Raw genomic sequence first — 103,364 nt, 5'->3', positions numbered from 1 at the left:
AGGGTATACAAGGAGTAACCGGAGCTACAGGAGAAAAAGGTGACAAGGGTGAAACCGGCGCTACAGGCGAGAAAGGTGAGACCGGTGCCAAGGGTGACCAAGGTGAAAAAGGAGATACAGGTGCCACAGGAGCTCAAGGAATTCAAGGCGTAACCGGCGCTACTGGCGAGAAAGGTGAGACCGGAGCCAAGGGAGACCAGGGCGAAAAAGGAGATACAGGTGCCACAGGCCCTCAAGGAATTCAAGGGGTAACCGGCGCTACAGGCGAGAAAGGTGAAACTGGAGTCAAGGGCGACCAAGGCGAAAAAGGAGACACAGGTGCCACAGGCCCACAAGGAATTCAAGGGGTAACCGGCGCTACAGGCGAGAAAGGTGAAACCGGAGCCAAGGGAGACCAAGGCGAAAAAGGAGATACAGGTGCCACAGGCCCTCAAGGTATACAAGGAGTAACTGGAGCTACAGGAGAAAAAGGTGACAAGGGAGAAACCGGTGCCAAGGGCGACCAGGGCGAAAAAGGAGACACAGGTGCCACAGGCCCTCAGGGTATACAAGGAGTAACCGGAGTAACCGGAGCAACTGGTGAAAAAGGCGAAAAAGGAGATACAGGTGCGACAGGTCCTCAGGGAATTCAGGGGGTAACCGGGGCTACAGGAGAGAAAGGTGAAACCGGAGCCAAGGGCGACCAGGGTGAGAAAGGAGATAAAGGTGAAACCGGAGCTACTGGTGCCCAAGGTATACAAGGAGTAACCGGAGCTACAGGAGAAAAAGGTGACAAGGGTGAAACCGGCGCTACAGGCGAGAAAGGTGAGACCGGTGCCAAGGGTGACCAAGGTGAAAAAGGAGATACAGGTGCCACAGGAGCTCAAGGAATTCAGGGGGTAACCGGCGCTACAGGAGAAAAAGGTGAGACCGGAGCCAAAGGCGACCAAGGTGAAAAAGGTGAGACAGGTGCTACTGGTCCACAGGGAATTCAAGGTGTAACCGGAGCTACTGGTGAAAAAGGTGAAACCGGTGCCAAGGGTGACCAGGGTGAAAAAGGAGATACAGGGGCCACAGGCCCTCAGGGAATCCAAGGGGTTACCGGCGCTACAGGCGAGAAAGGTGAGACCGGAGCCAAGGGAGACCAGGGCGAGAAAGGAGATACAGGTGCCACAGGCCCTCAGGGAATTCAGGGAGTAACCGGAGCAACTGGTGCCAAAGGTGACAAGGGTGAAACCGGAGCCAAGGGCGACCAAGGTGAAAAAGGAGACACAGGTGCCACAGGACCTCAGGGAATTCAGGGGGTTACCGGCGCTACTGGTGAAAAAGGTGAAACCGGAGCCAAGGGCGACCAAGGCGAAAAAGGAGACACAGGTGCTACTGGTGCTACTGGTCCTCAGGGAATTCAGGGAGTTACCGGAGCAACTGGTGAAAAAGGTGAGACTGGAGTCAAGGGTGACCAAGGTGAAAAAGGAGACACAGGGGCCACGGGTCCTCAGGGAATTCAGGGGGTAACCGGCGCTACTGGTGAAAAAGGTGAAACCGGTGCCAAGGGAGACCAAGGTGAAAAAGGAGACACAGGTGCTACTGGTGCCCAAGGTATACAAGGAGTAACCGGCGCTACTGGTGCTCAGGGAATCCAAGGGGTTACTGGAGCGACTGGCGAGAAAGGTGAAACCGGTGCCAAGGGCGACCAGGGTGAAAAAGGTGAGACAGGTGCTACTGGTGAAAAAGGTGAAACCGGAGCCAAGGGTGACCAAGGTGAAAAAGGTGAGACAGGTGCTACTGGCGAGAAAGGTGAGACCGGTGCCAAGGGCGACCAAGGTGAAAAAGGAGATACAGGTGCTACTGGTGCCCAAGGTATACAAGGAGTAACCGGAGCGACTGGTGAAAAAGGTGAAACCGGAGCCAAGGGCGACCAAGGCGAAAAAGGTGAGACAGGTGCTACTGGTGCCCAAGGTATACAAGGCGTAACTGGAGCTACAGGAGAGAAAGGTGAGACTGGAGCCAAGGGAGACCAAGGCGAAAAAGGAGACACAGGCCCACAAGGAATACAAGGAGTTACCGGAGCTACTGGTGAAAAAGGTGACAAGGGTGAAACCGGTGCCACAGGAGCTCAAGGAATCCAAGGGGTTACCGGGGCTACTGGCGAGAAAGGTGAGACCGGAGCCAAGGGCGACCAAGGTGAAAAAGGAGACACAGGTGCCACAGGCCCTCAAGGTATACAAGGCGTAACCGGCGCTACTGGCGAGAAAGGTGAGACCGGAGCCAAGGGCGATCAAGGCGAAAAAGGTGAAACTGGAGCCAAGGGTGACCAAGGCGAAAAAGGAGATACAGGTGCCACAGGCCCTCAGGGAATTCAGGGGGTTACTGGAGCGACTGGCGAGAAAGGTGAAACCGGTGCCAAGGGCGACCAGGGCGAAAAAGGAGACACAGGTGCTACTGGTGCTCAGGGAATCCAAGGAGTTACCGGTGCTACAGGAGAAAAAGGTGAGACCGGAGCCAAGGGCGATCAGGGCGAGAAAGGAGATACAGGTGCCACAGGCCCACAAGGAATTCAAGGTGTAACCGGCGCTACTGGCGAAAAAGGTGAAACCGGAGCCAAGGGAGACCAAGGTGAAAAAGGAGATACAGGTGCCACAGGCCCACAAGGAATTCAGGGAGTAACCGGCGCTACAGGCGAGAAAGGTGAAACCGGTGCCAAGGGAGACCAGGGCGAAAAAGGTGAGACAGGTGCTACTGGTGCTCAAGGTATACAAGGAGTAACCGGTGCTACTGGTGAAAAAGGTGAAACCGGTGCCAAGGGTGATCAAGGTGAAAAAGGAGACACAGGTGCCACAGGACCTCAGGGAATTCAGGGGGTAACCGGCGCTACTGGTGAAAAAGGTGAAACCGGAGCCAAGGGAGACCAAGGTGAAAAAGGAGATACAGGTGCCACAGGCCCACAAGGAATTCAGGGAGTAACCGGCGCTACAGGCGAGAAAGGTGAAACCGGTGCCAAGGGCGACCAAGGTGAAAAAGGTGAGACAGGTGCTACTGGTGCCCAAGGTATACAAGGAGTAACCGGAGCGACTGGTGAAAAAGGTGAAACCGGAGCCAAGGGAGACCAGGGCGAAAAAGGAGACACAGGTGCTACTGGAGCTCAGGGAATTCAGGGGGTTACTGGAGCGACTGGCGAGAAAGGTGAAACCGGAGCCAAGGGCGACCAGGGCGAAAAAGGAGACACAGGTGCTACTGGTGCCACAGGCCCTCAAGGAATTCAAGGGGTAACCGGCGCTACAGGCGAGAAAGGTGAAACTGGAGCCAAGGGCGACCAGGGCGAAAAAGGAGATACAGGTGCCACAGGTCCTCAGGGAATTCAGGGGGTAACCGGAGCAACTGGTGCCAAAGGTGAAACCGGAGCCAAGGGTGACCAAGGCGAAAAAGGAGATACAGGTGCCACAGGCCCTCAAGGAATTCAAGGGGTAACCGGCGCTACAGGCGAGAAAGGTGAGACTGGAGTCAAGGGAGACCAAGGCGAAAAAGGAGATACAGGTGCCACAGGAGCTCAAGGAATTCAGGGGGTAACCGGCGCTACTGGTGAAAAAGGTGACAAGGGTGAAACCGGAGCCAAGGGTGATCAGGGTGAAAAAGGAGACACAGGTGCCACAGGCCCTCAAGGAATCCAAGGCGTAACTGGCGCTACAGGCGAGAAAGGTGAAACCGGAGCCAAGGGCGACCAAGGCGAAAAAGGTGAGACCGGTGCTACTGGTCCTCAAGGAATTCAGGGGGTTACCGGAGCAACTGGTGAAAAAGGTGAAACCGGAGCCAAGGGCGACCAGGGTGAAAAAGGAGACACAGGTGCCACAGGCCCTCAGGGAATTCAAGGCGTAACCGGCGCTACTGGTGAAAAAGGTGACAAAGGTGACACTGGAGCCAAGGGCGACCAAGGTGAAAAAGGAGACACAGGTGCCACAGGCCCTCAAGGTATACAAGGAGTAACCGGTGCCACAGGTCCTCAGGGAATTCAAGGCGTAACCGGGGCTACTGGTGAAAAAGGTGAGACTGGAGTCAAGGGAGACCAAGGTGAAAAAGGAGATACAGGGGCCACAGGCCCTCAGGGAATCCAAGGGGTTACCGGCGCTACAGGCGAGAAAGGTGAAACCGGTGCCAAGGGAGATCAGGGCGAAAAAGGAGATACAGGTGCTACTGGTGCTCAGGGAATTCAAGGAGTAACCGGGGCTACTGGTGAAAAAGGTGAGACTGGAGCCAAGGGCGACCAGGGCGAAAAAGGAGACACAGGTGCCACAGGTCCTCAGGGAATTCAAGGAGTAACCGGGGCTACTGGTGAAAAAGGTGAGACTGGAGCCAAGGGTGATCAGGGTGAAAAAGGAGATACAGGGGCCACAGGTGCTACTGGTGCCCAAGGTATACAAGGAGTAACCGGCGCTACAGGAGAGAAAGGTGAGACTGGAGCCACTGGTGAGAAAGGCGAAAAAGGAGATACAGGTGCCACAGGTCCTCAGGGAATTCAGGGGGTAACCGGGGCTACAGGAGAGAAAGGTGAGACTGGAGCCACTGGTGAGAAAGGCGAAAAAGGAGATACAGGTGCCACAGGTCCTCAGGGAATTCAGGGGGTAACCGGGGCTACAGGAGAGAAAGGTGAGACTGGAGCCACTGGTGAGAAAGGCGAAAAAGGAGATACAGGTGCCACAGGTCCTCAGGGAATTCAGGGGGTAACCGGGGCTACAGGAGAGAAAGGTGAAACCGGAGCCAAGGGAGATCAGGGCGAAAAAGGTGAGACCGGTGCCACAGGACCTCAGGGAATTCAGGGGGTTACCGGAGCAACTGGTGAAAAAGGTGAAACCGGAGCCAAGGGCGACCAGGGTGAAAAAGGAGACACAGGTGCCACAGGCCCTCAAGGAATTCAAGGAGTAACCGGCGCTACTGGTGAAAAAGGTGAAACCGGAGCCAAGGGCGACCAAGGTGAAAAAGGAGACACAGGTGCTACTGGTGCTCAGGGAATCCAAGGGGTAACCGGCGCTACAGGCGAGAAAGGTGAAACCGGAGCCAAGGGAGACCAAGGCGAAAAAGGAGATACAGGGGCCACAGGAGCTCAGGGAATCCAAGGAGTAACCGGTGCTACTGGTGAAAAAGGTGACAAGGGTGAAACCGGTGCCACAGGCCCTCAAGGTATACAAGGAGTTACCGGCGCTACAGGAGAGAAAGGTGAAACCGGAGTCAAGGGAGACCAAGGTGAAAAAGGAGACACAGGTGCCACAGGTCCTCAGGGAATCCAAGGCGTAACTGGAGCGACTGGTGCCAAAGGTGAAACCGGAGCCAAGGGTGACCAAGGTGAAAAAGGAGATACAGGTGCCACAGGCCCTCAGGGTATACAAGGAGTAACCGGCGCTACAGGCGAGAAAGGTGAGACCGGAGTCAAGGGCGACCAAGGTGAAAAAGGAGACACAGGTGCCACAGGCCCTCAAGGTATACAAGGAGTAACCGGTGCTACTGGCGAGAAAGGTGAAACCGGAGCCAAGGGCGACCAAGGTGAAAAAGGAGACACAGGTGCCACAGGTCCTCAGGGAATTCAAGGAGTAACCGGGGCTACTGGTGAAAAAGGTGAGACTGGAGCCAAGGGCGACCAGGGTGAAAAAGGAGATACAGGGGCCACAGGTGCTACTGGTGCCCAAGGTATACAAGGAGTAACCGGCGCTACAGGAGAGAAAGGTGAGACTGGAGCCACTGGTGAGAAAGGCGAAAAAGGAGATACAGGTGCCACAGGTCCTCAGGGAATTCAGGGGGTAACCGGGGCTACAGGAGAGAAAGGTGAAACCGGAGCCAAGGGAGATCAGGGCGAAAAAGGTGAGACCGGTGCCACAGGACCTCAGGGAATTCAGGGGGTTACCGGAGCAACTGGCGAGAAAGGTGAAACCGGAGCCAAGGGCGACCAGGGTGAAAAAGGAGACACAGGTGCCACAGGCCCTCAGGGAATCCAAGGAGTAACCGGCGCTACTGGCGAGAAAGGTGAGACCGGAACCAAGGGAGACCAAGGCGAAAAAGGAGACACAGGTGCTACTGGTGCTACTGGTCCTCAGGGAATTCAAGGCGTAACCGGCGCTACTGGTGAAAAAGGTGAGACTGGAGTCAAGGGAGACCAAGGTGAAAAAGGAGATACAGGGGCCACAGGCCCTCAGGGAATCCAAGGGGTTACCGGCGCTACTGGCGAGAAAGGTGAAACCGGTGCCAAGGGAGATCAGGGCGAAAAAGGAGATACAGGTGCCACAGGTGCTACTGGTGCTCAGGGAATTCAAGGAGTAACCGGGGCTACTGGTGAAAAAGGTGAGACTGGAGCCAAGGGCGACCAGGGCGAAAAAGGAGATACAGGTGCCACAGGACCTCAGGGAATTCAGGGGGTAACCGGCGCTACTGGTGAAAAAGGTGAAACCGGAGCCAAGGGCGACCAAGGTGAAAAAGGAGACACAGGGGCCACAGGAGCTCAGGGAATCCAAGGAGTAACCGGTGCCACAGGTCCTCAGGGAATTCAGGGGGTTACCGGTGCTACTGGCGAGAAAGGTGAGACCGGAGCCAAGGGAGACCAAGGTGAGACAGGTGCCACAGGCCCTCAAGGTATACAAGGAGTAACCGGTGCTACTGGCGAAAAAGGTGAGACTGGAGTCAAGGGCGATCAGGGCGAAAAAGGTGAGACAGGTGCTACTGGTGCCCAAGGTATACAAGGCGTAACTGGAGCTACAGGAGAGAAAGGTGAGACCGGAGCCAAGGGCGACCAGGGCGAAAAAGGTGAGACAGGTGCTACTGGTGCCCAAGGTATACAAGGCGTAACTGGAGCTACAGGAGAGAAAGGTGAGACCGGAGCCAAGGGCGACCAGGGCGAAAAAGGTGAGACAGGTGCTACTGGTGCCCAAGGTATACAAGGCGTAACTGGAGCTACAGGAGAGAAAGGTGAGACCGGAGCCAAGGGCGACCAGGGCGAAAAAGGAGACACAGGTGCTACTGGTGCTACTGGTCCTCAGGGAATTCAGGGAGTAACCGGTGCTACTGGTGAAAAAGGAGAAACCGGAGCCAAGGGCGACCAGGGCGAAAAAGGAGATACAGGTGCTACTGGTGCCCAAGGTATACAAGGCGTAACTGGAGCTACTGGCGAGAAAGGTGAAACTGGAGCCAAGGGCGATAAAGGTGATACGGGAGCTACCGGACCAGCGGGTCCAGCAGGATCTGATGGTATTGATGGTGCCATTGGACCTAAAGGAGATAAAGGAAATACCGGTGCTACCGGTCCAACCGGTGCCGCTGGCACCAACGGAACCGATGGGGCCACTGGACCAACAGGGCCAGCAGGACCAACGGGACCCCAAGGAGATAATATGATCAAAGCTATAGGAAAAATATCGGCAGCTGGTGGAATTATTAAAGCAACAGCAGGAATAACGGTAACCAAATTATCCGGAAAAGGGCATTATAGGGTTAACCTTCCCTCCGGTATGGTCTCCACTGATAATTATATTATTCAATTGACCCAACCAGACCGTAATGGAGCTGGTAACGACAACCCAGGCATAGGATACATTAATCAGACATCCTCCAGTTTTGAAGTCATAATTGGGGATAATGACAATGGAGCGTCCAACCGGGTAAGATTTAATTCTGAATTTATGTTTATGATTCTGGATTTTTAAGAAATGATGAAGAGAATATTTAACCTGATCATATTATTTAATTGTATTATGGCCATAGAGGCCCAGGTAGATGGCGAGCTGCTGTTGACCGTGCACAACCTTGATGCCACTGAATTGGCTGGTGTTACCAGTCCCAATACAGGTAGTTTGGCATTCAATAGCACTAGCAATTCCTTTACCAACTATGACGGTATTCAATGGACCCAAGCCACAACGGATGTATACCTAGGCGATATTAAGACAGGTTTTGGCAATTCGGACCAGGGTGGTTGGTACGTACTGGATGGAAGAAGAATCAATAGCCTGCCCTCCAATGCCAGAACGGCTGCCTCAGCCTTAGGATTTAGAAGAAGGCTGCCCAATGCCCAAGATAGGGTCCTTAAACAAAGTAACGGGAGTCAAGGTCTTGGTAACACTGGAGGTAGTAATCAAATATCATTGACCCAGGCCAATTTACCCAATGTAAATTTTTCTGGAACCACCTCAGCCAATGGGAACCATAACCACAGCGTGTCCGGTTATTTTAGTGATGAGAGAATAAGAAACAATGTTGATGCCTACAGAAATTTATTATTGGCAGGAGGTGGAACCATCTCCAGCACAGACGGCGATCACGATCACAGTTTTACGGTAAATAGTGGTGGGTCATCCAGTGGCATAAACCAATACCAACCCTTTATTGTGGTAAATACATTAATTTATTTAGGCGAATGAAACATAACTTATTAATTCTTCTGATAATCATTTTGGTGTTTCCCTATTCCAGGGCACAAACGCCGAGCGCCGAGGAATTGGTTACTATTCATTCCGTAGCCAATAGTACCGGCATGAACAGTATAAGCGGTGCCTCCGCCGGAGCTTTGGTATTTAATCTAGCCGATAAGAACCTATATATTTATGATGGAACAACTTGGCAGTTGGTTGGTGGAAACGGACCGGAAATTGGACGAACAAAACACAGTTTCCAAGCTACGGATCACGGTGGATGGTATTTACTTAATGGAAGATCGTTAACCAGCCTCTCCACTTCCGCAGCCAGTGCAGCCAATAGCATAGGGATTACAGGAAATCTCCCCAACGCCACGGACCGCGTCCTAAAACATCCAAAATCGGGGGAAAGCCCTGGCGATATAGGGGGAGAAGCTAGCACTACCCTAACCCAGGCCAACTTGCCCAATGTAAACTTTAGTGGTTCCACAAGTAATGATGGCAACCACAATCACGACTTTTCGGGCTATTTTTCCTGGGAATCCATCAGACATAGTGCTGATGCCTATAGGAATATTTTGCTTAGTGGAGGAAGTAACAATACCAATACCACGGGCAACCACACCCATACTGTAAATGTTAGCAGTGGAGGTTCCGATCAGCCTTTCGAACAGTATCAACCTTATTTGGTAGCAAATACCTTTATATATCTAGGCGTATAATTCAAAATAAATCTATCTGTAACCAATGACCAAAAGAATTGATCCTACCATTCCCAAAAATAATACCGCTCCCACTAATCCAAGGATTCGTGTGGTATACGCTTATATTATGGCTGTATTGTTTTTTGCTACCTCCTTTGTAACCCAGGCCCAAATAGACCCGGAATTACTATTGGGGCTGCATAGTGCCAGCACTACGGAGATGAATGCAATCAGCGGATCTATTACGGGCTCCATGCTCTACAATACCACAGATAAAAAAATATACTTTTACAATGGAACCAATTGGACAGCCCCCTCCAATGACAACTGGTTGTTGGACGGGAATACGGCAGTTGCAGGAGCCTCTTTTTTAGGAACTAAAAATGATGTGGCCATGGACATTAGGTCCAATAATACCAGCATTCTGAAATTTGGTCGTAGGCAAACCCTTGGATTGGTTCAAAATTATCCGGATTATACGGACCAAAATCAGTATTTAACCTACCTACAAGGGAACAATGGTGTATCTGCCCTTCAATTCCAGGCGGATGGGGCATCTTTTTACAAACCTATGTTCTTTACAAATTCTGATGGTAATTTTAGACTTAAGGGCAGTGCTGCCGGAACCGATTTATTTGAGATCGGATCTGCCGGCACTTCAAATAACGGAGAGGTAGAATTTATTATCGGCGACGACGGAGCGGAACCCTTTATCTTTAAACGATATGATTATAGGGATGGATTGCTCAAAGAACTTTTCCGGGTACAGGGAAGTACCGATTCCCAAAATGCACTGCCCAGGGTAGGTGTCAATACCGGATCGCTTGCCAATTCAACCTTACAGGTAAACGGCTCCCTATCTACCGCCATTACCACTGCCGGAAGTAATCTAAGCCTGAACGAAAGCCATCATACCGTGGTGATAAATTCCAATATATCCATTACCCTCCCCGCGGCAAATGGAGCAACGGGTAGAGTATACATCTTAAAAAATATTACACAGCAAACTTTGACCGTTGGTTCCTATATAAATGAATTGGGGGATCCAACTACCGAATTAACTCCCAAAACCGTTATCTGGTTACAGAGTGACGGGACCCAATGGCAATTGATCAATCGCCTGGGCGGTCTGAACGGAAATGGAGGCAGTGACCCTGACGGCACCTTGACCACAGATTTAACCGTTTATACCTTCCAGGATCAATGGAACAGCGGATTTCAATTACAATTCGGGAATAGGACCAATTCCCCAATAGATTACAGGATCGTAGTTGAAAATGTCCCCTATGATACCATCCCAAACCTAAATTTAGGCAACCATACCCATGAGGTTATAGATAACGGGAATGGTACCTATAACCATATATTTAGAAGCACACAGGCACTAGGGGCCTATGACAGTACCACCATAAGAGGATCCAGGGTTTCTCCCAGGGGCATTGGGGATAGCTGTAACTGTGTCTCATTTTATAAACTGTAACGAACTAAAAAATATTGAACATGTACCCAGTGAAGTTAATCAGGAAATACCCAGTTTTATAAGCTTTAGGCAGCTCAAAAATGATATATCATGAAAAAATGGCCTGCCAGGTAAGAGTTAAAAGCAAATAATTGGATAAACACAACAAACAATGCTAAAGTCACCCATATTTCCAAAACCTTATGAACTGTATTAAAAACATATTTATTACAATGATATTCATAGGTGTATTGTTAGGTAATGCACAGGATGCAGTACATAACTATGGCAATATTCAAATCCATGAAACCGCCAAGGTAGGTTTCCATATGGACGTCATAAACGATGGCACCTTTGATGAAAATTTAGGGTTGGTGGGCTTTTATAGCGATAAGGACCCCTTGACCATCTCGGGAGGCTTTACCCCTGTTTTTTATGATTCCGAGGTGGCGGTGAATGACGGACTTTATCTTGAAACAAGCGTTGGGATACTTAATAATTTCAACTTTATAGACGGAGACGTATTTACACCTAGGGACCGCTCCAACGTATACTTAAACTTTTCCGATGATTCGTTTTATGTAGGAGAGGGAAACACTACCAAAATTGACGGTTATGGAGCTATTGCCAATAAGGACAGTTTTACTTTTCCCGTTGGCGATGAAGGCCGTGTTCGTCCCTTGACCATAACTTCGGAAAGCGTTAATGCCTTGGCCAAATGCGCTTATTTCTATGTAGGGCAGGATAAACTATCCAGTTTCAATGAAAATTTTGATCCGGGCATTAGGGATTTTAATGTAGCTGTAGTTAGCAAGGAGGAATTTTGGCGCTTGGAAGGAGACACCCCTAGCACAGTTACTTTGAGCTGGGATAACAGGAGCAATATAAGTAATCTTGGAGAGTATATTAGTGACCTTATAGTGGTAGGCTGGAGTAAAAGTGAACAGAAATGGATGAACCTGGGAAATTCGGACTTGCAAGGGGAGTCTTCCTTTGGATCGTTAAGTTCGGATACCTTTGTTCCCAATGATTACGAAATAATTACAATTGGTGGGGCCCTTGATCTAAATGAAAGCCTTACCACCATAGAATTGGGCAATTATTTTTTAACACCCAATGGGGATGGCACCAACGATTACCTGGTAATTGACGGCATAGAGGAATCTCCCAACAATCTACTACAAATCTTTAATAGATATGGTGTTTTGGTTTATTACAAAGAAAACTATAACAACGAATTTGAAGGGATTTCCAACCGAAATATGTTGGTCAATGGCGATACAGGACTATCCTCGGGGGTATATTTTTACATTATAACCTTAAACAATTTAAAAATAAAACATCAGGGCTATTTGTACCTGTCCCAAAATTCGGAGAATTAATTTAAAGGACCGTTGCATACGCCTATTTGTTGTCCCCTTTTATCAGGGTAGAACAACAGTAAAGTATTACTTGTCCAAGGAAACCTGCTACCCTTACACCCCCTTACCCTTTGTCGTAATTCCACCCCGGTCCGAACCAAATCTTGCAGAAATTAAGTAACTTTATAATTTCAATTTTATCCATAGGTCCCAAATTATATGGCAAATTATCCATTCAATGTAAAACGTGGCAGAATTTTTGGGGTATTTGGAGTGCTTATAATTAAATAATTATTACGCTATGCAAAGAAGATCTTTTATTAAAAAAAGTAGCTATACCGGAATAGCGCTTTCACTATTGCCAGGCCTCACGCTATCCCAGGAAACAATTTATTCCGTAGACGAACTAATGGGCAAAGTGGATATTGAACTATACGGCAAGGACATCAACCTGAGAAAGGAAGCCCATGACGCCTTTGTAGAGATGAAAAGGGCAGCCTATAGTGATGGTATGGATCTAAAAATTGTATCCAGTTATCGTAATTTTTATCGTCAGGAGGGTATTTGGGAACGTAAATATTTACAATATACCGAGGAAAAAGGGATGACCAAATTAGGTGCCATTGAAAAAATTATAGAATATTCTACCATCCCGGGCACCAGTAGACATCATTGGGGAACGGACATAGACATCATTGACGGCTATCCAAAGACCACAGGGGACGTGTTGGTACCCGAAAAATTTGAGGAAGGCGGTCCCTTCGCGCTTTTAAAAAAATGGATGGACGACAATGCAAACAAATATGGCTTCTATTTAGTGTATACCGATAACCCCAAAAGAAAGGGATTTAAATACGAACCATGGCATTATAGCTATGCTCCTATTTCCATCCCCATGCTAAAGTCCTTTAGACGAAAGAATATTTTTAAACTGCTGTTGGAGGAAGATATCATTGGAAAGGAAAACTTCACCTCAGGATTTCTTAAAGGCTATATTCAGAACAATATTTTAGACATTAACCCAGACCTTCTCTAAATAGTTTTTTGTAATTTCATAACTATACCATAAAAAACACAGATGAGAAGAGGTAGTTGGAAAATTAGGATATTCATAGGCTTGGCAATCGTGGCCTTCGCTTTTGTACAGCGCTGCAATAACAGGGAGGAAAACCCTTATACCGGTAGGGTCCAGAACATAAACATGAGTACGGATCAAGAAGTGGCCATTGGCCTGCAAAGTGCTCCCGAGGTGGCCCAACAATATGGCGGTCTATATCCTGATGAACGACTACAGTCTTTTGTAGATCAGTTGGGAAATAAACTGGTAAACAATAGTATTGCCAGGGAAACACCATATAAATATGATTTTCATTTATTGGCAGATGAGCAGACCATCAATGCCTTTGCCCTACCCGGTGGACCTGTTTTTGTAACCTACGCCCTCTTCTCCCAATTGAACGAAGCACAACTCGCCGGAGTATTGGGACATGAGATTGGGCATGTAATTGGTAGGCACTCTGCAGAAAGAATTGCGGATAGCAACTTTTGGCAGACCATAAGCATGGGAGCATCGGTAGGTGCCGATGCTGGTGGAATTGTCAATAGCATTGGCCAAAACACCCTCTTGACCAACGGCAGGGACGATGAATTGGAAAGCGATGAGCTAGGGGTGCTCTTTATGATACAATCCGGTTACGACCCCTATGAAATGATCAAGGTAATGGAAATACTAAAAGCTGCCGGTGGACCCAATAGAGTCCCCGAGTTTCAGAGTACACATCCGGACCCCGATAATAGAATTGAACGGATAAAAGAAGCCATTGAGCGAATTAAAGGGCAACAATAACCAATTTCCCTTACCAAGATTAGTATTTAAGTCGATTATTAGTATATTGCACCAGATCCAAATCTTATCACCTAGAAAACTTTACCCCTTATAGCTTTGATTTACAATCATCTAAATGAGACTATATGGGAACTTTATTACATTTTAAGAACATTTATTTAGCGGCATTCGAAAATTGTAAACCAGAATTTGTAGTAGTATTTTTAAAGATCTACTCCGTTTTCTGTGTGGCAATGTTATCCATGGCACTCTATGCATTTGCATTTAGAGCCTTTACCGGATTTGAATTCTAGATCATCAAGATTTGCTCTTTTACCTGAACACTATAAAGCAAATTGAAGCAATAAAAAAACCTATCGATTATTTTCGATAGGTTTTTTTTAAATGCATGCACTACAACTATTTCTTCTGTAGGCTGGCATTGATTACTTCCAGGGCCTCGGTGGCATTGGACAGTTCTGCGTGTTTTTTTGCGTTGTAACCATTATCGCACTTAATTTTAAGATCGGCTCCATTGGCAATAAGGAGTTCCAAAATCTCAACCTTATTGTAACGTGCGGCAAAGATGGCAGGTGTTTTTCCCAAAGATTTTTGGTTAACATCCTCACCTAACTCAATTAGTCGCTTTACGGTTTCCAAATCCCCCTTAATGATAGCCTTGCAGAAAGAGCTTAGATCACCCGGGTTGCCAAATAAAGCCGTTTCATTAATAGCATAGATACTGTTACTACTTTCAGCGCGAACGCCCGCAACCATAAACAATAATGCCATGGTGACTGTTAAGACTGTTTTTCTCATGATGAATAAGATTAATAAGTTGTTATTGATTACCATAACAGACTCCATTTGGTTAAATTTGTTTCACTTTTTTGGGTTAAATAACAAAATTTTAACAAAAAGCCTTCTTTTGACCCATCACTTAAAAAATAATCTTCAAGGGGCCTAAAATTTTCAAAAAAGCTGTCCCAAATTCTAGCAATCCAAATACAATAGTTATATTTTTGACATCACCAATAAACAAATCATGAATAAAAAAGTAATTTTAATGATTTTGGATGGATGGGGTAAATCCCCAGACCCTAAAGTCTCCGCTATAGACAATGCCAACACCCCCTTTATAGACTCCCTTTATACCAAATACGCCAATTCCAATCTCTTGACCGACGGAATGAATGTAGGATTGCCGGAAGGACAAATGGGCAACAGTGAGGTAGGCCATATGAACCTGGGTGCCGGCCGAATTGTATACCAAGATCTGGCAAAGATAAACTTGGCTATCGATCAGGATACCTTAAAGGATGAGCAGGTGCTAAAAGATGCACTACTTTATGCCAAAAACAATGATAAACCGGTCCATTTCCTAGGATTGTTGAGTGACGGGGGCGTACATAGCCACACCTCACACCTCAGGGGGCTTATTGATGCCAGCGAAAGTTACGGCCTTAAGAACACATTTATCCACGCCTTTAGTGATGGCAGGGACGTAGACCCCAAAAGTGGGATAGGGTATGTGGAAGCATTAAACAAATATTGCTCCGATAAGAATGCCAAGTTGGCCAGTGTTATTGGCCGCTATTATGCCATGGACAGGGATAAAAGATGGGAACGGGTAAAATTGGCCTACGACCTATTGGTGAATGGTGAGGGCCAAAAAACAAAAAATATTGAAGAATCCATATTGGCCAGTTATGAATCCGGTATTACGGATGAGTTCCTAAAACCTTTATTGGTCACTGATGATGAAGGATCCCCTTTATCCACAATTAAAAATGGTGATGTAGTTATCTTTTTCAATTTTAGGACAGACCGTGGCAGGGAACTTACCCAAGTGCTTAGTCAAGAGGACATGCACGAACTAAACATGCACAAACTGGATCTATACTATGTAACCATGACCAATTACGATGATTCCTATAAGGGAGTGAAAGTAATATATGACAAGGATAATATTAGTGAAACTTTAGGGGAAACCTTGGCCAAAGCCCACAAAAAACAGATTAGGATTGCGGAGACCGAAAAGTATCCCCATGTAACCTTCTTTTTTAATGGTGGCAGGGAAATTCCTTTTGAAGGGGAACAACGAATTTTATGTCCGTCACCCAAGGTAGCTACCTATGATTTAAAGCCAGAGATGAGCGCCTACGAGATAAGGGATGCCATCATTCCGGAATTGAACAAAGGCGAGGTGGATTTTGTTTGTCTCAATTTTGCCAACCCCGATATGGTAGGCCATACCGGAGATATGCAAGCCGCCATTAAGGCCTGTGAAACCGTGGATAGCTGTGCGGAATCGGTAATAACGGCAGCCTTGGCAAACGGTTATACCACCTTGGTCATTGCGGATCATGGAAATTGCGAGACCATGGTAAATCCGGACGGTAGCCCCAATACGGCACACACCACCAATCCAGTTCCCTTAATTTTGGTGGACAAGGAATTAAAGACTATAAAAGATGGGGTTTTAGGTGATATTGCACCAACCATCCTTAAGCTGATGGGGGTTCCACAACCGGCCTTAATGACAAGAAAACCCTTGGTATAATAATTTTTGAAATTTCAATACATTTGCCAGTACCCCCAAAGGTGAATTTTTAAAAGTATTGTTTTACATTTGCAATCTATGATAAAGATCAAGACTCTAGAAGAGATCGAATTAATGCGCGAAAGTGCATTGATCGTAAGCAAGACCTTGGGAATGTTGGCCAGTGAGGTAAAGCCGGGTGTAACCACCTTACAGCTGGACAGTTTGGCGGAAGCTTTTATAAGGGATCACGGAGGTGTCCCAGGTTTTTTGGGATTGTACGATTTTCCCAACTCCCTGTGCATGAGTCCCAATGCCCAGGTAGTTCACGGAATTCCCAACAACACCCCTCTTGTTGAAGGCGATATTATCTCTATAGATTGTGGAGTCCTTAAAAACGGATTCTACGGCGATCATGCCTACACCTTTGAGGTTGGGGAAGTTGAGGCCGAAACAAAAAAATTATTACAGGTCACCAAAGAATCCCTTTACGCAGGAATTCGTGAATTTAAGGTTGGAAATCGAGTAGGCGATGTAGGTTACGCCATTCAACAATATACAGAAAGCCAGGGTTATGGCGTTGTTAGGGAACTGGTCGGTCACGGATTGGGCAGGGAAATGCACGAAGATCCCGAAATGCCCAACTATGGCAAACGGGGAAGGGGCAAGAAATTTGTGGAAGGCATGGTAGTGGCCATAGAGCCCATGATTAATTTGGGCACTAGAAGAATAAAACAACTAAAGGACGGTTGGACCATTCTAACGGCCGATAATAAACCAAGCGCACATTTTGAGCATGATGTAGCCATCATTGATGGAAAACCAGAGATATTATCCACCTTTGCCTATATCTATGAGGCCTTGGGGATACAAAGTGATGAGGAAGCGGAGTTCCGCCAAAAGGCATTGGTGCTTTAACACTATAGGGGCTTCTTCAGGCTGTAACAAGTAAAGGACTACAGTACCACATATCTTTCTAGGTCAAAGAGTGCCATGGGTGTATAAAGCCATTAAAAATTACCTCTTGATAAATTTTGGTGAATTTCCTTTATTTCTATGGTAAATCCAGTAAAGCACTTTGAAAAAATTATTTAAATACATCTTAAATACCATCCCCCGGCCCATTCTTATTAAATTAAGCTATTGGGTGCGTCCCATTATGGCCCTTGGCATGCGGGGCGATCGATATACCGACCCCATTGATGGAAAAAAATTCAAAAGCTTTCTCCCCTATGGTTATGAACATCCCAGGGAAAATGTATTATCGCCCTCTACCCTATCTTTGGAACGGCATCGCTTATTGTGGCTCTATTTGAAAAATGAGACCAATTTTTTTACGGACCACCTTAAGGTCTTGCACTTTGCTCCCGAACAAGCCTTTTACAAAAGGTTCAGAAACCTAAAGAACATATCCTACACCACCACCGATCTAAATTCGCCCCTGGCCGATGTAAAAGCGGATATATGCAATCTTCCCTTCCCCGAAAATTCCTTTGACGTCATATTTTGCAACCATGTGCTGGAACATATTCCCGATGACACCCAAGCAATGAAAGAAATGTACAGGGTACTAAAACCTGGAGGATGGGGCATTTTTCAAATCCCACAAGACTTGAATAGGGCCGTTACCTATGAGGATAATAGTATAACGGACAAAAAGGAAAGGGCCAAAATATTCGGCCAGTACGACCATGTCCGAATTTACGGAAGGGATTACTTTGCAAAGCTTAGATCTGTAGGCTTTAAGGTAGTGGAAGTTGATTACACCAAAAAGCTATCCGATGCCGAAGTGGACCATTTTAGATTGGCCAAAGGTGAGATTATCCCCTTGGTTGCCAAATAACTACTCCAAGATATTCTCCTTAAAACCGTTGGTCATATATTCCAAGACCTTTCCCTCTGGGTCCAAATAGATAATATAGCCTTCCAATTCTTTATGTTGTGCCAATATTGTTTTTGTTTTCTCCAAATCCATGGCCATAAAAGAAGTGGCAAAGGCATCGGCAGTGGCACAATCATTTGCCATTACACTTGCTGCCAGGATATTTGAATTCTTGGTATAACCAGTTTTGGGATCGATGGTATGGACATACTTGGCACCGGTTTCTGGATCAATTTTGAATTTTCTATAATTTCCAGAGGACGCCATGGCAATGTCTTTCATATACAAGGTTCTTTTATAGGTCCTGCTTTCCTCCATCATGGGATCATCAATGGCCACTACCCATCTTTTTCCCTTGATCCTGTTCTCCCCTTGAGCCACCAACTCGCCCCCAACTTCGACCAAAAAATGGGCAATACCTTTATTCCTTAACAAAACTGCCAGACGATCTACCGCATAACCTTTGGCTATGGCGTTAAAATCGAAATAGATGGCAGGGTCCGCTTTTTTGATCCTACGGTCCAAATTAATGGATACTTTGTTGAAACCCACGTAATCCAAAAGGCTATCTACCTTAGTACTGTCCATTTTCAACTCCGCACCTGGGCCAAAGCCCCAGGCGTTCACCAAAACCCCAACAGTTGGATCAAAATAACCATCCGTGGCTTCAAATACTTTGGCAGAAAGCTCAAAGACCTCCCTGAACATTGCATCCACAACAATGGTGGAATCCCCTGCATTTATTCTTGAGATGTCGGAAGTGGGTATGTAAGTGGACATCGACTGATTTAAAACTTGAAAAAGGGAATCTATTTCCCGTTCAAAATTCAATTCCGACTTGGACAAATAAGTGATGTTGTAGGAAGTTCCAAGAGCGGAGCCAGAACTCACATTCTTTACCCATTTAGTCTCACTGCTCCCACACCCTGCCCCCAACAGTATTAAAAAAAATAATGCTATACGGAATCCGTTATATTTTGATAAGTCCATCATATTCCAACACATAAGCTTCATTAAGATAAACCGGTAGGTTTCTATCCTCCGCATTGTAGAGACCAACCCCGGCATAATAGGCCTCACCGTTTTGGGCAAGGGCATGATCCTTAATTTTCTGCATTAGGGACCTGTCGTATTCCCTTGGATCCTGTGGATGCAGCACAGAGCGCACCACTATAAAAAATAACTTTTTATCCTTAAGACAGACAAACTGTGGATTGCGTTTGGGTTTGCTATTAACTCCCATAAACTCGAATCCTTCGGCTTCCAATTGTTTTCCAACAATGTTCATTGCCAAATTGTGCAATTCCTGTTCCGTTAAGGGCGTACTCATTGTCTTTACTTTAAGTTCCTACACCAAAAACAAATTCTGGCCTATTCACAACATGCTTATAAAAAAAACCTGTCAGGTTTTGAAAACCTGACAGGTCTATAATTAGACCTTCAAGGTCTTGGAATTCAGGAAGGTTATAGATTAACCTCCAAAATCGTCAAATCTAATATGTTCATCAGGGATTCCGAAATCCTCTCCCATTTTTTGAACAGCCTTGTTCATCAATGGCGGTCCACAGAAATACAATTCTATATCTTCCGGCGATTCGTGATGGTTCAAATAATTTTCTATTACACAGTTGTGAATAAATCCTACGAAACCATCTCCTGGCGCATCAATGTTCTCTTTCACTTTCCAGTTGTCCTCTGGCAAGGGCTCGGATAGTGCCAAATAGAATTTGAAGTTTGGAAACTCCTTTTCCAGTTTGTAAAAATGATCCAAATAAAACAATTCGCGCTTAGACCTACCTCCGTACCAATAGGTAACTTTTCTGTTGGTCTTTAAGGTGTTGAACAGGTGATATAAATGCGAACGCATTGGCGCCATTCCTGCACCACCACCAACATACAGCATCTCTGAATCGGATTCGTTGATAAAGAACTCACCGTAAGGTCCGGAAATTACCACAGGGTCTCCTTTTTTCAAATTGAAGATATAGGAAGATGCAATCCCGGGATTTACATCCATCCAACCGTTTTTGGCCCTATCCCATGGTGGGGTTGCAATACGAACGTTCAACATAATCTCCCTTCCTTCAGCAGGATAAGAGGCCATTGAATAGGCTCTTTCCACAGTTTCAGGATTCTTCATGACCAGAGGCCATAGGTTAAACTTATCCCATTCTGCCTGAAACTTATCAGGGGTTTCGTGCTCTTCCGGATGCGCGGTGATATCCATTTCAGAGAATTTCACCTCACATGGGGGAATTTCAATCTGAATATATCCACCGGCCTTATACCCCATATCTTCAGGAATTTCAACAACAAATTCCTTAATAAAGGAAGCTACGTTGTAATTACGAACCACTGTTCCCTGCCATTTTTTAATTCCGAAAACTTCTTCTGGAATAGTGATTTCCATATCCTGTTTCACTTTCACCTGACAGGCCAAACGAGCGCCATGGTTCAATTCCTTTTTGGAAAAATGTGGCGTTTCTGTTGGAAGGGCTTCCCCTCCACCGGAAAGTACGTGACATTCACACTGAATACAGGTTCCTCCGCCTCCACAGGCAGAAGGAAGAAATATTTTTTGGTTCCCCAAAGTGGACAACAGGGACCCCCCTGAACCTACTTCAATTTTCTTTTCACCATTAATCGTAATGGTTACCGGGCCTGATGGGGATAATTTCTCCTTGGTAAACAGTAATAATGCCACCAATAATAACAATAGTATTAAAAAAGCAACTACCGTTATCAGTATTGTTCCAATTGTACTTGTAGCTAAAATCATTTTTACTCGTTTATTATAGCGTTGTTATAAGAAACCGTATTTTCTTTGGTTTCCTCAATTATTTTATCTTCCTCTACCTTTTGGGCCGTATTCTGCTCTACTTCTTTTGGAGCTTCATCACCACCTGTCAACATACCGCCAAAACTCATAAAACCAATAGCCATAAGTCCAGTGATTATAAAGGTAATCCCAAGACCCCTGAGTGGGGCAGGAACATTGGAGTATCTGATTTTTTCACGAATGGCAGCAATGGCCAAAATAGCCAAAAACCAGCCAATTCCAGAACTTAGTCCGTAATTGAAGGCCAGTCCCAAGGTTTGGATATCCCTGGACTGCATAAACAACGAACCTCCCAAGATGGCACAGTTAACAGCAATAAGCGGTAAAAATATACCCAATGAATTATAAAGTGCAGGGGAAAATTTCTCCACAACGATCTCTACCAATTGCACCATAGTTGCTATGGTAGCTATAAAGAGTATAAAAGATAAAAAGCTTAGGTTATAATCGGCGTACTCAGGTCCCAACCAGGCCAAGGCCCCATCACGTAACAGATACTGATCCAACAACCAATTTAGGGGAACCGTTACCGCCAATACAAAGATCACAGCTGCTCCAAGACCAACTGCAGTAGTCACTTTTTTAGAAACGGCAAGGTAGGAACACATTCCTAAGAACGTGGCAAATACCATATTATCTATAAATATGGATTTAAAAAATAATTCTACATGTTCTAACATAACATTCTATACTTATGATGACTACTAGTTTTCCTCTATTAAAGCTTTGTTGCGTGAACGTTGCACCCATATAATGAGGCCAACAACGATCAGGGCCATGGGGGACAACAACATAAATCCGTTGTTCTCATATCCAATGGCATACAAACCTGTTTTTTCAATGGGATCTCCCAAGACCTTATACCCAAGTAATGTACCTGAGCCCAATAGTTCCCTAAAAAATCCAATTATGATCAATATTAAACCATATCCGGCAGAATTCCCTATACCATCCAAGAAGGACCTCCAAGGTCCGTTGGCCAAGGCGAAGGCTTCAAAACGCCCCATAATGATACAGTTGGTTATGATAAGCCCTACGAAAACAGAAAGTGTTTTACTCAATTCGTAAGCAAAGGCCTTTAGCACCTGATCTACCATAATTACAAGGGCGGCAACAACCACCAATTGTACAATAATTCTAATTTTGGACGGTATAATGTTCCGCATCAAGGAAATAACGACATTTCCCATGCCCAATACGAACATAACCGATAGGGCCATTACTATGGACGCCTTTAATTCTGCTGTAATTGCCAAGGCGGAACAAATTCCCAATACCTGGATGGTAATAGGGTTATTATCGGCCAAAGGGTCTAATATTAGACTCGTATCTTTTTTTGAAAGTAGTGCCATAGTTTAATTTTTAGCTCTTATTGATTCCAAATAGGATTTATATAATTTTACGCTTTCCTTAATCATTGCGGAGAGGCCGTTACCGGTAATGGTTGCTCCTGCCAATGCATCAACTTCATTATCATCCTTGATTTCATTGGTTGGGTCGTTATTTCCCTTGGCAACTGCAATTCCCGCATATTCAGTACCCTTTAAAATGGATTCTCCTGCAAAATCGTCCATAAAATAGCGCTGTTTGATATTGGCTCCCAAGCCCGGGGTTTCTCCCTTATGGTCAAAATACACGCCTTTTACCACTAAATTATTATCCAGGGCAACGAATCCCCATATAGCATCCCAAAGACCTTTGCCCCTCATAGGAATGATATAATACTTTGATCCGTCCTTTTCTCCAATAAACAAGGGCAACTTTCTTGTTTTGCCGGCTTTGGCCTCGGTTTCCTGTTTCTTAAGGTCTATTAGATAGGCATTGTCATCCTTTGTAATCTTATCCCCTTCAATGACCAATTGTTCCTTGATATATTTTTTAAATTCCCCGGCGACCTTATCGGTAGAAACAAAATTGACACTTCCTTCGTCCTCATTTTCGTTTACGCCCATGGCATAAAGAATATTCTGTTGCTTCTCCAGTCTTTCGTTCTCCTGGATCTTTTCACTCAAAGAGGAGGCAAAAAATGCCAAAAGAGACCCAACAATGACCACCATAATGGCGGCGAAAATAACGGTGTAACTATTTTTATCTGTATTAATTGCCATGATTATACTGTTTCTGCTTTTAATTCCTGTGCTTTTCCTTCTCCGTCCCTGGGCAAAATAGTAGCGTTCTTAGCCCGCTTCAATCTTTTATTTATATTCCCCCTAACCACATAGTGATCAATAGTTGGGGCAAAAACGTTCATCAACAAAATAGCCAGGAATACGCCTTCTGGATAAGCAGGGTTGAATACCCTTATCAATACCGAAATAAATCCTATAAAGAATCCATAATACCATTTGCCCTTATTGGTCTGTGCACCGGTAACCGGATCGGTTGCCATATATACTATACCAAAGGCCAAACCACCCACGATCAAATGCTGCCAAAATGCAAAACTCATTAATCCGTAGAACTTACTTGTTTCGGTTATCCAGCCCGCATCTACCACTCCGTTAAAGATAAGACCCATAACCAGGGCTCCTATTACGGCACTCACCATAATTCTCCAACTGGCAATCTTACTATAGATCAAGAACAGTCCGCCCAACAAAATAAGTATTGTAGAGGTTTCCCCAACAGATCCCGGAATAAATCCAAAAAACATATCCGAAACGGAATAAGACATTTCTGCCTCCTTACCCTGAGCCAAATAACCCAAAATGGTTTCCCCGGAAATAGCGTCCGGGCCACCGGCCAGGTCCACCGCCTGATGCACCCACACCTTATCCCCACTCATCCAGGTGGGATAGGCAAAGAATAAGAATGCCCTAATGGTAAGCGCAGGGTTCAAAATATTCATTCCCGTACCTCCAAAAACTTCTTTCCCGATAACCACTCCAAATACTACGGCCACGGCCAACATCCACAAGGGGGTATCTATAGGTACGATCAAGGGAACCAACATACCGGTAACCAAATATCCTTCCTCCACCTCATGGCCTTTAATTACGGCAAACAAGAATTCTACCGCCAGTCCAACCGCATAGGAAACGATTACCAAAGGCAGCACGGTCCATGCCCCCATAATAAAATTCTCCCAAGTAAGGAAGTTACCAAACAGGGAAGCTTGCCTTACAACGCCATTGGCAGCATCCACAGCTGCATAGTGCTGATAACCCGCATTGAAAATTCCAAATATAAGCACAGGCACCAAAGCCATGATCACCGTATTCATCGTACGCTTAAGATCATCCACGGCACGTACATGGGACCCAGAATGTGTAGTTTCGTTGGGAGCATACAAAAAGGTATGGATTGCATTGAATGCAGGGGCCATTTTTTTACCCTTGTACTTCTCCTTTAGGTTATGTAAATTACTTTTTAAGCTCATCTTTTATCCTATTTCTTTATATAATAAATCCAACCCTTCCCTAATAATCTGCTGATGGGGCTGTTTAGAGATGCAAATAAATTCTGTAAGTGAAAAATCTTCGGGAGCAACTTCGTAAAGACCCAACTGTTCCATTTCATCCAAGTCCTTTACCATACAAGCTTTTAGAAGTTGTAAGGGGTATATATCCATTGGAAAAACCTCTTCGTACAATCCCGTTACCACAAATGCCCTGTGTTCACCATTGGTATTGGTATCCAAATCGTATTTCTTTTTGGGCTGCAACCAAGAGAAGGTCAAGGCCCTTGTTGAAGATATTTTATTGAAAACAGGCTTGTTCCATCCAAAAAATTCGTAATCATCCCCTTCGGGAATTGCCGTTACGGTATTGTTATAATGCCCTAAATACCCATCCGGTTTTGTTTTCGAACCTGTAAGGACATCCCCATTGATCACCCTGAAGTTTTCGGTATTCACACCACTGGCATATAGAAAGGTGGCTATTTCCGACCCTATTCTGGTAGTGTAATATTTTGGAGCCTTAACGCTAGACCCAACCAGGGCCACGACCCTTTCAGGATTATATCGTCCCGTTATCAGAAGCTCCCCTATAATTACAAGGTCCTGTGGCGTTATTGTCCAAACCACTTCACCTTTGTTAATGGGGTCTATTTTATTGATCTGGGTACCTACCAGACCTGCTGGATGGGGACCGGAAACCTTATGTATTTCAGCTCCTTCCATTTTGGAAAAAATAGACTCTTTACCTTTGCCAACAGAGACATGTACCTTTCCGGGAGTTAATTTTCCCAGGACAGTAATTGCTGCCTGAATTTCATTTTCCTTACCCTTTAATGCGTAATCCAAATCGGCCGCCATAGGACTGGTAACATATGCCGAAATAAATATGGCCTTAGGGGTTACACTTGGGTTCGCAATAATATCATAAGGTCTTTGCTTAATAAAAGGCCAACACCCAGATTTTAAAAGCAACGCCTTCACCTCCTCAGCTTTGGCGCTTTTAGGGGACAAAGGTGCATGGGACACAAATTCCTGGCTTTTGTCCGCCAATATTTTCAATGTTAAAATTCTTCTTCTCGCACCTCTCACTACCTCAACCAATTCTCCGCTAACAGGGGAAACAAAAAGCATCTCTTCCACATTTTTATTGTAAAAAAGTGGCTCTCCCGCCTTTACTTCAGCTCCTTGCTTAACTAATAATTTAGGTGTAATTCCGTGAAAATCCTGAAGATTGATTGCATAAACATTACTTAAAACAGCTTTGGAAGTGGTCTTTTCCGCATCACCAATAAGATTAATGTTCAAGCCTTTTTTAATTCGGATGTCTTTAGACATATTTAGTAGACCTTAGGTTATCAAAATTTCGAGCAAATTTACTACTTAATAGAAAGTTTTCATAATTATTACTTATAAATTTAGAGATTAAACCACCCTAACTTATTTAGGCTTGCTTTTTGCTTACCTTTACTGTAAAATATTACCAAATGAGATTGAATCTTTTTGCGCTTGTTCTGTTCCTGTGCATCCGTTTTACTTTTGCCCAGGTTCAGATGGAAATCAACCCTCCAACCAATATTAAGACCATTATATTTAAAGGTGATACCGATGACCAATTTCCGGTCGTAAACTTGGGCGACCCGGTTTATTTGGAGTTTGACGACCTACTCGCCAATGAACAGGATTACTACTACAAGATTGTACATTGCGATTACGATTGGACCCCATCTTCCCTTTTAAAATCGCAATATCTAAACGGAATGGACAACGAGCGCATAGTAGATTACGAAAACAGCTACTCTACCTTACAACCATATTCCAACTACAAACTTACCATACCCAACGATAATACCCGATTAAAAGTTAGCGGCAATTATGTATTGGAAATTTACAACAGTTATAATGAGTTACAGTTTTCCAGAAGATTCGTTGTCTATGAGGATAGGGTTACGGTGGGCGGCGTGGTAAAACGTTCCAGGGATTTCAACTATTTAAATGAAAAACAGGTTGTACAATTTACCATTAATGCCACCCAGGTGAAATTGGTAAACCCCAACAAGGAGGTAAAAGTGGCCATAATTCAAAACCACCTTTGGCCTACCGCCATTACCAATATAAGCCCTCAATTTATCCTGGGGTCGGAATTGGTATATAAATACGATAAGGAAACCAGTTATTTTGGCGGAAATGAATATTTCAATTTTGACACCAAAGACCTAAGGGCGCCAAGTTCTTCCATTTCCCGAATAGAACTTACAGACCTTTACCACCATTATTTATTTATGGACTATTTTAGGGATGACAGGCCCTATACCTATTATCCCGATATCAATGGCGACTTTGTGGTCCGAACCCTGCAGGGAGAGGACAGCTCCAGGGAGGCCGAGTACAGTTACATACACTTTACCCTGCCCTACACGGCAAAGATTGGCCTGAACGATGTATATGTATTTGGAAAATACAATAATTACGCACTTGAAGAGGAAAACAAAATGACCTATAATGAGGCCACGGGCAATATGGAGGCGGTTATAAAGATGAAACAAGGATTTTACAACTACAAATATGTGATGAAAAACAATGAAGGCGGCATTGACATGAACACTATTTCTGGGAATTTTCATTTTACCGAAAACAACTACCTCATCCTAGTCTATTATAGGAATTTTGGCGATATCTATGACAGTATTATTGGAGTTGGCTCTGCCAATTCCCGTTCTATCACCAATTAACCCCTGTTTCAGTCCGGCTCTACAACCCCTAATTCCTAAGGTGTCTTTAGGGCCATTAAGATATGGACATGCTCCAATACCCTGGCAACAACAATTTAGCTCAATAAAAAAAGCGGCCAAGAAGATATTAACACTAGCTTAAACGTGTAAACAAAAAGTCTTATTATATTGCACCCTCTTAACTACAGGAGTACAAGAAAATCCTTAACCAATAATCAATAATGAACAGCAGCCTTCACCCAATTTGGAACAAAGCCATTTTTACCCTTCTTCTTTTCTTCGGACTAAGCTCCCAAGCGCAAGAAAGCAAACTCCAAAGCATCCTGAACGATTTCCACAACCACCCGGAACAGATACTCGTTGCGGCCCACAGGGCCACCAACCCCAACTATCCGGAAAATTCCTTGGCGGCCATAGAGGAAAGCATCCGCATAGGGGTAGATATCGTAGAAATCGATATTAGAAAAAGTAAGGACGGGGAACTGGTAATTATGCACGACAAAACTATTGACAGAACGACCAATGGCACAGGGAAAGTGGACGATTTCACCCTTGCCGAGCTCAAAGAGTTAAGACTGAAATTCGGAAATGGTATTACTGAGGAGCAGGTACCCACTTTTGAAGAGGTTCTGCAGTTGACCAAGGGCAAGATACTATTGGATGTGGATTTTAAGCTAGAGGGCGAGGCAGCCGTAAGACAGACTTTTAAACTTATTGAAAAGTACGGAATGGCGGACCAAATATTATTTTTCCTTTATGACTATCCCGAAACCACACAGTACCAAGAATTGAACAAGGACATTAAAATAATGCCGAGGGCCTATTCCAGAAAGGACATTAGGGCCATTAAAAAACTAGAGGATATTTCCATTATACATATTGATGAAAGCTATTACAAAAATGGAATTATGCGAAGGACCATAAAATCCGGATATCGGGTATGGATAAATGCATTGGGCAAGTATGATGCAATGGAAAGACAAAGGAAAGATTCCGGGTTTGATGCCCTCTTGACACGAAAATACGTCAACGTAATTCAGACCGATTTGCCTGAAGAACTTTTAACCTACCTAAGATCCAAAAACCTACACCGATAACCTAGTTGCGAACAAAATCCAGGATAGAGGGATCAAAATTTAATTTCATAAATCCCTTTGCCATATCCATCACCATTCCTGATCACCAGTTTATGGCCTTGGTCGTCGTATTTCCAAAATACCTCCTTTTCCAATAGTTTTCCGTCCAGTAAAACCGATTCCGGGATTTTATTGGAATGAATCCTTAAAAGATGGGGGAATTTTTCTCCTTCTAGGGAAAGCTTTAGAGTCCCGGCTGCTGTTTCATAGGAAATTGTAGTTTCCCCCACGGTATCGGTATGATAATAATCAAAACTATTTTCGCCTTTAGGATAAACTAAAATCGTTGTATAGCCTTCGGAATCCAAATCCCCCAACCCTGTATAGGAACGTTTTATATCCAAGGGCACTATGGCGCCTTCCTTTATATAGACCGGGAATTCGTCCATTGGATATTCCCGCTCAATATCCACCTCTCCATCAATGAGTTCCTTATCGTTAAAGAAGTATCTCCACTGCCCCTTTGGCAACGCAATAGTCCTTTTTTTGGAATCCATATATATTGGGGCCACCAGAAAATCATCCCCGAACATATAATGATACTTTCCTTGCTTTAGCGGTGTCTGCAACCTTCGCCCTCCGTTATGGGCCGTTACCACATAGTGATACATATAGGGCACCAGTTCTGTATGTAGCCAGGAAAACTTCCGAATTACCTCCAGCTCCTCTTCCGTTCTCTTCCAAAGTCGCCTCTCCCCATGTCCCCCATTCATGAACAGCCCGCAAAAAGTGGAGAATTGAGTCCAGCGCATATACAATCTTGGCGGAATTGTTTTCCCCGAGAATCCTGCTACATCAGACCCTACAATATTATAACCCAGGGCCGCACTGTTAAGGACACTCTCTATGGCCGACTCAAAACCTTGAATTCCATCCAAAGCAATATCAACATTTTCATCCCCGCTCTCCATAATCATTTCATCGGTAACCCATTCGTGCTTCTGATCGCCTACCCAATTTACAGGGGAGGCGTCTATTGGAGCAAAGCCTTCGGGATGAAAGCCACGGTCCATGGATCGGGAAAGTGTAACAAACTCTGGATTTTGGGTAAGTCCATGCCTATATTCGTCCCTGTAATAGTGGTCCATATAGGTCCTAGTGGTCATAATTCCCTGGGATGTCCTCTTGTAAAATATGGGTATCGGACCCAGTTGGTTCCAGAATAGGGTTGCCGTGCCATCCAGTTTCCATCCATCGATACCCAGGTCAAAGACATTTTGTTGCAACCCCCTCCACCAGTCCATAGCCCTGTCATTGGTATAATCTATAAAACCGCCTTTGCCTTTCCACCATTTATTTGGCTTGCTGGATTTAACTAGGAAACCATTATCCTTGGCCTTCTGGTACCAATCCTTGGAATCCTTTATGTGGGTATCATTACTTAAACTATTTACCATGGACGTCATCCAAAGTACCACCCTATAGCCATCGTCCTGAAGCCTTTTAAACCACAGGTCGGGCTTTTTATAAAGAGTCGTATCAATTTCAAAATCATTATAGCACAAAGACCAGGGACTATCCAAAATAATGGTTCTCACTGGAATATCATTCTCCTTATACCCAGTAAGTAACTCGTCCACATAGTCCGAGGTATTAACATCATCTTCCCAAAGCCAACATTCCAAGGCCCAGGGAGGGGTTAAAGGCGGATTTCCATGTCGCTGATCATTGAACGGCATTCCCCATACGGGGAAAATCCAATAAAAATAGGCAACGACACTTAAAGTCCCCAGCACCCAAACACCAATTTTAAAAGCCCTTCCTTTCAATTTATTTTTTAATTTTTCTAAAGAATCGGAAATATATGGTCAAAAGAGAGTAGACCATAAATACAGAACCTATGGTAAGAAGCAAGGAACTGTATTCGGCAAACACTTTGCTATAGCCCTTTACTGCATTGCCCCTGACCATATAGTACAGCCCAAGGAGTATTAAAAACAGGGCACTTACCATAGCTGTCAAGGCCATTCTTTTATGCAATGGCATAAAATGCTTTCTTCTGTAGTTCCACAGTAATTGGAATAAGACCAACCATATAGCCCATGATAACACTTGCCAAAAATTCAACGTTCTAAAATAATTTACCGCGGTAATGAAGGGTTGGAACAATAAATTTTCCCCACTATAAAAAGGTCGATCCTGGTACATTAGAACCTTCACCCTACTTTGATCCCTGGTCCTTATTATGTCCAAAATGGATTTTTCCTTTTTATCCGGGTCCATTTGATGCCAATTTGGAATTTGGAAGGCATTCCATATGCCACATGCCCTACCGTAACCGTGAAAATCGAGTCCGCCCATCATAAGGAGCTTATTATCTTCACAGAACTTCTTAAGGTCCTTAAATAGGGTTCGGTCATAATAAAGTTCCTTGCCCACATTTTCAATTTCAAAACCATCTGCACCTAGCTCCCTATAAAACTCCTTATCCTTTCCCTTCCCATCAAACCAATGATTTATTATTACAGCGCCGCCATGCTTATGCACTAGGTCTACAATAAGGGAATCGGGTTTATCCTTGGTTTCAAATTTTCCGTTCAGCCCCAACAGACTCATATGATTGGAACCCGAATGCTCTTGACCGACCATGACCAAAGGTTCTATGGGAAATTGATTGTTCCTTTGCTTGTTTACAAATTCCAATGTTTTTTTGTGATTGGCATGGTCTGTTATAAAAAAGGCATCGAAACCATTCCTCTTGTGCCAAGCCCACATTTTTTCCTGGGATATCAATCCATCATGACTAAATTCGGTATGGGAGTGGCTAGTTAGCAATATTTCATCCGAGCTATTGTTTACAATGGTATTATTAGGCAGTCGAATGAAAAGAATAACTACAAAAACTGAAAAACAAATACCGATCAACAAAGGTAGGTTCCCCAAAAAACGCAAAGCTTTTCGACTTCTGTTGGGAGGTGCAGTTACTTTAAAAATCTTGGAAAGACTCAGGCATAAATAAAAAACCAAAATCCACAGCAGCGTAATCGGTAATTCCTGTAAGGGATAAATAGTCCGGTTTACATATAACAACAACCCCAAAATTGGTTCAAAAATAATTCTCAAAACCGGAATATGGATATCGTATTCGGGAAGGGTTTCGAGGCTAAGGGCATCAATAATATGGATATCCAAATGAAAAAAAAATGCCAGAAAAGCGACTATCAAAATCGGAATTGCAACAAAAGACTTTTTCAACATTTTAATATTATCATTAGGCTAGGTATTCCAGATATACCAGTTTACAATAAAAGAAAAAAACCTTTACAAAGATACGTATTAAGCCCCCCGGGCAGAATTTTTAATGTACAGGATTATACTCGTTCCTATAATTGAATTGAGCTACATACTTTTTTATCCTTTCCCTCTGTTCCTCCGTAAATCGGTCCAATGGTTCCGCATTGTGATCTTGGCAAATACCCATGGCCAACAAAGCCGATTTGGTACCCTTTATATGTCTGGAGGAATACTCCCCTACCTCATAAATGGTCTGGTGGACCATAATGACCTTTTCCCGCAATAACTTTATTTTTTCCAAATCTTGATTCATTGCTGCCTCATATAGATCTACAAATAACCTTGGGAAAAAATTGGCTCCCCCGGCTACGGAACCATGACCACCGTTCATAATCGTCTCTGGCAAAAACAGCTCGGTTCCGGCGATTATGGAAAAAGATGGATCGTTCTTAAACTCTTCTATCAGCATATACAGATAGGTTAGATCCCCGGAACTATCCTTAATGCCTATGGCCCCCAATTCCTTGGCCCTCTTGACCACGTCTATGGATAAATGAAGTTTTGTACAACTAGGCATATTATACAACATAAAGGGCAATGGCAACATAGGCACCAAACTTTCCAGATAATCCCCCATTTCTTCTTGGGCAATGGGAAAATAGTAGGGAGGTGCCACTACCAAGGCGTCTGCACCAACCTTTTTTGCATGATTGGCTATTTCCATGGTCCCATCAAAAGAAGTATCCGTAATCCCCACCAAGACAGGAACTTTTTTATTTACAATTTTACAGGTTTCGGATATAAGCTGTTTCCTAACCGCATAACTAAGACTAGGGCCTTCCCCTGTGGTTCCCAAAATAAAAATTCCGTGGACCCCGCCACTTATTAAATGGTTTAATAAATTTTTCAACCCCAAAAGGTCTAGTTCCTTATTCTCAAGTAAAGGTGTTACCATGGGTGGTATTATTCCTTTTATAGCCAATTTCATGATTGTATAATTAAAGGATTAATATTAAATAATGGCAATACCTACCAATGGACAAAAAGTTGTAATAATCAATTTCATAATGGTTGGTAATTTAGGTTGTTTATGAATTTATATGTGATCAATAGATCTGTTTAATGGATAATGGGACCTACTGCCACCAATTGTATAAAACTCGATTTGTTGCTCTAACAAAATAAAGTCAATTTAAAAACCCGTGCCACTACAATATTGTTTTAATTGCATTATATTTTAACCTTATTTCTGAATAATTTAATTATATTAGTCCAATATTGTCAATATACCAAGCCATGGAATTTATTTTTGAAAAAATATTTGTACCCAATAAGCATTCATTTATATCGAGAAAATTACCCTTGGCATCCAATGCCAGAATCCATTCCCACAGAAATTTTGAATTAAACTTTATCACTTCCGGATCTGGCAGAAGAATTGTTGGTGACAACATCTCTGGATTTGAAAAAGGGGATCTGGTTCTCCTGGGGCCTAATTTGCCCCACTGCTGGGAAGCCTTGGATTTTGAAAAGGGAAATGATCCTTTTTGTATTGTTACCCACTTTTCGGAAGATATCATTAATTCCGACTTTTTTAGGATGCCAGAGCTGGAGCAGGTGGTAGACCTTTTAAAGCAGTCTAGCACCGGGCTCCGTTTTAAACTGGACAATGATAGCCACATAAGGCAAAGCCTCGAATACATGACACAATTGGACGGCTTGGAATATTATATTGAAATGCTTAAAATATTTAATTTTCTGTTGCAGGTAGATGAAAGGGAAAACTTATCCAATCCCAATAACAGTTCGGCCGTTTTCTCAAAGAATCTGGATAAAATAAATAAGGTCTACGAATATGTTTTTCAAAATATCCAGGAAGGCGTAAAATTGGAGGAAGCCGCTGCCGTATTGAATATGGCACCAAGTTCCTTTTGCAGGTATTTTAAAAAGAAGACAGATCTTACCTTTATGGAATACGTAAAAAGTGTTAGGGTTGGCATAGCCGCCAAATTATTGGCCGAAACCGATAAACAGATCACTCAGATCTGTTTTGAAAGCGGGTATAACAATCTGGCCAATTTTAACCATTACTTTAAGCATATTATGGGAAAAACCCCATCGGACTACCGCAAGACCTTTAGGTAATATTTAGTTGTTCCATGCCACTCCCATATGGTTTGCTATGGCCTGTGCAACCGGAAGAGGCAACAGGTATTATTCCTCCTTTAGAATTCCTCAAATTTACACCTCCCAATAGAACAAACAGTATCTGGATATGCCATTGCATATCGTTAATTTTTTGCACCTTCCAACCCTTTGTCCAAAACAGTTTCCGTATGTTGAAATCGATAGGTACCCTTTGGCCGTACACCCGCCGTCTGTACGGTATATTGTTTATACTTTCCTATCCGAGATGCGACCAAACACATTAATAAGAAAACCGAAAAGTACCACCATAAATGAAATTAAACTGATTGGAGGCAGGCCTCCCTGCCATTTTGAAGGACTGGCCCATGTGGCATACCCCATAAAAAAAAGATGGGTTCCCAGTAGAAATAACAGGACCAATAGAAATTTCTTGGATGTAATAAGGTTTATAAGTATTTCTTTATTTTTAGAGCGATTTCTAAAGCACCAGTGATAAAGACCCAGTATCATAAAGCTGGCCATGCCGGCGAACAAACTAAAATTCCCTATAACGGAAAGGCTAAGATCCTTATCGAAAAACTTGGGATAGTAATGGGGATTAAAAATCAGAAAACTAAGTAGCAGGTGGAATATGGTCAACAGCAGGCCTGAAATTCCCCATATTTTTCTGCTTTCCAACCCAAAATTTAATGTTGAAAACCCCAAATTGTCCAAGGGTCCAATGGAGAAACTAAACGTAAGTAAAACTATTGCGGCCAAGGAGACGCCTTTGTTGAGAATAAATATTGGCACCTCTTTCCAAGCAACAGTTCCCACCACATTATATCTTAAGACCGCATAGCCCATTGAAATAATTAAAACAAGCCAAATAAATCTTAGGTATTTCCTTTGTGCACTTTCCTCCATTAAAACCAAGCTTCAATTTAATTCATGGGAAATCTATCCCTGTCCCCCAAGTCGCCGTGTACGCTTATGGCTATGACAGCCAAAATAGCTAGCACGCCCAGTACGAGGATCAAATGGAGAAGCCATTTTTTAAGGACTATTTTATCCATTTCGGTATAGGTATACTGCAAAGTACCCGATCGGAGCAAAGCAAAGATCAAAATGATGTTTAAAACGTAAAGATGATGGTTAAGGTGCATTTCTCCCCCAAAAATTCCCGTTACTGCATAGCTCATAAAAGTGTAAGCTATTAACATTGTAAAAAAGGTATACAAGACATCTTTTTGGGAAAATTGATCCTTTTTAAATCTCAAAGAGAGGGTTATTATCATAGCGAGTAACACCAACACTACCATTATAGTACTTGTGGAGGCAACGGATTCTATATTGGGCAAATTCTCCAAACGCCTGGCAATATGGGCATAGGTAAGTGATTCCCTGTAAACGATCAACGGAATAAAGAGCGCCACAATAAGCAGGGCCGACCAGTTTTCCCATTTGGCGGCCCTTGGAATCTCCTTTGGCCACTTGGAAGTATATACTCCATAGGCCATACCAGAGCCACCACAAAAACCAATGCAGTATTCCATAACGTTCCACATATTAAAAGGAATTTGCCATACATTGCCAAGAACATGTAAGAAATTACCAAAGCTAAAACCTATACCTCCGCCCAGCATGGCATAAAAGGCCACCCTAATGGCCGAGTTTCTCTTTTCCCTGGCCATATACCATAACATGGCCAAGCCCGCTCCAAGACACACGGCCCAGGCCTCGGATCTGGGAGGGGTCATCTTGAAACCGATCTGCTCTATAAGAAAATAATAACCGATAATTCCACCGGCCGTCATTTCGGATAGCAAGGCACCCCACCTTACCCTGTTTTCCTTTGTAGAATCCAAGGTTAAACCTACTAGGCCACCGCCCAGTAAGCCGAATAAACCTCCAATAACGAAGAGCATCCCCAAGCCGTAATATGCATTGACAAAGTTATCGGCGAAACCATAGCCAACAACCTTGCCATAACTGATCATTCCCCCAGCTCCCCAACCTACGGCCGATGCCAGAGCCACCAACATCATTTTGTTATACCAATCCTTTCTGCCGGATACGAGTACCAGGGCCAGACCTCCTATTGCCCCTGCCCAGGCAGCACCCTGTTCATGTCCAAACTGGCCCCGAATGGCCCAAGCAGTGGCCAAAGACATGGCCACTATTAAAACCTGAACTCCTATTTTACTAGTTTTCATACTATTTGAGATGATTATTTTCTTCTTTTTATTTCAACGGTTTCAATTTCATTGCCGTTAATATCCGTCACATACAAAAAGGCATTCTTCTTATTGATCTGTACATTGACAAAATGTTCTATTTTACTGGATTTCTGAGTTTCCGGTAAGGTGAGCTCTATATCGTACAGTGGAGCTCCCGCTCCCGCAGAGGTAATATAATGCACCCCATTTTTAGTGGCCCGGTGATAATGGTGATCATGCCCGTTCAAAAAAACCTGAACCTTATGTCTTTCAAAGATATCGCCCCAGAATTTACGGGTCTGTTCGGCTTCCGCCTTTCTGTTTTTCATGGCGCTATACAAGGGTTTGTGTTGAAAAATGAAAACAAAACCCGCCTCCTTGTTCAATTCCAAGACATTTTCCAACCATTTTTTCTGGGTGTTAAAATACTCGGAAAAGGCATTTTTCCAGAAGTCATCACTGTTCTTTTCCGAGATAAAATCGGGCTCTGAAATTTGCTTGCCTTCACTGTCCAAAACAATAAAAAGGGCATCTCCAACGGTGAAATAGTAGTATTTTTCATTGTTGGGCAAATCGAACAGGTCATAGTAATAGGGCGAATCCTTTTCGTGGTTGCCCAAAACGGGATAGTAGGGCGTATTTCTCATTAGCTCCTTATTTACCCCAAAAAAGGCTTCCCAATCGCTAATAGATCGTCCGTTTGCCACCAAATCCCCCGAATTGATAATAAATCTGGGATTGGTCTCCATGATTCTGGCCACTATTTTGGCATGCACGTCGTGCCTGTTCCTGGAGTCGCCGGTAACAGCAAAATTAAAAGGTATTATTTCATCTGGGTAAGTGGTAAGAGTACCTTTGCCTTCATCCGAACCATCGTTAAGAACATCATATTGGTATTCTGTATTGGGTTCAAGGTTCCCAAGATGAATTTTGTGGTGTTTATATTCCCCAATGGTCTTTACGTTTCCATCCTTATCCGTAATGGTAGGCGCACTCTCCAAAGTGGACCAACATATGGTGGCATCTTTGGTTCCCATTTGCTGAATATAAGGGCCAAAGGCAATTTTGTCCTTTACTTGGGCAACACTGATAAGACTACTTAACAAAAAGGACAAGAACACTAGTTTTTGCATGATTTTGAAATTTAGGAATCGGAACAAATAATCCGACATTAGAAAAATATTAATAAACGATAATAAACCCCATGGCAGCCCTGTTTCCATTATGGAACCGATACAAGATTAGGGGGCAGTAAACCATCATCCCTTCCGAAAAGTCGGGATTGGATGGACTTTCGCATTTCAAGGGAGCTGTCGCCTTCACATTGCGGGACTCCTTAATAAAAAGAGGCAGCCCTTGCGGAATGCCTCCTTTAATATAGTTGCTAAACTAATTCAAATAGTAATTTAGTACGGTTTTCCTGTACCCTGCAACAACCACATTTTAGACCAGGCACTGTTATTGCTTGTATCTTCACCTTTGTATTCGGTAGCCTCCAATTTCTGAATGGCAGCATCGGCGTTTTCAGCATTAGTATCTATCTCATTTATATGGTAATAAAATCGTAATGGTAAGGCATCCCGTTTGGTAGCAACGCCCACTTGAAGGTCAGGTAAACCGGTTCTTCTGTAATCGAACCAAGCTTCTGTAGCAGCGGACCAACTGGCTATCCACTTTTGCTCCATGATATCTTCCAATCCACCATAAGCAGCTCCTGCTATATAATCATCATATTCGTCTCCAACGCCCCAAGTTTCCAAAGACTGTTTAATTCCTTCATTATAATGACCCTCTGGACCACCGCTCACCCAGCCTTTTAACGCTGCTTCCGCCAAAATAAAATGTACTTCAGCGGCCGAGAGTAAACGGGCCTTTAACAACGGACCACTGGCCGCCCTATAAATATCATTCAACTGGGAAGCATGGGGATTGGCACTTCCCTGAAGGGACCCAACCGTTTTAAGGTTATAGGCTCCAGCCAATACCATGGCAGTAGGAAGACCAATATATTCCTTATCATAATCTACTGGTTCCCCCACAATATCCTCATAAGCATCTACAATGTCTTGTGAAATGCGTCTTTCTCCATCTACAATTTCATCCGTTCCATCAGGGGCACCTGGATCCAATACCAAGGGTATCTCAACTTTATTCGCCCAAACAGCGAGCCTAGGGTCGTCCAGTTCCTGTAAGGCATCCACTAGGGTTTTTGCCATTTTAAGTCTAAAATAGGCTCCATTAGGGCTATTGTCGAATTGGGTATTGGTAGGCCAGGAATCACTTCCCGTGTTACCTACATAGGACATGGCGGCATCATCAGATGCGTTCAATATTAACGGATATTGCGCTGCATTGGAGGTTAGCCTTCTAATACCTTCTTCGGCCAATCCCGGTTCTTTTGCAGATAATCGCATATAATATCTCAATGCCAATGAATTGGCAAATTTCCGCCATTTGGAAACCTCACCTCCATAGAGTACGTCCTGATCTTCCTGAATACTAAAATAGGCACTCTGACTTTTGGACAAAAGGGTATTGGCCCTTGCCAAGTCGGCCAGGATTCCCGTATAGATGTCCTTTTGATTGTCAAAAGCTGCATTGAAAAACTCTGCTCCCTCATCCCCCCTTAAGGCCTCGGAATAGGGAGCATCGCCCCATAAATCGGTTATCATCCCAAAAATATAGGCCTTCATAACCAAACCTACCCCTATATGGAATTCCAAATTATCGGTTTCTGCCTTTTCAATCAGGGTTTTATTATTGGTCAACAAGCTGTAATAGCCGTTCCAACTATGGGAGTCGTTACTCCAATCATAGGAGTTATGTCCCCCGGACCAACCATCTTTTTGGGTATGTTGCATCACCCCCGCGATATCCCCAAACCCTAGGTTCAAAGTGTTTTTTGCAGCGCCACTAATTACCGTGGGCACCAATAGGTTGGGATCCACGTTATCCGAACCAATTCTATTGGGATTTTCATTAAGGTCCTCCAAGCCGTGACAAGAGACCAAAACTATAAGTCCCGATACCAATAAGGCCATTTTACTTTTTATCTGATACATCATGATCTTAGTTTTTTTTATTAAAATGTTATACCAATTTTAAAACCAACTGGGATAACCCATGGATCCACATTATAGCGTTCTATACCTTGTTTAAATTGGGTACCTCTTGCATCCGTACCTGATTCTGCCTGAAAAGCCCTTTCCGGATCCACTCCGAAAGCTGAATCCTTGGTCCACAACATAATATTTCTACTGTAGACGGACACATTTACATTGTCCAAACCGGCTTTTTCCACAAACTTACTGGGCAGATCGTAACCCAATGATATCTCCCGTAATTTTATATAATCTGCATCAAACATATGTGGTGTTCCAAAATCCCATGCATTGGCAACGGAGAATGGAATAAAATTCGTTCCATCGAGTCCTAGGTTTTCGTTTTCCAAAATAAAATTACCATTTTCATCGTGATAACCTACTACCCCCGCATTGAAAACCCCGTCATAAACAACTGTTCCAGAAAAGGCCTCAGGAAAACCTCCATTGCCCGGAGGACCTCCAATAGAGATAAAGTTTTCGCCATAGATTAAAAGATCGGCATTATCCAATACCCATTGTTTCAACTCAGGACCGGTCTGATTAATTCCAGGATCGATCAAGTTATCCAACAACTGTTGACTATAGCCATCCTCTGTCATATATCTTGAGGTTTGTGACATGTACTGGCCACCAGACCGCCAGTCGAAAGTCATATTCAAGGTCAAGTTCTTATAGGAAAAACTGGACTGTAGTCCCATTACAAAATCAGGATTATAGTTTCCTACCTTCACCCTTTCCTCTTCGGCCAACCATTCAGCATCCTCACCTTCACCCAACATTGGATATCCAAAATATGGTGAATTGGGATCGGTCACCCTTTGGATCTTGGGAGAATATAAATTTCCGACCAAACCATCCTCACCCGTGGCCGGATTGGCTACATAACCTCTGGATACACTTTTGTTCTCGCTCCAGAATTCTATATAAGGTACACCTTCTGAAAGATTCAAAATTTTTGATTCATTGGTAGTAAAGTTGAAATTTAAATCCCAATTAAAGTTATCTGTCCTTATAGGAGTAATTCCTAAGGAAAGTTCGTAGCCCTTACTTTCCAAAACCCCAGCATTTATACTCACACTACCATAGCCCGAAGATCCTGGGATTGGCACATTGGGAACAATTTGATTTCTGTTTTCCACGGTGTAATAAGTTCCTTCAAATCGGAATCTATTATTAAACATGGTCAAATCCACTCCAAATTCCTTAGAAGTGGCCTCTTCAGGAAGCAAATTGGGAGTATTTAACCCTCCCTCAGCAGTATAAAGAACCGCATTGTCCCATTGCCCACCATTGAGGTAATAGGACCCCAATTGATAAGGATCCGTATCATTACCTACTCTGGCCCAACCACCTCTTAGTTTAAAAAGATCAACTTTGGGGATATCCACCACTTCGCTCAACAAAAAGCTAAGGGATGCAGAGGGATAAAAATAGGAGCGGTTGTCCACTGGAAGCGTACTGGACCAATCGTTCCTTGCGGTAACATCCAAATACAACATATCCTTAAATCCAAAATTACCCAAAGCGTACACACTGTTAATTCCTCGTTCACTCATATAACTGGAATATACCAAAGAAGTTGGGGCAATGTTGCTAATTGTAAATAGGTCAGGTACAATAAGCCCCACCTTTGAGGCAGCAGAATTGCTAATACCAGAACTTTTTTGATACATTAGGTTGCCACCTCCAGAAATTGTCATATCAAAATCTCCAAATTCCTTGGTAAAAGTGGCCAAAAGATCCACATTTGTCTCCACTCCATCGGTCTTGGAAATACCGTAAGTACCATTATTGGTCTCCCCGCTGTATCCTGGAGACATTTTAGTTTCCTGAGTCTGATTATAACTGTTCAAATTATAGCTGGTCCTTATATTGAAGGAAGGCGATAATTTCCAATCCAAGGCCATATTTCCAAATACCCTGTATCTTGAATAACTATTATTTACCTCGTTGGCCAAGAAATATGGATTGTTATAGTCATTGGAAAGGCTCAACACTTCGGTACCGGGCAAATCGTAATCCTTAATGCTCCTTATATCAATATTAGCTGGCATGGCATAAGCCCATTGTAAAGGATTTGCTCCCCTGTTGGAAGCCGGCCTATTATCGGCAAAACTATGAACTACGTTAACATTGGTACTTATCTCCAATTTATCGTTTAGATTGGATGTAGCGGACAATGAAAAACTATTTCTGTTTACATCAGAGTTCGGTACCAAGCCTGTATTTTCCATATTGGTCACCCCCAATCTATAATTCAACGCTTTTGTACTATTGGTTACCGTTAAGCTATTGGTGGTAGTAATTCCTGTCTGAACAAAATTCTTAATATTATTGGGATAAGATTTTAATTCTGTAGGAATAGGAACTCCATTGGCATCCAAAGGTGCATTCCATTGCACCGCAAAATACCCCTTATCCAATTCCGGGCCCGAGTTACCTCCAGAAAGCGCTATTGCCGGCATTATATAACTTCCACCCTGAGATTCTGGGGAAAAGGAAAAATACCCTGAGGCAAATCGTGTCTGTTGCTCCAAATATTTATAAGGAACATCAAAGACGGTATTGGACGTGAAATTCACTTTCATCTTTTCTTTTTCGTTGGCTTTTTTGGTCGTGATCAATACCACTCCATTACCAGCTCTAGAACCATACAAGGCTGCTGCACTAGGACCCTTCAAAATACTGACATTCTCAATACTATTGGGATCCAAATCCGAGATGGCATTACCATAATCCACACGGTTATCGTTACCGAATCCACCCACGTTATTTACCGAGTTGGCAATGGGCACCCCATCTATCACGAATAATGGCTGGTTGTCCGAACTTAAGGAGATTGCCCCCCTAATAACCATACTTACCGAAGAACCCGTACCTCCGGTAGAGTTCAGGGTAACCCCGGCTACCTTACCGGATAGGGAATTCAATACGTTCTCTTGGGCAACCCTGGTCAATTCCTCCCCGGCTACATTTTCAACGGAATACCCTAAAGACTTGTCCTCCCTTTTGATACCTAAGGCAGTTACCACTACCTCATCCAAGGCTTGCGCGCCAGGTTCTAGGGAGATACTCACCGTAGTCCTTCCATTAACAGCTACTTCCTGAGTTTCAAAACCTAAATAGGAATAAACAAGCGTACCATTACCGTTGGGCACATTGATACTGTAGTTGCCGTCAAAATCGGATGACACCCCTTGGATAGTCCCTTTTAATACGATACTGACCCCTGGCAAAGGCATTCCATCTTCAGAGGACGTTATATTGCCCGAAACTGTATGCTGAACAGATTGAGCCATTACAGAAGTCGTGCACAACACCATTAAAATCCAGCATATCTGCCCAATCCCCTGTACTTTATTTTTTAAATATGTGTTCATAGAATTATATTGTAGTTAATTATTTTTCTTTTCGATTTTCCACATTACAGACTATTTCACAGCCTCAAAAGTTAATACTAGCGCATGAGTGTTTAGCGGAGCATAATCCGGAGAAGCAGAAATAAACATGGCTACTTTCATAGTATTGTCCTTTATTTCCTGAACCATAACTTTTCGCTCAAAATCCAATAGTCCAAAAAACATATCTCCTGAAAAGCTCAACGTGCTTACACCACTAAAAGTCAACGCATAAGTTGGAGGAGCATATACTGAAGAAACCGTTAAATCCGTACTTTCCTCATAGGTAAAGGTAGCATTGGGCTCGGGAGTAAAATAACCTGTACACAAACCAAAATCCTGGTCGGAACTTGGGTTTTTAATTCCAGCCGGACCCGCCGTTAAGAATTGATATACCAAACCACTAAAGGCCGCTCCATCCTTTAAATCCATGGAATAGCTCCCATCGTAATGAAAAGTGTATTCATCCTGATACACTTCACCTAGCCCCAAACCTGCTCCTAAAATACCCCCTGGAAGTGGGTATGGCGCACCATCAAAAGGAGTAAGACCCGCATCTGCATTGGCAAAATAATCTCCTGACGAATGCGCGTTGGCCAAACGCCAAGTTTTACCATCGGCAGCCGTAGGCCCCCCAGTAAGTAATATATAAGGAGTTAAATCTACGGCCAGATTCACTTCCGTGGTTACCGAACTCCCATCCTGCGAGGTTGCTGTTAACTTGGCAATGTAGTATCCACCTTCGGAATAAACATGAACCGGGTTTTTCTCACTGCTTGTAGCCCCATCCCCAAAATCCCATGTCCAAGAGGACGCATTGTTGGTCAACCCTTGGAAAGCTACTTTTTTCCCTACGACACTTTGAAAAATATCGGCGGAAAGAGGAATATCTTCCGAACCGGCACTATCATCCGAGCTACAGGAAGACAGGGATAGCATCATCGAAAATAAAACTCCATACAACAGTATTAGATTTTTTTTAGTCATAAATAACAGTTTTTAGTTAGTTTTTTTTTGCATTCAAAGATCAAAAATTACCATTTACCAATATCAAGTTATCAACTTAATAACCTTTAGTTAACGATACGTTAATATTAAGACCTTTTGATTACACTTTTACCAAAAATATATTTAAATTTTTCAAAACAATTCAGATATATTATTAAATATGCATTAAATATTAACCCTCGATTTAGGAAATTAAATATATTTTTGTAAAATAAGTCAATATTCTTATTAAGTTTTATGCATGCATAATAGGAGCATTTTTAACATTTAAATGTGAAGATTTATGAAAAATTATTCTTACAAACCTTGTAAGTCAAGATTGACCCTGCAGATTTTTGTCTTTTTAGTTTCTATTGGTGTGCATTCCCAACATCTTAAGGTGGGTGCGGCCAAAAGGATAATTACCCCTGATCCACTCATTTTAGTTTCCGGTGGTGTAGGAACCCCCAAACCCTCAACTGAAAAAAAAGGAGAACTCTACGTTAGGGCCATGGTATTGGAAAAGGGAAACGAAAAAATTGCCATCGTTAATATCGACAATCTCGGATGGCCGGCTGCACTTGGCAATAAAGCAAGAAAATTAATTAAGGACATTCCGTTCAACAATATATTAATAGGTGCCACACATACCCATAGTGCTCCCGATGCCTATGCCTTCCCCGATGAAAATGGTAATCACGCAGCCGATCTAAAGTATCTTGACTGGTGTGTAACCCAAATAGCCGACGCGGTAAACGAAGCTTCAACAAATCTGGAACCCGCCAAATTAAAAATTGCGGTGGGCGAAGCCAAAGGAAAAATAGCCTACAACTATTACGCTCCTGAATTGTACGACCCAAGATGCGGTATTATACAGGCACTTGGCACCAAGGGTAAAAACAGGGACCTACCCATAGTTACTTTGGTTAATTATGCCATTCATCCAGAGGTGATTGGCAGTGATCAAGGAATACTGAGTCCTGATCTTATTGGCCCCCTATATGATAGAATTGAAGCCAAGGCAGGTGGGATGGCCCTATTTATGAACAGTGCCCAAGGAGGCATGGTAACGGCAGACAATAGACAGGACAATAATAAGGAAGCCAATGATTGGGAAGAATGCAAGCGGATAGGGAACCTTTTGGCAGATGAGGCCTTAAGAATAGTATCCGAGGCCGAAATCCAAGAGGATCCGCAACTGTATTGCACCTCCACACAGGCCGAATTTCCTATAGATTCGGAAATGATGAGATATATCTTAAATAATTCCCCATTAAAAATGGGCAAGTCCGACCGATCTGTAAGTACAACCCTCAACCTATTAAATATTGGCTCGGCCCAAATCCTGACCATCCCCGGGGAAGCCCTACCCAATATAGGATACTATTTAAAAAGAAATATGCCCACGGAACATCCTTTCCTTTTTGGTCTGACCAACGATGCCTTTGGATATATATTGACCAAAGAAGATTTTAACAGTTTTAAAAGATATATGTATGTAAGTCGCACTAGTCTAGGGGAGAAAACAGGAGAAATCCTTATCAATGATCTATTGACCCTTATCCATAACAGTCCAAAACCCAATTAATAAATCAATTCCTTAACAATTAACACAAGATCCAAATGAAAAAATTGGCTTCTATTTTTCTATCAATGTCCCTACTATGTATTATTTCCTGTAAGGACAGTCCAAAAAAACTGGCAAAAAACGATGCTACTACCGTAGCCGAAATAACCCCTTCCAACGCCTTGCAAAGCTACCTGAACAATGAAGACCAAACCTATAAATGGGAACTAAAAGAGAATTACGCCATAGGGGATGTAACCGCCTATGAACTTATGCTGACCTCCCAGAAATGGAGAGAACATGTCTGGACCCATGAACTAACCGTATTGGTCCCCAAGGAGGTGGCCCATGACGGAGCGCTTCTAATGATTACGGGCGGGAGCATAAAAGAGGGAATACCCAATTGGTCTTCAAATGAAGAAGACAAAAAATCCATCAGTTTTGCCCAAGTAGCCCAAAAGAACAAGGCCATAGTGGCTATAGTCAGGCAAGTTCCCAACCAACCCCTTTATGATGGCCTTACGGAGGACGAACTCATTTCCTTCACCTTGCACAATTATAAAAATGATAAAGACCCTACATGGCCCTTGTTATTCCCTATGGTTAAAAGTGCTGTCCGAGCAATGGATGCAGTTCAGGAATTTAGCAGTAAAAATCTTCAAAAAGAGGTCACACGCTTTACGGTAACCGGAGCTTCAAAACGGGGCTGGACTACATGGTTGACCGGAGCAAACGACAAGAGGGTGGAAACAATTGCCCCTATGGTAATAGACGTTTTAAATATGCCCGTTAGCCTGGACTACCATATTACGGCTTGGAACGAATACAGTATACAGATCAACGATTACATACAATTGGAAATTCCACAAACCGTAGGTACCGAAGATGGAAAAGCCTTGACCCAAATGGTGGATCCCTATTCCTATAGGGCCAATTTAACCATGCCAAAATTAATCTTTATTGGCACCAATGATGAATATTGGCCGGTAGATGCCATTAAGAACTACATTGATGATATACCCGGTGAAAATTACATTCACTACGTACCCAATGCCGGCCATGACCTAGGTGGAGGAGAACAGGCGGTGAGGGCCTTAAGTGCCTTTTGGGGGAAATCGCTGAACAAGGCACCCCAGGCAAGCTTGGCCTATGATCTAACCACCGACAAAACATCGGCTACCCTAACGGTCAAAACCACCTCGGATGAACTTCAAAATGCCTATATATGGTCTGCAGATTCATCGGATAGGGATTTTAGGGATGAGGAATGGACTTCCAAAAAAATAGATTCCAAAGACCATGACCATATTCTTCAGCAAGTAAAATTTCCCAAAAGTGGTTTTAAGGCTTTTTATATCGATTTGGAATATGCCGATCCCAATGGAGGAAAATACACCAAGAGCACTAGAATGTATGTAGCGGACGACGATGAAATCCTTTAATAAAAAACGTATATATTGGCTTTCAGGGATCATCGCTGTCCTGGCTCTGCTGGCATTTGCCATTTTTTACGCCAGGGGTACCAGCGCTGCATTGCCGGTCAATGAATATTATGCCTATGATAAGGCCATTCCGTTAAAGGATTCCCTTAACCTATTGAAGGATACCACAGACTTTAGCTTGTATCACCTATCCTATAATAGTGTACACCATAAAAGGGTTACAGGGCTTTTGAGCCTGCCCAAAAATAGCTCCACTCCCCTACCCGTAGTCATATTGATGCACGGCCTGGGGGACAATAAGAATGTGGATTATGTATCCTATGGCAACGATTTATTCCTTAAAAACGGTTATGCGGTGTTAAGGATCGATTTTAGCGAACACGGGGAACGGAAAAACGATGTTTATGATTTTAGCCTTACAGGAAATTACAAACACTGGAGCCGGAACATTATTAGTCAGACCGTCTTCGACCTAAGGCGTGCGATCGACTTTATTGAAACGAGGAAAGAACTGGATGCCCAAAGGATAGGGTACTACGGCATTAGTTTGGGTGGAATTACCGGCACTATTTTTTGCGGAATAGATAATCGCATAAAAGTTCCCATAGTGGCATTGGCGGGCGGACAATTGAACTTATTGTACGAAAAGGCTGCCCTGACCAAGGAGGCAAAAGATTTTGTAAGTATCATTGAGCCATTAAACTTTGTAAAGCAGATTGCACCCCGTCCATTCCTTATGTTAAATGCCAAAAATGATGAAATAGTTCCTCCTTTAATGAGCTCCCTGCTGTTTAAAGCGGCACAAGAACCCAAAGAGATTATATGGTACGATGCCAAGCACAGGGATGCGCCCTTGGATATCATATTTGGAGACGGGCTCAACTGGTTTAAAAAATATTTATAAATTAAAAACTACAAAAAATGAAAAAATCATATCCAATTACCTTGTTCATGAGCCTTTGTATGGCTCTATTTGTAATTAGTTGCGGGGAAAAGAAAAAAAATACAGACAAGGCCAACAACGATGGCCCTAAGGAACCCGAAACAAGCTTAGAGGCAAAAAACTGGGCCGAAAAACTAGGATGGCCTACCGGAAAAAAGGTAATCATGTTGCATGCAGATGACATTGGGATGTGCCCCGAGGCGAACATTGCCGCCAAGGAACAATTGACCAAGGGAGAAATACAATCCGCTGCCGTAATGATACCCTGCCCCAATGCCAAAGAATTTATCAATTGGGCCAAGGAAAACCCTTCAATGGATATAGGCCTACACCTAACACTCACCAGTGAATGGAAAAAACATCGATGGGGCCCTATAACTCCAGATAACGAAGTACCTGGATTATTGGACCCTGAAGATAAATTATGGCGCAGTGTCCCGGAAGTAGTACAGCATGCCACAGCTGAGGAGGTGGAAAAGGAAATACGGGCCCAAATTGAACAATCCATTGCCTGGGGCTATAGACCGGACCATATAGATACCCATATGGGTACCTTGTTCGGTGATCCCAGTTATGTAAAGGTCTATATGAAGGTTGCCCAGGAATACGGTATCCCAGCAAATATTATTGATATATCCGTACCAGCAGTTCTTGCCGAATTTAGGGCACAGGGCTACCCTATGGATGATTCCGTGGTAAAAATGTCCGAGGAGTACACCTTGCCCAAATTGGACTTTTTTTCCAGTGCCCCAAAGGCCGATTCCTATGAAGAAAAAGTGGAAGCTTTTAAAACCTTGATAAAATCCTTGCCAGCCGGACTTACAGAGATTATTTTTCACCCCTCCGTAGAAACCGATAATTTAAGGGGCATTACAGGATCATGGCAACAAAGGGTTTGGGAATCACAAATTTTTGCCGATCCCGATCTTAAGGAATTCTTCGAGGAAGAAGGGATAATATTTACCAATTGGAAGGAAATCATGACCCGGTTCAATTCCATGAAATAAATGCTTAATAAACAAAGGGCATGCCCTGGTTCTACTTAAGGAAGCGCCTAAAGGGTCGGGGTATATACAGCAAATGCCTATAGAAACCCTATATATGGCAACAGATTATTTTAAGACCGGAAAAAGGAAACCCACCTCCCCCGGTCTTAAGATCAACCTTTACCCAAAACAACCCTTGAATTTAAAATATTCTAACCCTTTTAACAAAAATATTAACAGATGTTCGATTATTTGCTAATTTATAATGCAAATCCAATAAAATATAATAAGGAAAATAACTTTTAAAAAGTTTTATTTGTGTGTATCCCGATTATGGGAAAATGATAATGATTTACCTTAAAACCTATTTGTCATGAATTCTACCTCTGGAATTATCCTTGCCATTTCCTTGATTATTATTATGTTCGGGATGGGCCTATCATTGACCCTTTCCGATTTTAAGCGGGTGGTTACCTATCCCAAGGCTATGATCATTGGGCTTATCTGTCAGATGTTGTTGTTACCAATAATAGGATATATCATTGCCATTTCCCTAAACTTGTCCCCTACTACTGCCATAGGCATTATGCTATTGGCGGCCTGTCCTGGGGGACCAACATCCAACATGCTCTCATATTTGGCCAAAGGCGATTTGGCCCTATCCGTTTCCCTAACGGCCGTATCCAGTATAATTTCCATTTTGACCATTCCTTTCATTGTGCAATTTGCGCTGGAGGAATTTTCCAATGAGAGTATGGCCATTTCGGTCGATGCCATAACCATGATAAAACAATTGATGGTCATTGTAATTATACCGGTCGGAATTGGCATGCTCATAAAAAATAAATTTGAAGCCTTTGCCAACAAGATGGAGAAGCCCGTAAAAATAGCTTCTGCCATCATATTTGTTTTGGTAATCATTGGGGTGACCATTAGCGTCAAGGATGTTTTTATGAGCTATTTAAACGAAGCAGGGCTACCGGCCATACTACTAAATGTAAGTACTATGACCATAGGGTTCTTAATGGCAGTACTTTTTAAACTAACCAGACCACAGGCCATAAGCATATCCATTGAAACCGGAATCCAAAATGGAACCTTGGCAATAACTTTGGCAACCATAGCCTTGAACAATGCCGAATACTCTATTGTGCCTGCCATTTACGGCCTATTAATGTTTATTACGGCCACTGTAATTATTTTTATTAGAAAACCACTAGGGGTGAAAGATGAATTAAACCTGGAAAAAGATTCTGCCAATTAATCCTGACAAACATAAGATGGGAAAAAATCAATTTATTGTTGCCCTTGTTTTATTCGTCTTTTTTCTCATTCCCTTCCCTACCAATTTTATAGGCTCCTTAATCCCGGATTTTATGTTCAGCTTACGTATGGGCTTTGTTTTTGCTCTAGTAATGTGTTCCCTTGTTCCTTCGCAAGCATTCCGTTTTCTTATAAAAAACAAAAGGGTCCCTATGGGAACATTGAGTCCAAACATGGTAAATGGAGCCGTACTACCCAAGGTTATTGGGGCCAATATTGATCGGGTTACGCCAAAAAGCAGTATGTTCATTTTATCCAACACCCAAAGCTTTATTTTTGGTCTCAAATTTTTGAACACACCCTTGGTCAACAAAACAATACAGCTTAATGGGGTTTATGGCAAAGCAAAAAATCCGAACTTTAGGTATAATAAATTATGGTCATGAGAATAGTATTGGTTTTATGGATGACCCTATTGCTTATTGGTTGCAAGCCGGATGATTACGACCCTTCCCTGCCGCCCAAAGGTTTTGCAAACAACATCAGTCTTAAAGTAGCCTATACACTAGGGGCCATTGAGCCTACCCTTACCAAGGTGGAAGTACCGGAAAGCATCATGGAACACAAGGACCTTGTTTATAAGACCATTAACAACACATCATTAAAACTGGATATATATCATCTTAAGGCTTTAAAAAAAGAAGCCCCCCTTATTATTTTCATACATGGTGGTGCTTGGGAGAAAGGAAAGAAAAGCAATGTTTTACATTATTTAATCAGTTATGCCCAGAAGGGATATGTTACAGCCTCCCTACAATACAGATTAAGTGGTGTGGCAAAGTACCCTGCACAGCTCTTGGATGTAAGGGATGCCGTAAGTTGGTTGAAATCGCATGCAAAGGATTATAACATCAATATACAGAAGGTAGCCATTGCGGGCGGTTCTGCAGGGGCACATTTGGCCATGCAATACGCCTACACCCATTCTTCCAATGCACAGGACAGCAATGGTATAGCCACCAAGGTCCAGGCCGTAATAAATATTTACGGTCCTTCGGATTTAACGACCGAGGTTGCAAAAAAAGAAAAACGGGTACATCGATTATTTGGAAAAACTTATGAAGAAGCCCCGGAAATGTACAGAAATGCTTCACCTATAACATATGTAAACAAAAACTCCCCTCCTACCATTTCCTTTCACGGCACTTTGGATGAACTGGTACCCTATGGCCAATCCAAAAAACTCCATGAAACCCTAAATGCATATGGGGTGCCCAGTTACTATCACGAGTTAAAAGGTTGGCCACATGCCATGGACCTTTCAGCAAAGGTATTCTCATATATTCAATATCATACAGATATATTCTTGGAAAAACATTTAAAATTATGATTAAAAATATTTTCTTATCCATATTTACACTTGCCTTACTATTGGGCTGCAAGGCCAAACAATACGATGTATCCATACCTCCAAAAGGTTACTCCAGCAATACAAGCCTGAAAATTGCCTATGCCACAGGGGCCTTAAAAATAATAGAAACCGACTTCCCTGTTCCAGAAGATATAGAGGAATACAAAGATGTTGTCTATAAGACCATAGACTCCATTCAACTCAAATTGGATATTTACCATACCAAAACGATCAAAAAAGACGCTCCACTAATTATTTTTATTCATGGCGGCGCATGGAAAAAAGGTGACAAACACGATTATTTGGCGTATTTGATTAGCTACGCAAAGAAAGGTTATATTACAGCTACCGTACAATATAGATTAACCGATGTTGCCAAATATCCTGCCCAACTCCATGATGTGGAAGATGCGGTAAGGTGGTTAAAATCAAATGCCGACAAATACCATATAAACCCAAACAAAGTAGCCATGGTCGGTGGTTCCGCTGGTGGCCACCTGGCCTTACTGAACGCCTATTCCAATACAAAGGAAGATGTAGATAATAACGGGATATCCGCCTCAGTACAAGCTGTCGTTAATTTTTATGGCCCATCCAACCTTACCGATGAAACAGCCATAAAGGCATCCTCGGTACAATATTTAATAGGCAAATCCTACGAAGAGGCCCCTGAATTGTATAAAATGGCCTCTCCCTTATTTTTAATTTCAAAGAATGTACCCCCAACCATAACATTCCAAGGTACCTTGGACGAATTGGTACCCTATGAACAATCGGACATATTACATGCCACCCTTCAAAAGGCCGGTGCCATATCATATTACCACAAACTAAAAGGGTGGCCACATACCATGGACGCCTCCGTAAAAGTAAATGCCTATTGCCAGTATCACATGGATAGGTTTTTTGAAAAGTACATCCCTTTAAACTAAGATTACACGAGACCCAATGAAGTTGCTGAAAAAAATAGCGAAAATCACTGCCATTGCCATTGGAATGGCCATATGCCTAGTGCTTATTGCTATTCTAATTGCTGGGTATAAATACCAAAGCATTGTAAAGGCAACTCCAAAGAACCATACGGAGAAACTAATTCCAGGGCCATTAGGTACATATGTAAATACCTTTATAGGTACAGGAGGTTTTCCCTATTGGGTATGTGGATTTAACTTTCCCGGTGCCACAGTCCCCTTCGGGATGGTGCGCCTAAGTCCAGAAACCATGTCTTTATACAACAACACCAAAGACTTTAGCACCTCAGGGTATTACTATGGCGACAACAAAATACTTGGCTTTAGCCATACCCGTTTGGCCGGGACCGGTGCTACCGATGGAGGTCATTTTCTATTTACACCAACCACCACACCACATAATAAAATTGATTTCCAATTGGATTATGCCCATAAATTTTCCCATAATGATGAAATAGCCTTTCCTGGCTATTACCGCGTAGCACTAAAAAAAGAGGGTATTGTTGCCGAACTTACGGCCACTGAACGCAGTGGGCATCACCAATATACATTTTCAAAAGAAGGCGACAAAAATTTACTTATCCATATTACCAATACTACAGGAAACCATCGGGCAAAGGAAGGATTTGTAAACATACGTCCGGAGAACAATGAAATTGAAGGATCCGTTAGGACATTTGGCAGCTTTGCAAGTAGGTTTGATGGTATAAAGGTGTACTTTGTGGCTAAATTTGATCAACCATTTTCCGAATATGGCATTTGGGACGGTCAAACATTGGATCAAAATAGCCTGAGCAAGAAAAGTGACAGTCTAAAAATTTATCTCGGATTTACCCGGAAACACATTAATGCCAAAATTGGCATTTCCCATGTTAGTATTGAAAATGCGCGTTTAAACCTAGAGACAGAAGCAGGCCATCTTAGTTTTGCGGCCATACTGCAAATAGCCAAGGACAAATGGGAAAAAAAACTGGCCTTAATCAAGATTGAAGGTGGCTCCCTGGAAGAAAGGAAAGTCTTCTACAGTGCTTTATATCGCAGTTTTCAAATGCCTACCATCTTTAACGATGTAAACGGGGAATTCAAGGGATTTGACAAAAAAATACACCAAACTACCGATTACAACTACTACACGGATCTATCCTTATGGGACACTTTCCGCACCGTCCACCCATTATTCAATCTCATAGCAAAGGATGAACAAAGAGATATGTTGGTCTCTTTAGTGGAAATGTCCAAACAAGGGGGCAGCCTTCCACGCTGGCCCTCTGGGTATGGATATAGCAACTCCATGCTGGGCTCCCCAGCGGATATGGTCATTGCGGAATCTTACTTAAAGGGTATACGCAATTTTGATGTGCAGCTTGCGTATAAAAAAATGAGACAAGTGGCCCTGGAGCCCATTCCCAAGGACAGTTCCGCTGCTGGCCGGGAGGAGATAGATAAATATATCGCCTACGGCTATTGCCCTACGGAATTTGGGGATGAAGCCGTAAGCAAGACCTTGGAATATGGCTGGGCCGACCATTCCATTAGTCTTTTGGCCAAAGAATTACAACTTATGGAAGACCAGGCCCTTTTTGAAGGCCATTCCAAATTCTATAAAAATGTATGGAATCCGGATACCCAATATTTTCAAGCCAGACATGAGGATGGGCGGTTTGTGGAAAAATTTAAGCCCTTGCAACTTACTTATACGGACTGGGATGATGAGTATACCAAGGATTATACAGAAGGCAGTGCATTGCAATGGCGATGGGCCGTACCCTATGATCCGGAAGGCCTGGTATCGCTTTTTAGGGATAGAGATTATTTTGTGAGCGAACTGAACAACTTTTTTGCCAAAGCCGATCCAAAAAAAGCTACCTGGACCCCAGGCTCCTATTACTGGCATGGCAATGAACCGGATATCCATGCCGCCTATCTTTTCAATGCCGTTGACAGGCCCGACTTGACCCAAAAATGGGTGCGTTGGATTTTGGATAATAAATACGATAATTCCTATGTGGGCATAGATGGCAATGATGATGCCGGAACCTTGTCCGCTTGGTATATCTTTAGCTCCCTTGGTTTTTATCCTATTGCCGGAACGGACATTTATCAATTGGGCGCACCATTATTTAAGAGCGCTATTCTACAAATGGGAGAAAACCAAATGACCATAGACACGGAAAACTATGATCCCAATAATATCTATGTAAAAAAAATATTGCTGAACGGGCGTCCCTTGGACCGCACTTGGATTAAGCACGAAGAAATAGCCGAAGGGGCCCAACTGACCTTCATTATGGCCAAAGAGCCACAGTTTTTAATTAACAAACAATCATCTAAATCTACCTTATGAGACTTTTATTTTTATTGTGTACCTTGTTAGTAGTATCGTGTAAAGGAAAAATGGAAAAATTACCGGAAGTAGTTCCATTGGACCATCCTGCCATAGTGGAACAGGAATTTATTTATGAATTGGATGATGCACTTACCCCGGAATGCCATGCTTCTACAGTAGAAGTAAGCAATGGTACCGTTATAGCCTCTTGGTTTGGTGGCACCGAAGAAAAAAATGACGACGTTGGTATTTGGGTATCCCGAAAGACCAATGGTTCCTGGACTATCCCAGTAGAAGTAATAAATGGCGTACAGGAAGATGGTAGTAGATATCCCTGTTGGAACCCGGTATTGTTTAAACCCAAAGACCAACCACTGTTTTTATTCTATAAGGTAGGGCCTAGTCCTACCGAATGGTGGGGACTCTACATGACCTCTAATGATGATGGTAAAACGTGGTCCAAACCGGTAAAACTTCCTGAGGGAATTCTGGGGCCCATTAAAAACCAGCCCATACAATTGGCAAGTGGTGAAATACTCTCCCCTTCCAGCACGGAAGATGAAGAGGCGGGTTGGCAAGTTCATTTGGAACTTAGCTCGGATAACGGAAAAACTTGGTCCAAAACCCAGCCCTTGAACGATGGCAAAGAACTAGGCGCCATACAACCTGTGGTCTTAAATTATGGCAACGGAAAATTACAGCTTTTGAGCAGAACCGAAAATGAGGTCATTGCCGAGAATTGGTCTACCGACTACGGAAGCACCTGGAGCAAAATGAAAGCCACGGCTTTGCCCAATCCAAATTCCGGAATAGACGGGGTAAGTTTAAAAGATGGGCGACAATTATTGGTTTACAATCCCACCGGAAAAAATTGGGGCGATAGGGTACCTTTGAGTTTGGCCCTGTCCAATGACGGCACCAAATGGAAACGCGTTCTGGACTTGGAACCTTTAAGGGAGAATACGGATAAGGAGGGCGAAGAATATTCATATCCTACCATGATACAGGCTCCCGATGGGAAAGTGCATATTGTATATACTTGGAACAGAAAGACAGTGAAGTATATCGTCTTGGATCCACAAAAACTTAATTAAGAACAATCATGGGAAAATGGTTAAAGGTTTTGCTGAAATTTGTTGGGGCATTGATAGTACTCTTGGTAGTTCTTTTCTTTTTTGCTACCAGTACCATTGACACCACACCCTATTTTGAAACGGAGTATTACAGGAATACCATTCAAAATATAGAGGAAGCCGTCAAGAATAAAACCGAGGCCAAAGGACCGCTGCTTGCCGGATTTGCAAGGACTAATATCACCCCCAAAATTGTAAGTGGCACTCCGGACCCCACCAAAGGTGAATTCAACAATATAAAAATGGCCGGTTATGGTAGCGGTAAAATTGCAACCGGAGTTCACGATTCCATTTTTGCCAAGGCAATCGCAGTTGAAGTAAATAAAGAAACCGTGGTTTTGATCAATGCCGATCTAGTGGCAATACCGGAAGACGTTGTTATCCAGGTTACCGAAAACCTAAAGGGAAAAATAGCCCGAAAACAGCTTTATTTTGGGGCTACCCACACCCATTCCAGCATTGGCAATTGTATGCCCGGTTATGTGGGAAAAGGCTTTGGTGGGGAATATCAACCGGAGGTAGTGGAATGGCTTGGTCAAAAATTTTCCGCCCTCATATTACAGGCTTTGGCAGACAAACAACCCGCCCAATTCTCTTCGGGCTATATTAAAGTACCCAATTTGGTACGCAATAGGATCATTGGGGAATCCGGGCGACTTAATGATAAACTAGACCTTTTGTCCTTTATGCAGGAAAATGGTAGAAAGGCCACTATTGGCGCTTTTTCCGCCCATGCAACCGTAATAGGTACAGACAACGAACTGTATACAGGGGATTATCCCGGATATTTCCAAAGGCATTTGGAAGAAAATGGGGTTGAGCTGGCCATGTTCTTCGCAGGAACGGTCGGAAGTCATTCCAACAAAGGACTAGGTGAGAAATTTGATAAAGCCAAATACATTGGGGAAACCCTTGCCGATTCGGCCCGATCTGCCTTGAACAAAATGAAATATCTCCCTAATGTGGATCTGACCGCCATATCTTCTGAAATAGAAATCCCAAAGTTGCAGTTTCTCTACATATCGGACCGCTTACGCCTTTCCCCTTATCTTGGAAGTAAACTGATGCCAAAGACAAACCCTATCCAAGTTCAAGGTCTAAAATTGAACAACCTCATTTGGCTTGCCCTACCATATGAACTAAGCGGGGAATACGGTTTGGATTTAAAAAATGCCTTGGAACTCCAAGGGTACAATTCCGTTCTCAGCAGTTTTAACGGCCAGTATCTGGGATATATCGTACCACAAAAGTATTATTATTTTGACACTTACGAAGCTCGATTAATGGGTTGGTACGGCCCCAGCATGGGGGATTATTTAATGGAGCTCAATTTTAAAATGGCCAATGAATTAACACATAGTAAACTATAAACAATGAAAACTTTAAAAAAGGGATTAAAAATATTTGGGATAGGCAGCCTTATACTCTTATTGGTAGGGGCATCGGTAGTGATGTACAATTGGCGCGACCGTCATCCCGACTATTCCATCGATCTTAAAATCGAGAACAAAACCCCGCAACCCATAACAGCCGGATTTTCCAAAAAGCCCATTACCCCAACTATTGTAGACACTTGGAACGATGCCAATGGAAACAATAAATACAGCAAGGATGAAGGCGATACTTATAACGACAACAATAACAATGGGAAATTTGATGCGTATTGGATTGCAGGAATGAGCAACGCCAAACCTGCCCAGGGAGTGCATGATGATGTCTGGTCCCGGGTTATGGTGATCGATGATGGCAATACCAGGATAGCCATGATTTCTATGGATGCCATTGGTTTTTTACATGGGGATGTAATCGACATCAGAAAACGAATACCTGCCGAGCTGGGAATAGATTATACCCTGTTATCGTCTACCCATACCCACGAAAGCAACGACCTTGTTGGCATCTGGGGCGAAAACATCTTCAATTCCGGCGTAAATCCAGAAATGATGGAATATGTAAAATCCCAAACCGTTGCGGCTATAATTGAGGCTGCCAACAACCTTCGTCCCGCAAAATTGGTTTTTGCCGAAGACCTGTCCGGAGAAGATGGCAAACTCATAAAAGACACCCGAAAACCAATTGTAAAGGCCACTGGAATACATTTAATGCAGGTTCTGGATGCCGAAAACGACACCACCCTGGGAACCCTAATCAATTGGGCAAACCATCCCGAAACGCTATGGTCTCAAAATTTATTGATCAGTTCGGATTTTCCCCACTATATTAGGGAAGGCCTGGAAAAAGGTGTTTACAACGGAGAGGAATTGGTAACTGAGGGACTTGGCGGAGTGGCCATTTATTTTTCGGGAGCTATTGGCGGATTAATGGCACCACATCCCTCTTTGGGGATACCCGACCCCTTTACTGGGGAGGAATACTTTGAACCTACATTTGAAAAAACCAAGGCGCTTGGAGATCAAATTGCCTTGATGTCCTTGACCGCCCTAAAACAAAAGGGTGATACCTTGACCAATTCGAATATTTCTTTAAGGGCAAAGACTATCTTGGCACCATTGGACAATACTACCTTTAAGATTGCCAGTGGTATTGGCCTGATCAAGATGGGAATGCCCGAATATTTTAAATCCAGGACCGAAGTAGGGGCCATTCGCATAGGCCCTGCCCTATTTTTAAGTATCCCCGGGGAAATATATCCCGAAATTGTGTATGGTGGCATAGAGGCCCCCGAAGGTCGCGAATTTAACATACAGCCCTTGGAAATTCCACCACTTCAGGAATTGATTTCCGACAAGTACAAATTTTATTTAGGACTTTCCAATGATGAAATTGGATATATAATACCAAAAAGCGAATGGGACACGGGAAAACCGTACCTATACAATGATGAAGGCGACACCTATGGGGAAGAGAATTCCTTGGGACCGGAAACGGGGCCCATCATTTATAAGGCCTTAACGGAAGTAATCAAGGATTTGGACTAGCAACAAGGAATTTAACATCCGTATACAATTTTAAACCGTTGGAGTCAAGTTTTTAATCAATTTCCCATAACTTTAAGGTTCTGTTACTACCAGCACCTTAATATATGTACACCATCATCGATATAGAAACTACCGGAAACGGGATAAAAGGAAATAAGATTACTGAAATTTCCATATTCAAATTTGACGGTCATGCAATCATCGATGAATATACTTCGCTGGTAAACCCTGAATGTGAAATACCCCATTTCATTACGGGATTAACGGGCATCGATAATGATCTGGTGCGCCATGCCCCCACTTGGGAAGAAATAGCTGCAAAGGTATTGGAAATAACAGAGGACACCATTTTTGTAGCCCATAGCGTAAATTTCGACTACAACGTTATCAAGAATGAATTTCAGAATATCGGAATTAATTTCTCCCGCAAAAAGCTATGTACGGTTCGATTGTCCAGAAAACTTATCCCTGGCCTAAAATCCTATAGTCTGGGAAAATTATGCACTTCTTTGAACATTCCCCTAACAGATCGCCACAGGGCAAAAGGGGATGCCCAGGCCACGGTAATCCTGTTTAAAAAACTGTTAAGGACAAACGGGGCCGAAAAGGTATTCAAAGCTTTTCTCAATGCACGCTCACAAGAAGCTACATTGCCCCCATTGTTACCCAAGGAAATCTTTGAAAGACTACCCCATTCCCCTGGTATTTATTTTTTTAAGGATGCGAAGGGAACCATAATATATGTAGGGAAAGCCATTGATATCAAAAAACGGGTGCTTGGGCATTTTTACGACAAGTCCAACAAAGAAATTTTAATGTGCAGGGCGACTCACGACATCGATTTTGAATTATCCGGGAACGAGCTAATTGCCCTATTAATGGAATCTGCAGCCATTAAACAACATTTCCCCCTATACAATCAAAGTCAGAAACGAACACCAACAGAATATGCCATTTTCTCCTATGAGGATCGCAATGGAATTCAACACTTGGCATACAACAAATTGAAATTAACGCCCAATCCCATATCCACTTTTAATACCATAACGGATTGCCGCTTGTTCTTGGAAGACCTATGCAAGAACTACGGCTTATGTCCCAAATTCTGTCATTTACAGGAAAATATTAGCAGCTGCTCCCATTATAGTATTACCAACTGTTCTGGAATATGTAAGGGAACCGAATCGCCTTTGGATTATAATACCAAAGTAAGAAACGCCATTGATGACTTGATGGACAGAAACCGAAATTTAGTGATCAAGGAAAAGGGCAGACACGCCGAGGAAGAAGCCTTTGTATTGATTATCAACAACAAATACAAGGGTTACGGATTCCTACCGCGGCAGGAGCAGATAAATAATATTGACGCCCTGGAAAATTTTTTGGAACTCCAAAAAGAAAATACGGATACCAAACGCATTTTGTCATGGTATTTAAGAAAATACCCGAACAAGGCCATTGCCTTCTCCCCTCTTTCCATTTGAAGAAGCACGGCCGGTTGTTTCAAATAAATGAAATACCCGACCTACTTTTTTTTACCACTGTTCATCAACATCAAAACAGCGGTGACAAGCCCAACACAAACAGCTCCAAAAACAGCAATCATTACTATTCCGTTACTCCAATTTACCAATGGCAAGTATTGTAGAATCATAGGTAATTATTTTAAATTCAGTAAGCTAAAATATATACAAACAGCACTGTAAAATATGATAAATATCACTTTTAAAGTGTCGTTGGACAAACATAATCGGTTACCTTATAACCAGAATTCTTTATTTCCTCAAAGCCACCTGCTATATCCACTAAATTATGGATGCCCCTACTTTTTAAAATGGATGCCGCTATAACAGACCTATATCCACCTGCACAGTGTACATAAAAGGTATCCTCCTTAGGAAATTCGGCCATATGGTCATTTAAAAAATCCAAAGGGGTGTTGTTGGCATTTTCCATATGCTCGGATAGGTATTCCGATTCTTTCCTTACATCAAAAACAGGAACTTCCTTATTATCCAGAGTGGCCTTCAAGTCCTTGGCGGAAATGGATGTAATTACATCATATTCCTTACCGGAATTTTTCCAGGCTTTGAAACTTCCCTTTAAATACCCTATGGTAGCATCAAAGCCAACCCTGGATAATCTTATGATGGCTTCTTCCTCCCTACCTTCCGGTGCTACAAGTAGGATAGACTGCTTGGTATCGGCAATAAGGGCTCCTACCCATGGGGCAAAACTACCATCCAGCCCTATGAAAATAGATCGAGGAACAAATCCCTTTACAAATTCGTCCTGGTTTCTTACATCCAAAATTACCGCATCCGTGGCATTGGCAGCTTCCTCAAAGGCATCGGGGGACAAGGCAGTGGTACCTCTTTCCAATACGTCCCCTATATCCTCATATCCTTCTTTGTTCATTTTCACATTGAGCGGAAAGTATTTTGGAGGTGGCAATAATCCTTCTGTAACTTCCTTAACAAATTCTTCCTTGGTCATATTGGCACGTAGGGCATAATTCATTTTCTTTTGATTGCCCAAGGTATCCACGGTCTCCTTCATCATGTTCTTTCCACAGGCCGAACCTGCACCATGTGCGGGATAGACCACCACATCATCGGCTAAGGGCATAATTTTGTTTCTAAGACTATCGAACAATAACCCGGCCAAATCCTCTTGGGTCATATTGGCCGCTTTCTGTGCCAAATCCGGTCTACCCACGTCCCCTAAAAACAAAGTGTCCCCCGAAAATATAGCGTAATCCTTACCCTTTTCGTCCCTCAACAAATAAGTGGTACTTTCCATGGTATGCCCTGGGGTATGCAATGCCTTAATGGTAATATCCCCCAACCTAAATTCCTGACCATCTTCTGCTATAATCGCATCAAAGGAAGGATTGGCCGTAGGACCATAGACAATAGGTGCCCCAGTTTCTTTGGAAAGGGTTATATGCCCACTTACAAAATCTGCATGGAAATGCGTCTCAAAAATATATTTTATAGTGGCATTATCCGCTTTGGCCCTTTTTATATAAGGTTCCACCTCACGCAAGGGGTCAATTATGGCCACTTCTCCTTTACTTTCTATATAATATGCACCCTGCGCCAAACATCCTGTATAAATCTGTTCTATTTTCATCTGTAAAAATTTATTGGTTCCTAATAAGCCATCCGAGTAATTATCGGTAGCAATTCACCATGAAACAATCTAGTTGCCATCAAAGTTGCCCTGGCCCATTTTCTTAATCTTTTTTTTGTGTGGTGATTAAAATTTAATCAAAATAATCTTAAATGGACAATCACCTTTACAAAGGTAAATAATATAGACCTCCCCGAATGCAACATTAGTTACTTTGATTCTGATGTGCCACTCTTTCCCTTAGCAAAGGAATGGTATTGGGGTCATCATGATAGGCTACGGCTTCCTTTATCTTAACAAAAAGATATTCTTTATGCAGACAGTTGATAATTCCGCTCTTGAATATTATGTCGCGAATGGGGCCCGTAGCACCCGCAATATAAAACTCGATGTTCCGATTGTGAATTTCTTCGATAACATTGATCAACATGGCAGATGCGCTAGCATCTATATAATTAATGGCCTCGGCATTTAAAATCACCGCTTTCAGGGAGCGGCCCTTGACATTGATGAACTTGAAAAGTTCACTTTTAAAATAACCCAAATTCCCAAAATATAGCTGGGAGTCGAACCTTACGATCAAAAGATCGGAACGTACCTCTGCCTCGTCACCAAAACGACTAATATTTTTATAATAATCGGATCCCTTTATTTTTCCCAAAACAGCAAAATGAGGTTTGGACGTCCTGTATACCATCAAAAGTAGGGATAGTAATACCCCTATTAGAATACCCTCCACTATGCCAACACCAAGGGTAATTAAAAAAGTTATCAAAAGAACCATAAACTCATCCTTGCTTTGGTTCCATAATTTTTTTGGATAGGAAAGATCTATTAGTCCAAATACGGAAACCATAATAATTGAAGCCAGTGCCGCCTTTGGCAAGTTATAGAACAATGGGGTAAGAAACAATAGTGTCAGGGCCACCATTACCACACTGATCAGTGAGGCCACGGTAGTCTTGGCGCCCGCTTCATAATTTATTGCCGAACGGGAAAAACTTGCTGTAACCGAATAGGACTGAAAAAATGAACCTATCATATTTGAAGCCCCCAATGCTATCAACTCTTGGTTGGGGTCTATGGTCTCTACTTTATTTTTTTCTTCAAATGCCCTCCCGATGGAAATTGCCTCCAAATATCCAACCAATGCCAATGTTAGGGCAATAGGCCATATATCCCTAAACTTCTCCATGCTAAAACTATGAAGATTAAAACTTGGTAGGCCTGCTGGGACCTCCCCTACTACCTGGACATCAAAGGCCTCCAAATTAAAAAAATAAACCCCCAAACTGCTAAGTACAACGACCAATAATATTGCCGGAAATCTATCATACCATTTTTTAAACGAAACAATGATCAGAATTCCTATTATCCCAATAGAGAAATCATAAATATTGGTTTCAGACAAATGCTGAAAGGCATTCATAACCAGCTCGTGAAATTTATTGCTATTTATGATATCCGCTCCCAATAAGTGCTTTAATTGACTAAAAATAATGATTAAGGCAGCGGCAGAGGTAAATCCACTGATTACAGGTCTAGACATAAAGTTGACCAGAAAGCCCATACGCAAAAAACCAAATATCAATTGAAATGCACCTACCATAAACGACAGGAACAATGCCATTAAAATATAGTTTTGCACCCCTGATATGGCAAGGGTGCCCAAACCAGCAGCCACCAAAAGGGAATCCATGGCCACCGGCCCTACGGCAATTTGCCTGGAAGTGCCCAAAAAAGCATATGTCAAAATAGGGAACAAGGAAGCGTACAAACCATAAACCGGTGGCAGACCGGCAATCATAGCGTAGGCCATACCCTGGGGAATTAAAATTATACCCACGGTTATACCTGCCACCAAATCTTTTCCAAAAAGGCTTTTGTTATATTTTGGAAGCCAGTCCAAGAAAGGTAAAAATCTCCTCATTCACCAAATTTAGTATTAAATACCTAATTCCAATGTAACGAAGGTTACAGAATTTAAACCTTTATACCCATTCCTCCCATTCAAATTGGTATTAATAAACATTAAATATTTTATCTTGTACCCTCATTACAAATTTACACTTGGAATATGCAGAAAATACCCTACATCATAAGTTGTCTTATAGCTACTGTAATCCTTTGCCAGTGCAGCACGGTTAAATCTTTTTCTGAAGAAAATAAGGACGGTTGGATTTCCATGTTCAATGGTAAGGACATAAACGATTGGACCACCAAAATTCACCATTATGAGGTTGGGGACAATTACGGCGACACCTTTAGGGTAGAAGATAGTATCATAAAAGTGCGCTATGACCAATATGAGGGCGATTTTAATGAACGCTATGGCCACCTATATTACAACACCCCCTACTCCTATTATCATTTAGTGGTAGAGTATCGTTTTGTAGGAGAATTGCACCCGGGAGCCCCAAGTTACACCATAAAAAATAGTGGGGTAATGTTCCATTCCCAAGATCCCAGGACCATGCCCAAGGAGCAGGATTGGCCCATTTCTGTGGAAATGCAGTTTTTGGCCGGACTGGAAGAAGGAAAATCACGGCCCACCGGCAATATGTGTTCCCCGGGAACCGATGTGGTATACCAAGGTAAAATTGACCCGAGACACTGTATCAATTCCACTTCCAAGACCTATTTCGGAGATCAATGGGTACGCGCCGAGGCCATTGTTTTGGGAGATTCCATTGTGACCCATATTGTAAATGGGGAGGAGGTACTGCAATACACAAAACCACAAATAGGAGGCGGTGTTGCCAACAGATATGATCCGGCCATCAAAATCGACGGTAAATTATTAAAGGAAGGTTTTATAGCCTTACAGGCGGAGGGGCAGCCCATAGACTTTAGAAAAGTAGAATTAAAAAACCTCAAGGGTTGTATGGATCCCAAAGCGTCCAATTATCGTAAATATTACATAAAATCCGCTCCGGAGGATTGTAAATACAACTAATTACCGCATAGCGACCAACTATTGAATATTTCCGCCTACGGGCAATCCACTGGGAACCTTTTCGGGGATTTCCTTATCAAAATTTTCATCGTTAAGGGTATTTAAAAATGAAATGATCAAGGACATATCCTTAACACTGAGTTGAAGCTCCCTTACAAAGGGATCGAACATTTCCTTGGATACCGAGGGATTCCGTGTTTTCCCAAAAGAAATATCCTCATAAAATTCCAATACCTGTTTTAAATTTTGAAAGGCACCATTGTGCATATAGGGTGCGGTAAAACGCAGGTTCCTAAGAGAAGCGGTCCTAAAGGCGAAACTTTCCTGAAATCCACTGTCGGGTTCTGTTAACTTTTTGTTTTCCGGCACACCCAATACGTGCAACTTATAGTCCGAAAACATGGGTCCGTTATGGCAATTGATGCAACCTACGGATTTAAAAAGCTTAAAGCCTTCCTTTTCGGAATGGGAAATGGCGTTTACATCCCCAGCCATATATTGATCAAAGCGGGAATTGTTGGCCACCAAAGTCCTTTCAAAGGAAGCAATGGCCATTCCTATATGAATACTGTCTATTGGTGCATCCGCACCAAAAGCTGCTGCAAAAAGATCTTTGTATTCAGGTATGGCCTGAAGTCTTGCAGCCACTTCGCTTAAAATTTGAGACTTTGAAATATGAACACCCTTCATTTCTTCCAAGGTCTTAATGGGCTCCAATGCCTGCTTTTCCAGACTCTTTACACGATCATCCCAAAACATGGGAGCATTTTCCGGATCATAATCATCCTTCCCGTGTATACCATTATATGCGGTGTTTAGAATTGTGGGGGAATTTCGTTTCATTTGGGGAATTTCATTGGGCTGCTTAAATACCCTTTTACTCCCCAACCCCTGACCATTTGCACCAATGGATAGATCCAGGAACTCTGCATATCCGGTAGCCGGGTGATGGCAACTGGCACAAGCAATGTCCTTACCGCCCGAAAGTATTGGGTCATAAAAAAGTAGTTTCCCCAAGAGTTCCTTTTCTTCGGAACTTGGATTTCCTATGGGCGTTTTTATAATTTTGGGTAGGGCAGCAACCTTGGCAACCATCTTGGGCCGGGGTATATCTATTTCCCCTTTCTTGGCAGGATTGCCACAACCCGCCAACAATACGGATAGGACCAGAACATACTTACAAAAACCAATCCTCATTCATCTTTACTTTTACCAAGACAAGTTTAACACTTAAACTGCTCAATAACAAATACTAAACTACAAAAAACTATAGATCCAACACTTTGATCTGATTTCGGTAAAGTTCAATTTTACCTTCATTTTCCATTTTTTTCAATAAGCGGGATACTACCACCCGTGAGGTATGAAGGTCGTAGGCTATTTCCTGATGGGTTGCGTACAATACATCATCATGGGTTACTTTGGCCTTATCCTGCAGGTGCTTCAATAAGCGCTCATCCATTCTTAGAAAGGCAAGGGTATCTATGGTCTCCATTAGTTCCATCATTCTAGCGTGGTAACTGTCCAAGATAAACTGTTGCCACGTTTTATATTTCCCCATCCAGGTTTCCAAATAGCCCACCGGTATCATTAATAATTCTGTATCTGTTTCCGCAACGGCGCGTATTCCACTCTTTTTGTTTCCCATACAACAGGAAAAGGTCATAGCACAAGTGTCCCCTTTTTCAACAAAATACAATAATAGTTCATTGCCATCATCATCTTCCCTTAGCACCTTAATGGCTCCGCTTAGCAGCAAAGGCATGGACTTAATATTAGCACCAATTTCCATTAGGATTTCGCCTTGACCAACCTTTTTATAGCTGCCTACCGTCCTAATTTCTTCCAACAACTCCGGTTCAAAAATATAACCATAATGTAATTCCAATGCTTCTGTCATACTATTCGTTTCAAAGGTTAGGTTGTATTATTACCGAAAATATCCTTTCAGACGTACTTACCGTCTGAAATCCGTTGTGCAAATCCTCCTGGCTTACCGCATATGGATAAAAGGAAATGGGTTCTATACACAGCATATTGGGTACTTCTGTCCACAACATAAAATTCCCAAAGCCTTCAGTTTTTATATTAATCTCCCCTACATCCGACAAGGTAAGGGAATTGCAGTCCAAAACCGGCAGGGCCCTATTGCCTGCATCGAGTATCTCCTGTAGGGCAATGGTACGATCAGAGGCTCTAATGGAAATATTTTCTGAATATAGTTTAAACGCAGGATGATATCCCAACATAAAAGGCATTCCTGCTTCCCCGGTAATTTTGAATTCAATTCTTAGGCCGTTTTCAAGAATCTCGTAGGACTTTGTAAATTCAAAATTATAAGGCCAGGACAAATATTCCTCCGTGGATTTGGAGGGGAATTTGGAATTCTTGATTGCGGTACCTGACACATATTGTTTCCTAAAGATGGACTTGGTTTTGGTTTGGGAAACGAGTTGGTATACCATTTCCCTCAATAGACCATGTTGATCCTGAACAGCTGCACCTTTAGGGGTTGTAACCCTAAAATTTGCCTCATTGGTAGGCCCTATAATTGGAAACATTTCCGTATCCGAATTACGCCATCCCGGACTGCCCTTTTGGTGAATATACTCATGGCCGGCAACTGCATAGCCCACCAATTCCCCTGCATCTATTGTTACAATCTGATCCTGTAGGTTTAGCTTTACCATTTGCTTATACTTTTTAAGAGAAAATTCATCACTTTGTTATTGATTCGGGATTTAAAATTTACAATATATTCTATTCGAACTGTATAGCCTTAACGGGAGATATTTTAGTAATAATATAGGACGGCAAAAGCAACATCAGCAAACATAAAATCAAAACGCCAATGTTGAGGACTACCACCGCCGTCACGTCAAGGTACACTGGAATATAATCTATATAATACTCCTTGGGGTTGGGAAACTTGAACATACGGAATTTGTATTGCAACCCTATAATACCCAATCCAATGATGTTGCCCAACACAAGACCAACACCTATCAGGTAAGCCGCATTGTATAAAAATATCTTTCGTATACTCCAATTGGACGACCCCAAAGCCTTTAAAATACCTATCATTTGGGTCCTTTCCAAAATTAAAACAAGGAGGGCGGTAATCATATTGATACCTCCTACAATAATCATAATACCAATGATCAATGCTATATTAAAATCGAAAAGACCAAGCCATTCAAAAATCCTGTAATATTTGTCCTTTATGGTCTGAGTATCCAGATTGGACAAGGTCTTTCCGTAAATTTCCTTGGCCTTATTGTCCATTTCATCAAAATCGTCCACAAAGATTTCAAAGTTTCCCACTTCGTTATCCGCCCATTTATTCATATGTTGAATATGGCGCAGATCAATAAAAATATAGGAGCCGTCCAGCTCTTCAAAACCACTGTCGTAAATGCCCGTAATAGTAAATCTCCTTTGATTGGGTATCTTGGATGCATCGTCTTCCTTAAAGAAAATAGCAACGAAGGAATCCCCTGTCTTCAATTTTAAACGCTTGGCCAAAACCTGTGATATTAATGCCTCATCATTGATTTCCCCTGTAAAATTGGGCAGGGTGCCATCCACTAAAAATTCCTTAAAAACATTCCAATTGTAATCCGCCCCAACACCTTTTGCCAAAATACCTTCAAAAGTCTCTTCGGTTCTTATTATCCCCGCCTTGGTGGCTACCCCTTGAATATGCTGTATCCCGCTGACCGATTTAAATTCCGGATAAAATTCCTGATCAAGGGAAACAGGGATCTTGGACACGTCGGAGGTATTGCTGTCGTAATTATAAATCTGGATGTGGCCGTTAAAGGCGGCTATCTTTTCCCGTATTTTGTGTTTTAGACCAACCCCGGTGGAAATAGCCACCAACATCATTATCACCCCCAATGCAATGGCCGCAATAGCTATTTTTATTATTGGTGCAGAAATACTAATTTTATGCTCCTTACCTGTAACAAGGCGTTTGGCAATAAAAAATTCTAAATTCAATTTATGGCAGTTTTTTCCATTTTCAAAAATACAGTTTTATTATTGTTTTTTACACTTTCTAGTTGTGGAAACCACACCAAAACCCATAATAAAGCACTTAATTCCGTGGCGGTACAGGATAGCCTTGCTACAGATCTCCCTATAATCATAGCAGCCAACAGAACTGCATCCTACCTCCCTTTACTTGAAGGAAAAAGAGTAGGAATCGTAGCCAATCAGACCAGTGTAATCTTTAAGGATACACAACCCTTATCCTATACCCATATTGTGGATTCCCTATTGTCACAGAACATAGATATTAAACAGGTATTTGCACCCGAACACGGATTTCGGGGAGAAGCCGATGCCGGGGAGAAGGTAAGCGATGGAAAGGATGACAAAACAGGACTTCCCATAATCTCCCTGTACGGAAAAAACAGAAAGCCTTCCAAAGAACTATTGCAGCATATAGACATTGTACTTTTCGATATACAGGATGTAGGGGTGCGTTTCTATACCTATATCGCTACCATGCAATTGGTCATGGAGGCTTGTGCCGAAAACAATATCCCCATGATTGTCCTGGACAGGCCCAACCCGAACGGGCATTACGTTGATGGCCCTACCATGGAAACCGCGCACAGGGGCTTTTTGGGATTGAACAACATCCCTTTGGTTTATGGTATGACCATAGGGGAATATGCCAACATGATCAATAACGAAGGGTGGCTGAAAAACAAAATTGTGGCCGACCTGACCGTAATCCCCATGGAAAACTACCATCACCACAAAGATTATATTTTACCCATTAGGCCCTCCCCCAACCTTCCCAATAACACCTCTATTTATCTCTACCCCAGTTTGGGATTGTTTGAAGGGACCAATGTAAATGCAGGCCGTGGAACCGAGTTTCAGTTTCAACGGTATGGCGCCTCCTTTATGGACAGTACCAAATATAATTTCAGATATACCCCTTCTCCGAATTTTGGATCGAAAGACCCAAAAGAAAACGGCAAAATATGTTATGGCAAGGACCTTGCCGATACCCCTAAAATAAATACCGTTAATTTGGATTATATATTGGATGCCTACAAAAACACCAAGGACAAAAGCTTATTTTTTAACACAAGTGGTTTTACCAAGCATGCCGGTACAGCAAACCTACAAAAGCAGATAGAAGGTGGCCTTTCCCAAGAGGAAATAAAGAAAACCTGGCAAAAGGATATTGAGCAATTCCAGAAAATAAGGACCAAATACTTACTTTACAATTGATCCGTGGATGTTATATCCATTTTTTTCGGTGATTTATATGGCTTGAACGGAATTTTCAACAATGCTCCTATATCTGAATTTTCCTTTTCATTGGGATAGGTATCCACCCCATATATAATATCATTATTGGACAATCTCATAAAGGTTCCCAGAAGTCTATCCCAAATGGAAAATATATTTCCATAATTACTATCCGTATAGGGTAATTTATAATGGTGGTGCACTTTGTGCATATCCGGCGAAACAATAACCCAGCTTAAGACTTCATCCAGCTTTTTGGGCAATGAGATATTGGCATGGTTAAATTGAGACAAAACAACCGAAAGGGCCTGATATATCATAATGATGGCTATAGGAGCCCCTACCACAAAAGTGCCGAAACAAGTAAAAATAAATCGCACCACACTTTCTCCAGGGTGGTGCCGATTGGCAGTTGTGGTGTCTACTTCATGATCGGTATGATGTATAAGATGAAACCCCCAAAGCACCTTTACCCTGTGCTCTACCCAATGGGCCAACCAGGCACTCAGAAAGTCCAGCATCATTACACCCAACAACACCTTACCCCATAAGGGCATCACGGGCAACCACTGTAGAATCCCAAAATTATTGGCTATGGTCCAATCACTGGTTTTTAGCAGCAAAAAGGCCAAGGGAATATTCACAAGAATGGTGGTTAGGGTGAAAAAAAGATTGACCCCTGCATGTTTTAGCTTGCTATACTTTAACTGAAACAGGGGGATAATATACTCCAATGTCCAAAAAAAAGCAATCCCTGAAACCAAAATAACACTTCTGTGTGCGGGAGGGATGGTTTCAAAATAATTGTAAATGGCTTCCATAGCCTAAATTTACAAAATAGTTGTAGTTAAATAATTACCCTTCAAAAAGTAATTTATGGCCGCCCTACTACAATCAGTGTTTATTTTCGTAATTGCCTACTTTAACTTAATTGTTTTTTTCATTTCCTCCACAATATTGTAAGCCGCGGGGCAAATAGCCACATTTTTTAAGGTAAGATTACTTATCTGTTGAAATTTTTTCCTATCCGTATGCGGAAATTCACGGCATGCCTTAGGCCTTACATCATAAATGGAGCAGTAATTATCGGCTCCCAAAAAGGTACAGGGAACACTTTGCAGCACATGATCGTTATCTTCGTCCATCCTCAAAAATTGATCAATAAATTTCTGGGGTTTCATTCTAAAATGCTTGGCAATACGCTCTATATCCGCATTGGTAAACAAGGGACCCGTGGTCTTGCAACAATTGGCGCAGTTTAAGCAATCGGTTTTCCTAAACTCCGCCTCGTGCAGGTCCTGCATAATATAGTCCAAATCCTTTGGTGGTTTTTTTCGAAGTTTGCCAAAGAATTTTTTATTCGCACTATGTTTTTCCTGTGCCAGCTCGGGAAGTTGTCTTATTACCTCATCCATTGTGGAATAAACTTTTAAAAGTTGGTTAAAAGTCCCACATTTGCATGTAAATAACAAATTTAAATGGCTAAGGACATTCTGGGCAAGGCACTTTTGGATTATCAATCCGGTAATTATTCTGAAGACATCAAGACCTATTCGTCATTGGATGAGGAAGATATAATACCCATCCCCTATTTATTTAGGGACTTTAAGAAAATGCCCCCCTTGGAACAAAAGGCCCTTAAGCTTTGCAAGGGCAGTATCTTGGACATTGGCTGTGGAGCTGGCAGCCACAGCCTCTATTTACAAAAAAAGGGCTACCCTGTTACCGCACTGGACCAATCGCCCGGAGCCATTGAAACTTGTAAACAAAGGGGCATAGAGCAAACTGTGTTACAGGATATTCAGGATTTTGAACTTCAAAAATACGACACCCTTTTGATGCTCATGAACGGTATAGGAATTGTAGGTAAGTTAAAGAATATAGATCGTTTTTTTTCACATTTAAAATCGCTCTTACAACCTAAGGGTCAGATACTCTTGGATTCCAGTGATATCATTTATATGTACGAAGAGGACGAGGATGGGGGCTATTGGATTCCTGACAATCAAAATTACTACGGGGAAGTTTCCTTTGAAATGGAATATCAGGGTGAAAAAAGTGAGCCCCTGGATTGGTTATATTTGGACTATAACACTTTGCAACGCGCAGCAAATGCAAATAACTTATCTTGTGAGCTTATAAGCCAAGGAAAACATTACGATTATCTGGCTAAACTTACGGAATTGAGGTAATACCCAAGAATATTTGACGTTATCTTAAAAGTTACAGCCTTTAATAAAAACTACAATAATGAAGAAATTGCCCATAGTGCTTTTGTTGGCGTTTGCCTTGACCATAGGTTGCTCCAAGGACTCCAGTGACAGCGACTCCCTAAAGGTAGATAAAACGGCCAACCTAAAAGATCCGGGCGATTCCGCCAACGACTTGCTTTCCGACTCCGAATATAAGAACTTGGCCATCGAAATTGCATATGTAGCAAATTATGCCCCCACGGAAACAGCAGTTTCCAATTTTGTAGACTTACTCAACGAGCGTTCCTATAAGGATAACATAAGCATTATTTATAAGAAATTGGATTCACCCCAAAAGGATAGCCTGTCCATTAATGAAATCTTTGATTTGGAAAAAGAAAATAGGACGGTGTACAATAATGGTGACACCTTAGGATTGTATATCTATTTTACCGATGCAACCTCCAGTGACGACAATCCAGATGAGGATCTGGTAACCCTGGGGGCCGTATACCGCAACACTTCCATGGTAATTTACGAAGCCACAATAAGAAATCTGGCTTCCAGGAGTTCGTTGATCAGTACTTCCACTGTAGAAGCTGCAACTCTAAACCACGAAGCCGGACATTTATTTGGATTGGTAAACTTAGGAACAACGTCTGTGAACGAACATGAAGACCCCGAAGCCAAGAGTCATTGCAGCGAACAGAATTGCCTAATGCGGGCAGAGCTACAATTTGGATGGGGAATGGCCAAAATGTTATCGGCCAAGAACGGCGCAATCCCTAGTTTTGGTACGGAGTGCCTAATAGATCTACAGGCCAATGGAGGCAGATAAGCTGAAAATAAAAATCAATTATAACATGAAAAAAATAATTACCACTACCAATGCACCGGCTCCAATAGGGCCTTACAACCAGGCCGTAATGGCAGGAAACACTTTGTATATCTCAGGGCAAATTCCCATTGACCCAAAGACCGGGGAGTTGGTATCAGGTGATATTAAAAAGGAAACCGAGCAATCCATGCAAAACTTAAAAGCCATTCTTACCGAGGCAGGAATGACTTTTGAGAATGTTGTTAAATCCTCGATCTTCGTAAAGGATATGCACCAATTTTCACAAATAAACGAAGTATATAGCGCCTATTTTGATGCGGATACCGCTCCAGCCAGGGAAACTGTTGAAGTAGCCAATCTTCCAAAATTTGTAAATGTCGAAATTTCTATGATAGCTATTAAATAGAGCCTTTGTGAAATTCGACCAAACCTTCAATGGGTCTTTGCCTTATAACACCTAAGATCAGATCGTTTCTTTCTACTACCGTAGCCAGTTCTTCACGTAGGTAATAGGCAATACTGCCCACAAAACTAACGGGAACCTTGGTGGCCAATTCAAACTGCATAATGTAGTTGTTCACAAACTGCTGAAAGCCCTTATCTATCACCCCTCTGCAATAGGGGTGGTTTTTATTTTCTACAATAAATCGGGCAAAAGTGGCCAAATAGGTATTTGGGTTGGGCTGTTTGTAAAGGTTCTCCTTGATTACATCGGCATCCAAATTGTATTCTTTTGCAAACTTGGTTGCCAAATCCATTGGGATTTTATTAAAGTAATAATCCCGGATCAATTTCCTTCCAAAAAAGTTACCACTACCATCATCCATAGGAATATACCCCAAAGAGGTAACCTTTTGATGCAATTTCTCACCGTCATAATAACTGCAATTGGAACCCGTACCTAAAATACACACTATTCCGTGCTGCCCTATTTTTGTTGTGGCAAATATGGCCGCATAGGTATCTTCCTTAACCTCTGCCTGGGCATTGGGAAAAAAATCATTAAAAATCTCTGTTAAAAACTTCTTCATTCTATCGGTACCACAACCGGCACCGTAAAAATACAAGTGGGTAACCTCTTTCCTATTCTTGGAAAGTTCAAAATTATTGGCCAAACGGTCTTCGATTACAGGACGTGTCAATACTTCAGGACTCAATCCTAAAGTTTGGGTCATGAACAATTGGTTGCCCTCACCATCCATGGCAATCCAATCCGATTTTGTTGCACCACTATCTACAATCAATATCATATAACAAGATTATTAATAAAGAATCCTGAAAATAAACAAAATATTGCTTAATCTCAGGATTCTTTTAATTATTACCCAATAAGACTATAATTTATGGATGTACTGCGCTAGGTCGACCAATTTATTGGAATATCCGGACTCGTTGTCGTACCAGGAAACAACTTTGAAGAATTTTGAATTCAATTCAATTCCTGCTCCAGCGTCAAAAATACTGGTTCTGGCATCCCCAATAAAATCTTGGGAAACAACCGCTTCCTCTGTATATCCTAAAATTCCTTTCAGTTCTCCTTCAGAAGCTTTTTTAAAGGCCTTCTTGATCTCCTCATAAGAAGTCTCCTTCTGCAAGCGTACTGTTAAATCCACCACGGAAACATCGGCAGTTGGAACTCTAAATGCCATACCGGTTAGTTTGCCCAACAAAGAAGGAATTACCTTGGTTACCGCCTTGGCAGCACCTGTTGAAGCCGGAATGATATTCAATAAAGCACTTCTACCGCCTCTCCAATCTTTTCTTGAAGGACCATCAACAGTCATTTGAGTAGCTGTTGTTGCATGCACAGTGGTCATTAAAGCCTCTTCAATACCAAAACTATCGTTCAACACTTTAGCCAAAGGAGCCAAACAGTTGGTAGTACAAGAAGCATTTGAAACAATGGTATCGGATGCCTTAACCTCTTTGTGGTTAACTCCCATAACAAACATTGGAGCATTACTGGATGGGGCTGAAATAACTACTTTTTTGGCGCCACCATCTATGTGATACTGTGCAGTTTCAAGCGTTGTGAAAATACCGGTACATTCCGCAACGATATCGGCACCAACCTCGTCCCATTTTAAATTCTTTGGATCTCTTTCCGCAGTAATCCTAACCGTTTTACCGTTTACCACCAAATTACCATCCTTTACTTCAACGGTACCATTGAATTTCCCATGAACCGAATCATATTCCAACAAATAAGCAAGATGTTCTACATCCAGCAAATCGTTAATAGCAACTACATCTACATTATCCCTTTCTACAGTAGCTCTGAAGACCAATCTTCCAATTCTACCGAAACCGTTAATCCCTATTTTCAAGTTTGACATTTCTATTGTTTTTAATGTTTAAGTTATGTTGTCATGATATCGGAAACCCTCATTAGCTCCTTATCAATTTTTGTATGTCCTTTTATTGCCTTACTGATAGGTGTCAGGGTAATTGTATTATCCTGTATCCCCACCATTAAGTTAGTTTTCCCTTCCAATAATGCTTCAACTGCCTTAACGCCCATTCTACTCGCCAAAACACGATCAAAACAAGATGGCGACCCCCCTCTTTGCATATGTCCCAAAACGGATACACGTACATCGTAAATGGGAAGATGTTCTTCTACGTATTCTTTTAGTTCAAAAACATTTTTACCGGTCTTATCCCCTTCCGCTACCACCACTATACTCGATGATTTTCCAGATTGCTTACTGCGCTTCAAGGATTCCAACAATCTTTCGAGACCTAAATTTTCCTCCGGAATCAAAATCTCCTCAGCTCCGGCGCCAACACCTGCATTTAAAGCGATATGACCAACATCCCGGCCCATAACCTCCACAAAGAAGAGTCTATTGTGCGAACTGGCCGTATCCCTAATTTTATCTATACACTCAACAGCCGTATTCAAGGCTGTATCAAATCCTAAAGTATAGGTTGTACCAAAAATATCGTTATCTATGGTACCTGGGATACCGATTACCGGAAAGTCAAATTCCTTATTAAAGGTCAGTGCACCTGTAAAGCTGCCATCCCCACCAATAACGACAAATGCATCTATACCTGCTTTTTTCAATTGATCGTAGGCAATTTGCCTACCTTCCTTGGTCCTAAATGGTAAACAACGAGCCGATTTAAGGATTGTCCCCCCCTTGTTGATAATATTGTTAACACTACGGGCATCCATTACCTTAAAATCACCTTCCATCATGCCTTCGTATCCTCTATAGATACCAACGCATTCTACCTTTAAATAGGCACATGTACGCACTACTGCCCTAATAGCAGCATTCATTCCCGGTGAGTCTCCTCCTGATGTAAAAACACCAATCTTTTTTATTGCTGAAGCCATAAAAATTTTAAAAAGCAAAACTAGCAAACTTATTTCAATAATTGCCCGACTTTGGCTTTAATTTGACAACAATGAGCCACTCCAACGTTTTCGTTGAATAATTTTTTGAAAATTGTTAAATTCATAATCAATTCTTCAGAAAAAGTGATTATTTCGAAATTGCCCAAAACAGCTAAAAAGGCTCAAAAAAATCTTAATTCCTCCCTAAAATTTTACGTAATAATGCCTTAAAACTATCGAAGTCTACTTGATAGGAAAGTCCAACACCCTGGGTATATCCCTGACGGTCTGCCAGGAATTGTTGGATCTCATTTTCCCGATTGAAAATTTTGGCACTAAGGGTCCCTTCTTCGTTCAACAAAATCTGAACTTCCACGTCTCCGGCAACTACGGTTTCCGATACTCCGCCTACCGGGACCCCTACCCTTCCATTGAGCAAAACCCTATCGCTGATCTGGGTAGACAAGGTTACCCCTAACCTATTCTCCGTTTGAATATCCGTGCTCCTGTCCAGAATACCTTGTTCATAAGACAATCCAAAATTTAATTTATCGTTGTCGCCCGCCAACAAGGAATTGAGTATTCCCGAGGCGGACTGTAGAAGATTTCCTGTAACGGCCTGTTGATTGATTCCTGTTTGTTCATTGACAAAAGAGCCTTGAGCCAATAGGAAAAGGGCATTTTTTTCGGCTATTGTGGGGTCTTGCAGTCTGTATTCCAATTCGGACTTGACTATGGAATTGGTACCTGGAAATTCTATCCTCCAATCTATAACCGGACTTTCCAGCTCTCCCGTTAGCCTTACCACTACATCGGTGGGTATACGCCTGGTATATCCCGGATTATCCAAGAGTGGAGCTGGATTTGCATTTAAGGAATAAACGGCTTCCATGTTTAATTGTGCCGCCAAGGGCTCCCTCTCCCAGGTAATGTTACCTCCAGGTTTCACTTTAAAGGTCTTATCTACGATACCGCCAAACTTATAGCGAAACTGTCCCGTCACTACCACAAAATCCCCATACATATTAAATTTACCGTTGGTATTGATCTCTATGAACAAAATTCCAGCTCCAGTTCCCTTTAAGGAACTGCCTGTTTTGGTATCTACAACAATTTCAACCTCCGCATCAGGAGTAACATCCAGGTTAAAAGCCAGCTCAAGACCTTCCACCTCCTTTAAAACCCGTTGGCCCTTATCCGTATCCTCAACTTTCTTTCCCACAAAATTGATAAATGAAAAATCCCCCACACTAACTACATCGCTAATTGGGATTTTTAAGGAAGTACCCCTTGCCGTTTCCCCATCTACATTGATCGTAAGGGCATTGGTAGGTCCAAATATCCTACCCGTACCATTTAAATAGCCAGCTCCATAGTACAACACCTCTTCCTTAAACGGTGTGTTCAATATTAGAAATCGATCATTATTGGTATCCACATCCAAATCCAAACTCCAATCCTTAAACAACTTATGGGTTATGGTACCATCCAAAGTTGCCTTAGTATTCATGGCAACATCGGTAAGTTTGATCTTTTGAAAATTAAAGGTTTGGTCCATTAACTTTACCCGGGAGTAGGGAGCAAAACTATAATCCACATTTAAATAGGGAATGGCAATACCGGCCTCGTTCAAGGACAGTACACCGCTCCAATTAGGGTTGTTTATTGGGCCCTTTAAAATGGCGCTTCCCTGTAACAAGCCCCTTATATTGGTAATAATACCTTCTCCCAAGGGACTAAATGGCTCCAGGTTGAACTTATTGAAGTCCACTATGAGATTTGCCTGTGGAATCTCCTCCCTATTGGAGATATTGCCCACCACACTGAGCTTCTCGAACCCTTTATCCTTCAAGGAAGTGTTCACCACAAAATCCGTTAGATCCCTATTACCCACTATCCCAATGGCCAAATCCCCCAAGGTAATATTGTTGATCCCGAAGTCCTTTATATTTAAATTGGAGGAAGGCAGGTAAACATTATCCTTCTGCAAAACGTTCAAGGTACCATTCACCTCCCCGTGCAATTTAAGACTGTCTATGGAAGGCGTAATCTTCCCCAGGGTAACTATCTTAAACTGTAGCTCTATATCCTTATAGGTTGAATCTGCCAACTGTCCCCTTAGCCTAATTTGTTCCTGTTCATTATTGTTCATTACCACTTCCTCTATGGAAATGCTATCGAGGGTCTTGTTGATTATTACCTTGTTCTTATTGTTTCCATCCTTGTTCAAGATCCATTTATTTCCCTTAAAACTTATATCGGACGTTTTGAGACCGATAACAGATTTATTCTCTTTGTTGAAGGTATGGTAAAAATTGAGGTTGTAACTATCATTATATTCGCTTCCACCTCTAAATTCCGTTCTAAAGAACAATGTATCCTTCAAGGTGGTATTGATCAAATTAAAATCTTTAACGTCATAGTAAGGGGTTGCCAAATCCCCAATGGAGACATAGGTATTGAACAAGGGGTTCTTATTGTCTATTTTAACATCTATACTGTCCAATTCATTGCCGTATGCCACTATACTGGGCGATTTAAAGGTTAGTTTAAAATCTCCCTCATCGGCAATGATATTTCCCTTGATAAAGGTATTGGGATCGAACTTCACCTCTGGAAAAAATACGTCCACAATCTTGTTGTAGATCTTGAAATTAAACGCCAATCTCTGGTTTTCAGATATATTGAACGGTCTATAATTTGTATAAATACTTCCCAAAGAATTTTGCAGCAACCTGCCCAGTTCCTTGACTTTAAAATTGCCCTTCAAAAATCCGGTAATAATATCCGGGGAATTAATATCAATTATACGGGTACTGTCGTTTTCAAAGGTGGATGAAACCTTAAAATCCTCAAAGTAGTAGGTATCATTCTTGTTCTGATAATTGGTTTTGGTAAATTTTATATCCCCTACAATATTATCCAAAGAATTTCCGGAAATATCCATATTAACATCTCCCTTAAAAATGGAAACACTATCATTTATAAAGTTTATCTTTTTGAGATCTGCATAATCTACGGAAGCAATAAAGTTGAAATTATTCCTGTTTTCGGCAAAATCCGCCAATCCCTTAAAACTGAATTTTATATTTTCGTCCTTACACAATAGGGAACCATCAAAAAGTTGTTCCTTTATAATACCTGATACGCTGATATCCTTAAAATCGTAACCGTTAAAATTTAAGGAATACACCTGCCCTATTACCTCGGTATTTAAATATTCCATGACCACTCCCTTGCCCTCCACATTAAAATCCAGGTTGGTAATACCCACATCCTTTCGTTCTATTAGCTCTCCTAGATCAAAATCGATCAAAGAGACAAATCCTTTGTAGGAGGCATCGTCAATATGATCTATATCGGTAAGCTCAAGATCCACATAGCTGCTGCCTATGAGGGTATTTATGTTGGCTTTTGTATTTATTGAGGATTCCGTAATAAGAGCATCGCCCCTAACCGTAAACTGCCCCAATCTTTGGATTGAAGACGGCAATACATCCAAAATATTCGGTAGCAGGGCCCTTAGTTCATAATAATTGGAAGTAACATTCTTCATATTGGCCATTAGGGCAAACTTACCATCCTTAACGAACAAATTTTTAAAATTAAAATCCCCTCGAATACCTGTATTATCCATTGTTAAAAAAAGATCGTTGGTATTCAAGTCGTTCAATACCCCATTGGCTACAGTGGAAAATGTTACTATTTTGTCGCTTCCAAATTGATTATAAAGCAGGTTTACTTCATTCAAGGCCACTGTAGACTCTATAAATTCAGCATCAATTTTTACTTTATTTAAAAAATCCTTAAAGTCTTCCCTATCATAATCGAATACCACCTTGCCCAATAAATTGGATTGAGGCGTTTTAATGCTCAAGGAATCGAAACGCATTTGCTGTTTTGTGTATTTGAATTCGGTAGCCATTTTTTCTACCACTACCCCTCTTGAACTCCGGAAGGACATCTTCTCTATTTTGGAATTTACGTCCGGGCCAATTATGGTAAATTCGGAAGCCGAAATGTTCAGATCGGCAAAATTCAGCATTTCCCTGGTTTCACGGTTTTCATCAATGAGCTTAAATTTACTATCCGTAATTTCTACATCTGCGGACGAAAAATAAAATGGTGGCGTACCGGGTTTACGAGGTTTTTTATCGTCCAACTTATCAATAAATACCTCGAGGTTGGTGTTCTTGTCATCCTGATAGGTCCTAAGCTTAAAATTGAGGCGCTCTATGGCTATGTCCCCAAACTCCAACTTGCCGTTAACCAAATTGCGTACATTTAGGATTGAGGTACTTAAATTGTCTATATAGAACAGGGTATCCTGTTTATAATCTTCAATATAAACGCCTTTAAGTGAGGTATCCCAGGAAATTAGGGAAATCCTTAAGCGGTCAATATTAATGTTGGTGCCAAATTCCTTGTTGATCTCTGTAGTGGCATACTTGGCAAAGCGGGTCTGGACAAAGGGCAAGGAAAGTATTACACTGCCCAAAACGCAAATAAGAACGAGCACCAAAAATACTCTGACCAGGATTTTTCTTAATTTTTTGATAGGGCTTTATGTTTTACCTTTGTACATTCAAATTTTATTCCAAACAAAGTGGATAATCAAACTATTTACATTTTAGCCATTGAATCCTCGTGCGATGACACTTCTGCCGCTGTATTGTGCGGCAATAGGACACTAAGCAATATTGTGGCAACGCAAAAAATACATGAGGAGTATGGGGGGGTTGTTCCCGAACTAGCCTCAAGGGCGCACCAACAAAATATTGTCCCTGTAGTGCACCAAGCATTAGCCAAAGCAAATATCGATAAAAAACAGTTATCCGCCATAGCTTTTACACGTGGACCAGGACTTATGGGATCTTTATTGGTAGGAACCTCCTTTGCCAAGTCCCTTTCCTTGGGATTGGACATTCCATTAATTGAGGTAAACCATATGCAGGCCCATATTTTATCGCACTTTATTGAGGAAGAAAATTACAAAATGCCCTCCTTCCCTTTTTTGGCAATGACCATTAGTGGAGGACATACGCAAATAGTACTGGTAAAGGATTATTTTGACATGGAAATTTTAGGAGAGTCCTTGGATGACGCGGTAGGGGAGGCCTATGACAAGAGCGCAAAAATATTGGGACTACCTTATCCAGGTGGACCCTTGGTAGACAAATATGCCCAGCTTGGCAACCCCAAGGCTTTTCCCTTTCCCAAACCCAAAGTGGACGGACTCAACTTTAGTTTTAGTGGTTTAAAAACGAGTATACTCTATTTTATACAGCGGGAAACAAAAAACAACCCAAATTTTATAACTGAAAACCTGAACGACATCTGTGCTTCCATACAATACACCATCATCAATATCCTAATGGATAAATTAAAAAAGGCCGTAACACAGACGGGAATAACACAAATAGCGATTGGCGGTGGAGTATCGGCAAATTCGGGTATTAGACAGGCCCTAAAAAAAGCGGAGGACAAATGGGGATGGACCACCTATATCCCAAAATTTGAATACTGTACGGACAATGCCGCCATGATAGGTATAGTGGGATATTTAAAATACAAGGGAATGGATTTTGTGGACCAAAGTGTTACCGCCAAGGCGAGATATGTAATTCAATAACCAAATAAAAGGTCCAAGCTTGCCTAATACTTGTTTCCCATTCCCCTATAGTAAGGCATTTTTTTTGAATCGGCCTCTTGAAACTTTAAAATATTATGGCATATAACGAACAGTTTGCACAACGGATCAGGGCTAGTTTTGATTTGCAGCCCCAAGCCGTACGATTTAATATTACCGAAAAAAAAATGTTCGGGGGAATTGCTTTTTTATTTTGCGGAAAAATGACCGTAGGCATTATAAAGGAGAACCTTATGGTAAGGGTGATCTCCAGCAAAATGGATGGGATCCTAAATTCGGAACATGTGCGGCCCATGGATTTTGCAAAACGCCCCATGAAAGAATTTGTATATGTTTCCCAGGAGGGAATCGCCTCAGAGGAACAGCTGCTGAACTACATTGAATTAGGACTGGAACACGCCAAACAAAAATTGAACAAACTCTAAATATCGCTACTAGCCCATGCAACTTTTTTACCACCCTGAATTGGAAAACAACACGGACCAATTTATTTTTCCAACCGATGAAAGCAGGCATATCAGCAAAGTACTGAGGAAAAATTCGGGCGACATATTACAGATCACCAATGGCAAGGGCCTATTTTTTGAAGCTGAAATACTTGTTCCCGATCATAAAAAATGTAGGGCCAAGGTAATTTCCCAAACCCAGGCACCTCCAAAACCATATGAACTCCATATGGTAGTGGCGCCAACAAAACTTAACGACCGCTTTGAGTGGTTTTTGGAGAAGGCAACGGAAATTGGTGTTCATCAAATCACACCCATAATTTGCGAACATTCTGAAAGAAAGGTCATTAAAATGGACAGAATGGAAAAGGTTATCCAAGCCGCCATGAAACAATCCCTACAAGCCTATCTACCACAATTAAATCCGGCCATTCCTTTTAGGGAGTACTTATCACTACCAAAAAATGGGGAGCTTTTTATAGCGCATTGCGAGGATGATAAAAAAAAGGAATTATCCCATTGTGCGTCTGCCAAAAAAAATACAACCGTATTAATAGGACCTGAAGGCGATTTTTCACCTGAAGAAATAAGATTAGCTCAAGAGAACGGATTTAGGGCGGTTGCTTTGGGAAACACAAGGTTGCGAACAGAAACAGCAGCCATCGTGGCCTGTACCACTATTGCCCTAGTAAATTTATAATAGCCTATTGGGGCATATCTTGGTTAGGCATACTTTTATGGTCAATTAAATTTTCTTACGATACCATGAAGTGTTTACACAGCCCTTTTAGTTTTTTAACCCGTTAATATTCTTAAATTTGAATATCACAAACATCCGAGTGCATATGAAGCAGCTAGTTGTAATAATATTGATGTTCAATTTTTATTTGGCCGAAAGTTCACATGCACAGGAAATTGCCATTTTAAAATATGGAGGCGGAGGGGATTGGTACGCCAATCCAACAGGGCTCCCCAACCTAATAAAATTCTGCAATCAACAACTTAGGACTACCATTGACCCCAAACCGCAAACCGTAGAGGTTGGCAGCGCCAATATTTTTCAATACCCCTTTTTACATATGACCGGGCATGGAAATATTTTTTTTACCGAGGAGGAAGCAGAAAACCTAAGGACCTATTTATTGGCAGGGGGATTTTTGCACATAGATGATAATTATGGTATGGAACCTTACCTGCGCAAAGAACTAGCCAAAGTATTTCCAGACAAGGAACTCACGGAATTAGGTGTAGACCACCCCATATTTCGGCAACAATTCCAATTTCCAAAAGGGTTGCCCAAGATACATGAACATGATGGCAAACGGCCGCAGGCGTTTGGCCTATTTGAACAAAACCGCCTGATCCTGCTCTTCACCTTTGAAAGCGACCTTGGGGACGGATGGGAAGACCCGGAAGTACATAACGACCCCCAGGAGGTCCGTCTAAAAGCGTTACAAATGGGCGCCAATATAATCTCCTACGTTTTTAAAAGTTAAAGTATGACATCAAAGACAATTGCGGATGGTATATTGAGGGCACTTGGAATTATTGTGGCCATTGTTATCCTATTGGCCTTCCTCTATAAAATTAGTGCTGTTCTCATATACATTGCCATAGCTGCAGTTGCCAGCTTAATAGGGCGCCCCATAGTTCTGTTTTTTCGCCAAAAGTTAAAATTCAATAATACCATAGCTGTCATAATAACTATGATATTCCTTGTTGGGGTGGTTGCGGGGGTCATTGCCCTATTTGTACCCCTACTTATTCAACAAGGGCAGAATCTATCCCTTCTCAACATAGATGCCTTGCAGACCAATTTAGAGGACCTCTACGGTCAACTCCTTCAATATATTGGAGTTAAATCCGAGGACCTGGAACAAAGTATTAAGGATTCACATTTGTTTTCCAACCTGAACTTTGGAATCCTTCCAGATTTCCTGAACTCCATTATCGGTATATTGGGGAGTTTTAGTGTGGGACTTTTTTCCGTTCTATTTATAGCCTTCTTCTTCCTAAAGGATAGTAAGCTTTTTGAGGAATCCATACTCACACTAATCCCTAGTAACAAGGAAAATAGGTTTCAACATTCCATGGAAACCATCAAAAATTTACTTTCCAGATATTTTGTTGGCCTGGTGTTCCAAATCCTTATCCTATTTATCATTTATTCCATTGTACTATTCATTTTTGGGATTGAAAATGCCATTGTAATAGCTTTTCTCTGTGCCCTTTTAAACCTTATTCCCTATATAGGCCCCATTATTGGAGGGATATTAATGGCGGTTTTAACCATGACCAGTAATGTGGGTGCCGACTTTAGCAGCGTAATTTTACCCAAAACGAGCTATGTTATGATAGGCTTCATCATTGGCCAATTGGTAGATAACTTTTTTTCCCAACCCTTCATTTTCTCCAATAGTGTAAAGTCGCACCCCTTGGAAATTTTCCTGATCATCATCATTGGAGGTCTTCTTCTTGGGGTCGCCGGAATGATAATAGCAGTACCTGGCTATACCGCCATAAAAGTAATCTTAAAGGAATTTTTCTCCGAGAATAAAATTGTAAAATCCCTTACCAAAAATTTATAACCCCGCCTTGAACAAGAATATTCAAACGCCTGAAATTCAGAATTTTATAAATGAAAATTTAAGGACAGAACTTATCTCCCTTTTGTTGAAGCCATTAAACTTGGAAGGTGTTACCAATAAGGAAATTGCGGAACAAATTGAAGCCAAGAGCAGATGCAGGGACAAACTTCCCCTATGGTTTGGCACTGCCAACATATACTACCCCAACAAATTAAACATTGAACAGACCTCTTCCCAAACCACGGCCCTCTATAAAGCTGGAAGAATAAACGGAACCACGCTTTTGGACATGACCGGCGGCTTTGGGGTGGACAGTTACTATTTCAGCCTAAACATAGGACAGGTGCATCATTGTGAAATGGACCGAGAATTATCCGCAATAGCCGACTATAATTTTCAGGTTTTAGGCCGGACCAACATTCGTACCCATGCAGAGGACGGAATAGATTTTCTAAAGAATTCGGACGTTGATTTCGATTGGGTATATATAGATCCCTCCCGCCGTAATGATCTGAAGGGTAAGGTTTTCTTGTTATCGGATTGCATTCCGAATGTCCCCGATCATCTAGGAACAATTTTGACGAAGGCCAAGAATATCATGATAAAAACCTCCCCTCTACTTGATCTGTCGGCCGGTCTTGGCGAGTTACGTTGTGTTAGGGAAATTCATATTGTTGCCGTAAATAATGAAGTAAAGGAAATCCTGTGGATATTGGAACGGGCTTATAAAAATGGAGTATTGATAAAGACGGTAAACCTAAGTGGAACGGCAAAAGAAAAGTTCAGCTTTTCGCTTGATGAGGAAAAATGCGCGCTTTCCAATTACTCGGATCCCTTGGAATATTTATACGAACCCAATCCGGCCATCCTAAAGTCTGGGGCTTTCAAGACAGTTGGGACCAGATATAATTTGCTCAAGTTACATGACCACTCACATTTGTACACCAATGACCATCTCTTGGAATTTCCTGGACGGAGATTTAGAATTGTAAAAACCATTCCTTTTAATAAAAAAGAAATACAAAAACTGGGGATAAAAAAAGCAAATGTCACCGTTAGAAACTTTCCGATAAGCGTGGCGGAAATTAGGAAAAAGTTTAAAATTAAGGATGGAGGGGAAGTTTATCTGTTTTTTACCACCAATCCGGAAGGTGAGAAAATTGTTGTTTATTGTCATAAATTATAAGGGCAGTACGCAGCATGTTATAGCTACAATTAAGTAGCCTAATATTTGAGACTTCTCGTCGCTCATTCTTCGCTCTGTCGGCACTTTCAGGAGTTAGCTTAATTTTGTAGAACACATAGAATATTAACTGCCCTTAGATTTTATTTAGGGGCATTTTTTTATGCCCGATCTTGATTTTTGGACAGGAGGTATGCTCTTGGATCGATTTTGGTGGGGCCTTTGGCCAGGTATCCCATGATTTCTTTTGACCCGCCCTGGATTATGCCGCTTGTTGTAGTGTTCTGGCCATTCGCCTACCGATCTCCAGGGCATTTGCCGTATGGATACCGAAGAATATCCACAAGATCTCTGTCTCTTTGGTCCTGGCCTTGATCTTTTTTAGGTGGTAGTGCTCTTTTTCCTTGCCAAAACTTCCTTCCAGTCGCGTGGCCCTTTCCTTGTTATCATGGCCGCCATCTGTCTGCGCTGCCCTTCGTGTTTCCCTGCCCTTCCCTTGCGCTTGAAGTCGGTCCCTATACCATACTTGGTGGCGAAGCTGCGGTTCTTGTTGGTGGCATAGATGGCATCCGCCCCGGCCAGTCTGGTCCTGGTCCGGGTAAGGTGCTGTACCCTGAAGATGGTATCCTGGAACCGGTTGCCCTCATGGAAGGCATTGAAGTTCAAATGCTCTATGAAGCTGATGCCGTCGATCTGGAACTTGTTGACCTTTGCCCCGAACTCAACGGCCTTTATTTCCTTCCCGCGCACGATCGGCCTGAGATAATCCTTGCCGATACTTACGATACGCCCTGTCGGTTTTTCACCGGTATGGAAGATCCGGTGCTGTTGTTCGTATATCTTTCTTATCGTTGCCCTGCGCCGATGGTACCTCTCCGGCATTCGGAGTCCATGGCCCTTTTCCAGTTTGTCCAGCTCGCCATCGATCTTGTCAAGGAGCAGGAGGAGGCTGCGGTCCAACCTGGTCCGTTTCGACCTGGTCTTGCGCCGCATCTTGCTGTAGGAGATGTTGCGCCTTTTCCATTTCAGATATTTGGTCCGGGGGGTCTTTATCCCCAGGGCCTTACAGATAGCCTTTAGTTGGCGGTAGCTCCAATCCACCGATTCCCATAAAAGTTTCTCGTTGGTGGGGTACCTGAGCTCGCTCTCGTAACAGGTCGCATCCATCACTACACTATGCTTATCGCCGATGTGCGCCGACCAGGAACCGAAAAGTGCCCGTTGGACCTTATCGATATCCATTTTTTTGGCCAGTTCACAACGGATCTCGCTAACGATCTTATAGTTCGTCAGACGCTTGCCCCCAAGATCGATGCCACAGAAGAACTGGTAATCGATATTACCGTTGAGCTGCTCCACCAAACGTCTGTCGGAACATCCGGCATAATGCTTTAGGAACATCAGGGCCAGTTTCCCCTTGGGACCGAATATCGATAGCGGCCCTTTTCGGGCATCGCCCAGACCAAAGGTCCGTACCAGTTCCTCCCATGGAACGGCAGTATAGATCTTCCCGAGGTCTCCCTCCAAAAAGCGATCGAAGAACAGTTCGAACTGCTCGGTGCGCGATGTAAATAAAAAAGTGTGCTGAAAATTGTCGAATCTGCGTATATTGTACATACGTAATTAAGATAATACCCCGTTTTTAGAGCTAGAGACTCATATTCGGGGTTTTGTTTTATCTAAAATACGAATTAATATGCTGAATATCAAGTATTTAATGTACTTCTGAAGGTGCCTCTGTCGAAGTGACTATTATAGTCTAGATTTTACATGGAGTTACATAAAAGATCTTGGAATCACTTAGACAATTTCAATCACAATCCCATTTAAAGTTGGCCACTTTGTCATTGGATGCGGTACCGAGATTGTAATGCCACCATTCGGTCCTTATGGACCAGAAACCATATTTTTCCATGGTCTCCTTTAACAACAGTCTATTGTTCAAGATAGACTGCGGTAAATCCAAATTATCGTGGTATGCCTTTTTTCCAAAAAAATCAAAATCGGTCCCCATATCCAATTCCTCACCATCCAAAGTAACCAGGCTAATATCTACGGCACCACCCTTATTATGGATTGACCCCTTAACCGGATTGGCCACATACTGTGGATTGGGGACAATGGCCCACATTTTATATTGTACATCATTGGGACGATAGCAATCGAAAAATTTTATTTTATACCCTTTTCCGATCAAGTCTTTGTTTGCCAAAAGCAGTGCTCTGGCGGTTTTGACCCTAGTATAACATTCGGCACAATCATAGACCTTCTCCTTTAAGAAATTATTATCGGTGGCATAGCGCAGATCGTATTCAAAATCATCACTATAATCGGCCAACCTTACAAACAAGGTATCGGCCAGGCCTTCAAGGGATTTTAGTTTGGGCTTTATTACTTCTTCTTTCTTACCTACATCGATCATTAACGAATCCACGACCTCCAATTCCGCATCCACATCCTTTTTCAAATTTTTGTTTACGACCATTTCCTTACACCCAAAGAAAAAAGTTATTGCCAAAATGGCCATTCCCTTAAAAGCTGTCCACTTCCTATTCATACATTTCAGTGCCAATTGTTAATCCTTTAATTCACCTAGGTACTTTTTTCCCCACAGCAAATTAACAAAAAAGCCCCTAAAAAGAGGCCTTTATATATTTCCAATAGGGATTGCGAAAAAATACCATTACTTCCCTATTGCCACTATTGATTGATTTAAGTCAACAGCTTGCCATTTTCGTCCCAGGTAGCGATTTCGTTTCTGGTACTCTGATCGATACATTTGGCAACCCATTCTGGATCGTAGGCCACCCCATGTTGTTCCAAGACATCCTCCGGAACACCATCCCATACATTGGGTGTATTTCCTTTATAACCCAGTTCGGCGACTCCTACTTTGGAGGAATAATAACCACAGATAGTTAATCCCCGCATCAAATAGAAAAATTGTATTTCGAGTGGTTGCGTCTCCAACGATTTATCAGGATCATGATAACATATGGTATCCAATATCTGCTTTTGCTGTTCCAGGATAGCCAATTTAAATTCGGTTCCAAAATCTGTATTGCTTTTATGATCCAGCCACATTAACCCCCCCTTAAGGGTAAGCTGCAATTCTGGGATATCCTTGCCCATAAATTCGATAAATTCCGGGACCTCTGCCTCAATCGGCCCTCCATTGGGTTCTCTGGGAGGAAGTATTACGGTACTCAATACCGCAATGGTCTCCATTTCGTGTTCGGTAAAAAGCTGTTCTGCATTTAATTTTTCAATAAGTTCCAACTCCTCTGGAGTACGACCAAAATAATGGGTATTTTCGGCTGCGGCTATGGCCTCCTTTGCAGAATCGGGTCCATCTGTCTTACAGCCATGAAACGCCAAGGCAGATGCACCGGCACCTAGAATTATTGTCTGTATACTTTTTCTTCTATCCATGGTCTAGATATTTTGCTGTTTTAATTGTTCAATAATATAGTCACTGGCTCGCCAAGATAATGCCAAAATAGTCCAAGTACAGTTCTTATCCGCCTGGGAAGTAAAAGGTCCCGCATCAACAATAAAGACATTGTCCACATCGTGTAATTGATTGAATTTATTAGTGACCGATGTTTTGGGATCATTGCCCATTCTGGTAGTACCAACTTCGTGAATAATACGTCCGGGCGCCTCAAGTCCATAGTCGCGGTCCTTACCAGGCTTTTCCCCTAAAGGTTCTGCCCCAATATTGTGGAAAATCTCTTCAAAAGTGTCCTGCATATGCTTGGCCTGATTTTTCTCAAATTGGGACCATTTATAATTAAACTTCAATACGGGAATGCCAAATTGATCCACGGTGGTAGGGTCTATTTCACAATAGTTCTCCTTACGGGCAATACCTTCGCCCCTTCCGGCAATCCCTAGTACGGATCCGTAATATTTTTTAACATCATCCCGTAAGCTATCCCCATAACCCCCTACTTTGAGCCCAAAGAATTTGTTGAATTCATTGGGGTTGAAACTAAAACCATAACCAGGCATTTTCATCCCTCCTCCGACTTCTATATGATAGCCTCTAGGGAAATCCAACTTGGAGTTATCTCCCCACCAAGGCGAGTACACATGGTTACTTCCCACTCCGTCCTCGTTATAGGATACTTTCCTGTTCATCAATGCCGGTACAAAAGCGGCTCTACTGGCCCCAGTGGAATCGTGCAAATATTTACCCACGAGGTCACTGCTATTTCCCAAGCCGTTTGGATGTTGTTTGCTTTTCGAATTCAAAAGAATACGGGCGGAACTACAGGCAGAAGCAGCCAAAACTACCACCTTGCCCCTTAATTTGTATTCTTTTCTATCGTCCTTACTGATGTAGGACACTCCCGTTGCCTTACCCTCCTCATTGGTAGTAACTTCCCTCACAACACAATTGACGAATAATTTAATTCGGCCCCCGCTTTTTTGTGCAGGAAATATTAAACAACTCCCGGATGAGAAATCGGCATAAACCGAACAGGAACGTGAACATTGTCCGCAGTAAAAACACACACCACGTTCTGTATTGATTCTTTTGGTGAGCATGGAAAGTCTACCGGGAATAGTAGGTATTCCCGCCTTTTTTGCCCCATTTATATAAAAAATCTCATGCAATCTTGGTTTTGGCGGAGGCAGAAAGAAACCATCCGGATCATTTTCCAGTCCTTCATTGGTACCAAACACCCCGATTAGTTTATCTACCTTATCATAATATGGTTTTACATCCTCATACCCAATTGGCCAGTCCTCCCCATGACCATCCCTGGTCTTCCCCTTAAAATCCTTTGGCCCAAAACGAAGGGAAATCCTTCCCCAGTGATTGGTACGCCCACCCAACATGTGAGATCGGAACCAATCAAATTCCGTACCAGGCTCACGTGTATATGGCTCCCCCTCTATCTCCCAACCGCCATAAGCAGCATCAAATTCCCCAAATGCCCTAGTAGTATTTGCTCCCCTTCTAGGAGATTCGTAATTCCATTTTAACTGATTCATGGTTTTCGGATCTGCCGGATCAAAAAATGGACCGGCCTCTACTACCGCAACATTGAGGCCGGCGTCGGCCAATTGCTTTGTGGCCATACCGCCACCAGCACCCGAGCCAACAATTATTACATCATAAATTTCTGAGGATTCTTTTATCTGCATATTGGAATGAATTAATAATGAACTTCAATATAAGTTTAAAACGAAATCAAAATAGAATTTTTTATCCAAAGAACCTGAAAATTCATGTATTTTGATATAAAACCATTAATAATTGATAATATGTCATTAGAAGTTTGAGGTCCCCGAAAGCAACAAATAAAATTACGGCCCAATTCCTTCTTCGGAAGTCCATGGAATAAACAAAAAGCCTCCAAAAGGAGGCTTTTTCAGCAATATCAATAATTGAAATCTAGATTATTTTAAACCTTCCAAATACTTTAAACTCTTTGGCACTTGGTCCACCACCCTGGAACACTCGTCCTCTATGAACATATATTTGATGCCCAATCTTTTGGCTTCGGCCACAACGCCCGCTATATCCACCTCCCCAGTTCCCAAAACTACATTTGTTTCAACATCGGCATGGCCCGTATTATTTTTAGTGGTTCCTTTTTCCATATCCTTCAAATGCATTAAAATGAATTTTGAAGGGTATTTTTTTAATAATTTCATAGGATCTGCACCTGCGTGATGTACCCAATACACATCCATTTCAAAATCGAAATAATTGGCATTCTCCGCCATATAATCAAAGAGTGTACCATCACCATAGGGCCTAAATTCAAATCCATGGGCATGATACGCCAATTTCAGCCCCTTTTCCCTTAAAAGTTTCCCAGCCCTGTTGAATACCTCAACAGCCTTTTGTGCATCCACAATACCAAAATTGTTGCCATGGTGTGGGATCCATGCACACATAACATAGGTGGCACCGTAACTTTTAGCCTTTTTCACAACCTCCTCCGGCGCAATGGCCAAATCGTTGAATGTGGCACCTATACTAACCATTTTTAAATTATTTTTGGCAAGTAGTTCCTTAAACTCCTCCTCGGGCATCCCGTAGCTATCCCCTCCTTCCAAAACGGTAATACCCCAGTCATTTATCAATTTCAGGGTACTTGGGATATCTTCCTTAAACTGATTTCTAAGGCTGTACAATTGTAATCCCACCTCTTGGGCCGTAACACTTACTTTTCCAAAAAAAACTATGGCTATTAAAAATAGCCATAGTACCTGTAATCTCTTCATCCTATATTTATAATTCGATATCACTTAATATTTTTAAGTCAACAAATTACCTTCGTCATCCCATTCTGCCATATCGTTGCGCTTACTTTGGTCCACACATTTGGCAATCCATTCAGGGTCATAGGATTTTCCATGCTTTGCCAAAACGTCTTCCGGCACCCCGTCCCAAACATTGGGGGAATTACCTTTATACCCCAACGCTTCAATACCTTCCTTTGAAGTATAATATCCGGTAACGGTTAAATTGCGAACCAGGGAAAAGAATTGTTGCTCGTATGTCGGATTTTCCTTGTCCGGAAATGCAATGGCATCCAAAATCTCTTTTTGCTGAGTTTCGGTTGCGGACTTAAATTCCACTCCGTAATCTTTATTGCTCTTGTGGTCCAACCACATTAGGCCACCTTGCAGTGGAGTTTGATAGGCAGGGATATCTTTGGCCATAAACTCTATAAAATCGGGCACTCCGGCATCGGTAGCACTACCATAGGTTCCGCTGGCAGGTAAAATCAAGGCACATAACACTCCTAAAGTAGCCATTTCATGTTCGTTAAAAAACTGTTCCGCGTAGAGTTTTTTCAGCAGCTCCTTTTCCTCAGGAGTCCTCCCGAAATGCTTTTCTTCCTGTACCAAGGCCTCTGCGGCTCCAGCCTCCCCTTCCGTTCCCGGCTTACATCCATTTATTGCCAATCCACCCGCTACACCACCAAGGATAATGGATTTTATACTTTTTCTTCTATCCATAATACTAGATATTTTGTTTTTTCAATTGCTCAATTATATAATCGGACGTTCTCCAGGCCAGGGCCAGGATGGTCCATGTAGGGTTCTTATCCGCTTGGGAAACAAAGGGTCCTGCATCAACAATAAAAACATTATCCACATCGTGCATTTGTTCCCACTTATTTACAACAGAAGTTCTAGGGTTATCGCCCATCCTTGTGGTACCTACTTCGTGGATTATTTCTCCTGGGTTAAGCAACCCGTAATCCCGATCCTTTCCTGCCGGTTTCCCTATGACCTGTCCGCCCATGTTGTGGATTATTTCCGCAAAGGTTTCTTGCATGTGCTTGGCTTGTAAACGTTCGTGATCGGACCACTGATAGTTAAAGCGCAATACTGGAATACCAAATTCATCCACCTTTCCCGGGTCAATCTCACAATAGTTGCTTTCCATGGCTATAGATTCGCCACGTCCTGCAAAACCGATCATTGCTCCGTAATATTTCTTTACATCCTCCCTAAGGACATTGCCATAGCCACCTACTTTTTCGCCAAAGAACTCATTCATGGCATTGGGATTAAAGCCGAAACCGTAGCTTGGCATCCCCATTCCACCCCATATTTCTATATGATAACCTCTGGCGAAATCGAGCTTCTTATTGTCCAGCCACCAAGGGGTATATACATGCATCCCTCCAACACCATCTTCGTTGTACGTCTTTCTATTCATCAGTTCTGGGACAAATCCGGTCATTCCACCCCCAGTGGAGTCGTGAAGGTACTTCCCTACCACTCCGCTACTGTTTCCAAGTCCAGCAGGGTGTTGCTTGCTTTTGGAATTTAAAAGGATTCTTGCAGTACTACAGGCCGATGCGGCAAGCACAACAATTTTCCCCTTTAATCCATATTCCTTACGATCCTCCTTGTTCACATAAAGCACTCCAGTGGCCTTACCTTCATCATTAGTAGTTACCTCCCGTACCATTGCGTTCACAAAAAGGTCTATTTGGCCTCCATTTTTTTGAGCAGGGAAAATTAAGCAGCTCCCCGACGAAAAATCGGCATATATCTGACAAGACCTACTGCATTGTCCACAATAAAAACAGACCCCGCGATCGTTGTTGATCTTTTTTGTCACCATGGACATCCTTGAGGGGATGACCGGTATATTGGATTTCTTGGCCCCATCTATATAATAAAGCTCATGCAATCTAGGTTTTGGAGCAGGAAGAAAAAACCCGTCCGGCTCGTTTTCCAATCCTTCTTTGGATCCAAAAACACCAATTAACTTGTCTACCTTATCGTAATACGGTTTTACATCTTCATAGCCAATGGGCCAGTTTTCCCCAAGACCATCAATATCCTTGTGTTTAAAATCGCGTTGGCTGAAACGCAAGGAGATACGTCCCCAGTGATTTGTTCTACCCCCTAACATACGCGACCTAAACCACGAAAATTTTGACCCATTTTTTTGGGTATAGGGTTCCCCATCAATTTCCCAACCACCATAAGCTGCATCAAATTCCCCAAAGGCCCTTGTGGTACTGGCACCTCTACGCGGTGATTCATAAGGCCATTTTAACTGTGTGATCTGTTCAGGGTTCTTAGGATCAAAAAATGGACCCGCTTCCACCACGGCCACTTTTAGTCCGGCCTCTGACAATACTTTTGTTGCCATACCTCCACCGGCACCCGATCCAACTATGATTACGTCATAAATAGTTGAAGATTCTTTTATCTGCATACTTTGAAGAATTAATTTTGGGGTTCAAGATAAGTTTAAAAAAAGTTTAAATTAAAATTTTTTGACCGAACAACCTGAAAATTCATGTAATTTGACACAAATCCATGGATAATCGACAAAATATTAATGGCATTGTTATTACAAAAATTATGGAGCCATAATTTATTTCCAGACTATCTTAATGATATCCTTTCCTTTATTAAAGGGGAACATATCCTTAAAAATTCTTCAATTGCTCCAAAGCTTCCTCTGCGGTAGACACTGGAAGTTTGCACGTATGGTCCTGACAAACATAGATATACGTGCCGTCGTCCGCGTAACGCCCTTTAAACAAAGGTAATTCACTGTTTTTATCACTGCCAACAATTAAGGTATTTGGCAAATTATGTTGCTGTAGTTGGGACAATAATATCTTGGCATCATCGCCAACAACCGCAATTTCATAAAAAGGATAGGCTGTTTTCAGCAAGAGGGAGTTCCATTTGGAATAATTATAGGCATTTTCCTCCAAGGCAGAAATCATGGAAGAAAGCATGGACCGCGCTTTGAGTGTGGCCACCTTATTGTAATCTATATGTCCCAGAAGAAACAAATTCTCCGCCATCACAGCGTTTGGCGATGGCAATACCCCATCATCGGTTTTAATTATTTTGGCAATTAATTCGTCATTGGAGTTAAAACTGTACATCCCGGATTCTTCATCTGCAAATTTGTCCTGTGCAATTTGATTGAGTTTTTTTGCAAAGTCCAAATAGGAAGGGGACATTGTTGTACTGTAGAGTTTTAGAGAGGCATTGGCCAAAAAGGAAAAATCCTCCAAAAATCCATCGCTTTTTTTACTGCCCTTTTTGTAAGTATGGATCAACTGATCTTTGTCCAGACTATTCTTTTCAATAAAACGGAACACCCCCTCGGCTTTTTCCAAATAGGCCGCATCCTTAAAAACATTATAGGCATCCACAAATCCATTGATCAGCAAGGCGTTCCATGAGGTAATGATCTTGTCATCGGTATTGGGCCTGACCCTTTTGTTCCTGGCAGTCAATATTTTCTTTTGCCAGCGCTCCTGGTAAACCGCCCATTCTTCCAAAGAAATGTCATGTTCCTTTATAAATTCGTCATCACCTGAAGTCCTAAAAAGCACATAGGCATCATTTTCCCAGATATTGGAACGCTTTATATTGTAATATTTGGCAAAAATTTCAAAATCGGCCCCTAAAACAGACCTTAACTCCTCTTCTTTCCAAACATAAAATTTACCTTCCTCCCCCTCGCTATCGGCATCAATGGCCGCATAATAACCGCCATCCTGGTTTTTCATTTCCCTATCCAAAAAAGCAATGGTTTCTTCCACAACTTTCCTATACATCGGTTCTCCATATACCTTATATGCCTTGGAGTAAAGGCTCAATAATTGGGCATTGTCATAAAGCATTTTCTCAAAATGCGGCACCTTCCATTGCGCATCGGTACTATATCTATAGAATCCGCCAGCTATATGATCGTAGACGCCTCCCCAAGCAATCCTATCCAATGTAGTCTTAACAAAATCCATGGCATCCCGATCCTCTGTTAAAACGGCATAATCCAACAAAAAATCCAGATTCACAGGGATCATGAATTTTTGTGATCCTTTATTTCCTCCCCATTTTAGGTCCCAGTTATCCTTCCATTTATCAACACTATTTTTAAGGACCTCCGGCGTCAACATGCCCAAGTCCGAGACCGGCTGTATAATATTTACTTCCTGTATACCTTGGGCCACCATATCGGCATACTCATTGGCTTTCTTGGGGTCATCCTTATAGAGCTTGCTAACTTCAGACAAGACCTTGCTCCATTGTTCCTTGGTATGGTAAGTACCCCCATAAATAGGTTTTCCATTGGGTAGGGTAATAACGTTCAAAGGCCAACCTCCATTCCCTTTAATAAGTTGCAGGGCAGTCATATAAACATGATCCACATCTGGTCTCTCCTCCCTATCTACCTTGATATTAATAAAGTTTTCATTCATCAATTTGGCCACTTCCTCATCTTCAAAAGTCTCTTCTTCCATTACGTGGCACCAATGACAGGAAGAATAACCAACACTTACCAATACCAACTTATCCTCTTTTTTAGCTTCTTCCAAGGCACTTGGACTCCAAGGCCGCCAGTTTACCGGATTATGGGCATGTTGTAATAAATATGGACTAGTTTCATGAATGAGGTCATTGGTATATTTATGGTCGCTTTTCTGCCCTTTTATATCGGAACAGGAAAATAGGATCATTGCCAACAATAAAAATAGATTACAAAAAGAAAGCCTAAGGCACATATTACGGGTCATAAAATGCAAATATTGTTCAGGCTTGAAAAATACAACAATTGCATACAATTATCCCAGAATTAAACAAAGTTCTACACCCATGAAACTGTTAATTTTCAACAGCCCCTCCTTTTTTCTGTGCCAAAAACCAATCGTAAAGCCCATTATTCGCATAGGTCCTGTCCCAGGCATTATGACCTACCCCTTTGTAAATGGTCAAATCCACATGGTATCCCATTTCCTTTAATTTAGCAACCATTTCGATGGATTCAGATATGGGGATCGACTTGTCCTGGTCGCCATGAAAGACCCGAATGGGCATATTTTTGTTTATCCATGAGGCATAAGGAACCGGAGTCATTCCACAAACCACGGCCAAAGCGGCAAATTTATCCGGATATTGGACCGCCATTTCCCAGGCTGCACCCCCTCCTCTACTGAGGCCGGTAAGGTATATTCTATTCTCGTCCACTTTATTGGTAGCAATAATACTATCCAAAAGTTGATGTACGGCCCTGGTGTTCCACCACATTTTTTCTTCCGGATTCTGTGGGGCCAAGATTAGAAAAGGGAATTTCTTGCCCCCGGCAATAAGTTTTGGAGGCCCATTTCCCTTTACGGATTTTAAATTTCCCCCGGATTCACCCCCGCCATGCAAAAAAAGCAATAGGGGGAATTTTTCCTCCGAATTTACCTCATAATTCTCTGGGTAATAAAGATAGTACCTCAAGGTTTCGGAAGTAACAACCTCCATTTCGGAGTTGATCAGTTCAGGAGAGGATTGGGAAGCACAGCCTTCAAAAATAAACAGGCAGCAAAAAGCTAAAGCTATTGTTTTCATTGGTTCTATAATAATGTATAATTTAGGAATTCCTATATTTTTCCAAGGTCATATCCCAGTAATATTTTAGTTATCGATCAGCATTCCAAGTTGGTAGGAAATTCGCAAATTGATGCATTTTTCTTTAACCAGCCCCCTGTTTATACTTTTATTTAACATTCAAGATCAATCCTTAAACAAAAAATAGTATAATAGTTATAAATACCTAAATGTATTTTCTTTTCGGGTTTTCGTTTTACTTTGGTACATTTATCGAGCAAACAAAAAAATTAGTATGAAGAAAGTCATCACTTTCGGGGAGATCCTATTAAGACTGTCTACCGAAAGACACCTTCGGTTTTCACAGGCCACCAATTTTAACGCCACTTATGGAGGCGGTGAGTTTAACGTAGCAGTATCCTTGGCCAATTATGGTTTTGATGCCGAATTCGTTACCCGTTTGCCTAAGAACGATATAGGCGAATGTGCCCTACAGGAAATCAGAAAGCACAATGTGGGCACCACCAATATTCAGTTTGGAGGAGACCGTCTGGGCATTTATTTTTTGGAAACAGGTGCCGGTACCCGTGGAAGTAAGGTAGTATACGACAGGGCCAATAGTGCCATCGCCGAAATGGAACCAAACACCATAGACTGGAAAACAGTATTTAAGGATGCCAATTGGTTTCACTGGAGCGGGGTAACCCCTGCCATTTCCAATAATGCGGCTGCCGTTTGCTTGGAAGCTGTCAAAGCTGCCAGTGAAATGGGAATCACTATTTCATCCGATTTAAATTATCGATCCAAACTGTGGAAATATGGAAAAGAACCAAAAGAGATTATGCCTGAACTCTTAAAGTACAGCAATGTAATCTTAGGGGATTTGGATACGGCCTTTTTTATGACAGGGCAAGAAAAACAAGATCCGGACTATCAGGATATGGACTCTTTACCCGAACTGTACGACCTTCTTTACAAAGGCTCCCCGAACCTAAAATATGTGGCCACCACCTTGCGTTATTCAGTAAATGCTTCCCACCAGAAAATTGGCGGTATCTTATATGATGGCAAAAAAATACATTATGCTAAAATAAGGGAGGTAACCCCTGTCGTAGACCGGGTAGGAAGTGGCGATGCCTTTATGGGAGGCCTAATATATGGCCTCCTACAGGACAAAATAGACAATCAACAAACCATCGACTTTGCCGCGGCCGCCTGCTGTATTAAGCATACGATTACGGGCGATTTCAACTTGGCCACCCTTGAAGAAATTGAGCAATTGGCAGGAGGAAATTCCTCTGGGAAAGTAAGCAGATAAAACAAGAATATCCATATGTCACAATTTTCTAGAATTGAAGTAGCTGCATTGATGAAAGAAACGGGACTTGTACCCCTGTTCTATCATCCGGATGTGGAATTAGGAAAAAAAATATTAAAAGCATGTTACAACGGCGGTGCAAGATTAATAGAGTTCACCGCGCGTGGGGATTTCGCCCACGAAGTATTTGCTGAACTCCAAAAATACGTCATTAAGGAATTACCGGAAATGGCCGTTGGGGTAGGATCTGTTACCGATGCAGCAGCAGCTTCCCTTTATATGCAAATGGGTGCCAATTTTATTGTAACCCCCTCCTTACGCGAAGATATTGCCATGGTCTGTAATAGAAGAAAAGTATTATGGAGCCCTGGATGTGGGTCTTTGACAGAAATTAACAAAGCCGAGGAATTAGGCTGTGAAATTATTAAATTATTCCCTGGAGCCAATTTCGGACCAGATTTTGTAAAAGCCATTAAAGGACCTCAACCATGGACCAGTGTGATGCCGACAGGCGGTGTAACCTTGGAAGAATCCAATTTAAAAGGTTGGTTCAATGCAGGGGTTACCTGTGTAGGCATGGGTTCCAATCTAATTAGCAAAACAGTGGTGGAAAACAGGGATTACAGTGCCCTGGAGAAATCGGTAAGGGAAACATTGGCTCTTATCAAAAGAATTCGGAACTAGTAAAAGCATCCATCGTCTGCCTACCTAGTTCGGTATTGTAAAAGAAAAACCTCTGATTTCTGGTAATCAGAGGTTTTTTTTAGATTTCTACATATTGTTTTCCCTAGAGAGGAAGGTCTATTTGTTATAGGGATCTCCTTATTCCCAATTCCAGCCCCCTTAACTCTGCTAGGCCCCTAAGTCTTCCTATAGCAGAATAACCTGGGTTGGTTTTCTTCCTAAGGTCATCCAACATTTTATGGCCATGATCCGGACGCATGGGCATTCGAAGATCTTTTCTTCCTGCAGCACTCCTCTTTAGCTGTTCTTCCACCAGGGCTTTTAGCACCCCATACATATCTACATCCCCGGCCAAGTGATCGGCCTCGTGAAAATTACCTTTTTCATCTCGCTGCGTACTCCTCAGGTGCATAAAATGTATACGATGCCCCAAGCGCTTCACCATACCCACCAAATCATTGTCCGCTCTAACTCCAAAGGATCCGGTACAAAAGGTGAGACCGTTGTTGGGACTATCCACCGCCTTATAGAGATCAAGAATATCCTGCTCCGTACTAACTACCCTTGGTAATCCCAAGATTGGATAAGGTGGATCATCTGGATGTATGCACATACGTACCCCTGCTTTTTCGGCAATTGGAATTATACTTTCCAGAAAGGAGAACAGGTGCTTCTTAAGTTCCTTGGCTCCAATATGGTCATAGGTTGCCAAAATCTGATTGAATTCCTTTAAACTATATCCTTCTTCCGCACCAGGAAGTCCGGCTATTATATTCTTGACCAATTTTTTTTGATCCTTCTCCGACGTTTTTTCCAAATATTCCCTGGCCGCTTTCTGCTCTTCCGGGGTATAGGACTTTTCAGCACCTGGGCGCTTCAATAAGAAAAGTTCAAAAGCCGCAAAGGCGTCCTTTTCAAACCTCAAAGCCGTGGACCCGTCCTCCAACTCATAATCGAGGTTGGTACGTGTCCAATCCAATACGGGCATAAAATTGTAACAAATAGTATCAATCCCACATGATCCCAGATTGCCAATGGTTGTCTTATAATTTTCCACATACTTCTGGAAACCGCCCTGTTGTGTCTTAATACTCTCATGGATGGGAACACTTTCCACCACAGACCAGGTCAGGCCCACCGCTTCTATCTCCGCTTTTCTCTTTTTAATTTCATCCACAGGCCAAATTTCCCCATTTGGAATATGATGCAATGCCGTAACCACCCCTGTGGCCCCGGACTGTTTAATATCCAATAATGACACAGGATCTTTAGGTCCGTACCATCTCCATGTATTTTCCAAAGTTAAACTCATTAATACTATTTTTATAAATAAAGCATTACCACGTAAGCAGCAATGCAATAAAATTATTTTAAACCAGCTGTTCTGTCAAGTAAATAATTTACCAAGATATTAATTTTAAAAGTATTGCACCGACCATTTTGGGAAAGATTAAAAAAGTATCACAAAATATATTTTATTCTTAAACTTGATTAAAATTCCCTATCTTATTTAGGCATTTAAATACTTTGTACTACTTTTATCGATTCAACCAAAAATGAACAAAAATTTAGCTCTCCATGATTAAAAGTAAAATCGACAAGGTTACCAGTTTTGAAAAACGGTTTGAAAAAATCAACACGGTCATCTTCGAGTCTTCCGAGGTTGCATCCAAGGCAGCGGCAGCTGAAATAGCGACATTGATCAAGAAAAAACAGAAAGCCAAGGAGATGTGCGTCCTTGGACTCGCTACTGGTTCCACTCCAAAAAGGATGTACGCCGAACTCGTACGATTGCACAAGGAAGAAAACCTCAGTTTCAAAAATGTGATAGCCTTCAACTTGGATGAATATTACCCAATGGAACCGGACGCCATACAAAGTTATGTGCGTTTTATGAAGGAATTGCTCTTTAACCATGTGGACATAGAACCTGGGAATTATCACATACCCGATGGAACATTGGCAAAAAAGGATATTGCCGATTATTGTAAGGAGTATGAAGCCAAAATAGACGCTTTGGGCGGGATAGACCTTCAAGTCTTAGGTATTGGTGGCAATGGGCATATTGGTTTCAACGAATCAGGTTCCCTTCCCAATTCCAAAACCAGGCTGGTTACCTTGGACCATATTACAAGGGTTGCCGCGAGTAAAGATTTTCAAGGCTTATACAATACTCCCAAAACGGCCATAACGCTGGGAATAAAGCAAATAATGCAGGCCAAGCAAGTTATCCTTATGGCATGGGGAGAAGGGAAATCCTCAATCATTAAGGCTTCTGCCGAGGGTCCTATAACCGAACAGGTACCGGCATCCTATCTACAGGAGCATCCAAATAGTGTGTTTATCCTTGACAAAGGTTCCTCCTCAAAACTTACCAGAATAAGTACCCCCTGGATTGTTGAGAAAGTGGAATGGGATGAAAAAATGATCAAGAAGGCCGTTGTGGGTCTTGCCTTAAGATTGGAGAAACCGGTATTGATGTTAACAGAGGCCGACTATATAGAAAACGGTATGAGCGATTTATTGACCGAAGTCGGGGATGCCTACGATATTAACATCAGGATTTTCAACAAACTACAACACACCATTACCGGTTGGCCAGGAGGTAAACCCCACGCCGATGACAGCAATAGACCGGAAAGAGCAAATCCGGCAAAAAAACGCGTACTTATTTTTAGTCCGCACCCAGATGATGACATCATTAGTATGGGGGGTACGTTCATGCGCCTGCAAAACCAGGGCCATGAGGTACATGTGGCTTATCAGACCTCCGGGAATATAGCGGTAGCAGATGACGAAGCCTTGAGATTCTCGGATTTCGTGATAGATTACAACCGTTCCTTTGGATTGGACAATAGAAAATCCATTGAGATATACAAAAAGGCTACAGAGTTCATCAAGAACAAAAAAACCAGTGAAATAGATATCGAAGAGGTAAGAAACATCAAAGGTCTTATCCGTAGAAGTGAGGCCAGGGCAACGAGTTATTACGTTGGACTTACGGACGAGCAGATACACTTTAACGATCTGCCCTTCTATGAAACCGGTACTATTGAAAAGAATCCTCCAGGAGAGGAAGATATTAAAATCACCATGGATTTGATCGAAAAAATTAAACCGCACCAAATATATGCTGCAGGTGATTTGGCAGATCCACATGGCACCCACAAGGTGTGTTTGGACATTGTTTTTGAGGCTCTAAAAAGACTTAAGCCCAAACCCTATATGAAGGATTGTTGGGTATGGTTGTACCGAGGAGCTTGGCAAGAATGGGATATAGAGGATATTGAAATGGCCGTCCCTATGAGTCCGAGTCAGGTTTTGGCCAAGCGCTATGGAATTTTCAAGCACCAATCCCAAAAAGACGGAGTGGTATTCCAAGGTTCGGATACCCGGGAATTCTGGCAACGTGCAGAGGACAGGAACAAGGAAACGGCTACCAAATACGATGAATTGGGCTTGGCGCATTACGCTGCCATGGAAGCTTTTGTCCGCTACAAATTTTAAGAAAAAATAATTCACAAACAAAAAGAGGTCGTCTAAAAACTAATTAGGCGACCTTTTATTTTTCGGTTTTTCTGATATTATTTTGAACTTGCCTTGTTGATCAGGTAATTTTAGAG

The 103,364-nt window shown here is 42.3% G+C and carries 82 protein-coding genes; 40 read left to right on the top strand and 42 right to left on the bottom strand.

What is annotated here, in order from left to right:
* From C7972_RS24315 to C7972_RS24310, 8 genes are all read left to right on the top strand, one after another.
* On the top strand, positions 1 to 7,658 hold a 7,658-nt coding region (locus C7972_RS24315), incomplete at its 5' end, for a collagen-like protein (protein WP_110356592.1).
* Between the two features lie 3 nt (positions 7,659 to 7,661).
* Positions 7,662 to 8,372, top strand: coding sequence for a hypothetical protein (locus C7972_RS12875; protein ID WP_146216320.1), 711 nt, complete (start codon positions 7,662 to 7,664; stop codon positions 8,370 to 8,372).
* The gene (locus C7972_RS12870) at positions 8,369 to 9,088 is read left to right on the top strand and encodes a hypothetical protein (protein WP_110356590.1); all 720 of its coding nucleotides are present in this window, start codon (positions 8,369 to 8,371) and stop codon (positions 9,086 to 9,088) included. Before C7972_RS12875 ends, C7972_RS12870 begins: the two co-directional genes overlap by 4 nt.
* A gap of 25 nt (positions 9,089 to 9,113) precedes the next feature.
* Complete coding sequence (locus C7972_RS12865; RefSeq protein ID WP_110356589.1) at positions 9,114 to 10,550, top strand: hypothetical protein; 1,437 nt, start codon at positions 9,114 to 9,116, stop codon at positions 10,548 to 10,550.
* A gap of 212 nt (positions 10,551 to 10,762) precedes the next feature.
* The gene (locus tag C7972_RS12860) at positions 10,763 to 11,911 is read left to right on the top strand and encodes a gliding motility-associated C-terminal domain-containing protein (protein ID WP_258364844.1); all 1,149 of its coding nucleotides are present in this window, start codon (positions 10,763 to 10,765) and stop codon (positions 11,909 to 11,911) included.
* A 280-nt stretch (positions 11,912 to 12,191) separates the two neighbouring features.
* Complete coding sequence (locus C7972_RS12855) at positions 12,192 to 12,926, top strand: M15 family metallopeptidase (protein WP_110356587.1); 735 nt, start codon at positions 12,192 to 12,194, stop codon at positions 12,924 to 12,926.
* Positions 12,927 to 12,968: 42 nt separating this feature from the next.
* The gene (locus C7972_RS12850) at positions 12,969 to 13,736 is read left to right on the top strand and encodes a M48 family metalloprotease (RefSeq protein WP_110356586.1); all 768 of its coding nucleotides are present in this window, start codon (positions 12,969 to 12,971) and stop codon (positions 13,734 to 13,736) included.
* A 125-nt stretch (positions 13,737 to 13,861) separates the two neighbouring features.
* On the top strand, positions 13,862 to 14,029 hold the full coding sequence (locus C7972_RS24310) for a DUF6747 family protein (RefSeq protein WP_309148926.1): 168 nt from the start codon (positions 13,862 to 13,864) through the stop codon (positions 14,027 to 14,029).
* A gap of 106 nt (positions 14,030 to 14,135) precedes the next feature.
* Here the strand turns inward: C7972_RS24310 and C7972_RS12845 are convergent, their stop codons facing one another.
* Positions 14,136 to 14,534 carry an ankyrin repeat domain-containing protein gene (locus tag C7972_RS12845; protein WP_110356585.1) on the bottom strand — a complete coding sequence of 133 codons (399 nt, stop codon included), beginning with the start codon at positions 14,532 to 14,534 and terminating at the stop codon, positions 14,136 to 14,138.
* 226 nt (positions 14,535 to 14,760) lie between these two features.
* Here C7972_RS12845 and gpmI point away from each other — a divergent pair, with 226 nt between their 5' ends.
* The 3 genes from gpmI (at position 14,761) to C7972_RS12830 (ending at position 18,100) form a co-directional block, all read left to right on the top strand.
* Positions 14,761 to 16,278 carry a 2,3-bisphosphoglycerate-independent phosphoglycerate mutase gene (gpmI, locus tag C7972_RS12840; RefSeq protein WP_110356584.1) on the top strand — a complete coding sequence of 506 codons (1,518 nt, stop codon included), beginning with the start codon at positions 14,761 to 14,763 and terminating at the stop codon, positions 16,276 to 16,278.
* Between the two features lie 78 nt (positions 16,279 to 16,356).
* Positions 16,357 to 17,175, top strand: coding sequence for a type I methionyl aminopeptidase (map, locus tag C7972_RS12835; protein ID WP_110356583.1), 819 nt, complete (start codon positions 16,357 to 16,359; stop codon positions 17,173 to 17,175).
* A 160-nt stretch (positions 17,176 to 17,335) separates the two neighbouring features.
* Positions 17,336 to 18,100 carry a class I SAM-dependent methyltransferase gene (locus C7972_RS12830; protein WP_110356582.1) on the top strand — a complete coding sequence of 255 codons (765 nt, stop codon included), beginning with the start codon at positions 17,336 to 17,338 and terminating at the stop codon, positions 18,098 to 18,100.
* Here the strand turns inward: C7972_RS12830 and C7972_RS12825 are convergent, their stop codons facing one another.
* The 8 genes from C7972_RS12825 to C7972_RS12790 form a co-directional block, all read right to left on the bottom strand.
* The gene (locus C7972_RS12825) at positions 18,101 to 19,132 is read right to left on the bottom strand and encodes an FAD:protein FMN transferase (protein WP_110356581.1); all 1,032 of its coding nucleotides are present in this window, start codon (positions 19,130 to 19,132) and stop codon (positions 18,101 to 18,103) included. It lies immediately after the preceding gene.
* Entirely contained in the window at positions 19,110 to 19,469 is a 360-nt protein-coding gene (locus tag C7972_RS12820) for a Na(+)-translocating NADH-quinone reductase subunit F (RefSeq protein ID WP_110356580.1), read from the bottom strand. Before C7972_RS12820 ends, C7972_RS12825 begins: the two co-directional genes overlap by 23 nt.
* Positions 19,470 to 19,610: 141 nt before the next feature.
* Entirely contained in the window at positions 19,611 to 20,918 is a 1,308-nt protein-coding gene (gene nqrF / locus C7972_RS12815; protein WP_110356579.1) for an NADH:ubiquinone reductase (Na(+)-transporting) subunit F, read from the bottom strand.
* Positions 20,919 to 20,920: 2 nt separating this feature from the next.
* Positions 20,921 to 21,658, bottom strand: coding sequence for an NADH:ubiquinone reductase (Na(+)-transporting) subunit E (gene nqrE / locus C7972_RS12810; RefSeq protein ID WP_110356578.1), 738 nt, complete (start codon positions 21,656 to 21,658; stop codon positions 20,921 to 20,923).
* Between the two features lie 24 nt (positions 21,659 to 21,682).
* Positions 21,683 to 22,330, bottom strand: coding sequence for an NADH:ubiquinone reductase (Na(+)-transporting) subunit D (locus C7972_RS12805; protein WP_110356577.1), 648 nt, complete (start codon positions 22,328 to 22,330; stop codon positions 21,683 to 21,685).
* Positions 22,331 to 22,333: 3 nt separating this feature from the next.
* A complete protein-coding gene (locus C7972_RS12800; RefSeq protein ID WP_110356576.1) occupies positions 22,334 to 23,086 on the bottom strand; it encodes a Na(+)-translocating NADH-quinone reductase subunit C in 753 nt (250 codons plus the stop codon).
* 2 nt (positions 23,087 to 23,088) lie between these two features.
* Entirely contained in the window at positions 23,089 to 24,357 is a 1,269-nt protein-coding gene (locus tag C7972_RS12795) for an NADH:ubiquinone reductase (Na(+)-transporting) subunit B (protein ID WP_110356575.1), read from the bottom strand.
* A gap of 3 nt (positions 24,358 to 24,360) precedes the next feature.
* Positions 24,361 to 25,713: a Na(+)-translocating NADH-quinone reductase subunit A gene (locus C7972_RS12790; RefSeq protein WP_110356574.1), complete on the bottom strand. Its 1,353-nt coding sequence runs from the start codon at positions 25,711 to 25,713 to the stop codon at positions 24,361 to 24,363.
* Positions 25,714 to 25,862: 149 nt separating this feature from the next.
* Between C7972_RS12790 and C7972_RS12785 the strand changes: the two genes are divergently transcribed.
* Both C7972_RS12785 and C7972_RS12780 read left to right on the top strand, forming a co-directional pair.
* Positions 25,863 to 27,107, top strand: a complete 1,245-nt coding sequence (locus tag C7972_RS12785; protein WP_110356573.1) for a DUF5103 domain-containing protein — start codon at positions 25,863 to 25,865, stop codon at positions 27,105 to 27,107.
* A 221-nt stretch (positions 27,108 to 27,328) separates the two neighbouring features.
* Positions 27,329 to 28,204: a glycerophosphodiester phosphodiesterase family protein gene (locus C7972_RS12780; protein WP_110356572.1), complete on the top strand. Its 876-nt coding sequence runs from the start codon at positions 27,329 to 27,331 to the stop codon at positions 28,202 to 28,204.
* 32 nt (positions 28,205 to 28,236) lie between these two features.
* On the opposite strand, the gene C7972_RS12775 is transcribed toward C7972_RS12780, so the two are convergent.
* From C7972_RS12775 to C7972_RS12765, 3 genes are all read right to left on the bottom strand, one after another.
* Entirely contained in the window at positions 28,237 to 29,979 is a 1,743-nt protein-coding gene (locus tag C7972_RS12775; protein WP_220020905.1) for a TIM-barrel domain-containing protein, read from the bottom strand.
* Positions 29,980 to 30,013: 34 nt separating this feature from the next.
* Positions 30,014 to 31,441: a PHP domain-containing protein gene (locus tag C7972_RS12770; protein ID WP_110356571.1), complete on the bottom strand. Its 1,428-nt coding sequence runs from the start codon at positions 31,439 to 31,441 to the stop codon at positions 30,014 to 30,016.
* Positions 31,442 to 31,541: 100 nt separating this feature from the next.
* On the bottom strand, positions 31,542 to 32,465 hold the full coding sequence (locus C7972_RS12765) for a dihydrodipicolinate synthase family protein (protein WP_110356570.1): 924 nt from the start codon (positions 32,463 to 32,465) through the stop codon (positions 31,542 to 31,544).
* A gap of 308 nt (positions 32,466 to 32,773) precedes the next feature.
* Here C7972_RS12765 and C7972_RS12760 point away from each other — a divergent pair, with 308 nt between their 5' ends.
* The gene (locus C7972_RS12760; protein WP_110356569.1) at positions 32,774 to 33,622 is read left to right on the top strand and encodes an AraC family transcriptional regulator; all 849 of its coding nucleotides are present in this window, start codon (positions 32,774 to 32,776) and stop codon (positions 33,620 to 33,622) included.
* A 249-nt stretch (positions 33,623 to 33,871) separates the two neighbouring features.
* Here C7972_RS12760 and C7972_RS12750 read toward each other — a convergent pair whose 3' ends face one another.
* The 6 genes from C7972_RS12750 to C7972_RS12725 all read right to left on the bottom strand — a co-directional run bounded on the left by C7972_RS12750 (position 33,872) and on the right by C7972_RS12725 (position 43,312).
* Positions 33,872 to 34,531 carry a hypothetical protein gene (locus tag C7972_RS12750; protein ID WP_110356567.1) on the bottom strand — a complete coding sequence of 220 codons (660 nt, stop codon included), beginning with the start codon at positions 34,529 to 34,531 and terminating at the stop codon, positions 33,872 to 33,874.
* Between the two features lie 17 nt (positions 34,532 to 34,548).
* A complete protein-coding gene (locus tag C7972_RS12745) occupies positions 34,549 to 35,820 on the bottom strand; it encodes a hypothetical protein (protein ID WP_110356566.1) in 1,272 nt (423 codons plus the stop codon).
* Positions 35,821 to 35,834: 14 nt separating this feature from the next.
* A complete protein-coding gene (locus C7972_RS12740) occupies positions 35,835 to 36,956 on the bottom strand; it encodes a metallophosphoesterase (protein ID WP_181422886.1) in 1,122 nt (373 codons plus the stop codon).
* A 273-nt stretch (positions 36,957 to 37,229) separates the two neighbouring features.
* Positions 37,230 to 38,888 carry a SusD/RagB family nutrient-binding outer membrane lipoprotein gene (locus tag C7972_RS12735; protein ID WP_220020904.1) on the bottom strand — a complete coding sequence of 553 codons (1,659 nt, stop codon included), beginning with the start codon at positions 38,886 to 38,888 and terminating at the stop codon, positions 37,230 to 37,232.
* Between the two features lie 17 nt (positions 38,889 to 38,905).
* A complete protein-coding gene (locus C7972_RS12730) occupies positions 38,906 to 42,307 on the bottom strand; it encodes a SusC/RagA family TonB-linked outer membrane protein (RefSeq protein ID WP_110356564.1) in 3,402 nt (1,133 codons plus the stop codon).
* Between the two features lie 51 nt (positions 42,308 to 42,358).
* Entirely contained in the window at positions 42,359 to 43,312 is a 954-nt protein-coding gene (locus C7972_RS12725; RefSeq protein WP_110356563.1) for a PKD domain-containing protein, read from the bottom strand.
* A 304-nt stretch (positions 43,313 to 43,616) separates the two neighbouring features.
* Here C7972_RS12725 and C7972_RS12720 point away from each other — a divergent pair, with 304 nt between their 5' ends.
* From C7972_RS12720 to C7972_RS12700, 5 genes are all read left to right on the top strand, one after another.
* A complete protein-coding gene (locus C7972_RS12720; protein WP_181422885.1) occupies positions 43,617 to 44,900 on the top strand; it encodes a hypothetical protein in 1,284 nt (427 codons plus the stop codon).
* 35 nt (positions 44,901 to 44,935) lie between these two features.
* Positions 44,936 to 46,321, top strand: coding sequence for a PhoPQ-activated pathogenicity-related family protein (locus C7972_RS12715; protein WP_220020903.1), 1,386 nt, complete (start codon positions 44,936 to 44,938; stop codon positions 46,319 to 46,321).
* On the top strand, positions 46,308 to 47,225 hold the full coding sequence (locus C7972_RS12710) for an alpha/beta hydrolase (protein WP_110356562.1): 918 nt from the start codon (positions 46,308 to 46,310) through the stop codon (positions 47,223 to 47,225). Before C7972_RS12715 ends, C7972_RS12710 begins: the two co-directional genes overlap by 14 nt.
* Positions 47,226 to 47,242: 17 nt before the next feature.
* Positions 47,243 to 48,271, top strand: coding sequence for a polysaccharide deacetylase family protein (locus C7972_RS12705; RefSeq protein ID WP_220020902.1), 1,029 nt, complete (start codon positions 47,243 to 47,245; stop codon positions 48,269 to 48,271).
* A gap of 352 nt (positions 48,272 to 48,623) precedes the next feature.
* Entirely contained in the window at positions 48,624 to 49,514 is an 891-nt protein-coding gene (locus tag C7972_RS12700; protein ID WP_110356561.1) for a bile acid:sodium symporter family protein, read from the top strand.
* Positions 49,515 to 49,541: 27 nt separating this feature from the next.
* Here C7972_RS12700 and C7972_RS24100 read toward each other — a convergent pair whose 3' ends face one another.
* Positions 49,542 to 49,859, bottom strand: coding sequence for a hypothetical protein (locus C7972_RS24100; RefSeq protein WP_146216319.1), 318 nt, complete (start codon positions 49,857 to 49,859; stop codon positions 49,542 to 49,544).
* A 96-nt stretch (positions 49,860 to 49,955) separates the two neighbouring features.
* Here C7972_RS24100 and C7972_RS12690 point away from each other — a divergent pair, with 96 nt between their 5' ends.
* The 7 genes from C7972_RS12690 to C7972_RS12660 all read left to right on the top strand — a co-directional run bounded on the left by C7972_RS12690 (position 49,956) and on the right by C7972_RS12660 (position 59,777).
* A complete protein-coding gene (locus C7972_RS12690; RefSeq protein WP_181422883.1) occupies positions 49,956 to 50,903 on the top strand; it encodes an alpha/beta hydrolase in 948 nt (315 codons plus the stop codon).
* The gene (locus C7972_RS12685) at positions 50,900 to 51,856 is read left to right on the top strand and encodes an alpha/beta hydrolase (protein WP_110356558.1); all 957 of its coding nucleotides are present in this window, start codon (positions 50,900 to 50,902) and stop codon (positions 51,854 to 51,856) included. Before C7972_RS12690 ends, C7972_RS12685 begins: the two co-directional genes overlap by 4 nt.
* Before the next feature lie 16 nt (positions 51,857 to 51,872).
* Entirely contained in the window at positions 51,873 to 54,239 is a 2,367-nt protein-coding gene (locus tag C7972_RS12680) for a GH92 family glycosyl hydrolase (RefSeq protein WP_110356557.1), read from the top strand.
* Positions 54,236 to 55,315: an exo-alpha-sialidase gene (locus C7972_RS12675; protein ID WP_110356556.1), complete on the top strand. Its 1,080-nt coding sequence runs from the start codon at positions 54,236 to 54,238 to the stop codon at positions 55,313 to 55,315. Before C7972_RS12680 ends, C7972_RS12675 begins: the two co-directional genes overlap by 4 nt.
* Positions 55,316 to 55,323: 8 nt before the next feature.
* On the top strand, positions 55,324 to 56,724 hold the full coding sequence (locus tag C7972_RS12670; RefSeq protein ID WP_110356555.1) for a neutral/alkaline non-lysosomal ceramidase N-terminal domain-containing protein: 1,401 nt from the start codon (positions 55,324 to 55,326) through the stop codon (positions 56,722 to 56,724).
* A gap of 3 nt (positions 56,725 to 56,727) precedes the next feature.
* Positions 56,728 to 58,293, top strand: coding sequence for a hypothetical protein (locus C7972_RS12665; protein ID WP_110356554.1), 1,566 nt, complete (start codon positions 56,728 to 56,730; stop codon positions 58,291 to 58,293).
* Positions 58,294 to 58,397: 104 nt separating this feature from the next.
* On the top strand, positions 58,398 to 59,777 hold the full coding sequence (locus C7972_RS12660; protein WP_110356553.1) for an exonuclease domain-containing protein: 1,380 nt from the start codon (positions 58,398 to 58,400) through the stop codon (positions 59,775 to 59,777).
* Positions 59,778 to 59,818: 41 nt separating this feature from the next.
* On the opposite strand, the gene C7972_RS24185 is transcribed toward C7972_RS12660, so the two are convergent.
* The 3 genes from C7972_RS24185 to C7972_RS12650 form a co-directional block, all read right to left on the bottom strand.
* Positions 59,819 to 59,947, bottom strand: coding sequence for a hypothetical protein (locus C7972_RS24185; RefSeq protein WP_258364839.1), 129 nt, complete (start codon positions 59,945 to 59,947; stop codon positions 59,819 to 59,821).
* 71 nt (positions 59,948 to 60,018) lie between these two features.
* A complete protein-coding gene (locus C7972_RS12655; RefSeq protein WP_110356552.1) occupies positions 60,019 to 61,428 on the bottom strand; it encodes a rhodanese-like domain-containing protein in 1,410 nt (469 codons plus the stop codon).
* A 205-nt stretch (positions 61,429 to 61,633) separates the two neighbouring features.
* Positions 61,634 to 63,358 carry a SulP family inorganic anion transporter gene (locus C7972_RS12650; protein ID WP_110356551.1) on the bottom strand — a complete coding sequence of 575 codons (1,725 nt, stop codon included), beginning with the start codon at positions 63,356 to 63,358 and terminating at the stop codon, positions 61,634 to 61,636.
* A gap of 147 nt (positions 63,359 to 63,505) precedes the next feature.
* On the opposite strand from C7972_RS12650, the gene C7972_RS12645 reads away from it, so the two are divergent.
* Positions 63,506 to 64,384 carry a DUF1080 domain-containing protein gene (locus tag C7972_RS12645; RefSeq protein ID WP_110356550.1) on the top strand — a complete coding sequence of 293 codons (879 nt, stop codon included), beginning with the start codon at positions 63,506 to 63,508 and terminating at the stop codon, positions 64,382 to 64,384.
* An 18-nt stretch (positions 64,385 to 64,402) separates the two neighbouring features.
* Here the strand turns inward: C7972_RS12645 and C7972_RS12640 are convergent, their stop codons facing one another.
* The 4 genes from C7972_RS12640 to C7972_RS12625 form a co-directional block, all read right to left on the bottom strand.
* The gene (locus C7972_RS12640) at positions 64,403 to 65,581 is read right to left on the bottom strand and encodes a cytochrome-c peroxidase (protein ID WP_110356549.1); all 1,179 of its coding nucleotides are present in this window, start codon (positions 65,579 to 65,581) and stop codon (positions 64,403 to 64,405) included.
* A 70-nt stretch (positions 65,582 to 65,651) separates the two neighbouring features.
* The gene (locus C7972_RS12635; RefSeq protein WP_110356548.1) at positions 65,652 to 66,284 is read right to left on the bottom strand and encodes a Crp/Fnr family transcriptional regulator; all 633 of its coding nucleotides are present in this window, start codon (positions 66,282 to 66,284) and stop codon (positions 65,652 to 65,654) included.
* Between the two features lie 10 nt (positions 66,285 to 66,294).
* Positions 66,295 to 67,074, bottom strand: a complete 780-nt coding sequence (locus C7972_RS12630; protein WP_110356547.1) for an aldose 1-epimerase — start codon at positions 67,072 to 67,074, stop codon at positions 66,295 to 66,297.
* A 70-nt stretch (positions 67,075 to 67,144) separates the two neighbouring features.
* Entirely contained in the window at positions 67,145 to 68,386 is a 1,242-nt protein-coding gene (locus C7972_RS12625; RefSeq protein WP_110356546.1) for an FtsX-like permease family protein, read from the bottom strand.
* Positions 68,387 to 68,389: 3 nt separating this feature from the next.
* Here C7972_RS12625 and C7972_RS12620 point away from each other — a divergent pair, with 3 nt between their 5' ends.
* The gene (locus C7972_RS12620; RefSeq protein WP_110356545.1) at positions 68,390 to 69,637 is read left to right on the top strand and encodes an exo-beta-N-acetylmuramidase NamZ domain-containing protein; all 1,248 of its coding nucleotides are present in this window, start codon (positions 68,390 to 68,392) and stop codon (positions 69,635 to 69,637) included.
* Here C7972_RS12620 and C7972_RS12615 read toward each other — a convergent pair.
* Both C7972_RS12615 and C7972_RS12610 read right to left on the bottom strand, forming a co-directional pair.
* Positions 69,628 to 70,479, bottom strand: coding sequence for a sterol desaturase family protein (locus tag C7972_RS12615; RefSeq protein WP_110356544.1), 852 nt, complete (start codon positions 70,477 to 70,479; stop codon positions 69,628 to 69,630). The two genes, C7972_RS12620 and C7972_RS12615, sit on opposite strands and share 10 nt — an antisense overlap.
* A 96-nt stretch (positions 70,480 to 70,575) precedes the next feature.
* Positions 70,576 to 71,073 carry a YkgJ family cysteine cluster protein gene (locus C7972_RS12610; RefSeq protein WP_110356543.1) on the bottom strand — a complete coding sequence of 166 codons (498 nt, stop codon included), beginning with the start codon at positions 71,071 to 71,073 and terminating at the stop codon, positions 70,576 to 70,578.
* Between the two features lie 63 nt (positions 71,074 to 71,136).
* On the opposite strand from C7972_RS12610, the gene C7972_RS12605 reads away from it, so the two are divergent.
* The 3 genes from C7972_RS12605 to C7972_RS12595 are packed head-to-tail and all read left to right on the top strand — an operon-like array spanning position 71,137 to position 73,094.
* Positions 71,137 to 71,850: a bifunctional 2-polyprenyl-6-hydroxyphenol methylase/3-demethylubiquinol 3-O-methyltransferase UbiG gene (locus C7972_RS12605; protein ID WP_110356542.1), complete on the top strand. Its 714-nt coding sequence runs from the start codon at positions 71,137 to 71,139 to the stop codon at positions 71,848 to 71,850.
* Positions 71,851 to 71,908: 58 nt separating this feature from the next.
* Positions 71,909 to 72,688: a hypothetical protein gene (locus C7972_RS12600; protein WP_110356541.1), complete on the top strand. Its 780-nt coding sequence runs from the start codon at positions 71,909 to 71,911 to the stop codon at positions 72,686 to 72,688.
* 25 nt (positions 72,689 to 72,713) lie between these two features.
* Positions 72,714 to 73,094, top strand: a complete 381-nt coding sequence (locus tag C7972_RS12595) for a RidA family protein (RefSeq protein WP_110356692.1) — start codon at positions 72,714 to 72,716, stop codon at positions 73,092 to 73,094.
* Here C7972_RS12595 and C7972_RS12590 read toward each other — a convergent pair.
* From C7972_RS12590 to C7972_RS12575, 4 genes are all read right to left on the bottom strand, one after another.
* Positions 73,087 to 73,938 (bottom strand): N-acetylglucosamine kinase, encoded by an 852-nt coding sequence (locus tag C7972_RS12590; RefSeq protein ID WP_110356540.1) that lies wholly within the window; start codon positions 73,936 to 73,938, stop codon positions 73,087 to 73,089. The genes C7972_RS12595 and C7972_RS12590 overlap by 8 nt on opposite strands.
* An 84-nt stretch (positions 73,939 to 74,022) precedes the next feature.
* Positions 74,023 to 75,024 (bottom strand): type I glyceraldehyde-3-phosphate dehydrogenase, encoded by a 1,002-nt coding sequence (gap, locus tag C7972_RS12585; protein WP_110356539.1) that lies wholly within the window; start codon positions 75,022 to 75,024, stop codon positions 74,023 to 74,025.
* A 23-nt stretch (positions 75,025 to 75,047) separates the two neighbouring features.
* Positions 75,048 to 76,034, bottom strand: a complete 987-nt coding sequence (gene pfkA / locus C7972_RS12580) for a 6-phosphofructokinase (RefSeq protein ID WP_110356538.1) — start codon at positions 76,032 to 76,034, stop codon at positions 75,048 to 75,050.
* Positions 76,035 to 76,227: 193 nt separating this feature from the next.
* Positions 76,228 to 80,532, bottom strand: coding sequence for a translocation/assembly module TamB domain-containing protein (locus C7972_RS12575; protein ID WP_258364838.1), 4,305 nt, complete (start codon positions 80,530 to 80,532; stop codon positions 76,228 to 76,230).
* A 108-nt stretch (positions 80,533 to 80,640) separates the two neighbouring features.
* Between C7972_RS12575 and tsaD the strand changes: the two genes are divergently transcribed.
* The 6 genes from tsaD to C7972_RS12545 all read left to right on the top strand — a co-directional run bounded on the left by tsaD (position 80,641) and on the right by C7972_RS12545 (position 85,904).
* Positions 80,641 to 81,666 carry a tRNA (adenosine(37)-N6)-threonylcarbamoyltransferase complex transferase subunit TsaD gene (tsaD, locus tag C7972_RS12570; RefSeq protein ID WP_110356537.1) on the top strand — a complete coding sequence of 342 codons (1,026 nt, stop codon included), beginning with the start codon at positions 80,641 to 80,643 and terminating at the stop codon, positions 81,664 to 81,666.
* 95 nt (positions 81,667 to 81,761) lie between these two features.
* On the top strand, positions 81,762 to 82,109 hold the full coding sequence (locus tag C7972_RS12565) for a TfoX/Sxy family protein (RefSeq protein ID WP_110356536.1): 348 nt from the start codon (positions 81,762 to 81,764) through the stop codon (positions 82,107 to 82,109).
* Positions 82,110 to 82,125: 16 nt separating this feature from the next.
* Entirely contained in the window at positions 82,126 to 82,830 is a 705-nt protein-coding gene (locus tag C7972_RS12560; RefSeq protein ID WP_110356535.1) for a 16S rRNA (uracil(1498)-N(3))-methyltransferase, read from the top strand.
* A 145-nt stretch (positions 82,831 to 82,975) separates the two neighbouring features.
* A complete protein-coding gene (locus C7972_RS12555) occupies positions 82,976 to 83,626 on the top strand; it encodes a DUF4159 domain-containing protein (protein WP_110356534.1) in 651 nt (216 codons plus the stop codon).
* A 3-nt stretch (positions 83,627 to 83,629) separates the two neighbouring features.
* On the top strand, positions 83,630 to 84,718 hold the full coding sequence (locus C7972_RS12550) for an AI-2E family transporter (RefSeq protein WP_110356533.1): 1,089 nt from the start codon (positions 83,630 to 83,632) through the stop codon (positions 84,716 to 84,718).
* 7 nt (positions 84,719 to 84,725) lie between these two features.
* Positions 84,726 to 85,904 (top strand): class I SAM-dependent methyltransferase, encoded by a 1,179-nt coding sequence (locus C7972_RS12545; protein WP_110356532.1) that lies wholly within the window; start codon positions 84,726 to 84,728, stop codon positions 85,902 to 85,904.
* A gap of 378 nt (positions 85,905 to 86,282) precedes the next feature.
* Here the strand turns inward: C7972_RS12545 and C7972_RS23830 are convergent, their stop codons facing one another.
* From C7972_RS23830 to C7972_RS12495, 9 genes are all read right to left on the bottom strand, one after another.
* On the bottom strand, positions 86,283 to 87,518 hold the full coding sequence (locus C7972_RS23830) for a transposase (RefSeq protein WP_181422882.1): 1,236 nt from the start codon (positions 87,516 to 87,518) through the stop codon (positions 86,283 to 86,285).
* Between the two features lie 193 nt (positions 87,519 to 87,711).
* Positions 87,712 to 88,458, bottom strand: coding sequence for a M15 family metallopeptidase (locus C7972_RS12530; protein WP_258364837.1), 747 nt, complete (start codon positions 88,456 to 88,458; stop codon positions 87,712 to 87,714).
* 155 nt (positions 88,459 to 88,613) lie between these two features.
* A complete protein-coding gene (locus tag C7972_RS12525) occupies positions 88,614 to 89,333 on the bottom strand; it encodes a gluconate 2-dehydrogenase subunit 3 family protein (RefSeq protein ID WP_110356531.1) in 720 nt (239 codons plus the stop codon).
* A gap of 3 nt (positions 89,334 to 89,336) precedes the next feature.
* Positions 89,337 to 91,058, bottom strand: a complete 1,722-nt coding sequence (locus C7972_RS12520) for a GMC family oxidoreductase (RefSeq protein WP_110356530.1) — start codon at positions 91,056 to 91,058, stop codon at positions 89,337 to 89,339.
* Positions 91,059 to 91,313: 255 nt separating this feature from the next.
* A complete protein-coding gene (locus C7972_RS12515) occupies positions 91,314 to 92,147 on the bottom strand; it encodes a sugar phosphate isomerase/epimerase (protein ID WP_110356529.1) in 834 nt (277 codons plus the stop codon).
* A 33-nt stretch (positions 92,148 to 92,180) separates the two neighbouring features.
* On the bottom strand, positions 92,181 to 92,888 hold the full coding sequence (locus tag C7972_RS12510; protein ID WP_110356528.1) for a gluconate 2-dehydrogenase subunit 3 family protein: 708 nt from the start codon (positions 92,886 to 92,888) through the stop codon (positions 92,181 to 92,183).
* A 4-nt stretch (positions 92,889 to 92,892) separates the two neighbouring features.
* Positions 92,893 to 94,611 carry a GMC family oxidoreductase gene (locus C7972_RS12505; protein ID WP_110356527.1) on the bottom strand — a complete coding sequence of 573 codons (1,719 nt, stop codon included), beginning with the start codon at positions 94,609 to 94,611 and terminating at the stop codon, positions 92,893 to 92,895.
* A gap of 217 nt (positions 94,612 to 94,828) precedes the next feature.
* Positions 94,829 to 96,940, bottom strand: a complete 2,112-nt coding sequence (locus C7972_RS12500) for a thioredoxin domain-containing protein (protein WP_110356689.1) — start codon at positions 96,938 to 96,940, stop codon at positions 94,829 to 94,831.
* A gap of 88 nt (positions 96,941 to 97,028) precedes the next feature.
* Positions 97,029 to 97,760 (bottom strand): prolyl oligopeptidase family serine peptidase, encoded by a 732-nt coding sequence (locus C7972_RS12495; protein WP_110356526.1) that lies wholly within the window; start codon positions 97,758 to 97,760, stop codon positions 97,029 to 97,031.
* Between the two features lie 274 nt (positions 97,761 to 98,034).
* Here C7972_RS12495 and C7972_RS12490 point away from each other — a divergent pair, with 274 nt between their 5' ends.
* Both C7972_RS12490 and C7972_RS12485 read left to right on the top strand, forming a co-directional pair.
* On the top strand, positions 98,035 to 99,057 hold the full coding sequence (locus tag C7972_RS12490; RefSeq protein WP_110356525.1) for a sugar kinase: 1,023 nt from the start codon (positions 98,035 to 98,037) through the stop codon (positions 99,055 to 99,057).
* A 15-nt stretch (positions 99,058 to 99,072) separates the two neighbouring features.
* On the top strand, positions 99,073 to 99,741 hold the full coding sequence (locus tag C7972_RS12485) for a bifunctional 4-hydroxy-2-oxoglutarate aldolase/2-dehydro-3-deoxy-phosphogluconate aldolase (RefSeq protein ID WP_110356524.1): 669 nt from the start codon (positions 99,073 to 99,075) through the stop codon (positions 99,739 to 99,741).
* 124 nt (positions 99,742 to 99,865) lie between these two features.
* On the opposite strand, the gene uxuA is transcribed toward C7972_RS12485, so the two are convergent.
* On the bottom strand, positions 99,866 to 101,041 hold the full coding sequence (gene uxuA, locus C7972_RS12480; protein WP_220020907.1) for a mannonate dehydratase: 1,176 nt from the start codon (positions 101,039 to 101,041) through the stop codon (positions 99,866 to 99,868).
* A gap of 278 nt (positions 101,042 to 101,319) precedes the next feature.
* On the opposite strand from uxuA, the gene nagB reads away from it, so the two are divergent.
* Positions 101,320 to 103,248 (top strand): glucosamine-6-phosphate deaminase, encoded by a 1,929-nt coding sequence (nagB, locus tag C7972_RS12475; RefSeq protein WP_110356522.1) that lies wholly within the window; start codon positions 101,320 to 101,322, stop codon positions 103,246 to 103,248.
* Positions 103,249 to 103,364 lie beyond the last annotated feature (116 nt).

The organism is Arenibacter sp. ARW7G5Y1, from assembly GCF_003201775.1.
Classification (GTDB): domain Bacteria; phylum Bacteroidota; class Bacteroidia; order Flavobacteriales; family Flavobacteriaceae; genus Arenibacter.
The sequence above is the reverse complement of the archived record's forward strand: the minus strand, read 5'-3'. Positions and strand labels throughout refer to the sequence as shown.

Coding starts and splice junctions, on each gene's coding strand:
- C7972_RS12875 (WP_146216320.1), top strand. CDS start 7,662: ATGATGAAGAGAATATTTAACCTGATCATATTATTTAATTGTATTATG.
- C7972_RS12870 (WP_110356590.1), top strand. CDS start 8,369: ATGAAACATAACTTATTAATTCTTCTGATAATCATTTTGGTGTTTCCC.
- C7972_RS12865 (WP_110356589.1), top strand. CDS start 9,114: ATGACCAAAAGAATTGATCCTACCATTCCCAAAAATAATACCGCTCCC.
- C7972_RS12860 (WP_258364844.1), top strand. CDS start 10,763: ATGATATTCATAGGTGTATTGTTAGGTAATGCACAGGATGCAGTACAT.
- C7972_RS12855 (WP_110356587.1), top strand. CDS start 12,192: ATGCAAAGAAGATCTTTTATTAAAAAAAGTAGCTATACCGGAATAGCG.
- C7972_RS12850 (WP_110356586.1), top strand. CDS start 12,969: ATGAGAAGAGGTAGTTGGAAAATTAGGATATTCATAGGCTTGGCAATC.
- C7972_RS24310 (WP_309148926.1), top strand. CDS start 13,862: ATGGGAACTTTATTACATTTTAAGAACATTTATTTAGCGGCATTCGAA.
- C7972_RS12845 (WP_110356585.1), bottom strand. CDS start 14,534: ATGAGAAAAACAGTCTTAACAGTCACCATGGCATTATTGTTTATGGTT.
- gpmI (WP_110356584.1), top strand. CDS start 14,761: ATGAATAAAAAAGTAATTTTAATGATTTTGGATGGATGGGGTAAATCC.
- map (WP_110356583.1), top strand. CDS start 16,357: ATGATAAAGATCAAGACTCTAGAAGAGATCGAATTAATGCGCGAAAGT.
- C7972_RS12825 (WP_110356581.1), bottom strand. CDS start 19,132: ATGATGGACTTATCAAAATATAACGGATTCCGTATAGCATTATTTTTT.
- C7972_RS12820 (WP_110356580.1), bottom strand. CDS start 19,469: ATGAGTACGCCCTTAACGGAACAGGAATTGCACAATTTGGCAATGAAC.
- nqrF (WP_110356579.1), bottom strand. CDS start 20,918: ATGATTTTAGCTACAAGTACAATTGGAACAATACTGATAACGGTAGTT.
- nqrE (WP_110356578.1), bottom strand. CDS start 21,658: ATGTTAGAACATGTAGAATTATTTTTTAAATCCATATTTATAGATAAT.
- C7972_RS12805 (WP_110356577.1), bottom strand. CDS start 22,330: ATGGCACTACTTTCAAAAAAAGATACGAGTCTAATATTAGACCCTTTG.
- C7972_RS12800 (WP_110356576.1), bottom strand. CDS start 23,086: ATGGCAATTAATACAGATAAAAATAGTTACACCGTTATTTTCGCCGCC.
- C7972_RS12795 (WP_110356575.1), bottom strand. CDS start 24,357: ATGAGCTTAAAAAGTAATTTACATAACCTAAAGGAGAAGTACAAGGGT.
- C7972_RS12790 (WP_110356574.1), bottom strand. CDS start 25,713: ATGTCTAAAGACATCCGAATTAAAAAAGGCTTGAACATTAATCTTATT.
- C7972_RS12785 (WP_110356573.1), top strand. CDS start 25,863: ATGAGATTGAATCTTTTTGCGCTTGTTCTGTTCCTGTGCATCCGTTTT.
- C7972_RS12780 (WP_110356572.1), top strand. CDS start 27,329: ATGAACAGCAGCCTTCACCCAATTTGGAACAAAGCCATTTTTACCCTT.
- C7972_RS12770 (WP_110356571.1), bottom strand. CDS start 31,441: ATGTTGAAAAAGTCTTTTGTTGCAATTCCGATTTTGATAGTCGCTTTT.
- C7972_RS12765 (WP_110356570.1), bottom strand. CDS start 32,465: ATGAAATTGGCTATAAAAGGAATAATACCACCCATGGTAACACCTTTA.
- C7972_RS12760 (WP_110356569.1), top strand. CDS start 32,774: ATGGAATTTATTTTTGAAAAAATATTTGTACCCAATAAGCATTCATTT.
- C7972_RS12750 (WP_110356567.1), bottom strand. CDS start 34,531: ATGGAGGAAAGTGCACAAAGGAAATACCTAAGATTTATTTGGCTTGTT.
- C7972_RS12745 (WP_110356566.1), bottom strand. CDS start 35,820: ATGAAAACTAGTAAAATAGGAGTTCAGGTTTTAATAGTGGCCATGTCT.
- C7972_RS12740 (WP_181422886.1), bottom strand. CDS start 36,956: ATGCAAAAACTAGTGTTCTTGTCCTTTTTGTTAAGTAGTCTTATCAGT.
- C7972_RS12735 (WP_220020904.1), bottom strand. CDS start 38,888: ATGATGTATCAGATAAAAAGTAAAATGGCCTTATTGGTATCGGGACTT.
- C7972_RS12730 (WP_110356564.1), bottom strand. CDS start 42,307: ATGAACACATATTTAAAAAATAAAGTACAGGGGATTGGGCAGATATGC.
- C7972_RS12725 (WP_110356563.1), bottom strand. CDS start 43,312: ATGACTAAAAAAAATCTAATACTGTTGTATGGAGTTTTATTTTCGATG.
- C7972_RS12720 (WP_181422885.1), top strand. CDS start 43,617: ATGAAAAATTATTCTTACAAACCTTGTAAGTCAAGATTGACCCTGCAG.
- C7972_RS12715 (WP_220020903.1), top strand. CDS start 44,936: ATGAAAAAATTGGCTTCTATTTTTCTATCAATGTCCCTACTATGTATT.
- C7972_RS12710 (WP_110356562.1), top strand. CDS start 46,308: ATGAAATCCTTTAATAAAAAACGTATATATTGGCTTTCAGGGATCATC.
- C7972_RS12705 (WP_220020902.1), top strand. CDS start 47,243: ATGAAAAAATCATATCCAATTACCTTGTTCATGAGCCTTTGTATGGCT.
- C7972_RS12700 (WP_110356561.1), top strand. CDS start 48,624: ATGAATTCTACCTCTGGAATTATCCTTGCCATTTCCTTGATTATTATT.
- C7972_RS12690 (WP_181422883.1), top strand. CDS start 49,956: ATGAGAATAGTATTGGTTTTATGGATGACCCTATTGCTTATTGGTTGC.
- C7972_RS12685 (WP_110356558.1), top strand. CDS start 50,900: ATGATTAAAAATATTTTCTTATCCATATTTACACTTGCCTTACTATTG.
- C7972_RS12680 (WP_110356557.1), top strand. CDS start 51,873: ATGAAGTTGCTGAAAAAAATAGCGAAAATCACTGCCATTGCCATTGGA.
- C7972_RS12675 (WP_110356556.1), top strand. CDS start 54,236: ATGAGACTTTTATTTTTATTGTGTACCTTGTTAGTAGTATCGTGTAAA.
- C7972_RS12670 (WP_110356555.1), top strand. CDS start 55,324: ATGGGAAAATGGTTAAAGGTTTTGCTGAAATTTGTTGGGGCATTGATA.
- C7972_RS12665 (WP_110356554.1), top strand. CDS start 56,728: ATGAAAACTTTAAAAAAGGGATTAAAAATATTTGGGATAGGCAGCCTT.
- C7972_RS12660 (WP_110356553.1), top strand. CDS start 58,398: ATGTACACCATCATCGATATAGAAACTACCGGAAACGGGATAAAAGGA.
- C7972_RS24185 (WP_258364839.1), bottom strand. CDS start 59,947: ATGATTCTACAATACTTGCCATTGGTAAATTGGAGTAACGGAATAGTA.
- C7972_RS12655 (WP_110356552.1), bottom strand. CDS start 61,428: ATGAAAATAGAACAGATTTATACAGGATGTTTGGCGCAGGGTGCATAT.
- C7972_RS12650 (WP_110356551.1), bottom strand. CDS start 63,358: ATGAGGAGATTTTTACCTTTCTTGGACTGGCTTCCAAAATATAACAAA.
- C7972_RS12645 (WP_110356550.1), top strand. CDS start 63,506: ATGCAGAAAATACCCTACATCATAAGTTGTCTTATAGCTACTGTAATC.
- C7972_RS12640 (WP_110356549.1), bottom strand. CDS start 65,581: ATGAGGATTGGTTTTTGTAAGTATGTTCTGGTCCTATCCGTATTGTTG.
- C7972_RS12635 (WP_110356548.1), bottom strand. CDS start 66,284: ATGACAGAAGCATTGGAATTACATTATGGTTATATTTTTGAACCGGAG.
- C7972_RS12630 (WP_110356547.1), bottom strand. CDS start 67,074: ATGGTAAAGCTAAACCTACAGGATCAGATTGTAACAATAGATGCAGGG.
- C7972_RS12620 (WP_110356545.1), top strand. CDS start 68,390: ATGGCAGTTTTTTCCATTTTCAAAAATACAGTTTTATTATTGTTTTTT.
- C7972_RS12615 (WP_110356544.1), bottom strand. CDS start 70,479: ATGGAAGCCATTTACAATTATTTTGAAACCATCCCTCCCGCACACAGA.
- C7972_RS12610 (WP_110356543.1), bottom strand. CDS start 71,073: ATGGATGAGGTAATAAGACAACTTCCCGAGCTGGCACAGGAAAAACAT.
- C7972_RS12605 (WP_110356542.1), top strand. CDS start 71,137: ATGGCTAAGGACATTCTGGGCAAGGCACTTTTGGATTATCAATCCGGT.
- C7972_RS12600 (WP_110356541.1), top strand. CDS start 71,909: ATGAAGAAATTGCCCATAGTGCTTTTGTTGGCGTTTGCCTTGACCATA.
- C7972_RS12595 (WP_110356692.1), top strand. CDS start 72,714: ATGAAAAAAATAATTACCACTACCAATGCACCGGCTCCAATAGGGCCT.
- C7972_RS12590 (WP_110356540.1), bottom strand. CDS start 73,938: ATGATATTGATTGTAGATAGTGGTGCAACAAAATCGGATTGGATTGCC.
- gap (WP_110356539.1), bottom strand. CDS start 75,024: ATGTCAAACTTGAAAATAGGGATTAACGGTTTCGGTAGAATTGGAAGA.
- pfkA (WP_110356538.1), bottom strand. CDS start 76,034: ATGGCTTCAGCAATAAAAAAGATTGGTGTTTTTACATCAGGAGGAGAC.
- C7972_RS12565 (WP_110356536.1), top strand. CDS start 81,762: ATGGCATATAACGAACAGTTTGCACAACGGATCAGGGCTAGTTTTGAT.
- C7972_RS12560 (WP_110356535.1), top strand. CDS start 82,126: ATGCAACTTTTTTACCACCCTGAATTGGAAAACAACACGGACCAATTT.
- C7972_RS12555 (WP_110356534.1), top strand. CDS start 82,976: ATGAAGCAGCTAGTTGTAATAATATTGATGTTCAATTTTTATTTGGCC.
- C7972_RS12550 (WP_110356533.1), top strand. CDS start 83,630: ATGACATCAAAGACAATTGCGGATGGTATATTGAGGGCACTTGGAATT.
- C7972_RS23830 (WP_181422882.1), bottom strand. CDS start 87,518: ATGTACAATATACGCAGATTCGACAATTTTCAGCACACTTTTTTATTT.
- C7972_RS12530 (WP_258364837.1), bottom strand. CDS start 88,458: ATGAATAGGAAGTGGACAGCTTTTAAGGGAATGGCCATTTTGGCAATA.
- C7972_RS12525 (WP_110356531.1), bottom strand. CDS start 89,333: ATGGATAGAAGAAAAAGTATACAGACAATAATTCTAGGTGCCGGTGCA.
- C7972_RS12520 (WP_110356530.1), bottom strand. CDS start 91,058: ATGCAGATAAAAGAATCCTCAGAAATTTATGATGTAATAATTGTTGGC.
- C7972_RS12515 (WP_110356529.1), bottom strand. CDS start 92,147: ATGAAGAGATTACAGGTACTATGGCTATTTTTAATAGCCATAGTTTTT.
- C7972_RS12510 (WP_110356528.1), bottom strand. CDS start 92,888: ATGGATAGAAGAAAAAGTATAAAATCCATTATCCTTGGTGGTGTAGCG.
- C7972_RS12505 (WP_110356527.1), bottom strand. CDS start 94,611: ATGCAGATAAAAGAATCTTCAACTATTTATGACGTAATCATAGTTGGA.
- C7972_RS12500 (WP_110356689.1), bottom strand. CDS start 96,940: ATGACCCGTAATATGTGCCTTAGGCTTTCTTTTTGTAATCTATTTTTA.
- C7972_RS12495 (WP_110356526.1), bottom strand. CDS start 97,760: ATGAAAACAATAGCTTTAGCTTTTTGCTGCCTGTTTATTTTTGAAGGC.
- C7972_RS12490 (WP_110356525.1), top strand. CDS start 98,035: ATGAAGAAAGTCATCACTTTCGGGGAGATCCTATTAAGACTGTCTACC.
- C7972_RS12485 (WP_110356524.1), top strand. CDS start 99,073: ATGTCACAATTTTCTAGAATTGAAGTAGCTGCATTGATGAAAGAAACG.
- nagB (WP_110356522.1), top strand. CDS start 101,320: ATGATTAAAAGTAAAATCGACAAGGTTACCAGTTTTGAAAAACGGTTT.